At 66.3% G+C, this 115343-nt stretch carries 67 protein-coding genes, 1 pseudogene and 1 riboswitch (2 of these 69 running past the window's edge); of the genes and pseudogenes, 32 read left to right on the top strand and 36 right to left on the bottom strand.

The window, feature by feature from the left end:
- The 5 genes from ACTYOL_RS10795 to ACTYOL_RS10775 form a co-directional block, all read left to right on the top strand.
- On the top strand, positions 1-757 hold the 3' portion of the coding sequence (locus ACTYOL_RS10795) for a heme utilization protein (RefSeq protein ID WP_065863468.1). The gene continues 209 nt to the left of window position 1, outside the view; only the last 757 of its 966 coding nucleotides appear in the window; its start codon lies off the left edge, out of view; the stop codon is at positions 755-757.
- Between the two features lie 60 nt (positions 758-817).
- Positions 818-1498, top strand: a complete 681-nt coding sequence (locus ACTYOL_RS10790) for a C39 family peptidase (protein WP_054893929.1) — start codon at positions 818-820, stop codon at positions 1496-1498.
- Between the two features lie 35 nt (positions 1499-1533).
- Positions 1534-2280 carry a hypothetical protein gene (locus tag ACTYOL_RS10785; protein WP_054893928.1) on the top strand — a complete coding sequence of 249 codons (747 nt, stop codon included), beginning with the start codon at positions 1534-1536 and terminating at the stop codon, positions 2278-2280.
- A gap of 46 nt (positions 2281-2326) precedes the next feature.
- Positions 2327-3607: a transporter gene (locus tag ACTYOL_RS10780; RefSeq protein ID WP_054893927.1), complete on the top strand. Its 1281-nt coding sequence runs from the start codon at positions 2327-2329 to the stop codon at positions 3605-3607.
- A 145-nt stretch (positions 3608-3752) separates the two neighbouring features.
- The gene (locus ACTYOL_RS10775) at positions 3753-5948 is read left to right on the top strand and encodes an LTA synthase family protein (protein ID WP_444758143.1); all 2196 of its coding nucleotides are present in this window, start codon (positions 3753-3755) and stop codon (positions 5946-5948) included.
- Positions 5949-6004: 56 nt separating this feature from the next.
- Here ACTYOL_RS10775 and ACTYOL_RS10770 read toward each other — a convergent pair whose 3' ends face one another.
- Positions 6005-7330, bottom strand: coding sequence for a sigma-54 dependent transcriptional regulator (locus ACTYOL_RS10770; protein ID WP_125930165.1), 1326 nt, complete (start codon positions 7328-7330; stop codon positions 6005-6007).
- A 332-nt stretch (positions 7331-7662) separates the two neighbouring features.
- Between ACTYOL_RS10770 and ACTYOL_RS10765 the strand changes: the two genes are divergently transcribed.
- The gene (locus tag ACTYOL_RS10765; protein ID WP_054893924.1) at positions 7663-7932 is read left to right on the top strand and encodes a hypothetical protein; all 270 of its coding nucleotides are present in this window, start codon (positions 7663-7665) and stop codon (positions 7930-7932) included.
- Positions 7933-8034: 102 nt separating this feature from the next.
- On the opposite strand, the gene ACTYOL_RS10760 is transcribed toward ACTYOL_RS10765, so the two are convergent.
- The 5 genes from ACTYOL_RS10760 to ACTYOL_RS10740 form a co-directional block, all read right to left on the bottom strand.
- Complete coding sequence (locus ACTYOL_RS10760; protein ID WP_444758142.1) at positions 8035-8649, bottom strand: vWA domain-containing protein; 615 nt, start codon at positions 8647-8649, stop codon at positions 8035-8037.
- Between the two features lie 53 nt (positions 8650-8702).
- Entirely contained in the window at positions 8703-9701 is a 999-nt protein-coding gene (locus ACTYOL_RS10755; RefSeq protein ID WP_444757905.1) for an ATP-binding protein, read from the bottom strand.
- A gap of 1 nt (position 9702) precedes the next feature.
- Positions 9703-13452 carry a cobaltochelatase subunit CobN gene (gene cobN, locus ACTYOL_RS10750; protein WP_444757904.1) on the bottom strand — a complete coding sequence of 1250 codons (3750 nt, stop codon included), beginning with the start codon at positions 13450-13452 and terminating at the stop codon, positions 9703-9705.
- Between the two features lie 3 nt (positions 13453-13455).
- Entirely contained in the window at positions 13456-14523 is a 1068-nt protein-coding gene (gene cobW, locus ACTYOL_RS10745) for a cobalamin biosynthesis protein CobW (RefSeq protein ID WP_054893920.1), read from the bottom strand.
- A 99-nt stretch (positions 14524-14622) separates the two neighbouring features.
- Positions 14623-14820: riboswitch (cobalamin riboswitch) on the bottom strand.
- Positions 14821-14865: 45 nt separating this feature from the next.
- Positions 14866-15747: a LysR substrate-binding domain-containing protein gene (locus ACTYOL_RS10740; protein WP_054893919.1), complete on the bottom strand. Its 882-nt coding sequence runs from the start codon at positions 15745-15747 to the stop codon at positions 14866-14868.
- Between the two features lie 163 nt (positions 15748-15910).
- On the opposite strand from ACTYOL_RS10740, the gene ACTYOL_RS10735 reads away from it, so the two are divergent.
- Positions 15911-16558 (top strand): ankyrin repeat domain-containing protein, encoded by a 648-nt coding sequence (locus ACTYOL_RS10735; RefSeq protein WP_200603491.1) that lies wholly within the window; start codon positions 15911-15913, stop codon positions 16556-16558.
- A gap of 114 nt (positions 16559-16672) precedes the next feature.
- Here the strand turns inward: ACTYOL_RS10735 and pobA are convergent, their stop codons facing one another.
- Positions 16673-17860: a 4-hydroxybenzoate 3-monooxygenase gene (gene pobA, locus ACTYOL_RS10730; RefSeq protein WP_197889517.1), complete on the bottom strand. Its 1188-nt coding sequence runs from the start codon at positions 17858-17860 to the stop codon at positions 16673-16675.
- A gap of 165 nt (positions 17861-18025) precedes the next feature.
- Here pobA and ACTYOL_RS10725 point away from each other — a divergent pair, with 165 nt between their 5' ends.
- The 5 genes from ACTYOL_RS10725 (at position 18026) to ACTYOL_RS10705 (ending at position 22235) form a co-directional block, all read left to right on the top strand.
- Positions 18026-18910, top strand: coding sequence for a helix-turn-helix domain-containing protein (locus ACTYOL_RS10725; protein WP_444757903.1), 885 nt, complete (start codon positions 18026-18028; stop codon positions 18908-18910).
- A gap of 53 nt (positions 18911-18963) precedes the next feature.
- Complete coding sequence (locus tag ACTYOL_RS10720; protein ID WP_054893249.1) at positions 18964-19356, top strand: MerR family transcriptional regulator; 393 nt, start codon at positions 18964-18966, stop codon at positions 19354-19356.
- Between the two features lie 20 nt (positions 19357-19376).
- Positions 19377-20276: a hydroxymethylglutaryl-CoA lyase gene (locus tag ACTYOL_RS10715; RefSeq protein ID WP_197889515.1), complete on the top strand. Its 900-nt coding sequence runs from the start codon at positions 19377-19379 to the stop codon at positions 20274-20276.
- Between the two features lie 120 nt (positions 20277-20396).
- Positions 20397-21296 (top strand): LysR family transcriptional regulator, encoded by a 900-nt coding sequence (locus ACTYOL_RS10710; protein WP_125930170.1) that lies wholly within the window; start codon positions 20397-20399, stop codon positions 21294-21296.
- Positions 21297-21440: 144 nt separating this feature from the next.
- Positions 21441-22235, top strand: coding sequence for a class II aldolase/adducin family protein (locus ACTYOL_RS10705; RefSeq protein WP_153774892.1), 795 nt, complete (start codon positions 21441-21443; stop codon positions 22233-22235).
- A gap of 39 nt (positions 22236-22274) precedes the next feature.
- Here ACTYOL_RS10705 and ACTYOL_RS10700 read toward each other — a convergent pair whose 3' ends face one another.
- Positions 22275-23735 carry an aspartate/glutamate racemase family protein gene (locus tag ACTYOL_RS10700; RefSeq protein WP_444757902.1) on the bottom strand — a complete coding sequence of 487 codons (1461 nt, stop codon included), beginning with the start codon at positions 23733-23735 and terminating at the stop codon, positions 22275-22277.
- A 13-nt stretch (positions 23736-23748) separates the two neighbouring features.
- On the bottom strand, positions 23749-25032 hold the full coding sequence (locus ACTYOL_RS10695; protein ID WP_444757901.1) for a dicarboxylate/amino acid:cation symporter: 1284 nt from the start codon (positions 25030-25032) through the stop codon (positions 23749-23751).
- A 350-nt stretch (positions 25033-25382) separates the two neighbouring features.
- Here ACTYOL_RS10695 and ACTYOL_RS10690 point away from each other — a divergent pair, with 350 nt between their 5' ends.
- The gene (locus tag ACTYOL_RS10690; RefSeq protein WP_153774889.1) at positions 25383-26285 is read left to right on the top strand and encodes a LysR substrate-binding domain-containing protein; all 903 of its coding nucleotides are present in this window, start codon (positions 25383-25385) and stop codon (positions 26283-26285) included.
- Between the two features lie 50 nt (positions 26286-26335).
- On the opposite strand, the gene ACTYOL_RS10685 is transcribed toward ACTYOL_RS10690, so the two are convergent.
- Genes ACTYOL_RS10685 through ACTYOL_RS10660 form a run of 6 tightly spaced genes read right to left on the bottom strand, consistent with a single transcriptional unit; the run spans position 26336 to position 77896 of the window.
- Positions 26336-29314, bottom strand: coding sequence for an autotransporter outer membrane beta-barrel domain-containing protein (locus ACTYOL_RS10685; protein ID WP_444757900.1), 2979 nt, complete (start codon positions 29312-29314; stop codon positions 26336-26338).
- Between the two features lie 45 nt (positions 29315-29359).
- Positions 29360-30346 carry an alpha/beta hydrolase gene (locus tag ACTYOL_RS10680; RefSeq protein ID WP_444757899.1) on the bottom strand — a complete coding sequence of 329 codons (987 nt, stop codon included), beginning with the start codon at positions 30344-30346 and terminating at the stop codon, positions 29360-29362.
- A 60-nt stretch (positions 30347-30406) separates the two neighbouring features.
- Positions 30407-39004: an amino acid adenylation domain-containing protein gene (locus tag ACTYOL_RS10675; RefSeq protein ID WP_444757898.1), complete on the bottom strand. Its 8598-nt coding sequence runs from the start codon at positions 39002-39004 to the stop codon at positions 30407-30409.
- Between the two features lie 12 nt (positions 39005-39016).
- Positions 39017-51409 (bottom strand): non-ribosomal peptide synthase/polyketide synthase, encoded by a 12393-nt coding sequence (locus ACTYOL_RS10670; RefSeq protein WP_444757897.1) that lies wholly within the window; start codon positions 51407-51409, stop codon positions 39017-39019.
- A complete protein-coding gene (locus tag ACTYOL_RS10665; protein WP_444757896.1) occupies positions 51409-62412 on the bottom strand; it encodes an amino acid adenylation domain-containing protein in 11004 nt (3667 codons plus the stop codon). The genes ACTYOL_RS10670 and ACTYOL_RS10665 overlap by 1 nt, the downstream gene beginning before the upstream one ends.
- Before the next feature lies 1 nt (position 62413).
- On the bottom strand, positions 62414-77896 hold the full coding sequence (locus tag ACTYOL_RS10660; protein WP_444757895.1) for a non-ribosomal peptide synthetase: 15483 nt from the start codon (positions 77894-77896) through the stop codon (positions 62414-62416).
- A 607-nt stretch (positions 77897-78503) separates the two neighbouring features.
- Here ACTYOL_RS10660 and ACTYOL_RS10655 point away from each other — a divergent pair.
- Genes ACTYOL_RS10655 through ACTYOL_RS10620 form a run of 8 tightly spaced genes read left to right on the top strand, consistent with a single transcriptional unit; the run spans position 78504 to position 84585 of the window.
- Positions 78504-79700 (top strand): PepSY-associated TM helix domain-containing protein, encoded by a 1197-nt coding sequence (locus ACTYOL_RS10655; RefSeq protein ID WP_444757894.1) that lies wholly within the window; start codon positions 78504-78506, stop codon positions 79698-79700.
- Entirely contained in the window at positions 79697-80239 is a 543-nt protein-coding gene (locus ACTYOL_RS10650; protein WP_153775003.1) for a thiamine pyrophosphate-binding protein, read from the top strand. The genes ACTYOL_RS10655 and ACTYOL_RS10650 overlap by 4 nt, the downstream gene beginning before the upstream one ends.
- Complete coding sequence (locus tag ACTYOL_RS10645; RefSeq protein WP_065864261.1) at positions 80239-80559, top strand: hypothetical protein; 321 nt, start codon at positions 80239-80241, stop codon at positions 80557-80559. Before ACTYOL_RS10650 ends, ACTYOL_RS10645 begins: the two co-directional genes overlap by 1 nt.
- Positions 80556-81125 (top strand): DUF6162 family protein, encoded by a 570-nt coding sequence (locus tag ACTYOL_RS10640; RefSeq protein ID WP_063544435.1) that lies wholly within the window; start codon positions 80556-80558, stop codon positions 81123-81125. The genes ACTYOL_RS10645 and ACTYOL_RS10640 overlap by 4 nt, the downstream gene beginning before the upstream one ends.
- 16 nt (positions 81126-81141) lie before the next feature.
- A complete protein-coding gene (locus ACTYOL_RS10635; RefSeq protein ID WP_444757893.1) occupies positions 81142-82044 on the top strand; it encodes a metal ABC transporter substrate-binding protein in 903 nt (300 codons plus the stop codon).
- Entirely contained in the window at positions 82041-82787 is a 747-nt protein-coding gene (locus tag ACTYOL_RS10630) for a metal ABC transporter ATP-binding protein (protein WP_054893231.1), read from the top strand. The genes ACTYOL_RS10635 and ACTYOL_RS10630 overlap by 4 nt, the downstream gene beginning before the upstream one ends.
- Positions 82787-83686 carry a metal ABC transporter permease gene (locus ACTYOL_RS10625; protein WP_054893230.1) on the top strand — a complete coding sequence of 300 codons (900 nt, stop codon included), beginning with the start codon at positions 82787-82789 and terminating at the stop codon, positions 83684-83686. Before ACTYOL_RS10630 ends, ACTYOL_RS10625 begins: the two co-directional genes overlap by 1 nt.
- Complete coding sequence (locus ACTYOL_RS10620) at positions 83683-84585, top strand: metal ABC transporter substrate-binding protein (RefSeq protein WP_153775000.1); 903 nt, start codon at positions 83683-83685, stop codon at positions 84583-84585. Before ACTYOL_RS10625 ends, ACTYOL_RS10620 begins: the two co-directional genes overlap by 4 nt.
- Positions 84586-85309: 724 nt before the next feature.
- Here ACTYOL_RS10620 and ACTYOL_RS10615 read toward each other — a convergent pair.
- The 3 genes and pseudogenes from ACTYOL_RS10615 to ACTYOL_RS10605 form a co-directional block, all read right to left on the bottom strand.
- Positions 85310-85528, bottom strand: a pseudogene (locus ACTYOL_RS10615) (helix-turn-helix domain-containing protein); the annotation flags it as partial.
- A gap of 153 nt (positions 85529-85681) precedes the next feature.
- A complete protein-coding gene (locus ACTYOL_RS10610; protein ID WP_444757892.1) occupies positions 85682-86005 on the bottom strand; it encodes a hypothetical protein in 324 nt (107 codons plus the stop codon).
- Between the two features lie 248 nt (positions 86006-86253).
- Positions 86254-87168, bottom strand: coding sequence for an AraC family transcriptional regulator (locus ACTYOL_RS10605; protein ID WP_200603502.1), 915 nt, complete (start codon positions 87166-87168; stop codon positions 86254-86256).
- 333 nt (positions 87169-87501) lie between these two features.
- Between ACTYOL_RS10605 and ACTYOL_RS10600 the strand changes: the two genes are divergently transcribed.
- On the top strand, positions 87502-88236 hold the full coding sequence (locus ACTYOL_RS10600; RefSeq protein WP_065864266.1) for an SDR family oxidoreductase: 735 nt from the start codon (positions 87502-87504) through the stop codon (positions 88234-88236).
- 99 nt (positions 88237-88335) lie between these two features.
- Here the strand turns inward: ACTYOL_RS10600 and ACTYOL_RS10595 are convergent, their stop codons facing one another.
- The 3 genes from ACTYOL_RS10595 to nikR form a co-directional block, all read right to left on the bottom strand.
- Complete coding sequence (locus ACTYOL_RS10595; protein WP_444757891.1) at positions 88336-88887, bottom strand: AAA family ATPase; 552 nt, start codon at positions 88885-88887, stop codon at positions 88336-88338.
- A gap of 64 nt (positions 88888-88951) precedes the next feature.
- Positions 88952-89503, bottom strand: a complete 552-nt coding sequence (locus ACTYOL_RS10590) for a GNAT family N-acetyltransferase (protein WP_416766636.1) — start codon at positions 89501-89503, stop codon at positions 88952-88954.
- Positions 89504-89599: 96 nt separating this feature from the next.
- Entirely contained in the window at positions 89600-90019 is a 420-nt protein-coding gene (nikR, locus tag ACTYOL_RS10585; RefSeq protein ID WP_063544420.1) for a nickel-responsive transcriptional regulator NikR, read from the bottom strand.
- 142 nt (positions 90020-90161) lie between these two features.
- Here nikR and nikA point away from each other — a divergent pair, with 142 nt between their 5' ends.
- The 6 genes from nikA (at position 90162) to ACTYOL_RS10555 (ending at position 96397) form a co-directional block, all read left to right on the top strand.
- Positions 90162-91679 carry a nickel ABC transporter substrate-binding protein gene (nikA, locus tag ACTYOL_RS10580; RefSeq protein WP_444757890.1) on the top strand — a complete coding sequence of 506 codons (1518 nt, stop codon included), beginning with the start codon at positions 90162-90164 and terminating at the stop codon, positions 91677-91679.
- Position 91680: 1 nt separating this feature from the next.
- Positions 91681-92622 carry a nickel ABC transporter permease subunit NikB gene (nikB, locus tag ACTYOL_RS10575; protein ID WP_151923952.1) on the top strand — a complete coding sequence of 314 codons (942 nt, stop codon included), beginning with the start codon at positions 91681-91683 and terminating at the stop codon, positions 92620-92622.
- Entirely contained in the window at positions 92619-93464 is an 846-nt protein-coding gene (gene nikC / locus ACTYOL_RS10570) for a nickel ABC transporter permease subunit NikC (protein WP_197891511.1), read from the top strand. Before nikB ends, nikC begins: the two co-directional genes overlap by 4 nt.
- Positions 93465-94235 carry a nickel import ATP-binding protein NikD gene (gene nikD / locus ACTYOL_RS10565; RefSeq protein ID WP_444757889.1) on the top strand — a complete coding sequence of 257 codons (771 nt, stop codon included), beginning with the start codon at positions 93465-93467 and terminating at the stop codon, positions 94233-94235.
- Positions 94232-95056 carry a nickel import ATP-binding protein NikE gene (gene nikE, locus ACTYOL_RS10560; protein ID WP_444757888.1) on the top strand — a complete coding sequence of 275 codons (825 nt, stop codon included), beginning with the start codon at positions 94232-94234 and terminating at the stop codon, positions 95054-95056. The genes nikD and nikE overlap by 4 nt, the downstream gene beginning before the upstream one ends.
- Positions 95057-95170: 114 nt before the next feature.
- On the top strand, positions 95171-96397 hold the full coding sequence (locus ACTYOL_RS10555) for an MFS transporter (protein ID WP_063544401.1): 1227 nt from the start codon (positions 95171-95173) through the stop codon (positions 96395-96397).
- 42 nt (positions 96398-96439) lie between these two features.
- Here the strand turns inward: ACTYOL_RS10555 and ACTYOL_RS10550 are convergent, their stop codons facing one another.
- The 7 genes from ACTYOL_RS10550 to ACTYOL_RS10520 form a co-directional block, all read right to left on the bottom strand.
- Positions 96440-97492, bottom strand: coding sequence for a DUF1615 domain-containing protein (locus ACTYOL_RS10550; protein ID WP_151923958.1), 1053 nt, complete (start codon positions 97490-97492; stop codon positions 96440-96442).
- Between the two features lie 26 nt (positions 97493-97518).
- Positions 97519-98070 (bottom strand): hydrolase, encoded by a 552-nt coding sequence (locus ACTYOL_RS10545; protein ID WP_054893213.1) that lies wholly within the window; start codon positions 98068-98070, stop codon positions 97519-97521.
- A 61-nt stretch (positions 98071-98131) separates the two neighbouring features.
- On the bottom strand, positions 98132-98851 hold the full coding sequence (locus ACTYOL_RS10540) for a thioesterase II family protein (RefSeq protein WP_153775006.1): 720 nt from the start codon (positions 98849-98851) through the stop codon (positions 98132-98134).
- 3 nt (positions 98852-98854) lie between these two features.
- Positions 98855-99076 (bottom strand): MbtH family protein, encoded by a 222-nt coding sequence (locus tag ACTYOL_RS10535; protein WP_054893211.1) that lies wholly within the window; start codon positions 99074-99076, stop codon positions 98855-98857.
- A gap of 181 nt (positions 99077-99257) precedes the next feature.
- The gene (locus ACTYOL_RS10530) at positions 99258-100676 is read right to left on the bottom strand and encodes a short-chain fatty acid transporter (protein ID WP_054893210.1); all 1419 of its coding nucleotides are present in this window, start codon (positions 100674-100676) and stop codon (positions 99258-99260) included.
- 144 nt (positions 100677-100820) lie between these two features.
- Positions 100821-101477 (bottom strand): CoA transferase subunit B, encoded by a 657-nt coding sequence (locus ACTYOL_RS10525; RefSeq protein ID WP_054893209.1) that lies wholly within the window; start codon positions 101475-101477, stop codon positions 100821-100823.
- 34 nt (positions 101478-101511) lie between these two features.
- The gene (locus ACTYOL_RS10520) at positions 101512-102210 is read right to left on the bottom strand and encodes a CoA transferase subunit A (protein WP_054893208.1); all 699 of its coding nucleotides are present in this window, start codon (positions 102208-102210) and stop codon (positions 101512-101514) included.
- Between the two features lie 121 nt (positions 102211-102331).
- Between ACTYOL_RS10520 and ACTYOL_RS10515 the strand changes: the two genes are divergently transcribed.
- A complete protein-coding gene (locus ACTYOL_RS10515; RefSeq protein WP_054893207.1) occupies positions 102332-103243 on the top strand; it encodes a LysR family transcriptional regulator in 912 nt (303 codons plus the stop codon).
- A gap of 294 nt (positions 103244-103537) precedes the next feature.
- Here the strand turns inward: ACTYOL_RS10515 and argE are convergent, their stop codons facing one another.
- Both argE and ACTYOL_RS10505 read right to left on the bottom strand, forming a co-directional pair.
- Positions 103538-104698 (bottom strand): acetylornithine deacetylase, encoded by a 1161-nt coding sequence (argE, locus tag ACTYOL_RS10510; protein ID WP_444757887.1) that lies wholly within the window; start codon positions 104696-104698, stop codon positions 103538-103540.
- Positions 104691-105368, bottom strand: a complete 678-nt coding sequence (locus ACTYOL_RS10505) for a DUF1028 domain-containing protein (protein ID WP_054892748.1) — start codon at positions 105366-105368, stop codon at positions 104691-104693. The genes argE and ACTYOL_RS10505 overlap by 8 nt, the downstream gene beginning before the upstream one ends.
- Positions 105369-105649: 281 nt before the next feature.
- On the opposite strand from ACTYOL_RS10505, the gene ACTYOL_RS10500 reads away from it, so the two are divergent.
- Both ACTYOL_RS10500 and ACTYOL_RS10495 read left to right on the top strand, forming a co-directional pair.
- A complete protein-coding gene (locus tag ACTYOL_RS10500; RefSeq protein WP_444757886.1) occupies positions 105650-106969 on the top strand; it encodes a flavin-containing monooxygenase in 1320 nt (439 codons plus the stop codon).
- Complete coding sequence (locus ACTYOL_RS10495; RefSeq protein ID WP_197891495.1) at positions 106969-107385, top strand: RidA family protein; 417 nt, start codon at positions 106969-106971, stop codon at positions 107383-107385. Before ACTYOL_RS10500 ends, ACTYOL_RS10495 begins: the two co-directional genes overlap by 1 nt.
- A 64-nt stretch (positions 107386-107449) precedes the next feature.
- Here ACTYOL_RS10495 and ACTYOL_RS10490 read toward each other — a convergent pair whose 3' ends face one another.
- The 4 genes from ACTYOL_RS10490 to ACTYOL_RS10475 form a co-directional block, all read right to left on the bottom strand.
- Positions 107450-108355 carry a LysR family transcriptional regulator gene (locus ACTYOL_RS10490; protein WP_197891494.1) on the bottom strand — a complete coding sequence of 302 codons (906 nt, stop codon included), beginning with the start codon at positions 108353-108355 and terminating at the stop codon, positions 107450-107452.
- Between the two features lie 152 nt (positions 108356-108507).
- Positions 108508-110901, bottom strand: coding sequence for a TonB-dependent siderophore receptor (locus ACTYOL_RS10485; protein WP_444757885.1), 2394 nt, complete (start codon positions 110899-110901; stop codon positions 108508-108510).
- Positions 110902-110968: 67 nt separating this feature from the next.
- Positions 110969-111916, bottom strand: a complete 948-nt coding sequence (locus ACTYOL_RS10480) for a FecR domain-containing protein (RefSeq protein ID WP_444757884.1) — start codon at positions 111914-111916, stop codon at positions 110969-110971.
- Complete coding sequence (locus ACTYOL_RS10475) at positions 111913-112428, bottom strand: sigma-70 family RNA polymerase sigma factor (RefSeq protein WP_112897975.1); 516 nt, start codon at positions 112426-112428, stop codon at positions 111913-111915. Before ACTYOL_RS10475 ends, ACTYOL_RS10480 begins: the two co-directional genes overlap by 4 nt.
- 212 nt (positions 112429-112640) lie before the next feature.
- On the opposite strand from ACTYOL_RS10475, the gene ACTYOL_RS10470 reads away from it, so the two are divergent.
- Positions 112641-113762 (top strand): mechanosensitive ion channel family protein, encoded by a 1122-nt coding sequence (locus tag ACTYOL_RS10470; protein ID WP_153773080.1) that lies wholly within the window; start codon positions 112641-112643, stop codon positions 113760-113762.
- A 15-nt stretch (positions 113763-113777) separates the two neighbouring features.
- Here ACTYOL_RS10470 and ACTYOL_RS10465 read toward each other — a convergent pair whose 3' ends face one another.
- Both ACTYOL_RS10465 and ACTYOL_RS10460 read right to left on the bottom strand, forming a co-directional pair.
- Entirely contained in the window at positions 113778-114791 is a 1014-nt protein-coding gene (locus ACTYOL_RS10465) for a hypothetical protein (protein WP_444757883.1), read from the bottom strand.
- Positions 114788-115343, bottom strand: partial view of an FMN-dependent NADH-azoreductase gene (locus tag ACTYOL_RS10460; protein ID WP_444757882.1) — the 3' portion only. It continues 62 nt past the right edge of the window; 556 of the gene's 618 nt are visible here — the last part of the coding sequence; its start codon lies beyond the right edge, outside the window; its stop codon occupies positions 114788-114790. Before ACTYOL_RS10460 ends, ACTYOL_RS10465 begins: the two co-directional genes overlap by 4 nt.

Here is a 115343-nt window from a genome sequence, read left to right as displayed (position 1 = left end):
GCTGAACCAGGGCACCCGTAACGATGCCCGCATGGACAACTCGGCCAACGGCTCCCAAGGCAACCTGGGTGCCAACGTTGCCGCAGGCAGCGGCAACCAGCAGGACAACGTTGCCGCGATCGCCACCGCCGATGAGAACTTCATCTTCGGCAGTGCCGTGGCCATGGCCCAGGCCACCCAGACCAACGCCGGCAACACCGTCAAGAACTACTCCACCTCCAACAACGCCAACCTCACCGGTTCGGCCAATGGCAGCTCCGGCAACATCGGTATCAACGTGACCGCCGGGGACTTCAACCAACAGAAAAACAACATGGCCATCGCCGTGTCCGGCGGCCGTGTCGCTGCCGCCACCGGTGCAGCCAACCAGAACGTCGGCGGCCTGAACGTCACCAACAAGGCCGACCGTACCTACAGCAAGGAAACCCTCACCTCCACCTTCGCTGCCTACGGCCACTACCAAGGCAATGGTTACGGCTACGTCGAAGACGAAAGCAGCCGCGATCGCCATGGCAACACCCATGTCGACAAGGACCCGCTGAAGTTCCACGAAGAAGGCACCTTCGGCCTGGCCGGCGTTGCCTCCTATCAGGTCCTGACCCCCACCGGCTGGCGCAACCCTGTGACCAACAACGCCAACCTGAGCAACTCGCTCAATGGCGTGTCGGGCAACGTTGGCGCCAACGTCTCGGCCGGCAGCGGCAACCAGCAGACCAACTCGCTGTCCATCGCCGCAGGTTGCAAAGCCTGCATGTAACAGCAGCCGATCGGGGCCCTTCGGGGCCCCTTTCCCTGTCTCTACCCGGTGGAGAAGGTCATGCGCATTGTCCTGCTTGCCACACTCATGTTCCTGGCCGGTCTCGTAGAAGCGGCACAGATGCCGATTGCCGCCTTGCCAGGCGGCACCCTCGTCTACAAGCCGGTGCAGAGCCTGCGTGAGCGGCGCTTCGCCGACCTTGTGCAACAGAAGACCGATTTCAGCTGCGGCGCCGCCGCCCTGGCCACCGTCCTCAAGCAGGCCTACTGGCTCGACGTGGACGAACACCAGGTCATCGAAGGCATGCTCGCCCATTCCGACCAGGACACCGTCAAGGTGCAGGGTTTCTCCATGCTCGACATGAAGCGCTACGTCGAAAGCATCGGCATGCGCGCCCGGGGCTATCGGGTCGAACCCGACACCCTGGAAAAGGTGAGCATTCCGGTGATCGTGCTGATGGACATCCGTGGCTACAAGCACTTCGTGGTGCTGCAGCGCATCGACAAGGGCTGGGCCTATATCGGCGACCCTGTCCTGGGCCACAAACGCTACAAATTCGATGATTTCCTCAAAGGCTGGAACGGCATCATCTTCGCCGTCATCGGCCCCGGCTACGACAAGGCCAACGCCCTGCTCGACCCGCCGGCACCTCTGACCGCGAAGAACCGCGTCAACGGTTTCTATCCGGTAGAAGACGCGCAACTGATGGAGTTCGGTTTCATCCAGAGCGATTTCTTCTGACGATTACAAGGGGCACGAAGTCCCGGGGAGCAGCGATGAAGACTACCACCTGGCTGGTCGCAGCATGCCTGGCTGCCAGCCTCCCCGCCCACGCCCAGGTGTTCAAGCCCATCGAGGTCAAGGACCAGGAGCTTGCCCAACTGCGTGGGAAGTACGTGATGCCGGGACGGATCATCAGTTTCGGTGTCGTCATGAGCAGCACCTGGCAGAACGCCGCCGGTGATCGCATCGGCGCCACGACGACCCTGCAGGTCCAGCAGAACGTGATCAAACCGCAGTTCTACGTGTCGATGACCGGCGAGAACGGCTCGGGCAACGCCCCTGGCCGCGGCAATGGCCTGGTCAACGGCGGCGCAGGCCTGGTCAACACCACCCAGGGCGTGACCCAGTCGGTGCGCGCGGCCGGCGACAACAACAGCGCCTATAACGATGTCGCCATCAATGTCCGCGAGGCCAGCCAGGTCGCTGATGCCGGCGTACCGCAAGGCCAGGTCCTGGCCGCAGGCACCACCCTGAGCACCAGCAACAACGCCGGTACGCTCAGCGTCTCGAACAGTGGCAGCGGGATCCAGATGGCCATCCAGGCCAACAACAATCAAGGGCAAAGCCTGCAACGCCTGGCCGATGGTGGGCTGCTCCAGGCCACCACCTTGCTGGGCGGCAGCAACGCCGTCAGCAACCTGACACAGCTCAATGTGGTGCTGCGCGACAACCTGCCTTCGGCAGGTGCGCTGAACTGCAATCTTGATCAACTCAAGGGCCTTCGTGTTTCAGGATATTGATCTACGCTTCGTCTCAATCATCGCAGTTGGAAGGGACGGCTAACTTATGCATCGATCGTTGTCATTGGGGGCAGTTGTCTGCCTGGGGACCTTGGTACCATCGTCACTGCTTTATGCAGCCAGTGACCCTCAGGTAGACGCGCTGAAAGCCGAACTGGCTGCGCTCAAGCAGCGCTACGAAGCGCAGCAACAGGCGCTGATGGTGCTCGAACAGCGCGTTCGCCAGGTCGAAGAGCAACCCGCCGCCCCACCCCCCAAGCGCCTGACCCGCTCGCCGGCCTCCGAGCCGCGCAACAACCAGGCGATCGCCGCATCCGGCGGCAGCGGTTCATCCTATGGCGAGTCGCTCAAGGATGATTCGGAGCCGGCGCAGAGTGTGTCCAACCTCTACGACGAAGCCAGTGGCTTCTTCGGTGGCGGCAAGTTCAGCGTCGAGACCGGCATTACCTATGCCCGCTACGACACCCGCCAACTGATCCTCAACGGCTTCCTGGCGCTGGACTCGATCTTCCTGGGCAACATCAACCTGGACCGGATCAAGGCCGACAACTGGACGCTCGACCTCACCGCGCGCTACAACCTCGACAACCGCTGGCAGTTCGACGTAAACGTGCCGATCGTCTACCGCGAGTCGACCTACCAGTCCGGGGGTGTCGGCGGTAACGCCCAGGGCATTTCCGAACGCACCATCACCCGCGACCCAACCCTTGGCGACGTCAACTTCGGCGTCGCCTACAAGTTCCTCGACGAGTCGGAGAACACCCCGGATGCGGTGTTCAGCGTGCGGGTCAAGGCACCGACCGGCAAGGATCCGTTCGGTATCAAGCTGCTGCGCGACACCGAGAACGACAGCCTCAGCTACCCAGAAGACCTGCCCACCGGCAACGGTGTCTGGTCGATCACCCCAGGCATCTCGCTGGTCAAGACCTTCGACCCGGCAGTGCTGTTCGGCAGCCTGTCGTACACCCACACCTTCGAGGATTCGTTCAGCGACGTCAGCTCGACGATCAACCAGAAAGTACCGGGCAAGGTGAAGATCGGCGACAGCTTCCAGATCGGTGCAGGCGTGGCCTTCGCCCTCAACGAGAAGATGTCGATGTCGTTCTCGGTCTCGGACCTGATCGCCCGGCGCTCGCGGATCAAGTCCGCGGAAACCGGCGACAGCTGGGCCGACGTCAAGAGCAGCGATGCCAACGCCGCCTACTTCAACGTCGGCATGACCCTCGCGGCCACCGACAACCTGACCATAGTGCCGAACCTGTCGATCGGCTTGACCGACGATGCACCGGACTTCACCTTCAGCCTGAAATTCCCCTACTACTTCTGATCCATCCAGCCCGGGGGCGCCTCGCGCCCCTGCACTTCAATTGGTAACCAACCTTGTCGCGTCCGGCCTTCCCGTGAGGGGGCTGTTATGATGCAACACATTTTTGTGACTGTTTCATGGCAAGGAAGGACGTTTCGTGAAGAACATGCTTGGCCATCCCCGCGCTCGGCTCGCCACCCTGGCAGTGCTGGTCGTGGTGATCCCCCTGGCCGCCCGCGCACTGCTGGGTTGGTCCGATCCGCTGGGGTACCTGTCGGACCTGGCGATCGGCATCCTGCTGGTACTGCTGTTGCAGCGCAGCCCCTGGTGGCTGGCACTGCCGGTGCTGCTGGCATGGGGTGGGCTGCTGGTGGCTTCGGCCGAGCTGGTCAGTGCCGTCGGGCGCCTGCCGAACAGCAGCGATCTGGGCTATCTGTTCGACCCACAGTTCATGGAAAACTCCACCGGCGGAGCCCTTGCTCATCCCTGGCTGCCCTGGACCCTCGGTGCCGCCCTTTCAGCCTGGCTGCTGACCCGCTGGCTGCAGCGCGGCCAACCCGCTCCGGCGTTGCCACGCGCGGCCTGGGCCGCCCCTGCAGTACTGCTTGCCGCGCACTGGGGTAGCGAGCACCTGATACCGTCCGATGCCGACCAGTGGCGTCAGTACAACCTGTCCCATCAACTGCTCTCGGCAGGCACCAGCGACCTGCAACTCAAGGCACAGGCCTGGCTGGGCCACGACCTGACGGTCACACCGCTGCCCAGCGCCGGCCTGACCCAGGCCGACCTCGACGGCCGCAGGCTGTTCGAAGCCCCCGGCAGTGCACGCAACCTGCTGGTCATCACCCTCGAAGGGATTCCCGGCGCCTATCTGCGCGCCAACCGGCAAGCCCTGCACAGCCGTTTCGATGACGACCTGATGCCAAACCTCAGCCGCTGGGCCGACCGCGGCATGAACACCCCCGACTATGTCCTGCACACCCACCAGACCATTCGTGGCCTGTACGCCATGCTCTGCGGCGATTACGACAAGCTCGCCAACGGCACGCCCAAGGGTGTCGAGCTGCTGACCCAGGACTTGCGCAACCAGGCCTGCCTGCCCGCACAACTGCGCCAGGCCGGCTTCAGCACCCACTACCTGCAGGGCGCCGGCCTGCGCTTCATGGCCAAGGACCGAATCATGCCGCACATCGGCTTCGACTCGGTGCACGGCCTTGAGTGGTTCCGCAACGACAACTACCTCGAGTTCCCCTGGGGCAAGGACGACAAGGCCTTCTTCGAGGGCGCGCTGGGCTATGTCGGTGAGCTGCGCAAACAGCGCCAGCCATGGATGCTGACCCTGCTCACGGTCGGCACCCACCAGCCCTACTCCGCACCAGACGATTACCTGCAACGCTACGACAGCGCCAAACAGGCGGCGGTCGCCTACCTGGACGACGCCCTGGGCGCGTTCCTCGACACCCTGGAGCGCCAGGGCGTGCTCAAGGACACCCTGGTGGTCATCACTTCGGACGAGTCCCACGGCATCGACGGGGTGCGCCTGGCCTCGTCCTGGGGCTTCAACCTCACCCTCGCCCCCGAGCAGGCGCAGTTGCCGAAGATCAAGCACGGCACCTACGGCCATGTCGACCTTGCCACTTCGCTGCTCGACTACTTCGCGCTGCCGATTCCCGCCGCCCTGGCCGGTCGCTCGCTGTACCGCGACTACGACAGCGGCCGGGAAATGATCTCTTTCACCAACGGCATGCTGCGTTACCACGATGGCCGCGGCACCTTCAGCGAATGCGACTTCCAGCAACGCTGCCGACGCTACGCAAGCGAGGGATTCCTCGCCGACCAGGCGCAGTTCCTCGGCCGCGGCGAAGCCTCGCTGGGGCGCCAGATCACAGCGCTGGCCGGCGTGCTGGACCAATCGTTGCTGCAAACCCCGTTGAACCTGCGCTACCAATTTGGCGGGCCGTCGGCCATTCCTCTGCACAAGCGCATTCGTGATGACTGGGCCGACAATCTGATCGGCGCGCAGTACCTGGAAATGCCCCAAGGTTCGCACACCCGGGTGCGGGTCAAGGTGCGCTCGCTCGACCCTGCCCACCGGGCGCACATCCAGCTCAAGGCCAAGCAGCAGGAACAGGACGTACCGCTGGGGTTGCCCGAGGAGATCCTGGTCACGGCCGACCAGCCGATGGAGCTGGAGTTCGGCTTCGACAACCCCATCGAGCGCAAGGCGTTCTCCTTCCACCTGCTCGGCTATGGCGGGGGTGAAGTGGAAGTCAGCGATTTCAGCGTGATCACCGCCCTGCCGGGAGAAGAGGACGTGATCGAGGAAATACAGGACGACGGCCACATCGCGCAGTCGAGTTGAATCAAAAGCGGCGTGATCCGTGCCAGGCATCGCGGTGTCCTTTTCGCGGGCAGGATTCAGCGGATCTGATGCTTGTGCAGCAAGCGGTAGAAGGTCGGTCGGGAAACCCCCAGCACCTTCGCCGCGATGCTCATGTTGTCACTGTGGCGGTTGAGCACATCGCACAGTGCCTGGCGCTCAGCCCGGTGCTTGTAGTCTTCCAGCGTCCCTAGCGGAGCGTCGGCTTCCTCCAGCACCTGCAACCCCAGGTCCTGCGCCTCGATCTGCCGCCCCTCGGCCAGCACCAGTCCGCGACGTACACGGTTGGCCAGTTCGCGTACGTTGCCGGGCCACTCGTGGCGCCCCATGGCCGCCAGGGCATTGTCGCTGAACGAACGCGGCCGTCGCCCGGTTTCCAGGCTGTAGAAATGCGAGAAATGGCTGGCCAGCATCGACAGGTCACCGTGGCGGTCGCGCAGAGGCGCAGTCACCACTTGCAGAACATTGAGCCGGTAGTACAGGTCTTCACGAAACCTGCCACGCTCGATCGCCTGCTCCAGGTCCACGTGGGTCGCCGCCAGCACCCGCGCATCCACCGGAATCGGCTGGCTACCGCCGACGCGCTCGATGTGCTTTTCCTGCAGAAAACGCAGCAGATTGGCCTGCAACTCCAGAGGCAGGTCGCCAATCTCGTCGAGGAACAGCGTACCGCCGTGCGCCGCCTCGATACGCCCGACCTTGCGTTGATGCGCGCCGGTAAAGGCACCTTTCTCGTGGCCAAACAGCTCGGACTGGATCAGATGCTCGGGGATAGCCCCGCAATTGATGGCAATGAATGGCTTGTCATGCCGCTGCGACTGACGATGCAGCGTACGCGCCACCAACTCCTTGCCGGTGCCGCTCTCGCCACGGATCAGTACGGGCGACTCGGTCGGCGCCAGCTTGCCGAGCAGCTTGCGCAACTCGCGGATGGGTCGGCTCTCGCCGAGCAGTTCGTGCTCGGGCTCATCGACCCGCACTGCCCCCTTGCCCCGCAGGCGCGCCATGCCGAACGCCCGCCCGAGGGTGACCTGCACCCGGGAAACATCGAATGGCAGGGTATGGAAGTCGAAGAACCACTCACAGACGAAATCGCCGACGTTCTGCATGCGCAACTCTTCGGCGCTGAGCACGGCGATCCATTCGGTATTGCTACGCTTGATCAGATCCTTGACGGCATCCTGGTGACGCAGGTGCGAGGCCTGCAATCGCAACAGGCCGACGTCACAAGGATGTTCGAGCGCAGCACCCAGGGTGCAACTGCGCACATCCCAACCGGCGCCCCGCAGGCCCGGCAGTAGACGGTGGCAATCGTCGCAGGGGTCGACAATCAGCAGACGGCGTTGGGATGCAGGTTCAAGCATGACCTATCCTTGGCGCCAATTTTCAGTTTTTTAATTAGAAACAGTAAGTTGCGGCGCCCGAATTAACAGTAGCAACGAACCTGACGGTGCCCACTACCGTTTGTCTGCCAAATGCCGTCACACAAAGCGAACCTGGAATTTTTGCCAATAACCGGCGTCACAGGCGGCACATACAACGGATAACTTTTACCGTTATAAAAAAATTTTCGACTGCCATGTGACTTCACCCACGACCCGGAGCATCAGTACCAATAACCCCGCGCTGCAATCGTTCATTTCTTTACCCGCGCGGACACACATTTGCTGTTTGGGACTACAAGAGAGACCGAACCATGAATGCCCCGCTCCGTGTCAACGAAGCACTGCTGATCGCCGACCACGCCTTCGAACCCTTCCAGTGCGTTGCCTGGGATGCACCCAACGGTACTGGTGAACTGAGCCTGGCAGTGATCGACCGGACCAGCACCCGCATCGGCAGCAAGCAGGTATCCTCGCGCATCTATTCGGACCCTGCGCAATGGGCCAGCCTGATCGAGGAAGTCCGCGCCGAGCTGTTCGAAAAAGGCTACGACCTGCAACCCTGGTCCATGCCCAAGGCATAACTTGCCGACGCACAGGTGCGCGTCTTGTCGCGCACTTGTGCAACTTTCCCCCTGCCGCTTCGGCAACTTTCAGTTTGTGCGACTTATTGTCGCGCGCCCACTTTATTCAACAACGCTGAACTGCTCGACATGCTGGTAATCCGCCTGCAGTTGCGCAGCGAGTTGCCGTGCCCGCCCCAGGCGCACCGGCGCCGTTTCGATATCGACCAGCACGCAGGCACAGGGCATGGGCTGCACAGGCTTCCAGCGTTGCAGGCGACCGTCGGTCAGCACCAGGCAGCGCTGGACCTCCCCGGGGTGCGCTTTGCCACGGCGCAGCAACCACTGGCGCGCCTCTTCCAGGGCCGCGAGCAACGGCGTGCCGCCCCCCGCCCCGAGCGCACGCAGCCAGGGCTGAAGCGCAGCCGAGGCCTTCAGGCCATGACGCTGCCACTGAGGCGTGCTGCCGCTGGCGGTCAGCAACGCCAGGCGCGCACGCTGGCGGTAGGCCTGGTCGAAGAAGGTCTCGAGCAGCCCCTTGGCTTGCGCAAGGGATTGGTGGCGACGGGTTGACGCCGACGCATCGACGATCACCAACCACAGTTCCGGCGCTTGCCCACGGCGTTGCTGCCAGCGCAGGTCCTCGACGCGACGCGGCCGCCCCTTGAGCAGTGTCGACACCCAGGCGACCCGACCGTCAGCGGCTGCACGGGCGCGTCCACGGCTGGCACCTGTCAGTTTTCCGGCACGGGGCCTGGCATCCGCCGCTGAACCACTTCGTGCGCGGATGCTCAGGGCTTTTTTGCCCAGTTCGGCACCTCACGCCGGGCACCTGCGCTCACCGGTTGTGCCTCCATTGCCCCCCAGTCACCTTGTCCACTCGGGTCTTGCGACTGCTGGCCGCCCTGAGGTGGCGTGTTCGAGCCAGCGGGCGGCTCTGCGCTACGGCGGCGATGGCGCAAGGCAAATTCGGCCACAGCCTCTACATCTTCCTCGCCGATGGTCGCAGAACCGCGCCACGCGGCATGGGCGCGTGCCGCCCGCAACCAGACCAGGTCGGCACGCAGGCCATCGACACCCGCAGCGAAACAACGCTCGGTGATCCAGGCCAGCGCCTGGTCGTCCAGGGCAATGGCCGGCAGGCGCTCACGCGCGTGCTGGCAGCGGTCGCGCAACTGCGCCTGGGCCGCTGCCCACTGCGCGCAGAAGGCCTCGGGGTCGCTGTCGAATGCCAGGCGGCGGCGGATGATCTGCTGACGGTCGTTCGGCTCAGGCGCGCCTTCAAGGGCGATGTTCAAGCCGAAACGGTCGAGCAACTGCGGACGCAGCTCGCCCTCTTCCGGATTCATGGTGCCGATCAGCACGAAACGCGCGGCGTGACGGTGCGAGATGCCGTCGCGCTCGACACGGTTGGTGCCGCTGGCCGCCACATCCAGCAGCAGGTCCACCAGTGGGTCGGGCAGCAGGTTGACCTCATCCACATAGAGCACCCCACCATCCGCCTGGGCCAGCACGCCCGCCGAGAAGCGTGCCTTGCCCTGCCCCAGCGCAGCATCAAGATCCAGAGTACCGACCAGCCGCTCTTCGGTCGCGCCCAGCGGCAGGGTCACGAAAGGGCCTGCGCCGAGCAGGTCGGCCAGGCCCCGGGCCAAGGTGCTCTTGGCCATGCCACGCGGACCTTCGATCAGCACACCGCCGATCTTCGGGTCGATGGCGGTCAGGCACAGGGCCAGCTTGAGGTCTTCGGCACCGACCACGGCGGCCAGGGGGAACTGCAGGGGTTCGGTCATTTCAGGCTTCTTCCTCGCCGTCGAGCAACTGCTGCTCGAGGGCCTCGCGGTAATCGCCCGGCGCCTGCCACAGACCACGCTGCTGGGCTTCCAGCAACCGTTCGGTCAGATCGTGCAAGGCGTGCGGGTTATGCTCGCGCATGAATGCTCGGGTCGCCGGATCGAGCACGTAGGCATCGGCCAGCGACTGGTAATGGTGATCGTCAATCAGGTGAGTAGTGGCATCGAAGGCGAACAGGTTGTCGACCGTCGCCGCCAGTTCGAAGGCACCTTTATAGCCGTGACGCTTGACCCCGTCGATCCATTTCGGGTTCAGCGCACGCGCGCGGATCACCCGGTTCAGCTCCTCCTTGAGGGTGCGGATACGCGGGCGATCGACCTGGCTGTGGTCGCCGTGGTAGCTGGCGACCGTGGCGCCGGCCAGGGTTTCGGCAGCTGCGAGCATGCCGCCCTGGAACTGGTAGTAGTCGTTGGAGTCGAGCAGGTCGTGCTCGTGGTTGTCCTGGTTCTGCAACACCGCCTGGACCTGCCCCAGGCGCTGGGCGAACTGGGCCCGTGCCGGCGTGCCTTCATCGGCAGCACCATAGGCATAGCCGCCATGGTTGAGGTAGACCTCGGCCAAGTCGGCGCGCCCCTGCCAGAGGCGTCCGTCGATGGCGTTCTGCACACCCGCGCCATAGGCACCCGGCTTGGCGCCGAACACCCGCCAACCCGCCTGACGCGAGGCCTGCTCGGCATCGACACCCTGCGCCAGCAGCGCCGCGCGCTCGGCACGCACGCGGGCAGCCAACGGATTGAGGTCGTCCGGCTCATCCAGCGCCGCCACGGCCTGTACCGCCGCGTCGAACAGGCGGATCAGGTTGCCGAAGGCGTCGCGGAAGAACCCCGACACGCGCAAGGTTACATCGACCCGCGGACGATCGAGCAGGCTCAGGGGCAGGATTTCGAAGTCATCGACCCGCTGGCTGCCGGTGGCCCATACCGGCCTCACCCCCATCAGTGCCATGGCCTGGGCGATGTCGTCACCGCCGGTGCGCATGGTCGCCGTGCCCCAGACCGACAGCCCGAGCTGGCGCAAGTGATCACCATGTTCCTGCAGGTGGCGCTCGAGGATCAGGCTGGCGGAGGCAAAGCCCAGGCGCCAGGCCGTGGTGGTGGGCAGGTTGCGCACATCCACGGTGTAGAAGTTGCGTCCGGTGGGCAGCACGTCCAGACGCCCGCGACTCGGTGCGCCGCTGGGGCCTGCCGGCACAAAACGCCCGGCCAGGGCCGCGAGCAGGCCGTCGATCTCGGCGGCGCCACAGGCATCCAGGTTCGGCGCGACTTCGTCGGCGAGCGCCTGCAGCACGGTATGCACCGCCTGCCATTGCGCAGTATCGGGTACTGCCAGGCGCCCTTCGATCAGGGCCAGGGCGAGTATCTCCAGACGTTCACGGGTATCGCCCTGGGTGCGCCACAACGCAGCATCCAGCGCCTGCAGCAGCTCGGGACGCGGCCCTTGCCAAGCCTGGCCAAGATCGCAGTCCAGCGGGTCGAAGGCCAGTTCCAGAGCACGTGCCAGCGCGCGCAGCAGGCTGGCATTGCCGCCGCGGCCGTCACCACGATCGACCCGCAGCAGCGCCAGCAGCGTATCGCTGCGCAGGCGCCCTTGCGGCGACTGGCCGAAGACATGCAAGCCATCGCGAATCTGCGACTCTTTCAAGTCGCATAAATAAGTGTCCAGGCGCGGCAGCCAGACAGCCGCATCGTCCAGTTGCCCTTCGAGCTGCAGGTCACGGTCGATATGGTTGGCCTTGACCAGCTCGAGAATGTCGCGCTGCAGCTCGCGGGCGCGGCGCGGGTCGAGCAGTTGCGCCTCGTAGTATTCGTCGGCCAGCTGCTCCAGATGCCGCAGCGGCCCGTAGGTTTCGGCGCGGGTCAGCGGCGGCATCAGGTGATCGATGATCACCGCCTGGGTGCGGCGCTTGGCCTGGGCACCTTCACCGGGATCGTTGACGATGAACGGGTAGATGTTCGGCAGTGGGCCGAGCAGCGCATCCGGCCAGCACTCGGCGGACAGTCCGACGCCCTTGCCGGGCAGCCACTCCAGGTTGCCGTGCTTGCCGACATGGATCAGCGCATCGGCGGCAAAGCCGTTGCGCAACCAGAAATGGAACGCCAGGTAGCCGTGCGGCGGCACCAGGTCCGGGTCGTGATACACCGCGCTCGGGTCTACCTGGTAGCCCCGGGCCGGCTGGATGCCGACGAAGGTCAGGCCGTAGCGCAGACCGGCGATCATCATCCGGCCGTTGCGGAACATCGGGTCTTGCTCGGGCGAGCCCCAGCGTTGGCGCACTGCCTGCTGGTTGGCCTCGGGCAGGCAGGCGAAGGCCGCGAGGTAGTCGTCCAGGGACAGGCTCTGGGCACAGGGACGCTGGTCGAGGTGGTCCAGGTCGTTGGTCACGCCGCCGAGCAGTTCGTGGATCAGCGCCGTGCCCGTCTGCGGCAGGCCCGCAACCGGGTAGCCCTCGGCCTGCAGGGCATGCAGGATGTTGAGCGCGGCGCCCGGCGTGTCGAGCCCTACGCCATTGCCGATACGCCCGTCGCGGGTCGGATAGTTGGCCAGCACCAGCGCCACACGCTTCTGGGCATTGGGCAGTCGCGCCAGCTCGACCCAGCGCCGCGCCAGTTCGGCGACGAAATCCATGCGTTCGGGATGGGCCTTGTAGCAGACCACATCGGACTGGCTGCGCTCGCTGCGCCAGGCCAGGTCCTTGAAGCTGACCGGCCGGGTGATGATGCGCCCGTCCAGCTCCGGCAAGGCGATGTGCATCGCCAGGTCGCGCGCGCCCAAGCCCTGCTCGCTGGCTTCCCAGCCGGGCTGGTTGTCCTGGGCGCAGATCGCCTGCAACACCGGCACGTCGCGGCGCAGCGGGCGCAGGTTGGGCCGCTCCGGGCTGGACAAGGCAAAGCCTGTGGTGTTGATCACCACCTCGGCGTCGACCTCGTCGAGCCACGCCTCGACCTGTTCCAGACAGGCCGACTCCTTGAGGCTGGCGACTGCGATCGGCAATGGGTTCAGCCCTGCCGCCTGCAAGCGCTGGCAGAACACATCGATGAACGCGGTGTTGGCGGCCTGCAGGTGCGACCGGTAGAACAGGATCGGCGCCACCGGATGCTCCGGGTGCCACTCGGGGAACCAGTCTTCAAGCCCCGCACTGGGCTTGCCGGGGTGGTAGACCGTGGTGCGCGGCAGCGGCTGGGGTTCGTCCCAGGCATAGTCGCGCCCCAGCCACTGGCTGGCCAGGCAATTGAACAGGTTGACCGCATTGGCCTTGCCGCCCTGGCGCAGGTAGTGCCAGAGCCGCTCGGCCTGCTCGGTCGGCACCGTGCCCAACTGCGTCAGCTCAGGGTCGGGGCGGTCATCGCCGGGCACCAGGATCAACTGCACGCCACGCGCCGCGAGTTCGACCAACTGTTCTACGCCATAGCGCCAGTAGCCGACACCGCCGTGCAGCGACACCAGGATCACCTTGGCGTGACGCAACACCTCGTCGATGTACAAGTCGACGGAGGCGTGGTTCTGCACCTGCATGGGGTTGGCCAGGCGCAGGCTGGGGAAATCGTCCGGCAACTGCTCGGCGGTTTCGGCGAGCAGTGCCAGGTGAGAGTCGCCGCTGCAGAGAATCACCAGCTCGGCGGGCGTCTGGCCAAGGTCGGCAATGCTGTCGTCCGGCACGAAGCCGCCGGGCTGGGTCCGCAGCAGGTGCATGGATCAGGCGCCCAGGGCCTGGCGCAGGCGCGCTTCCAACTGTGCCGCGTCGAGGTCCTGACCGATCAGCACCAGACGGGTGATGCGCGGCTCGTCGCTGCGCCAGGCGCGGTCGAAGTGCTTGTCGAAGCGCGTGCCCACACCTTGGATCAACAGGCGCATCGGCTTGCCGGGGATCGCGGCAAAACCTTTGGCACGCAGGATGCCGAACTCGGTGACCAGTTGCGTCAGGGCATCGAGCAGCAGGCTTTCGTCCGCTTCAGGCAGGTCGATGGAGATGGAGTCGAAGGCGTCATGATCATGATCGTCATGATCGTCGCCGTCGTGGTGCGAATCGTGGTGGGTGCGACGGCCATCGATATGCACTTCGGACTCGGCCCCTACGCCCAGCAACACATCCAGCGGCAGGCGACCGCTGCTGGCCTCGATCACCTTGACGGCCGGCGGCAGTTCTTCGGCGACTTCGGCGCGGACCTTGGCCAGGCCCTCGGCGTCGATCAGGTCAGCCTTGTTCAGCACCACCAGATCGGCACTGGCCAGCTGGTCGGCGAACAGCTCGTGCAGCGGGGATTCGTGGTCCAGGTTGGGGTCCAGCTTGCGCTGGGCGTCGACCTGGTCCGGGTAGGCGGCGAAGGTGCCGGCGGCCACGGCCGGGCTGTCGACCACGGTGATCACCGCATCGACGGTGCAGGCATTGCGGATTTCCGGCCACTGGAAGGCTTGCACCAGCGGTTTGGGCAAGGCCAGGCCACTGGTCTCGATGAGAATGTGGTCCAGGTCACCGCGACGGGCGACCAGCTCACGCATCACCGGGAAGAACTCTTCCTGCACGGTGCAGCACAGGCAGCCGTTGGCCAGCTCATAGACGCGGCCGTTGGCCTCTTCCTCGGTGCAGCCGATGCTGCACTGCTTGAGGATTTCGCCGTCGATACCCAACTCGCCAAACTCGTTGACGATGACCGCGATGCGTCGCCCCTGGGCGTTGTCGAGCATGTGGCGAAGCAAGGTGGTCTTGCCCGAGCCGAGGAAGCCGGTGACGATGGTGACGGGAAGTTTGGCCAGTGTTTTCATGTGGCGATGCCCTTGGCAGCAATGGTGCGGGCATGCGGGACGAAAGCCGCGGCCGACCGGCCGGACTCGCTCGCCACCGGATCACCCCGCCCGGTTGAAAGTCGAAAACGTTGCGAGGCAGGTCTCCTGGCTTGCACTGCACGACGTCCAGCCGTCAGGGCGACGCCTTCCCGCGCGTGGGCGCAGTGGCTGTGTCGAACCTGTTCAGTGCTTACAGTTGCGGGGGCAGCCGCGGCTTGTACCGCGTTCCCGTCTTAGCTCCGGCAGCGCCGGAGAACCTCGAAGCGGCAAGGCTACGCAGTGGTGCGCAGGTGGTCAACCGTCTGACGCTGATCGGAGCCTTCAGATGCCATCCCCGGCCAGCAGCTCGGTCAGCACCTGCGCCAGGGCCTTGACCATCACGTCGGCCGTTGGCCGGTGGACGATGACGATCTCGTAGCTGTCCACCTCCGGCAAACCTTGCGCCGCCCCCAGCACCCGGTGCTCGGCGGTGGCCGCGCGCGGCGGCAGCAGGCTCACGCCCATGCCGTCGGCCACCGCGGCCTGGATCCCGGACAGGCTGGAGCTGGTGAAGCTGATTCGCCAACGGCGGCCCATGCCTTCGATGGCATGGATCATGTCTTCGCGGTACAGCCCGCGCGGCGGAAAGGTGACCAAGGGTACCGGGTCAAGCTCGAAGGCCGGCATGCGTACGCTGTCGATCCATTGCAGACGCTCGGGCCAGCAGGACACGCCCTCGCGGCTGTTGCGTCGCTGCTTGAGCAGCACCAGGTCGAGTTCGCCATTGTCGTAGGCCTGGCTCAGGTCGCGGCACAGACCGCTGGTGACTTCCAGCTTGACCTGCGGGTGCAGGCGGCTGAACGCCGACAGCGCATTGGTGGTTCGCCCGCCGACGAAGTCTTCGGGCACGCCAAGGCGCACGGTGACGCCAACCATGGCCCCGGCCAGGGCCTCGAGCATCTGGTCGTTCAGCGCCAGCATGTGCCTGGCATAGCCAAGCAGCGTCTGCCCGGCGTCGGTGGGCAGCACGTCGCGATTGCCACGCACCAGCAGGCGATGGCCGACCATCTCCTCGAGGCGTCGCACCTTCTGGCTGATGGTCGACTGGGTCGAATGCAGGCGCGCTGCAGCCGTGGTGAAGCTGCCGCAATCGGCGACCACGACGATGGCGCGCAACAGGTCGAGGTCGAACAGAGCCCTATTCGGTTTTACGCTGATGGACATGAGGGTATTCGGTTTTCAAATGACGAGCCTGACTTCTAGCATGGCCCTTCACGCCGGGCAACGTTGATGCATTCGGAAATCCACTACCGGTCATCCAGATAATTCGTTTCAGTCGCCGGCAACTTTTTCCCTAGGATGAGGTTTTGCCTCAGGAGCCCCACGCATGCGCCACACCCTCGCCGCCTGCCTGCTGGCCTTCACCTGCCTTGCCGCCCACGCCGAGACCACCTCCATGGATACCCGCCTGCTTTATGCCGCCCAGCGCAACGATGCACCTGCCATCCGTCGCTTGCTCAAGGAACCACTGGCGCTCGACAGCCGCGATGGCCAAGGGCGCACGCCCCTGCTGGCGGCGACCCAAGGCAACCATATCGACGCGGCCAAAGTGCTGATCGAAGCCGGCGCCGATGTCAACGCCAAGGACAACATCCACGACAGCCCCTACCTGTATGCCGGTGCCCGCGGCCTGAACGAGATCCTGCGCCTGACCCTGGCCCACGGCGCCGACCTCGCCAGCACCAACCGCTACGGCGGCACCGCGCTGATCCCGGCGGCCGAGCGTGGTCATGTGGAAACGGTGCAGATATTGATCGACGCGGGCGTGGACGTGAACCACCTCAACCGGTTGCACTGGACCGCCTTGCTGGAGGCAGTGATCCTTGGCGACGGCGGCCCGCGCCATGTGGACATCGTGCGTCGGCTGCTGGCGGCAGGCGCGGACCCTGCGATTGCCGACAAGGATGGCGTGACGGCGCTGGAGCATGCGCGCGCACGCGGGTATACAGAGATGGTGGCGATGCTGGAGCGTTGATGAAGCGCTGGCCCGTGCCAAGTGCACCGCGCTGCCTGGCACGGGCTACGCCCGTGTTCGCGGGACAAGCCCGCTCCCACAGGGATTGGGCTGAATAAGGTGTTCGCAAGCCCGCTACTCCACCGCCTCGTACGGCAAGCCCACATAATTCTCGGCAATGTTCACCAGGCCGGCCTCGGACGACAGGAAGTACTCCCGGTCGGCCTCCTGCATCTTCTGGTCCCAGGCATCCTTGTGCTCGCCAAAATCATGCAGCAGCTGGGTCATGAACCAACTGAAACGCTCGCCCTTCCAGACCCGCCGCAGCGCCAGCGGTGAGTAGCGCTCCAGCAGGTCGGTGCGGCCTTCGCGGTAGACCTTGACCAGGATGCGATACAGGTAGTTGACATCCGAGGCTGCCAAGTTCAGGCCCTTGGCCCCGGTCGGTGGCACGATATGCGCCGCATCCCCCACCAGGAACAGGTGCCCGTACTGCATCGGCTCGACCACCAGGCTGCGCAGCGGCGCGATGCTCTTTTCCAGCGCGGGGCCGGTGACCAGGCGCGCGGCGACGTCCTCGGGCAGACGCGCCCTGAGTTCGTCCCAGAAACGTGCATCGGGCCAGTTCTCCACCCGCTCGTCCAGCGGCACCTGCAGGTAGTATCGGCTGCGGGTGGTGGAGCGCTGGCTGCACAACACGAAACCACGATCATGATACGCATAGATCAGCTCGTGGTTGACCGGCGGGGTATCGGCCAGCAACCCCAGCCAACCAAACGGATAGACCCGCTCGTACTGCTTGAGCACGCCCTGTGGAATGCTCTGGCGCGAAACGCCATGAAAACCGTCGCAACCCGCGATGTAATCGCACTCGACGCGGTGCAACTGGCCGTCCTTCTCGTAGGTCACGTAGGGCCGCTCGTCCTTGAGCCCGTGCGGCTGCACGTTGCTCGCGCCATACACGATCGGCGCCCCGCTCTGCTCGCGGGCCTGCATGAGGTCGCGGGTGACTTCGGTCTGGCCGTACACCATCACCGTCTTGCCGCCGGTCAGGGCCTTGAGGTCCAGGCGCTGGCGGCGCCCTGCCACCAACAGTTCGACACCCTCGTGCACCAGCCCCTCACGGTCCATGCGCGCCGATACCCCGGCCTCGCGCAGCAGGTCAACGGTGCCCTGCTCCAGCACACCGGCGCGGATACGGCCAAGCACGTACTCAGGGGTCTGGCGTTCGAGAATGAGCGTGTCGATGCCCGCCTTGTGCAGCAGTTGACCAAGCAGCAGGCCAGAAGGGCCGGCGCCAATGATTGCAACCTGGGTTTTCATTGTTGTTGTCTCGCCTTGTCGATGCCGTACTGGCGGCAGCCGGCATACGTTATTCGGGTTAGCCCCTGCATTTTTACTGGCGCAAAAAGCTGAAAAGGTGTCATATCCGATGGAAAATCTGCACTTTTCAAAATTCCGTGCGATCAGCGCACAGGTGTCCCGACCATGAAATTCTCCCTTCCCGGCGTACCGCTGTTTCAGCTCTATGGCGAGAACCACGCCTGGCCCGGCACCGATCTGCTGCACTGCGAATCGATCCCCGCACGCAGCCGCCTGCACCACTGGGAAATCAAGCCGCACCAGCATGCCGAACTGTTCCAGTTGCTCTACGTGCAGCGCGGGCACGCGCTGGTGGAAATCGAAGGTCGACGCAGCGAGATCCACGAGGCGGCGATCCAGGTGGTACCACCGCTGACGGTGCATGGCTTTCGCTTCAGCGCCGACATCCAGGGCCATGTACTGACCTTCGGTACGGCGCTGGTGGCCGACCTCGAGCAGCGCCTGGGTGCGCCACTGGCGGTGCTGGCATCGGCGGCCTGCTACCCGCTGGGCCGCGACCGCACGCGCCTGCGCGGGCTGATCGACACCTTGCAGCAGGAGTACCAGGGCAGCGCACCCGCTCGCGCCGCCATGCTGCAGGCGCTGGTGACCGCCCTGATGGTGTGGATCAGCCGCCGCCAGCAACTGGGCCAGGCACCGCGCAACCGCGACGAGCGCGACCGCCACCTGCTCGGGCACTACCTGCGCCTGGTCGAAGCGCATTACCGCCAGCACCTGTCGGTCGATGAGTTCGCTGCACGGCTGGGCATCACCAGCCTGCAGCTCAACCAGCTGTGCCGCGCGCTGAGCGGGCAGACCGCGCTGCAGGTGATCCACCAGCGCCTGCTGCTCGAAGCGCGGCGCAACCTGACCTACACACGCATGAGCATCGGCCAGTTGTCCGACAGCCTGGGTTTCAGCGATCCCACCTACTTCGCACGCTTCTTCAAACGTCTCAGCGGCCAAACCCCCAATGCCTACCGACGCAGCGGCACTGCGCAATCACCTTGACGTATACGTCAACCTGCCTTTAGCTTACTCACATTCCACCCCCGAGCCCGAGCATGAGCAGCCAGACCTACAGCATTTCCGACCTGTCCCGCGAGCTGGACATCACCACCCGCGCCATCCGCTTCTACGAGGAGCAGGGTCTGCTGAGCCCCGAGCGTCGCGGCCTGGAGCGCATCTATTCGGCACGTGACAAGGTGACCCTCAAGCTGATCCTGCGCGGCAAGCGCATCGGCTTCTCGCTGGCCGAGTGCCGCGAGCTGATCGAGCTGTACGACCCCAGCGGCGGCAACCTCAAGCAGCTCACCAGCATGCTGGCCAAGATCGCCGAGCGCCGCGCGCAACTGGAGCAGCAGATGCTCGATATCCAGCAGATGCACCTGGAGCTGGACACTGCCCAGGAGCGCTGCGAGCAGGCCCTGGCCGCCACCCTGAACAATAACCGTTGATTCGCCACAGGAACCCCGCCATGTCATTGCCCGCACACGTGCGCCTGGTCGAAGTCGGCCCGCGCGACGGCTTGCAGAACGAAGCCCAACCCATCAGCGTCGCCGACAAGGTGCGGCTGGTGGACGACCTCACCGACGCCGGGCTCTCCTACATCGAGGTGGGCAGTTTCGTCTCGCCCAAGTGGGTGCCGCAAATGGCTGGATCGGCCGAGGTGTTTGCCGGTATCCGCCAGCGTGCCGGGGTGACCTACGCGGCCCTGGCGCCGAACTTGCGCGGTTTCGAGGATGCACTGGCAGCCGGGGTCAAGGAGGTGGCGGTGTTCGCCGCGGCGTCCGAGGCGTTCTCCCAGCGCAACATCAACTGCTCGATCAGCGAGAGCCTGCAGCGCTTCGAACCGATCATGGGCGCCGCGCGCGAGCACGGTATCCGGGTCCGCGGCTATGTATCCTGCGTGCTCGGCTGCCCTTATGAAGGCAAGGTCAGCGCCGAGCAGGTCGCCCCGGTCGCCCGGGCCCTGCACGACATGGGCTGCTACGAAGTGTCGCTGGGCGACACCATCGGCACCGGCACCGCCGGCGATACCCGGCGCCTGTTCGAGGTGGTCTCGGCGCAGGTGCCGCGCGAGCAGCTTGCCGGCCACTTCCACGACACCTACGGCCAGGCCCTGGCCAATGTCTATGCCAGCCTGCTCGAAGGGATCAGCGTGTTCGACAGCTCGGTGGCCGGGCTCGGCGGCTGCCCCTACGCCAAGGGCGCCACAGGCAACATCGCCACCGAAGACGTGCTGTACCTGCTGCAAGGCCTGGGCATCGAGACCGGTATCGACCTGGACAAACTGGTCGCCGCCGGCCAGCGCATCAGCGACGTGCTGGGGCGTGCCAACGGCTCGCGGGTGGCACGGGCGCGCAACGCCCGCTGACGCTCGCCCGGGGCGGCGAGCGCCGCCCTGCTTGCCTCACTCATCGAACTGTGACAATCCCGACCATCAGGATTATGCTCTGCGGGTATGTCCTCCAGTCTCAATATGTGAGCGCCGAATATGAAAATCGATGACATGGACGCCTTCGTGGCCGTCATCCGTTGCCAGTCGACCAACCTTGCCGCCGAAGCGCTGCAACTGACCCAGCCGGCCATCACCCGGCGCGTGCAGAACTTCGAGGAAGACCTCGGCGCCACCTTGCTCGACCGCAACACCAAGCCACTCAAGCCCACGCCCATGGGCCTGCGTGTGTACGAGCAGTGCAAGGCCATCCTGCGTGAAATCGACGCCCTGCGCGAACTGGTGGCCAACGATGGCGCGCCGTCCGGCACCCTGCGGCTGGGCGTGCCGCAGACACTGGGCGATGTGGTGCTGCTCGAGGCCCTGGCGCAGATCCGCCAGGCCTACCCTGAGCTGCGCACCCAGGTCACCAGCGGCTGGGGCAGCAGCCTGATCGCGCGCATGGAAAACGGCGAGCTGGATGCCGCTGCCGCCCTCTTCCCACCGGGCAAGATCTTCCCCGAGGGCATCGCCAGCCATTCCATCACGCGTATGCCGTTGCGGGTGGTCGCGGCCAAGGGCAGCGCCGGCAAGCGCAGCTACAAGTTGCGCGACTGCTATACCCGCGGCTGGGTGCTCAACCCCGATGGTTGCGGCTTTCGCGCCGGGCTGCAGCGCGCATTGAGCGAACAGGGGTTGTCACTGTCGATCAACCTCGAAACCTTCGGCACCGAGTTGCAACTGGGGCTGGTCGCCAACGGCCAGGGCCTGGGCCTGGTGCCCGAACCGCTGTTGCTTGCCAGTCGCCATCGAGACCTGCTGGACATCGTCAACGTCAGCGATTTCAAGCCGCAAGTCGACCTGTGGCTGTTCCATCCACGCTACCTGGGCAACCTCCAGGAGCCGGTGGAGCTGTTCGGCGCCGTGGCAGGCACCCGCCTGAACAGCGCAGCGAGCTGACCCGGCTAAATGATCACCTTGCATAAAAACAAAAAAGATAATTCTTAAAACGAATAATTAGCATAGAACCAAAAAGACTTTTACAGCGTTGCGCCAGACGCCTACGGTCCTGTTCACACCGTACTGCTTGCACTGGAGCACCGCATGAGTTCACTGTCCGTCGTACCTCCCAGCCAGGAGGCCGTGCGCCTACGGGTCAGCGCCGAGGAATGGGAGGTGCGGGTCAAGCTCGCCGCCGCCTATCGCCTGGCGGCCCTGTTCCGCTGGACCGATCACATCTACACGCATTTCTCGGCACGGGTTCCCGGCCCGGACGAGCACTTCCTGATCAACGCCTTCGGCCTGCTGTTCGACGAAATCACCGCGTCGAACCTGGTCAAGGTGGATGTCGACGGCACGATCATCGACGACCCGCTGGGCCTGGGCATCAACCAGGCCGGCTACGTCATCCACAGCGCGATCCACCGCGCCCGCCCCGACCTCAAGGCCGTATTGCACACCCACACCCGCGATGGCGCGGCGGTGTCTGCCCAGCGTGACGGCCTGCTGCCGGTCTCCCAGCATGCGTTGGCCTATTACAGCCGCGTGGTGTATCACGACTACGAGGGCGTCGCGCTGGACCTGGATGAACAGCAGCGCCTGGTGGCCAACCTGGGGCAAAGCAATATCCTGATCCTGCGCAATCACGGCTTGCTCACCGGCGGCATCAGCGTCGAGCATGCCTTCCGTGAGCTGCACGGCCTGGAGCGCGCCTGCAACATCCAGATCGCCGCCCAGGCCGGTGGCAACGACCAGCTGCAGTACACCTCCCCGGCGGCGATTGCCAAGGTGCATGAGCAGTCGAAGCGCTTTTCCGACGGGCTTGGCGAAGGGATCCAGCGGCACTGGGATGCGTTGATCCGGCAACTGGATCGCGAGGGGCGCGATTACCAAAACTGACCACAGCACCTCCTGCGGCAGCGGGCATGCCCGCTGCGCTTACCTCAGCCCTCGCGCCAACGCCACGCAGCGGCGCGCCAGCACATCGGTCGGGTCCACCAGTGCCACCTGCACCCCGTCGATGGGGAAGCCATCGGCCTGGGCCAGAATCAACGGCAATTCGGTACAGCCCAGGATCAACACCCGCGCGCCCTGCCCGACCAGTTGCCCGGCGCCGGCCAGCAGGTCATCCCGACACTGCCCTTCGCTAAATCCCGCCTTGACGCCTTCCTCACCATAGATCGCACGCATCACCCGCGCCTGCGCCGCATCGTCCGGCACCAGCAACGACAGGCCGACGCGTTCGGCCGCCGCGTGATAGACCCCACTCTGCAACGTGCCCGAGGTCGCCAGCAGCCCCACCCGCACCTCACGACCATAGCGGTGCAGAATGAAATCGATGGTCTCGCTCAGCATGTTGACGATCGGCACCGCCAGATGCTCCTGGATCCGCTCGACATAGGCATGCGCGGTGTTGCACGGGATCGCGATGGCATCGGCGCCCTCCTCTTCCAGGCGGCGGCAGGTCGAGTACATCGCCACGGTCGGGTCGGCCTCCTGGCGCAGTAGGTTGGCGGTGCGATCGGGAATCTGCGGGTTCTGCTCGACCACCATCCTGATATGGTCCTGGTCACGCCCGGCCGGAGTGTTCTTCACTACCTTGCCCATGAAATCCACGGTCGCCGCCGGCCCCACGCCACCGACGATCCCCAGCTTGAACGGCGCGAGGCTGGGCACCGAATCGGTGGCGCTGGCGAAGTCGGCATACACCTGGTTGGCATCGATGCAGTGAATGCCACGGCGCATCAGCTCTGGCGCCAGCAACGACAGCTCGGTCATGCCCGGCAGCAACAGCGTCGCGCCCTGGCCCTCGAGCTCCAGGCAAACCTGATGCAGCAGCTCCAGCGCCACCCCATCCAGATGTCCGGCCTTGATGCCTGCAGGCCCGTACACCGCCTCCATCAACGCCGCCTGCTGCACCGGCGAGGGATGGATCAGTTCGTAGTCGTCGGCAAGATGCCGCTCGAACAACCCCGAAGCGCGCACATAGTCCGAAGCCAGCACGCCCAGGCGCGCACCGGGCGGGGCGATGTGCGCCACATGGGCCTTGAGCGCCGCCATCAGGTCGACGATGGCGATCTGCAGCTCGGCGCGCAGTTCGTCGATGAAGGTATGGCTGGCGAAGCACGGCACCAGCACGGCGTCGGCACCGCTGTCGGCATAGCCCTGGCAGACCTGGAACACGTAGAGCTTGCGCGAGGTCATGCTCGCGCCCGCGCTGAGCGGCAACGCCAGGTCCTTGAAGGGGTGCTGCTCGAACAGCAGGTGGTAGCGGCCCTGTTCGGCCAGCAGGGGCTGGCTCTTGAGCAGCTTGAGGAACAGATCGCCACCGGCCAGCGAGCCGAGGCCGCCGATGATGCCGAGGGTGCGCGCGTTGGAGGTCTTGCGTGGGCTTATCATGGGACGGTCCGGATCAGGCGTGGGTGGCAGGTTTCAGCGCAGGTTCGACAGGCGTCGGGGCATCCTCATGGCGCCGTTCGAGGTCGGCGATCACCGCCGTGGCGATGCTGTTGCCCACCACGTTGGTCGCGGTACGGCCCATGTCGAGGAACTGGTCGATGGCCAGGATCAGCAACAGCCCGGCCTCGGGCAGGTGGAACATCGGCAGCGTCGCCGCGACCACCACCACCGAGGCCCGCGCCACCCCGGCCATGCCCTTGCTGGTGACCATCAGGGTCAACAGGATCAGCACTTGCTGGGTAAAGCTCAGCTCGATGTTGTAGGCCTGGGCGATGAACATGATGGCGAAGGCCTGGTACATCATCGAGCCGTCGAGGTTGAACGAGTAGCCCAGCGGCAGGACGAAGCTCGACACACGCTTGGGTGCACCGAATTTCTCCAGCGCATCGATGGTCTTGGGGTAGGCCGACTCGCTGCTCGCAGTGGAGAACGCCAGCAGCACCGGCTCGCGGATCAACTTGCCCAGGGTGAAAACCGGGCGCCCGAGGAAGCCGTAGCCCACCGCGAACAGCACCATCCACAGCAGCAGGATGCCCAGGTAGAACTGGCCGATCAGCTTGCCGTAGTCGAACAGCAGGCCAATGCCCTGGGTGGTGACGGCGGCGGCCAGCGCGGCGAAGACGCCGACCGGGGCGAACATCATCACGTATTCGGTGATGCGGAACATCACCTTGGCAAGCTCGTCCACCAGCTCGCCGATACGGGTGTTGCCACGTTGCTTGACGAACGCCAGCGCCAGCCCGAAGAACAGCGAGAACACCACGATCTGCAGGATCTCGTTGTTGGCCATGGCTTCGGCGATGCTGCGCGGGAACACATGGCTGATGAAGGTCTTGAGGCTGAAGTCCCCGGCGTTGACCGCCACAGCGCTCACTGCCTGGCCCGATTCCACGCTCAGGTTCAGGTGGGCGCCAGGCTGGAAAAGATTGACCAGCAGCATGCCCAGGGCCAGGGAGAACACCGAGGCGCTGACGAACCAGATCATCGAGCGCAGGCCGATGCGTCCCACCGAGCCGGAATTACCCAGGCTGCTGATCCCTGCGACCAGGGTGGCGAACACCAGCGGGGCGATGATCATCTTGATCATGCGCAGGAAGATGTCGGTGACCAGGCTGAAGTAACCGGCAATCTGCTTGGCGGCGTCCGCGGAGCCTGCGTAGGTGTTGCACAGCCAGCCGACGACGATGCCGAGCAGGATCGCCACGGCGATGTAACGGGGTAGTTTCTTGTTATTCATCTCGACCTCTGTCTGTCGAATGCGGGAGGGACAGCAACAGGCTACGACGCACGGCCGGGGCAGTTGATGAGGATGCGCGATGGGTTCATGCGTAATTCGCATAGTTGTCGAATTTCGGTGAATCTGGATAGGAGCGGTTATAAAATGCAGGCATTGAACCGCGCCACATATCCTGTGGGAGCGGGCTTGTCCCGCGATTGGGCGCGCAGCGGCCATAACACCGGACACCGAGATGCATCAGAAAGATCTTGGTTGCCTGGCTTGCGGCCGCTACGCGCCCGATCGCGGGACAAGCCCGCTCCCACAGGGTGCGGCTGCAGAATCTACGCACCAACCACAGGCCCACCACCATGCAGACCAAATGGATCGATGACCTGCTGGCCATCGCCGAGACCAAGAGCTTTTCCCGCGCGGCCGAGATCCGCTGCATCACCCAGTCCGCGCTGTCGCGACGCATTCGCTCGCTGGAGGAATGGGTCGGCGTCGAGCTGGTCGACCGCAGCACCTATCCGGTGCAACTGACCGCCGCCGGCAAGACCTTCTGCGACGAAGGCCGAGACGCGCTGTCGATCTTCCATGACCTGCGCTCGGCGCTGCGCCGTGGCGAGCGCATGCCCGGGCGCTCGATCCAGGTGGTGGCCGGGCACACCCTGTCGATGACCTTCCTGCCCACCTGGTTCGCCGGTTTCCAGCGCCGCTACGGCTACTTCAATGCGCGGGTGCTGGCCGCCAACGTGCAGGAGGCGGTCATCGCCCTGGCCGAAGGCAGCTGCGACCTGATGATCGGCTACAGCCACGCGCGTGCACCGATCATCCTCGACCGTGACAAGTTCGTCGGCCTGCGCCTGGGCAGCGATGCCTTCTTCCCGGTGTCGGCGCCCGACGCAGATGGGCGCCCGCTGTTCGCCCTGCCGGGGGCAGCGGGCAAGCCCATCCCCTACCTCGCCTACACCTCTACCTCGTTTCTCGGGCGGGTGGTGGATGTGCTGCTGCAGGGCAACGCGCAACCTCACCTCAAGCGCTTCTACGAAGCCGACATGGCCATGCACCTGATGCGCATGGCCCGCGAAGGCTATGGCATCGCCTGGCTGCCGGAGTCGGCGGTCGAGGAGGAACTGGCCAGCGGTCGGCTGGTGCGCGCAGGCGGGGACGAGTGGAGCGCGGAACTGGAAATCTGGTCATTCCGCTCGATCGGCAACAGCAACCCGACCATGCTCGAGCTGTGGAAGTCGCTGGAGCACGACCTGCGCTGAAACGCTGCCGGGGCCCTTGCGGCCCCGGCTTCAAGTGCATCGACGGGCGATCAGAACTTCAACTGCCATTGCCCCATCACGGCGTGATTACGCGCATTGCTGCCCAACTCGCCGTTGTAGCCCAGGCCCACACTCTGCCGTGCACTGAGTCCCAGCTCCAGCCCGGCCTCGACGACCAGGCTGTCACGGTCCAGCGCACTGCCCTGGACGCTGAACGCATCGCCGCCGGCCAGGAACGCCTGGCGCGTGCGGGTGTCGAGGTTGCCATAGGTGTGGCGCCAGCCCAGGCTGGCGCGGGGCGTCAGGCTCATGCCGTTGTCCAGTTGCCCCAGGTGTGCGATGCGCACGCCGAAGGTACTGGTGACGTTGTCCTGCGTGTCGGCATCCACCGCCAACGCAGCATCGCCGCCCTTCTCGCGGTAGCTGTCGCGGTGATAGCGCTGGTAGCCCAGGTTGGCGAAAGGCTCGGCACTCAGGCGCCCGCTGCCCAGGGCATAGCCCAGCTCGGCGAAGGCCTGCTGGCTGTCGGCATCGTAGTTGCCCTTCAGGCGCTCATCGAAGCCATCGAAGGCCACGCTGCGCTTGCTGTCGCCGTCATGGCTGCTGTACGCCGCGCCCAGGCGCAGGGCCAGCGGGCCACTCTGGCGTTGGGCGTAGACGCCGGCATGCCAGCTGCGCACCTTGCCATCCAGGCCGCTGGCGTCCAGGCGGGTGCGCGAGTAGCCGCCCAGCACGCCCAGGCGCCAGTCGCTGCCCACCGCCCAGTCCAGGCCCATCACCGCGCCGCCGGTGCGCTGTTCCAGGCTGCTGGCGCCGTGGCTGCCATCGACCTTGCCGTAGCTGCCCAGCGCCTGGCCCCACACTCGCCCCTGGGCGTTCGGGTCGTTGAGGTTGCGCACGCCCTGGGGCAGGCCGGTGGCAGCGAGCACCGGGGTGTCCTGCTGATCCAGGCCCACCAGCAACCCGGAATTGCTGCCCATCGACTGCAAGGCGCCGAGCATGGTGCTGCCCACCTGGGCGCTACCGGCCAGGGTGGCCGCAGCGAGGTTGGCGGTGTTGCTGCCCGACAGCTGCTCGATGGCATTGCCTGCGCTGGCGTTCGAGGTATTGAGCAGCGCACTGTACAGCGCACTGCCGCTGCCCAGGCTGGCCAGGCTGCGCGCCGCAGCGCCAGCGTTGGCGCTGCGGGCGAACTGATCGAAGGCGACGTCGTTGCGGGTGTAGGTCAGGCCCACCGAGTGGCTGCTGTAGCTCAGTTTCGGGGTGAGGAAGGCGTAGTCACTGGTGACCTGGCCAAAGGTGCCGTTGATCGCACCGGCGTTGAGCACGGTGTACTGGCTCTGCCAGGGGTAGTGGCCAGGCGTCGGCTGGATGCGCAGGGTGGCACCGCCCAGATTGGCGGTACCGGTGACGGTGATCGGCGCGCTGCTGCCGTCGGCGTTGACGCCATAGACCAGGCTGGCGCCCGAATCGAACTTCAGGTCGCCCTTGACCGTGGCCACGCCCAGCCCGGTGTTGGTCAGCATCGTGCCCCTGACGTCGAGGCCACCGACCACACCACCGCCCGCGTAGGTCGCCCCCCGGTCTACCCGCAAACTGCCGAGCACGCTGCCCTGGTTGACCAGCGCTGCGCCCTGGGTGATCTCGCCACCCTGGCTGAAATCGTTGACGCTGCTCAGCGTCCAGGTGCCCCCGGAGACCAGCAGCTTCTCGAAGTTGGCGCTGTTGCCGAACTGGCCGCTGCCCTCGAGCTGCAGCGTATCGACGCCATCGCCCGCATCCACCAGGCCATTGAACACCCCACCGGTACGCACGATCAGGCGGTCGTCGCCGCCGCCCATGCTCAATGCCAGGCCGTTGCCGCCGCTGATGGTGCCGCTGTTGATCACAGTGTCATCGAAGTTGCCGATCAGCTTGATGCCGAAGCCACGCTCACCACGAATGGTGCCGGCGTTGTCGATGGTGGTGGCGCCGACACCCGAACCTTCGGCACCGTCGTCCACCAAAATACCGTTGTCGACGCTGCGGATCAGGCCGGTGCTGGTGTTGGTGACCGTACCGCCGCCCATGGCGATGCCTTCGCTGCCGTTGGGCCTCCCGCCGCTGTCCACGCCCTTGGCGCCCAGGCCCTGGATGGTGCCGGCGTTGTAAATGTGGCCGATCAAGTCGATATCGACGCCATCGCCATCGCCATTGATCTTGCCGTCGGCGATGGCACCGGTGATGGTGCCCCAGTTGTACACAGTGCCGGTACCGTCGGAGCCGAAGCCCGAGCCGTTGCGCCCGGTGACGCTGGCACCGGCATAGTTGTAGAGGGTGGCGTCGGTCTTGAGGTCGATGCCGTGACGGTCGGCACTGATGCTGCCGTAGTTGTACACGGTGACGCCGGTCGAAGTGCCGATCTTGATGCCGTCGTATTTCTGGTCCAGGCCCTTGGCATCCTGGGGCGCGGTGTCGGTATAGATACGCCCGTAGTTGGTGATGGTGGCGTTGGAGCCGGTCTTGATCGCGTCGTTGCCCACGGCGTGGATCACGCCGCTCGCCTCGTTCACCAGGGTGGTGCTGAAGCCTGGGTTGTTGAGGGCCTCCAGATCGATGGCCTGGCCATCGGTGATGGACTCGATGGTCCCGGCGTTGCTGATCTTGAGGCTGCCGCCCGCGCTGGGGTTGGTCTGGAAACGGATACCGTCGTTGGTACCCTGGATCAGCGCCCCGGCACGGTTGGTGATGACGAAGAAGCTCTGGTCGGTGCCGCCATCCTTGGTATCGATACCACGGGCCACGGTGGAGCGAATGATCCCGGCATTGTCGACGCTGACCGTGGTGCCACTGGTCTGCTTGGGCAGGATCACCCCGTCGTCGGCACCCGAGACGATGCTGCCGGTCGGCGTCACCTTGAGCGTGTCGCCCTTCTTGAGTTCCAGCGTGCTGGTACTGGCATTGCCAACCTGGTAATCGGTGGCGTTGGCGGCCAGGGCAGCACTGGCCAGGGCGACACACAGGGCCAGACGGTGCGGCGTGAAATGCATGTTGGGGCGACCATTGTGATTGTTGATGGCCGGCCAATATGGCTATCAGATATTACCGTTTGATTGACAACCTGCGCCGACCGCCTTCAACCAGCGCCCCACTTCGGCATAAATCCCCTCCACGGCCTCGACCATCCCCTGCATCCGCAGGAAATCATGGGTCAGTGCCTCTTCCACCCGCCACTGCAGCGGCACGCCGGCCTTTTCCAGGGCATGCGCCCAGGCAACACCTTCATCGAGCAAAGGATCATGCCCGGCCAGGGCCATCCAGGTGGGCGCCAGCCCTTCGAGCGCCGTCAGGTGCAACGGCGACACCCGCCAATCGAGGCGCTGCGATGCGTCACGCACGTAGTGCCGGTAGAACCATTCCAGGGTTTCGCTCTCGAGCAGGTAACCCTCGGCATATTTCCCATGGGACGGCCGCTGGCAGCTGATATCGGTGACCGGATAAAACAGCAACTGCGCCAACGGACGCAACACCGCCTTCTCCGGCTGCTGCGCGGCCACGGCGGCGACGACGATGGCCAGGCTGGCTCCCGCGCTGTCGCCACTGACCACCACCCGGCGGGCATCCAGGCGCTGCGCCTCGCCGTGCTCCACCAGCCAGCGGGCACTGGCCAGGGCATCGTCCGCAGCCGCCGGGAAGGGTGCTTCCGGCGCCAGGCGGTAGGCTGGCGCGAGGACCGCAAAATCGCTGCACATCGCCAGGCGGCGACATACCGCATCGTGGGAGTCCAGGCTGCCGACCACATAGCCGCCACCGTGAAAATACAACAGCACCGGCTGCAGACCGTCCACCGGCGACTGCCGACGGTACAACCGTGCCGACAGCGGTTGGCCATCACCATCCACCATCTGCAGGTGCTCGACCTGCAGGTCCTCAGGCGGGCTCGGGTCGAGCACCTGGGAGCTGCGCTCGAATTCGGCACGGGCCTGCTCGACGCTCATCTGGTGCATGGGTTGGCTGGCACCGGTCAGTCGGCCCAGTTCGACCAGTTCGAGAAAACCGGCCAGGTCAGGATGCAGAGACATTGGGAAAATCCTCGGAAGACGCGATACGGGCGCCCGCCTGTGCGGCGGGCGCCCGAGGTTTCAATGACTGAACGTCGGGGCCAGGCTGTCGCGGATATCCGCCAGTACGCTGGGGTGCTGCAGCAATTCGAAGTGCCCTGCCGCCACCACCGCACTGGCCTGGCACTGCCCGAGCGCCGCTTCGAAACTGGCACGCTCGCGACTGCCGACGCCTTCGCCCCACCAGCAGCGCGCCTCGGCCGCCACCGCCGGCAGGCTGTGCAAGGCCTCACCCAGGGCTTTCAGGCGCATGGCCACGACGAAGGTGTGGGCCAGGTCCTGTGCCTCGATTCGGGCATACACCTCGGAGGTGCTGCCCTGCTCGCGCAGTTGCCCGATCTGCACCGCCAACGCATCGGCGTCCAGTTGCGTCAGCGTTGCGGGGTCGAGCGCCGCTGCGGGCGCATCGCCCAGGGTGACCGCCACGAAACCGTGGAAGTCGTCACGCCAGTCGCCGCCCGCTGCGGCCAGCCCCGGCAGGTAACTGTCCACCAACCCCAGCAGGCTGACTTCGCGGCCAAGGCGGATCAGCTCGGCGGCCACCAGCACCGCCAACGGCCCACCCAGCGACCAGCCCAACAGCCGCAGCGGCCCTTCAGGCTGCTTGCGCAGCACGACCTGGGCGTAGTCGCCAGCCATTGCCGCCAACGAGCTGTCCTGCCACTCGCGGTCCAGGAGCATACGGCATTGCAGGCCATAGACCGTGCACTGCCCATCCAGGTGGCGGGCCAGCGGCTCGTAGTCGAACACCGTGCCGAAGCCGGCATGCAGGCAGAACAGCGGCGAGCTGCCGTCGACGATACGGTTGAGCGCCAACAGCGGATCCGGCGCCCGCGGCTTGCGTTCGCTGCCGCACAGTTGGGCGATGGTCGGTTTGCTCATGATGTCGCGCAGCTTCAGGCTCAGGCCCAGCTCAGGTGCCGCGCGGACCTTGCCCAGCACCTTGAGCACGCGCAGCGAGTCGCCGCCCAGTTCGAAGAAGTTGTCGGTGATCCCGACCTGGTCGAGCTCCAGCACCTCCTGCCAGATGCGCACCAGCGCCTGTTCCTGCGGGGTGCTGGCCGGCACGTGCTCACGCGCCTTGAACTGCGGGTCAGGCAGGGCCTTGCGGTCGAGCTTGCCGTTGGCGCTCAGCGGCAGCGCTGCGAGCAGGATGATCTGCGCCGGGACCATGTAGTCCGGCAGTTCATCGGCCAGGTGCGCACGCAGGCTTTCGGCCAGGTTGTCACCCGCCTCGGCCACCACGTAGGCGACCAGTTGCTTGCTGCCATTGACCTCCCGCGCGACCACCACGGCATCGCGTACCTCGGCCCGCCCACGCAGGCGCGCCTCGATCTCGCCCAGCTCGATACGGAAACCGCGGACCTTGACCTGGTTGTCGAGGCGGCCGAGATAGTCGAACACGCCATCGGCGCGACGGCGCACCAGGTCGCCAGTGCGGTACAGACGCCCGCCCGCCTGCGCGAACGGGTCACAGACGAAACGCTCGGCCGTCACATCCGGACGTTGATGGTAGCCGCGCGCCAGGCCCTCACCGCCGATGTAGAGCTCACCGGCAACCCCGTCCGGCACCGGATTGAGTGCAGCGTCCAGCACATACAAGGTGCGCTCGCCGACGCGGGTGCCGATCGGTGCGTACACCGCCTCGCACGGTTGGTTGGCGGCAACGCGCCAGAGCAGCGGCGTGACCACGGTTTCGGTCGGGCCGTAGCCATTGGTCAGCGCCTGCGGGCGCAGGTTGCGGCGCACCAGGTCGTAGTTGGCCTGGGCCACCGCATCGCCACCGAAGCAGTAGATGCGCACTGCCGGCGGCTCGTGGCCTTCGGCGTACTCGGCCAGTTGTTGCAGGTAGGCTGGCGGGAAGCAGGCGATGTCGATGCGCTCGGCATGCAAAGCTTGCCAGGTCTGTTCGGGCGTCCACAGTTCGCCCGGACGGATCACCAGGCAACCGCCATTGCTCAGGGTCGACAGCCAGCGCTCCTGGGCGCCGTCGAAGGCGAACGACATGAACAGCAGCTCGCGGGTGCGCGCGTCCATCTCGTAGCGCTCGGCGATCGCCGCGCAGTGCATGGCCAGTGGGCCATGGGTGACCGCCACGCCCTTGGGCTTGCCGGTCGAACCCGAGGTGTAGATCAGGTAGGCCAGGTTGTCGGGCGACACCGTCGCGGCGCCACGGGTGATGCCCGCAGCATCGAGGTCAAGGCTGTCGAGGGGCAGCCAGTTCACCCCCTCGCGCTGCGGCAGGCGTGCCTGCACGCTGTGCTCGGTGAGGATCAGGGCAGCGTTGCTGTCTTGCAGGATCCAGTCCAGGCGCTCGCGGGGGTAGTCGATGTCCAGCGGCACGTAGGCGCCACCGGCCTTCATCACCGCGTAGAACGCCACCACCATGTCCACCGAGCGCTGCAGGGCCACGCCCACCCGCACTTCCGGGCCGACACCTTGCGCCACCAGCAACTCGGCCAGGCGGCTGGCCCGCTGTTCGAGTTGGGCGTAGGTCAACTGGCGACCGGCACACACCAGCGCGACCTGCGTCGGACGCTCACGGCTGTGGCGGGCGATCTGCTCGCCCAGCAGCGCCGTCGGCGCCTGTCCGCCCAGGCGGTTGGCCTCGAGCAACTGGCGCTGTCCGGCCTGATCGAGCAAACCGAGATTGCCAAGCCGGGCCTGCGGCTGGTCGAGCATCGCCTGCAGCAAGGTCTCGAAGCTGGCGAGGATATGCTCGACGCTGGCCGGCGTGAAACGCCCGACCAGATAGAGGAACTCGATCTTCAGGGTCGCGCCCAGATGCACCGCCAGGTCCATGGCGTAGTTGGTCACGTCACGCGTGCTCACCTGGCCGAACTGCAACTGCTGGTCCTGGGCCTGGGCCAGGCGCTCGTCCACCGGATAGTTCTCGAACACGATGATGCTGTCGAACAGGCCACCGGCGCCCTGCCCGGCCCAGCGCTGGATATCGGCCAACGCCGTGTGCTCGTGGTCGCGCACCTCCAGGTTCCAGGCCTGCAGGGCCTGCAGCCATTGGTCCAGCGGCTGCTGGTCGGACAGGGTCTGGACGATCGGCAAGGTGTTGATGAACAGGCCGAGCATCTCACCCGAGCCTGCCAACTCCGCCGGGCGCCCGGCCACCGTGGCGCCGAAGCACACGGTCTGCTGCCCGGTATGGCGCTGCAACAGCAGCAGCCAGGCCGCCTGCACCAGCGTGTTGGGGGTCACCCGCAATTGCTGGGCGACCTCGCGCAGGCGTTGGGTGCGTGCGGCATCCCAGTCCAGGTACAGCGCCGCATGGCCTTCAGCCTGCGCATCGGCCGGCAACGGCAGGCTGCTGCTGAGGCTGGTCGGCCCCTCCAGGCCTGCCAGGCGCTCGCGCCAGAAGGCTTCCTGGCGCGCCGCCGGCTGCTCGCGCAACCAGCCGATATAGTCGCGGAAATGCCCGCGCTTGGTGGGCAGCGGATGCCCGGCATAGCACTCGAAGACCTCGCCCATCAGGCGCGAATTGGACCAGCCGTCCATGAGGATATGGTGGCTGGTCCAGATCAGCTGGGTGGTGTCGTCATCCAGGCGCACCACGCTCAGGCGCGCCAGCGGCGCCTCGAGCAGCTCGAAGCCGCGCGCACAATCCTCATCGGCCAGCGCCTGCAAGGCGCCTGGCTCGACGCTGCGCTCGCGCCAGTCCAGGCAGCGCGCCGGCAGGCTGCCCTGGCGGTAGACCACCTGCAGCGGCTCGGCCAGGTGGCTGGCGGTCCAGAAACCGGTGCGCAGGATCTCGTGGCGCGCCACCACCTGCGCCCAGGCGGCGATGAACGCCTCGGCGTCGAGGCCCTTGACCTCGATGCTGGTCTGGTTGATGTACAGGTTGGCCGCCGATTCCTGGGTGTGGAACAGCATGCCCAGCTGGGTCGGCGATAGCGGGTAGATGTCCTCGACCTGCTCCAGCAGGCCGGGGAAGCGCTCGAGCTGGGCCTGATCGAGCCCGCACAGCGGGAAATCCGAAGGCGTCGCGCCGCGCAGCGGCAGTTCCACGCAGTGGCGCACCAACGCGCCGAGCTGCTCGATGTAGCGCTCGGCCAGGGCCTGAATCTCGTCGGGGGCGAACTGCGCACGGCTGAAGATCCAGTTCAGGCTCAGCTCGCCGCCATACAGCTGGCCATTGACCGTCAGCCAGTTGCCCAGCGGTGCATCCTCGCCCTGCTCCGCCCCGGCAGACTCGTTTGCCGGGGTGAACAGCGCACCATCGTCCACGGCGAAACTGCCGTCGAACTGGCCCAGGTAGTTGAAGGTCACCCGCGGCTGCGGCAATGCCGCGAGCAGCGCACGCACCTGCGGCTCGCCGTAGTAACGCAGCGCCCCGAAACCGACGCCGCGATGCGGAATGGCGCGCAGTTGCTCCTTGACCTGCTTGATCGAGGCCCCCAGCTCGGCAGCCGGCGTCAGGCACACGCTGAACATCGAACTGAACCAGCCGACGGTACGGGTCAGGTCGATGTCGTCGAACAAGGCTTCGCGCCCGTGCCCTTCCAGTTGCACCAGGGCGTGCTCGTCACCGGTCCAGGCCACCAGGGTGCGCGCCAGGGCCGTCATCAACAGGTCATTGATCTGGGTGCGATAGGCCGCAGGCGCCTGCTGCAGCAATTGTCGGGTCAGGGCCGCATCCAGGCGCACCTGCACCGTGGCGGCGTCGCGATTGAGCAGAGGTTGCGTCGGCGCGGCTACAGGCCAGTGCACCTGCACCTCGCGCAGACGCTCCCAGTACGCAAGCTCCGCCTGACCCTGCTCGCTGTGCGCATAGCTTTCCAGGCGCTCGGCCCAGGCCTTGACCGAGCTGGTGCGTGGCCCGAGGTCCGGTGCCTGGCCAGCCAGGCTCTGCTGGTAGGCGCTTTGCAGGTCGTCGAACAACACCCGCCACGACACGCCATCGACCACCAGGTGGTGAATCACCAGCAACAGGCGCTGGCTGTCGTCGGCAAGGGTGACCAGCACGGCGCGGACCAGCGGGCCGTCGGCCAGGTCGAGGCTGCGCTGCACCCGCTCACCCAGGGCTTGCAGGGCGTCGGGCTCTACCCCCTCGACCCGCTCCAGCAACGTACCGACCGTGGTCACCTCACGGAACTGTGCCTGCCACTGCCCGTCCACCTCGGTGAAGCCCAGACGCAGCGCGTCATGCTGCACCAGCAGCGCCTGCAAGGCGCGCTCCAGGGCATCGGCGTCCAGCGCCCGGGTCGGCTGCAGCAACACCGATTGGTTCCAGTGCGCGCGCTGCGCCAGCGGCAGCTCGAAGAACGCCTGCTGGATCGGCAGCAGTCCCGCCCTACCCGTCACCGGCCCCTGCTCGGCTTCCTGGCCCCCGGCCTCGATGCGCACCGCACCGGCCAGGCCCTGGATGGTCTGGTGGCGGAACAGGTCCTTGGGCGTGAAGCGGATACCGGCCTGCCGCGCACGGCTGACCACCTGGATGGAGATGATCGAGTCGCCACCCAGTTCGAAGAAGTTGTCGTTGACCCCGACCTGCTCCAGCTTGAGCACGTCCTGCCAGATCCCGGCGAGGGTCTTTTCCACGGCGCTCTGCGCCGCGACATAGGCCTGTTTCGACTGGCCGACCGCAGGGTGCGGCAGCGCACGACGTTCCAGCTTGCCGTTGGGGCTCAGCGGCAATTGCTCGAGCAGCAGCAGGTGCACCGGCACCATGTAGTCCGGCAGCACCGCGCCCAGGCGCTCTCGCAGCGTGGCGCGCAAGGCCTCGGACGCCGCGTCGTCCGCCACTGGCGTGCTTGGCACCAGATAACCCGCCAGTTGCAGGCCACCGGCACCCGGCACCGCCAGCACCACCGCTTCGCGTACTTCGTCCTGCTCCATCAGCCGTGCTTCGATCTCGCCCAGCTCGATGCGCAGCCCGCGAATCTTCACCTGATGGTCGATACGCCCCATGTACTCGATCACCCCGTCGGCGCGGTAGCGCGCCAGGTCGCCGGTGCGGTACAGCCGCTCGCCGTCACCGAAGGGGCTGGCGACGAAGCGTTCGGCGGTCAGCCCCGGACGACGGTGATAACCCCGCGCCAGGCCGGTGCCGCCCAGGTACAGCTCGCCTACCACGCCCACCGCCACCGGGCCTAGGCCAGCGTCCAGCACATAGGTCTGCAGGTTGGCGATGGGCTCGCCGATCGGCACGCTGTCGCGGCCTTCTTCGCGGCAGGTCCAGTGGGTCACGTCGATGGCCGCTTCGGTCGGGCCATACAGGTTGTACAGCCCGGCATTCGGCAGCTTGTCGAACACCTGGCGCTGGGCATCCACCGGCAGCGCCTCGCCGCTGCAAACGATACGGGTCAGGCTGTCGCAGCCCGCCACCGCCGGGTCGGCGACGAAGGCCTGCAGCATCGACGGCACAAAGTGCAGCGTGGTGATGCGCTCGCGGCGAATCAGCTCGATCAGTTGCGCCGGGTCGCGGTGCAGCCCCGGCGCGGCGACCACCAGGCAAGCGCCGGTCATCAGCGGCCAGAAGAACTCCCACACCGACACGTCGAAGCTGAACGGGGTTTTCTGCAACACCCGGTCCCCGGCAGTCAGGCCATAGGCCTCTTGCATCCAGCACAAGCGGTTGGTCAGCGCCCGATGGCGGTTGCCCGCGCCCTTGGGCTTGCCGGTGGAGCCGGAGGTGTAGATCACGTAGGCCAGGTTCTCGCCCGTGACCTCGATCACCGGCGCGTGCTCGGCATAACCGCTCAGTGGCTGGTCGAGCAACAGGCACTCCAGGCCCTGCGGCAGCGGCAACTGCTCGCGCAGGTGCGACTGGGTCAGCAGCAGTCCGATGCCGCTGTCCTCGATCATGTAGGCCAGGCGCTCGCGAGGGTATTCCGGGTCCAGCGGCACGTAGGCGCCACCAGCCTTGATCACGGCCAGCAGCGCCACGACCATTTCCACGCTGCGCTCGGCCGCCACACCCACCAGCACATCCGGGCCCACGCCCGCCGCGTGCAGGCGGTGCGCCCACTGGTTGGCCAGGGCATCGAGCTGGCGGTAGCTGAGCTGACGCTCGCCGAACACCAGCGCCGTGGCGTCCGGCGTGGCCTCGACCTGACGCTGGATCAGCGCCTGGACACTGTGCTCCAGCGGGTACTCGACCGCCGTGGCGTTCCAGCGCGCCAGGGTGTCGCGCACTTCGTCGGCAGCGATCAGCGGCAGGTCGTCCAGCGTGCAGTCGAGGTTGGCGACCATCGCCTGCAGCAGGTTCTGCCAGTGCCTGGCCAGGCGCTGCGCGGTCGCCGGTTCGAACAGGTCCAGGGCGTAGGTGAACTGCGCATCCAGCGCATCGCCCTGCTCCAGAATGTTCAGGGTCAGGTCGAACTGGGCGGTATGGCCCTCGCTCTTGAGGTTTTCGATACGCAGGCCGGACGCCTGGGCGCCGTCACCGCCAGCGCCCAACGCCGCACCACCCTGGTGATTGAACATCACCTGGAACAGCGGGCTGTGGCTGAGGGTACGTTGCGGGCGCAGTGCTTCGACCAGCTGCTCGAACGGCAAGTCCTGGTGCGCCTGCGCGCCCAGGGCATCGGCCTTGACCTGCTGGAGAAACGCCCGCACGGTCGTCTGCCCCGAGATCTCGACGCGCTGCACCAGGGTGTTGACGAAGAAGCCGACCAGTCGCTCGGTCTCCATGCGATTACGGTTGGCCACCGGCACGCCGATGCGCAGGTCACGCTGGCCACTGTAGCGGTATAGCAAGACCTGATAGGACGCCAGCAACAGCATGAACAGGGTGACGCCTTGCGCCTGCGCCACGCGACGCAGCTCGCGGCACAGCTGCGCCTCGAGCTTCACCTCAAGGCTCGCACCGCGCAGGCTCTGCTCCGCCGGGCGCGGGTGGTCGAACGGCAGCTCGAGCACCGGATGCTCGCTACCCAGGCGTTCGGTCCAGTAGGCCAACTGACGCTCCTGCTCACCGGCCTCCATCCACTGGCGCTGCCACAAGGCGTAGTCGGCGTACTGCACCGGCAGCGCCGGCAGTTGCACGGTCCGCCCTTCGCACGCGGCGGCGTACAGCTGGACCAGCTCGTCGATCATCACCTGCATCGACCAGCCATCGGTGACGATGTGGTGTTGGGTGAGCACCAGCACATGCTCCTGCTCGCCGAGCCGCAACAGCTTGACCCGCAACAGCGGGCCGGCCTGCAGGTCGAAGCGGCGCTGGATCTCCTCCTCGACACACGCCTGCAACTGCGCCTGGCGTCGTTGCGGCGCGTCGTCAAGGGCCAGGGTCTGCTGCTCGATCCCGGCCCAGTTCGGCGCATCGATCACCTGCAGCACCTGCTCGTCATCCTGGACGAAGCGGGTGCGCAAGGTTTCATGACGGGCCACCAGCGCAGCAAAGCTGGCATCGAGCGCAGCGATGTCGAGCGCGCCCTGCAACTTCAGGGCGGCACTGATGTGATAAGCACTGCTCTCGGGGCTCATCTGCCAGAGGAACCACTGCCGCTCCTGGGCATAGGACAACAGTTGCGGTTCCTCGGGCTGACGCTTGAACACCGGCGCGACGCTGAACAGATTGATGTTCTTGTGCTTGAGCATCACCGCCAAGGCCTTGCGTTCCTTCGGCGACAGCTCGCCCACCCTTTCAATCAACGCTTTCACACCGGTTCCCCTTCACTCAGAAATTAGCTTCTCAAGCTCATCTCCTGTTAAACGTTCCAGGGCCTCCAAGGATTTAGCCAGTTCATCCATCAAAGGATCGTTGCCCACATCCAGTGCCTGCACCGAAGCGCTGAACTCGCCCAGGTGCCGCGCGTTGAACAGAGTCTTGAGCGGCACCTCGATGCCCAGGTGCTCGCGAATCCGCACGATCACCTGAGTCGCCAGCAGCGAATGTCCACCGAGGGCGAAGAAGTCATCTTCCAGACCCACCTGCGGTACTTGCAGCACGTCCTTCCAGATCTGCGCCAGTTGTTGTTCGCGCTCGCTGCGCGGTGCCACGTAGCGAGCCTGGGCCAGCTCCGGAGACGGCAACGCACGACGTTCCAGCTTGCCGTTGGGGCTCAGCGGCAGTTGCTCGAGCAACAACAGGTGTACCGGCACCATGTAGTCCGGCAGCACCGCACCGAGGCGCTCGCGCAAGGTGGCGCGCAAGGCTTCGGCCGCCGCGTCGTCCGCCACTGGCGTGCTTGGCACCAGGTAACCGGCCAATTGCAGGCCACCGGCACCCGGCACCGCCAGCACCACGGCCTCGCGCACTTCGTCCTGCTCCATCAGCCGTGCTTCGATCTCGCCCAGCTCGATGCGCAGCCCGCGAATCTTCACCTGATGGTCGATACGCCCCATGTACTCGATCACCCCGTCGGCGCGGTAGCGCGCCAGGTCGCCGGTGCGGTACAGCCGCTCGCCGTCACCGAAGGGGCTGGCGACGAAGCGTTCGGCGGTCAGCCCCGGACGACGGTGATAACCCCGCGCCAGGCCGGTGCCGCCCAGGTACAGCTCGCCTACCACGCCCACCGCCACCGGGCCTAGGCCAGCGTCCAGCACATAGGTCTGCAGGTTGGCGATGGGCTCGCCGATCGGCACGCTGTCGCGGCCTTCTTCGCGGCAGGTCCAGTGGGTCACGTCGATGGCCGCTTCGGTCGGGCCATACAGGTTGTACAGCCCGGCATTCGGCAGCTTGTCGAACACCTGGCGCTGGGCATCCACCGGCAGCGCCTCGCCGCTGCAAACGATACGGGTCAGGCTGTCGCAGCCCGCCACCGCCGGGTCGGCGACGAAGGCCTGCAGCATCGACGGCACAAAGTGCAGCGTGGTGATGCGCTCGCGGCGAATCAGCTCGATCAGTTGCGCCGGGTCGCGGTGCAGCCCCGGCGCGGCGACCACCAGGCAAGCGCCGGTCATCAGCGGCCAGAAGAACTCCCACACCGACACGTCGAAGCTGAACGGGGTCTTCTGCAACACCCGGTCCCCAGCAGTCAGGCCATAGGCCTGTTGCATCCAGCACAAGCGGTTGGTCAGCGCCCGGTGGCGGTTGCCCGCGCCCTTGGGCTTGCCGGTGGAGCCGGAGGTGTAGATCACGTAGGCCAGGTTCTCGCCCGTGACCTCGATCACCGGCGCGTGCTCGGCATAACCGCTCAGTGGCTGGTCGAGCAACAGGCACTCCAGGCCCTGCGGCAGCGGCAACTGCTCGCGCAGGTGCGACTGGGTCAGCAGCAGTTCGATGCCGCTGTCCTCGATCATGTAGGCCAGGCGCTCGCGCGGGTATTCCGGGTCCAGCGGCACATAAGCACCACCGGCCTTGAGCACCGCCAGCAGCGCCACGACCATTTCCACGCTGCGCTCGGCCGCCACACCCACCAGCACATCCGGGCCCACGCCCGCCGCGTGCAGGCGGTGCGCCCACTGGTTGGCCAGGGCATCGAGCTGGCGGTAGCTGAGCTGACGCTCGCCGAACACCAGCGCCGTGGCGTCCGGCGTGGCCTCGACCTGACGCTGGATCAGCGCCTGGACGCTGTGCTCCAGCGGGTACTCGACAGCGGTGGCGTTCCACACCTCCAACGGCAAGGCACGCTCATGGGCGTCGAGCATCGACACCTCGCCCAAGGCCCGTGTGGCCGACACGGCCAGGCCTTCCAGCAGCAGGCCCAGGTGCACGGCCAGGCGCTCGATGGTCGCCGCCTCGAAGCTGTCGCCGTCGTAGCTGTAGTGCAGCAGCAGGCTTGCCCCCTGGTTGACCGCCAGGGTCAGCGGGTAGCTGGTCTGCTCGTGGTTGCTCACCGCGTCAAAGCGCAGCGCCTCGGGCGCAGCCTGCTCCAGCACTTCAGAGACCGGGAAGTTCTCGAACACCAGCAGCGTGTCGAACAGGGCGCCACCGCCCTGCCCGGCCAGGCGCTGGATCTCGTACAACGGCGCATGCTCGAACTCGCGCAGCGCCAGGTTGCGCGCCTGCACGGCCTGCAGCCAGTCGGCCACGGTCTGTTGCGGGGTCGGCGTGGCGACCACTGGCAAGGTGTTGATGAACAGCCCCATCTGCTGCTCCATGCCCGGCAACTCCGCCGGGCGCCCGGCCACCGTCGCGCCGAAGCACACGCTCGCCTGGCCGGTGTAGCGCTGCAGCAGCAACAGCCAGGCCGCCTGTACCAGGGTGTTGAGGGTGACTTTCTGCTCACGGGCAAAGTTCGCCAGGCGCGCAGTGACGGCCTCGTCCACGGCGATGCGGTAGTCGCCATGGGCGGCGCCGGCCGCGCGGGGCTCCTGGCGGATGGCACGGGCCAGGTGGGTCGGCTCGTCGAGCTCGGCCAGTTGCTGGCGCCAGAACGCCTCGCACGCCTCGGCGTCCTGCACCTGCAACCAGGCGATGTAGTCGCGGTAGCGCCCGACAGGCGCGGCGACCGCCTCACCGGCGTAGCGCGCCAGGACTTCGCCGAGCAGCTGCGAATGGCTCCAGCCATCCATCAGGATGTGATGGTGGGTCAACAACAGGTGATGACGGCCCGGCGCCGTGGCGATCAGTTGCACCCGCAGCAGCGGCGCCTGCTCCAGGTCGAAGCCCTGGGCACGCTCGGCCAATGCCAGCGCGTCCAGTGCGTCAGCCTGGTCGGCGCGGCCCTGCCAGTCGTGCAGCGCGAACGGCACTTCGACCTGGCGTGCCACCACCTGCAGCGGCTGGCTCAACCCACCTTGCCAGAGGAAACCGGTGCGCAGAATGTCATGGTTGAGCAGCGTAGCCTGCCAGGCATCGCGGAAACGCGTGGGCTCCAGCCCGTCGATGTCCACGCGCATCTGGTTGACGTAGTCGCCACTGGCCTGCTCGTAGAGGCTGTGGAACAACATGCCCTGTTGCATCGGCGACAGCGGGTAGAGGTCCTGGACACTGAAAGCCGCCAGCGGTAAGGCGTCCAACTGGGCCTGGGACAAGCGGGCCAGTGGCACGTCCGAAGGGGTCAGGCCGCCAGCCTGCGGTTGGCAGCAGTGCTCGATCAAGGCCAGCAACGCCTGGGTATAGGCATCGGCCAGGGCCTGGATGGTGTGGTTGTCGAAACGTGCGTCGCTGAAGGTCCAGCCCAGGCTCAACTCGCCATCGAACACCTGGCCATTGACGCTCAGCGCGTTGGCCAAGGGCGCGTCGGGGTGTTGCTCGGCGCCACGGGCCTCGTCGCAGGGCAGCCAGAACGCCGCCTCGCCGCTGGCGAAACTGGCATCGAACTGGCCCAGGTAGTTGAAGGTGATCGACGGGGTCGGCAGGCCGGCCAGTCGCTCGCGCACCTGCGGCGCGGCAAGCTGCGACAGCACGCCAAAGCCCAGGCCTTTGTCAGGGACCGCGCGCAATTGCTCCTTGATCTGCTTGAGCGAGTCGCCCAGGCCTGCCGCCGGGGTCAGGCGCAGTGGGAACACACTGGTGAACCAGCCGACGCTGCGGGTCAGGTCGAGGTGCTCGAACAGGTCTTCGCGGCCATGGCCTTCCAGCTGCACCAGCGCATGGGCCTGGCCGGTCCAGGCGCAGACGACCTGGGCCAGGGCGGTCAGCAGCAGGTCATTGACCTGGGTGCGATAGGCGGCCGGTGCATCCTGCAGCAAGCGGCGGGTCTGCGGCTTGTCCAGTCGCGAGTAGAGCGTGCTGCCGTCGCGATTGCGCTGGCCGCCATCGGCACGGTCCCAGGGCAATTCGGCGCTCAGTTCGCGGCCCTGGGCCTGCCAGTACTCCAGTTGTTCCAGCGCATTCGTGCTGGCGTGCTGGCGCAGTTGCTCGACCCAGTCGCGCTGCGAGCTGGTCTTGCCCGGCAGGGCCAGGGGCTTGCCGCTGCTCAGTTGCTCGAAGGCCAGTTGCAGGTCTTCGAACAGGATGCGCCACGACACGCCATCCACCGCCAGGTGATGGATCACCAGCAACAGGCGCTGGCTGCCGTCCGGCAGATCGGCCAGCACAGCGCGCAGCAGCGGGCCATCGCCCAGCGACAGACTGCGCTGGGCCGATTCGGCCAGGGCTTCCAGTTCGTCGGCAGCGTTGAGTGTGCGCTGCCACAGCAGATCAGTCGGCTGCTCGCCAAGCGGACGGTAATGCGCCTGCCAGCCTGCCTCGCTTTCGGTGAAGCTCAGGCGCAGCGCATCGTGGTGTGCAACCAGTGCCTGCAACGCTTGCTCCAGGTAACCCGCGTGCAGCGGCTGGGCCGGCTTGAGCAACACCGACTGGTTCCAGTGATGACGCTCGGGGATATCGGTGTCGAAGAACGCTTGCTGGATCGGCAGCAGCGGCATCTCGCCAGTCAAAGGGCCCTGCTCGATCAGTTGCGCACCCTCGCCTTCCTGGGCCACGGTCGCCAGCCCTTGGACGGTCTGGTGCTGGAACAGCGCCTTGGGCGTGAAGCGAATACCCACTTGCCGCGCCCGGCTGACCACCTGGATCGAGATGATCGAATCACCGCCCAGCTCGAAGAAGTTGTCGGTCACACCAATCGGCGAAACCTTCAGCACCTCTTCCCAGATCGCCACCAGGCGTTTTTCCAGCACGCTGCGCGGCGCTACCTGGCGCGTCGGGGCAGTTGCCTGCGGCGCGGGCAGCGCCTTGCGGTCAAGCTTGCCGTTGGGGGTCAGCGGCAGACGTTCGAGGAACAACCAGTGGGTCGGCACCATGTAGTCCGGCAGGGTCTGTTGCAGGTTGGCTTTCAACACACTGCGCAATTCGCTTTCGTCGGCGCCAAGGTCATGCGCCACCACGTAGGCGACCAGTTGCTGAACGCCATTGAGCTCGACGGCCAACACCGCCGATTCACGCAACAGGCCCTGGGCCTGCAAGCGCGCTTCGATTTCACCCAGCTCGATACGCAGGCCGCGTACCTTCACCTGATGGTCCACACGCCCGGCGTACTCCAGCACACCGTCTTCGCGGTAGCGCGCCAGGTCGCCGGTGCGGTACAGCCGCGAGCCATCCGCCGCGAACGGGTCCGGCAGGTATTTCTCGGCGGTCAGCCCCGGACGCAGCAGGTAGCCCCGCGTGATGCCCTCGCCTGCCAGGTACAGCTCCGCCGTCGCCCCAACCGGCACCGATTGCAGCTCGCCGTCCAGCAGGTAGCTGGCGGTGTTGTGCAACGGGCGGCCGATGTTGGCCTGCCCGCCCGCTTCGCGGCGGGTCCAGGTCGAATAGGTGGTGTCTTCCGAAGGGCCGTAGAGATCGTAGACATGCTGGATGTGCTCCAGCGCGTAGAGCGCCTCCACCACCGACTGTTTCAGCGGCTCACCCGCCAGGTTGACGATGCGCACGCCCGCCGGTATCTGCCCGGCACGCAGCAGCGCGCTGGCCGCCGACGGCACGCTGTTGATCAGGCTCACCCGATCCCGTGCAACCAGCTCCGGCAGCTCCAGGGCATTGCGCGCCCCCACGATGAAACCGCCACCGGCCAGGGTCACGAACAGCTCCCACACCGACAGGTCGAAACAGATCGAGGTGCTGGCCAGCACGCCTTGGATGTCCGCCTGGCTGTAGACCTGCTGCGACCAGGCCACCAGTGCGGCGACGTTGCGGTGGGCAATGGCCACGCCTTTCGGGCGGCCAGTGGAACCGGAGGTGTAGATCACGTAGGCCAGGTTATCGGCCACGGCGCGGGCTGGCAGGTCACTGTCGTCGCCGTCCAGCGTCAGCTCATCGAGCAGCACGCTCGCGAACGCGCCGTCCACCGCCAGTGCATCGAGCACGGAGCGTTCACTGATCAGTACGCGGGCGGCGCTGTCGTCGAGCATGTAGCTGACACGCTCGGCCGGATAGTCCGGGTCCAGCGGCACATAAGCACCACCGGCCTTGAGCACCGCCAGCAGCGCTACCAACATCGACATGCTGCGCGGCAAGGCCACGCCGACCCGCACTTCGGGGCCGACACCCAGGCTCACCAAGTGGCGGGCCAGGCGGTTGGCGCGGGCGTTGAGGGTGGCGTAGTCCAGCTGTTCGTCGCCCCAGATCGCCGCCAACGCCTGCGGTGTGCGGCGTACCTGGGCTTCGATCAGGCGATGGATGCACTGGCTGCGGTCGAAGTCCAGGCCAGTGGCGTTCCACTGCCGTTCGATACGGGTCCGTTCACGGCCCTCCAGCAAGGTCAACTGGTGCAACGGTGCCTGAGCGTCGGCACAGAACTGCTCCAGCAGGTGCAGCAGGTGACGCGCCACGCCCTCGACGGCGCTGTCGCGCAACTGTGTGCGGTCGTAGTTGAAATGCAGCGTCAGCTCCCGCCCGGCGGCCACCGCCAGGGTCAGCGGGTAGTTGCTTTGCTCGTGGGCACGTACCGCGCTGAAGCGCAGGCTCTGGTCGCCGCCCTGCTCCAGGGCCTCGGCGATGGGGTAGTTCTCGAACACCAGCAAGGTGTCGAACAGGCCCTGGCTACCCTGCTCGGCCCACCGCTGGATTTCGAACAGCGGTGTGTGCTCGTGCTCGCGCAGGGCCAGGTTGACGCCCTGGACCGTCTGCAACCACTGCGCCAGCGTTTCCTGTGGATCGGGCGCGGCGATCACCGGCAGGGTATTGATGAACAGACCGATCTGCTGCTCGATGCCCTTGAGCTCGGCCGGGCGACCCGCCACGGTGGCGCCGAAGCACACGCTGCGCTGCCCGGTATAGCGCTGCAACAGCAACAGCCAGGCGGCCTGCACCAGCGTGTTGACGGTCACCTTGTGCTGGCGCGCCAGCACGCCGAGGCGCGTCATGGCCTGGGCATCGAGGCCGGCATGATGATCGGCATAACCGCCCTGCCCGCCAGGCTGCGGCGCAGGCAAGGCACGCGACAGCCAGGTCGGGGCCTGCAGACCGTCCAGTTGCTGGCGCCAGAACGCCTCGCGGGCCTGCGCCGGCTGCCGCTGCAGCCAGCCGATGTAGTCGCGGTAGTGCCCGGACGGCGCCGCGATGGCCTGGCCGGCATAGCGCTGCAGCACTTCGCCCAGCAATTGCGCGGTGCTCCAGCCGTCCATCAGGATGTGATGGCTGGTGAAGATCAGGTGATGGCTGTTGGCACCGTTGCCCACCAGCAACAGACGCAGCAACGGCGCCTGCTCCAGGTCGAAACCTTGCTCACGGGCTTCGCGTGCCAAGGCATCGAGCCGTGCACTGTCCGGCACCTGACCATCCCAGCGCACCTCGGTGAACGGCACCTGCACCTGGCGCTGCACCACCTGCAGCGGCCGGGTCAGCTCGCCCTGCCAGCGCAAGCCGGTGCGCAGGATCGCGTGGGCCTCGATGGTGGCCTGCCAGGCGGCCCGGAAGCGCGCCACATCCAAGCCCTGTACATCGGCGCGCATCTGGTTGATGTAGTCACCGCCCGCCTGGTCGTAGAGCGAGTGGAACAACATGCCGTGCTGCATCGGCGACAGCGGGTAGATGTCCTCGACGGTGCTGGCGTCCAGCTGCAGCGCATCCAGGCCGGCCTGGTCCAGCTCGGCCAATGGCACATCGGACGGGGTCAGCCCGGCGTGGCCAGCCTCGGTGCAGTGCTCGACCAGGGCGCCGAGTGCCTCGCGGTAGGCATCGGCCAGGCCTTGCACAGTGGCGACTTCGAGCATCTGCGGACTGAAGGTCCAGCTCAGGCTCAACTGGCCGTCGTACACCTGGCCATTGAGGGTCAGCCAGTTGCCCAGTTGCGCAGCATCGCCCTGCTCGCGGCCACGGGCCTCGCCACTGGGGCGCAGCAATGCCTGTTGCGGGTCGAAGCTGGCGTCGAACTGGCCAAGGTAGTTGAAGGTGATACGCGGCTGCGGCAGCGCCTGCAATGCCGCACGATCATCGGCGCTGCCAAGGTAACGCAGCACGCCGAAGCCCAAGCCCTTGTCGGGCACTGCGCGCAGTTGCTCCTTGACGCGCTTGATCGCGCTGCCCAGGTCGGCGCAGTGGTCCAGGCGCACCGGGAACAGGCTGGTGAACCAGCCAACGGTACGGGTCAGGTCGATGTCGTCGAACAGCTCCTCGCGGCCATGGCCTTCAAGCTGTACCAAGGCACTGTCGCTCCCGCACCAGGGCGCCACGACCCGTGCCAGGGCGGTCAGCAGCAGGTCGTTGACCTGGGTGCGATAGGCCGCCGGTGCTTCTTGCAGCAGGCGCCGGGTGGTCTCGGCATCCAGCCGGGTGTGCACGGTGTGGGCCGGGGCGTTGGCCAGCGAGCCCTGCGGGTCGTTTACCGGCAAGTCGCGCGGTGCGCCGGCCAGTGCCGTCTGCCAATAGGCCATCTGCCCGCGCATATCGCCCTCGGCCGCAGCCGCCAGGCGCTCGGCCCAGGCCTTGAGCGAGCTGGTCTTGGCCGGCAGCACGCACGGCTGGCCAGCGTCCAGTTGCGTCAGCGCCTGTTGCAGGTCATCGAACAGGATGCGCCAGGAAATACCATCGACCACCAGGTGGTGAATGACCAGCAGCAGGCGTTGGCTGCCGTCGGCGAGCTGCGCCAGCACCGCGCGCAGCAGCGAACCGTCTTCCAGCGCCAGGCTGCCCTGTGCGCGGTCGGCCAGGGCCTCCAGCGCAGCGTCGTCCTCGGCTTCGGCCTGCCACAGCAAGGCCGACTGGTGGTAGAGCGCCTGCATGGCCTCTGGGGTTCGGAACTGTGCCCCCTGCTCGCCGAACGACAGGCGCAGGGCATCGTGGTGGTTCACCAGTTGGCCCAGGGCCTCGGCCAGCGTCTCGACTGACAATACGCGCGCGGGCTTGAGCCAGACCGACTGGTTCCAGCGCGCAGGTTCTTCGGGCAACGCGGCGAAGAACGCCTGTTGGGCCGGCAGCAGCGGCAGGCTGCCGTGCACCGGGCCCTGGTCGATGACCAGCCCCTGCCCGCCCAGCTCGGCGACCTGGGCCAGGGCGCGGATGGTCTGGTGCTGGAACAATTGTTTGGGGGTGAAGCGAATACCCGCCTGGCGCGCGCGGCTGACCAGCTGGATGGAGACGATCGAGTCGCCGCCCAGTTCGAAGAAGTTGTCGGTCACACCCAGCGCCTGGCACTTGAGCACGTCCTGCCACAGCGCGTGCAGGCGCAGTTCCAGGTCGTTGGCCGGTGCGACCTGCTCGCTGCCCGCGTTGGCTTCAGGCAGCGGCAACGCCTTGCGGTCGAGCTTGCCATTGCTGGTCAACGGGAACGCGTCCAGCAGCAACAGGTGGTTGGGCACCATGTAGGCAGGCAGCTGCCCTTGCAGCGCCTCGCGCAGGGCCACCGCCAATGGCTCGTCCTGGCCCGGCTCGGGCACCACGTAGGCCAGCAACTGCTGCTCACGCGCCAGCACCAGCGCCTGGCGGACACCCGGCAGCGCGCCCAGGCGCGCCTCGATCTCGCCCAGCTCGATGCGCAGGCCGCGGATCTTCACCTGATGGTCGATACGCCCGAGGTAGTCGATCACCCCGTCGTCGGCCTGGCGCACCAGGTCGCCACTGCGGTACAGGCGCGCGCCGGGTCGGCTGGAGAACGGATCGGGCACGAAACGCTCGGCGGTCAGCGCCGGGCGCTGATGATAACCACGAGCCAGGCCTTCGCCACCGATGCACAGCTCACCGGCAGCGCCCGCCGGACACACCTGCAACGCCTCGCCCAGCACGTAGGCGCTGGCATTGTCGATCGGCATGCCCAGCGGCACTACCGCCCCTGACAGCACGGCCGGGACTTCGCACGCGGTGCTGTCGATGGTCGCCTCGGTCGGGCCATAGAGGTTGACCAGGCGCCCTTGCCAGCGCTCGCGCAGCTGTGCACACAACTGCGCACTCAGGGCCTCGCCGCCGCACAGCACGGTGCGCAGGCTGGCCAATTGCTCAGGGCGTGCCTGGGGCAGCATCGCCTGCAACAGCGACGGCGCCGATTGCAGCACGGTGATGCCGTGCGCCTGAACCTGCTCCCACAGTTGCGCCAGCGACTCGTCCTGCCCCGGCGCCGCCAGTACCAGGCGCGCGCCGCAGATCAGCGGCAACCAGAACTCCCACACCGAAGCATCGAAGCTGATCGCGGTCTTCTGCAGCACGCGGTCCTCGGCCGTCAGCGGCAAGCAATCGCGCATCCACGCCATGTGGTTGCCAAGGCCGGCATGCCGCACCGCCACGCCCTTGGGCTGGCCGGTGGAACCGGAGGTGTAGATCAGGTAGGCCAGGTGCTCGCCATCCACCGCAACCTGCGGCGCGATGAAATCCCCATCCTGCACCGCGCTCGCAGGCGCGAGCGCCAGCACGTCCAGGCCCTGCGGCAGCGGCAGTTGCGCCAGCAGGGCCGGCTGGGCGAGCAGCAGGCCGATGCCGCTGTCGTCGAACATGTAGGCCAGGCGCTCGGCAGGATAGGCCGGGTCGAACGGCACATAGGCCCCACCGGCCTTGAGCACGGCCAACAGCGCCACCACCAGCTCCAGGCTGCGTTCGGCAGCGATGCCCACTCGCACCTCGGGGCCGACGCCACGGGCGATCAGCTCACGTGCCAGGCGGTTGGACCGCGCGTCGAGCTCGGCATAACTGCACTGCTGCCCGGCGCAGACCACGGCGACGGCCTGCGGCGTGCGCTCGGCCTGGGCCTGCACTTGCAGGTGCACCGGGCGAGCATCGGCATGCGCCACCTGCGGCCCCTGGGCACGCAGGCGCACCTGCTCGGTTTCGGCGGCGCTCATCAGCACCAGCTCGGCGCAACGCTGGTCAGGCTCGGCGACGATGGCCGCGAGCAGCGTTTGCCAGTGAGCGACCAGGCGCTGCACGGTGTCGCGCTCGAACAGGTCGGTGGCATAGGTGAAGGCGGCGATCAGCGCGTCGTCGGACTCATGGGTTTCCAGGGTCAGGTCGAACTGCGCGGTGGGGTTGTCCCAGGCCACCCCTTCGACGCGCAGGTCACTGCCCGGTGCAGCCTGGGCCTGGCCGCGCGCCGGGGCACTGCGCTGGTGGTTGAACATGACCTGGAACAGCGGCGCATGGCTGAGGCTGCGTTGCGGTTGCAGGGCTTCGACCAGTTGCTCGAACGGCAGGTCCTGATGCTCCTGGGCGCGCAACGCGGTGTGCTTGACCTGCTCGAGGAAGGCGCGGAACGGCTGCTGCCCATCGATCTCGGCGCGCAGCACCTGGGTGTTGACGAAGAAGCCGAGCAACCCCTCGGTTTCCGGGCGGTTGCGGTTGGCCACCGGCACCCCGACACGGATGTCGTGCTGACCGCTGTAGCGGTGCAGGAACAGTTGGAAGCTGGCCAGCAACAGCATGAACAGGGTCGCGCCCTGCCCCTGGGCCAGGCTGCGCAGTTGACGGCTGAGGTCGGCATCGAGGCTCACCTCCAGGCGCTCGCCACGCAGGCTCTGCACCGCCGGGCGCGGACGGTCGCCCGGCAGCGCCAGCAGCGGCTGCTCGCCGCCCAGTTGCTCACGCCAGTAGTTCAACTGGCGCTCGCGCTCGCCGGCTTCCATCCAGTGCCGCTGCCAGATCGCATAGTCGGCGTACTGGATCGGCAGCGCCGCTGCCACGGGGGCCTGCCCCTGGCTGAATGCACCATAGGCCCGCACCAGTTCGCCGATCATGATCTGGATCGAGGCGCCGTCGGCGATGATGTGGTGCTGGACGATGGCCAGCACATGGTCGTGCTCACCCACCTTCAGCAGGCTGGCACGCACCAGCGCGCCGTCGAACAGGTCGAACACCTGCTGGGTCAGGGCTTCGACCCGGGCCTTGATGCAGGCATCCAGCGCCGCATCGCCCGGGGTGCCGGCAACCAGTTGCTCGTGCGCCAGGGGTAGCCCTGCGGGCGGCAGGATACGCTGGCTCAGGCGCCCGTCCTGCTCGGCAAAGCGGGTGCGCAGGCTTTCATGGCGCTGCTCCAGCCAGTCGAGGCTGCGCTGCAGGGCGTCGATGTCCAGGTGGCCGCGCAGACGCAGCACGGTCGCCAGGTTATAGGCGGTGCTGCCAGGGTCCATCTGCCAGAGGAACCATTGACGCTCCTGGGCGTAGGACACCGGCAGCGTTTCGAAGGCTGACTGCACCTGCGGGATCGGCAGGTTGGCCGGGGACACCCCCTCCGCCAGCATCTTCTCCAGGTACAGGCGGCGCTTTTCCAGCGGCAGGGTAATGAAGCGCTGCGCGATTCTCAGGGCTGCTTGGGTTTCCATCAAACTTCCTCCATTTCGTCAAGCAGCCATTCGAGCTTGCTCAATTTCGATTCATCTACCACCTGCCCGCCTGCCTGGCCCAGCGCCTCGGCGAACTGCTCCAGCACCGGCGCCTGGAACACCAACTGCGGCGACAGCTTCAGACCCAGCGCCAGTTGCAGGCGCGAGACCACGCTGACAGCCAGCAACGAATGCCCGCCCAACTCGAAGAAGTGGTCGTGCACCCCGACCTGCTCCAGTTGCAGCACCTGCTGCCAGACCTCGGCGACCTGGCGTTCCAGGTCGGTACGTGGAGCCTGGTAGACCTGGCGTGAAGCGCTGGCGTCGACGGCCGGCAAGGCCTTGCGGTCGAGCTTGCCGTTGGGGGTCAACGGCATGCGTTCAAGCACCTGGATATGCGCCGGCACCATGTAGGCCGGCAGCCGCTCGGTCAGGCACTGGCGCAGCGCCTCGCGCAGACTGTCGCTGCCCGCCTCGGCGGCCTCCAGCGGCACCACGTAGCCCACCAGCTGTGCGCCGCCCGCGCCGTCGCGGGCAATCACCACGGCCTCGCGGACCTGCGGATGGTCCTGCATCAGGGCCTGGATCTCGCCCAGCTCGATGCGGAAGCCACGGATCTTCACCTGATGATCCAGGCGCGCGAGGTACTCCAGCGTGCCATCGGCCAGGTGGCGCACCAGATCGCCCGTGCGGTACAGCCGCGCGCCATCGTCGGCGAACGGATGCGGCACGAAGCGCTCGGCGCTCAGTGCCGCGCGGCCGTGGTAGCCGCGGGCCAGGCCTTCGCCACCGATCAGCAGCTCACCGGCCACGCCCGGCGCCACCGGTTGCAGATCGGGGCCGACGACGAACAAGGTGGTATTGCCGATGGCCTCGCCCAGCAGCGGTGCCGGCTGTGTGGCATCCAGGCGTCGCCGTGCCGACCAGATGGTGGTCTCGGTGGGGCCATACAGGTTCCACACTTCGCCCCCCAGGGCGAGCATGCGCAGGCTCAGTTCCGGTGCCAGCGCCTCGCCGCCGCAGAGCATGCGGCAACCTCGCAGCAGCTCGGCCTGCGGGTTGTCGAGCAGCATGCGCCAGGTCGACGGCGTGGCCTGCACCACGTTCACGGCCTGCTCGCGCACCACCTCCAGCAGTTGCTCGGGATCGCGTGCAGCCTGGCGATCCACCAGCACCACACGTGCGCCGCGCACCAGTGGCAGGAAGATTTCCAGGCCGAAGATATCGAACGAGAAGGTGGTCAGCGACAGCACTCGGTCTTGCGCCTGCAACCCTGGCGCTGCCGCCATGCTGTCGAGGAAGTTGCCAAGCCCCCGGTGCGGGACCATCACCCCCTTGGGCCGTCCGGTGGAGCCGGAGGTGTAGATCACGTAGGCCAGGTGGTCGTCAGCCACCGCTACCTGCGGGTCATGTGCCGCCAGCGCGTCCAGCGCATCCGACTCCGCTGCCAGCAGCATCTGCTGTACGCCCTGAGGCAGGGTACGCCGTTCGGCCAGGTGGGGCTGGGTCAGCAGCAGGCCGATGCCGCTGTCCTGGATCATGTAGTCCAGGCGCTCTTCGGGGAAGTCCGGGTCCAGTGGCACGTAGGCGCCACCGGCCTTGAGCACGGCCAGCAGTGCGACCAGCATTTCCAGGCCGCGGTCCAGGCACAGCCCCACCAGGCGGTCTGGCCCCACGCCCCGGGCGATCAGCCCATGGGCCAGGCGATTGGCGCGCAGGTTGAGCTCGGCATAGCTGATCGATTCCGTGCCATAGACGGCGGCGATAGCCTGGGGCTGGGCCTGAGCCATGGCCTCGAACTGACGGTGCACTGGCAGCCAGCTCACATCGTGGCCGACCTGGCCGCTCCAGTCGTGCAGCACCTGGCGGCGCAGGTCCGCCGGCAGGCTGTCGACCTCGCCCAGCGGGCGTTCGGCATCTTCGACCAGGGCGTCGAGGATCTGCGCCAGTTGCGCCGCCAGCCCAGCGATCTGCGCCGGGGTGAAGCACTGCGGGTCGAAGCTGTATTGCAGGCTCAGTTGCTCGCCGGCGTTGACCAGCAGGGTCAAGGGGTAGTTGGTCTGTTCGAGGTTGTCGATGGCACCGAAGCGCAGGCCATCCGGTGCACGCGCCTGCAGCACGTCCGACACCGGATAGTTCTCGAACACCAGCAGGCTGTCGAACAGGGCTTCACCACCCTGCCCGGCCCAGCGCTGGATGTCGAACAGCGGCGTGTATTCATGCTCGCGCAGACTCAGGTTCTGCGCCTGCAGGCCCTGCAGCAGGCTGGCGACACTGTGCTGGGCGTGCAGGGTCAGCGCGACCGGCAAGGTATTGATGAACAGGCCGACCTGCTGCTCGACCCCCGCCAGCTCCGACGGGCGCCCCGCCACCGTGGCACCGAAGCACACGGTCTGCTGCCCTTGGTGGCGCTGCAACAGCAGCGCCCAGGCCGCTTGCAGCACGGTGTTGAGGGTGACTTTCTGCTCGCGGGCAAAGGCCGCCAGGCGCGCGCTGCGCGGGGCATCGAACACCTGGTCGTGCTGGGCGTGGGCCTGCTCATCGCTGGCAGGCGTGGCGCCACGGAACACTTGGGCCAACAGGGTCGGCTCGTCCAGCTCGGCCAGTTGCGCGCGCCAGAAGTCCTGGTTGCCCTGCTGATCCTGGCGAGCCAGCCAGTCGATGTAGTCGCGGTAGCGTCCGCGTGGCGCGTCCTGTGCCTGGCCGTTGTAGTGCTGCAGCACTTCGGACAGCACCTGGGCGTGGCTCCAGCCATCCATCAGGATGTGGTGATAGGTGTAGATGAAGTGGTGACGGCCTTGGCCAAGGTCCACCAGCAGCAGACGCAACAGCGGCGCACTGGCCAGTTCGAAGCCCTGCTGGCGCTGGGCATCGGCCAGGGCCTGGAGGGCCGGGGCTGGCGCGTCCAGGTCACGCAGGTCATGGACGCTGAATGGCACCTCGACCTGCTGGCGAACCACCTGCAGCGGCTGGGCCAGATCGCCTTCCCAGACGAAGGCAGTGCGCAGGATGTCGTGGGCCTGCACCGTGGCCTGCCAGGCGGCATGGAAGCGCTGCGGGTCGAGGCCATCGATGTCGACACGCATCTGGTTGATGTAGTCGCCGCTGGCCTGCTCGTAGAGGCTGTGGAACAGCATGCCTTGCTGCATCGGCGACAGTGGGTAGAGGTCCTGGATCGTCTGCGCCGCCACTGGCAGGGCATCGAGCTGGGCCTGATCGAGCCCGGCCAGGGGGAAATCCGACGGCGTCACGCCGGCGACACCGACCGTGCAGCAATGGCCGACCACCGCCACCAGCTCACACTGGTAGTCCTCGGCCAGACGCTGCAGCGTGGCGATATCGAAGCGCTCGCGGCTGAAGGTCCAGCTGATCTGCAAGCGCCCGTCGAACACCTGGCCGTTGAGGTTGAGCCAGTTGTCCAGCGGCGCCTCGGGTGAATGCTCGGCGCCACGGTTCTCCCCGGCAGGCAGCCAGGCGGGCGACTCGTCGGCGAAGCTGACATCGAGCTGGCCGAGGTAGTTGAAGGTGATGCGCGGGGTCGGCAGCGCACGCAGGGCGTCGCGCACCGAGGCGTCGCCCAGGTGACGCAGCACACCGAAGCCCAGGCCGTTATCGGGGATCGCGCGCAGTTGCTCCTTGATCTGCTTGAGCGAGTCGCCCAGGCCTGGCGCCGGGGTCAGGCGCACCGGGAACACGCTGGTGAACCAGCCGACGCTGCGGGTCAGGTCGAGGTGCTCGAACAGGTCTTCGCGGCCATGGCCTTCCAGTTGCACCAGGGCGTGGTCGTGGCCAGTCCAGCGGCAGATCACACGGGCCAGGGCCGTCAGCAACAGGTCGTTGATACGGGTGCGGTAGGCGGCGGGCGCCTGCTGCAACAGTTGCCGGGTCTGCTCGGCATCCAGTGTGCTGTGCACCGTCACGCCGTCGCAGTTGCGATTGGCGGTGTCCGGGCGTTGGCACGGCAGGCTGTCGTGGGCGCCTTCTAGCGTTGCACGCCAGAAGTCCAGCGACTGTTGCAGGCGCGGGCTTTGCGCGGCGCGTTGCAGTTCGCCAGCCCAGTCACGCTGCGAGCTGGTCTTGCCCGGCAGGGCCAGGGGTTTGCCGCTGCTCAGTTGCTCAAAGGCCAGTTGCAGGTCTTCGAACAGGATGCGCCACGACACCCCGTCCACCGCCAGGTGGTGGATCACCAGCAACAGGCGCTGGCTGCCGTCCGGCAGATCGGCCAGCACGGCGCGCAGCAGCGGGCCATCGCCCAGCGACAAGCTGCGCTGGGCCGATTCGGCCAGGGCTTCCAGTTCATCGGCAGCATTCAGGGTGCGCTGCCACAGCAGCTCAGTTGGCTGTTCGCCAAGCGGGCGGTAATGCGCCTGCCAGCCAGCCTCGCTTTCGGTGAAGCTCAGGCGCAGACCATCGTGGTGCGCGACCAGCGCCTGCAACGCCTGCTCCAGGTAACCCGCGTGCAGCGGCTGGGCCGGCTTGAGCAGCACCGACTGGTTCCAGTGGTGACGCTCGGGGATGTCGGTGTCGAAGAACGCCTGCTGGATCGGCAGCAGCGGCATCTCGCCACTTAGCGGACCCTGCTCGATCAGTTGCGCGCCCTCGCCTTCCTGGGCCACGGTCGCCAGCCCTTGGACGGTCTGGTGCTGGAACAGCGCCTTGGGCGTGAAGCGGATGCCCACCTGACGCGCCCGGCTGACCACCTGGATCGAAATGATCGAATCGCCGCCCAGCTCGAAGAAGTTGTCGGTCACGCCAATCGGCGAAACCTTCAAGACTTCCTCCCAGATCGCCACCAGGCGTTTTTCCAGCACGCTGCGCGGTGCCACCTGACGCGCCGGGGCAGTGGCCTGCGGCGCGGGCAGCGCCTTGCGGTCGAGCTTGCCGTTGGGGGTCAGTGGCAGACGTTCGAGGAACAGCCAGTGGGTGGGCACCATGTAGTCGGGCAAGGTCTGCTTGACCCAGGCCTTGAGCGGCTCGGCATTGTCGTGCAGCGCGGGAGCGACGACATAACCCACCAGCTGGGTGCTCAGCTCGCCCTGATGCGCGATCACTGCCACTTCACGGACGTCGGCATGAGCCTGCAAACGCGCTTCGATCTCACCCAACTCGATACGCAGGCCGCGCACCTTCACCTGATGGTCCACACGTCCGGCGTACTCCAGCACGCCGTCTTCGCGGTAGCGCGCCAGGTCACCGGTGCGGTACAGCCGCGAGCCGTCCGACGCGAACGGGTCCGGCAGGTATTTCTCGGCGGTCAGCCCCGGACGCAGCAGGTAGCCGCGGGTGATGCCCTCGCCTGCCAGGTACAGCTCCGCCGTCGCCCCGACCGGCACCGATTGCAGCTCGCCGTCCAGCAGGTAGCTGGCGGTGTTGTGCAACGGGCGGCCAATGTTGGCCTGGCCACCCGCTTCGCGGCGGGTCCAGGTCGAATAGGTGGTGTCTTCCGAAGGGCCGTAGAGGTCGTAGACGTGCTGGATGTGCTCCAGCGCGTAAAGCGCCTCCACCACCGACTGCTTCAGCGGCTCGCCCGCCAGGTTGACGATGCGCACGCTCGCCGGTATCTGCCCGGCGCGCAGCAGCGCGCTGGCCGCCGACGGCACGCTGTTGATCAGGCGCACCCGATCCCGCGCTGCCAGCTCCGGCAGCTCCAGGGCATTGCGCGCCCCCACGATGAAACCGCCACCGGCCAGGGTCACGAACAGCTCCCACACCGACAGGTCGAAGCAGATCGAGGTGCTGGCCAGCACGCCTTGGATGTCCGCCTGGCTGTAGACCTGCTGCGACCAGGCCACCAGTGCGGCGACGTTGCGGTGGGCAATGGCCACGCCTTTCGGGCGGCCAGTGGAACCGGAGGTGTAGATCACGTAGGCCAGGTTATCGGCCACGGCGCGGGCTGGCAGGTCACTGTCATCAGTGTCCAGCGTCAGCTCATCGAGCAGCACGCTCGCGAACGCGCCGTCGACCGCCAGTGCATCGAGCACCGCGCGTTCGCTGATCAGCACGCGGGCTGCGCTGTCGTCAAGCATGTAGCTGACGCGTTCGGCCGGGTAGTCCGGGTCCAGCGGCACGTAGGCGCCACCGGCCTTGAGCACTGCCAGCAGCGCCACCAGCATCGACATGCTGCGCGGCAAAGCCACGCCGACCCGCACTTCGGGGCCGACACCCAGGCTCACCAAGTGGCGGGCCAGGCGGTTGGCGTGGGCGTTGAGGGTGGCATAGTCCAGCTGCTCATCACCCCAGATCGCCGCCAACGCCTGTGGCGTGCGGCATACCTGGGCTTCGATCAGGCGATGGATGCACTGGCTGCGGTCGAAGTCCAGGCCGTTGGCGTTCCACTGGCGTTCGATGCGCTCGCGCTCGCTGCCCTCGAGCATCGCCAGCTCGCCGACGCGCTGCTCCGGCGCTGCAACGACCGCCTGCAACAGGTTCAGCCAGTGCTGCGACAAGCGCTCGATGGTCTCTGGCAGGAACAGGTCGGTGGCGTAGGTCCAGATCGCCGACCAGGCCGTACCCGATTCGAAGGTATTGAGGGTCAGGTCGAACTGCGCGGTGTGGCTGTCCCACGCCAGCGCCTCGACCTGCAGGCCCGGCACTTGGGCCATGGAGGCCTCGGCGGCGCGCTCGCCCTGGTGGTTGAACATCACCTGGAACAGCGGGCTGTGGCTCAGGCTGCGCTCAGGGTGCAGGGCCTCGACCAGTTGCTCGAACGGCAGGTCCTGATGGGCCTGGGCTTCCAGGGCGCTATCACGTACCTGCTCGAGCAGGCGAGTGAAGGCCATGCCCGGCTCGACTTCGGCGCGCAGGACCTGGGTGTTGACGAAGAAGCCGATCAGGCGCTCTGTCTCCAGGCGGTTGCGGTTGGCCACCGGCACGCCGACGCGGATATCACCCTGGCCGCTGTAGCGGTGCAGCAGCACCTGGAACGTGGCCAGCAGCAGCATGAACGGCGTCACCCGCAGCTCACGCGCCCGCTGTTGCAGGCCCTGGGCCAGGTTGTCCGGCAGCGCCAGCGCAAGCTGCGCGCCACGGAACGACTGTTCGGCCGGGCGTGGATGATCGGTAGGCAGTTGCAGGAACTGCTCGCCGGCAAGGCGTTCGGTCCAGTAGCCGAGCTGACGCTCGCGCTCGCCGGCCTCCATCCACTGCCGCTGCCAGATCGCATAGTCGGCGTACTGCAGCGGCAATACCGGCAGCGTGGGCGCTTCGCCCTGGCTGAAGGCGGCGTAGCATTGCACCAGTTCCTCGACCAGCACCTGCATCGACCAACCATCGGAGACGCTGTGATGCTGGGTGACGACCAACACATGGTCGTCCTGCGCCACACGCAGCAGGCGCACACGCAACAGCGGCCCCTGCTCCAGATCGAACACCTGCGCCACCTCGGCCTGCACCCGTGCGGCCAATTCGGCCTCGGCGACCGTTTCGATCGGTAGCGCCAGCGGTGCGGCGGCGTGGATGCGCTGCTGAGCACCCTCGGGCGTCTGGACGAACGTGGTACGCAGCGACTCGTGACGCGCCAGCAGGCTGTCGAAGCTGCGCTGCAACGCCGGCACATTCAGCGCGCCGCGCAGGCGCAAGGCGCTGGGGATGTTGTAGGCGCTGCTGCTCGGGTCGAGTTGCCAGAGGAACCACTGGCGTTCCTGGGCGTAGGACAGCGGCGCCAGCTCGCCACGCGGTACTGGCAGCAGCGCAGGCTGTGCGGCGTCTGCAGTTGGCGTGAGGCTTGCGACGAACGCCTGCAGGGTGGTCTGTTCGAACAGAGTGCGCAGCGCCACTTGCAGGCCTAGGCCGTGACGCAGGCGCGACACCACCTGGGTGGCCAGCAGCGAATGCCCGCCCAATACAAAGAAATCGTCCTGCAGACCGACTCGCTCGACCTCCAGCACCTGCTGCCAGATTTGCGCCACCTGCTGCTCCAGCGCCGTGCGCGGCGCCTGGTAATCCTCCTGGCGCAGGGTCGGGGCCGGCAGCGCCGCACGGTCGAGCTTGCCGTTGAGGGTCAGCGGCAGGCTGTCCAGGCACAGGATATGCGCTGGCAGCATGTACTCCGGCAAGTCGGCCTTGAGGCCGCTGCGCAGGCGCTCGACAAGCGCAGACACCTCGCCGCTGCCCTGCTGCGCCACCACATAGGCCACCAACTGCGTACCGGCACTGCCGTCGCGAGCGAGCACCACCGCCTCGCGCACGCCTGGCAGTTGCAGCAAGCGGGCCTCGATCTCGCCCAGCTCGATACGGAAACCACGGATTTTCACCTGCTGGTCGATACGCCCGACGTACTCGATCACCCCGTCGTTGCGATAGCGCGCCAGGTCACCGGTACGGTACAAGCGCCCGCCATTGCCGAACAGGTCGGGCACGAAGCGCTGGGCGCTGAGGTCGCTGCGGCGATGATAGCCGCGCGCAAGCCCGGCTCCGCCGACATACAGTTCGCCGATGCATCCCGGCGCGACCGGCTCCAGCTGGCCGTCGAGCAGGTACCAGGACAGGTCGTCGATCGGCTCGCCGATCGGGCTGCTGGCTGCCCCTTCGAGATCACGCGGGCTCAGCGGACGGTAGGTGACATGCACGGTGGTTTCGGTGATGCCATACATGTTCACCAGGCGCGGCCCCTGCGCAGCGAAATGCCCGTACCACGGGCGCAGCGCCTGCACCTCCAGGGCCTCGCCACCAAAGATCACCTGGCGCAGGGCACCGAGCTCAGCGGCGTCGCGCGTGCAGGCCACCTGCATCAGCTGCTTGAACGCCGAAGGGGTCTGGTTCAGTACCGTGACGCCTTCGCGGTGCAGCAGCGCATGGAAATCCTCGGTGCTGCGGCAGGTCTCGTGCGGCACGATCACCAGGCGCCCGCCATGCATCAGGGCGCCGAAGATCTCCCACACCGAGAAGTCGAAGGCGTAGGAGTGGAACAGCGTCCAGACATCGTCGGCACCGAAGTGGAACCAGCGCTCGGTGGCGGCGAACAGGCGCATGACGTTGTCGTGGGGCAGCAGCACGCCCTTGGGCTGGCCGGTGGAACCGGAGGTGTAGATGACATAGGCGAGCTGGCGCGGGTCGCAGGCCAGCTGCGGCGCGCCGGGGTCGGCAAGCGGCTGTGGCGACAGCGGCTCCAGCATCAGTTGGCGCACGTCCTGCGCACCCTGCACACGTGCCGCCAGGTGCGGCTGCACCAGCAGCAGGGCAATGCCGCTGTCGGCCATCATGTAGGCCAGGCGCTGGGCCGGGGCGCTGGGGTCCATGGGCACATAGGCTGCACCGGCCTTGAGCGTGGCGAGAATGGCCACGATCATTTCCAGGCTGCGCTCGGCCACCAGGCCGACCCGCACCTCAGGGCCGACACCCTGCGCCAGCAGGCGGTGCGCCAGGTGGTTGGCCTGGGCTTCGAGCTGGCCGTAGCTGAGCTGGCGATCATCCAGCGTGACCGCGATGGCCTCGGGGCGCAGGCGCGCCTGCTCCTCGATGCGCTGGTGAATGCACTGCTGCACCGGATACTCAGCTGGCCGTGGATTCCACTCGGCGATGATGTCCGCGCGCTCCTGCGCAGTGAGCAACGGCACCTGCACCAGGGGTGTATCCGGCGCTGCGACCATCTGCCCGAGCAGTTGCAGCCAGTGCCGCGCCATGCGCTCGACCGTGGCCCGCTCGAACAGGTCGGTGGCGTAGGTGAAGGCTGCCGACAACTGCTCGCCCGCCTCGGCGGTGTCCAGGGTCAGGTCGAACTGCGCGGTGACCGTGCGCACGTCCAGCCCCTCGATATGCAGGCCCGGCAGGCGCAGCGCCGAAGCGCCATCGCCGCCAAGGTGGTTGTGCATGACCTGGAACAGCGGGTTGACCCCGGCACTGCGCTCCGGCGCCAGGGCTTCGACCAGTTGCTCGAACGGCAGCGCCTGGTGGGCCTGGGCGCCGAGCACCGCCGTACGCACCTGCTGCAGCAGTTCACGGAAGGTATTCTGCGGGTCGATGCTGACATCCAGCACCTGGGTGTTGATGAAGAAGCCGATCAGCGCCTTGGTATCGGGGTGCTGACGGTTGGCCACCGGCACGCCGACGCGGATCTCGCGCTGGCCGCTGTAGCGGTGCAACAGCAACTGGAAGCTGGCCAGCAGGAGCATGAACGGCGTCATCCCCTGCGACTGGGCCAGACTGCGCAGGCCACGCTGCAACTCGCCCGGCAGCGTTACCGCCAGGCGTTCGCCGCGATGGCTGGGCTGCTGCGGGCGCGAGTGATCGAACGGCAACTCCAGCACCGGTTGCTCGCCGCCCAGACGCGCAGCCCAATAGCCCAGCTGGCGCTCGCTCTCCCCCGCCTCCATCCACGCCTGCTGCCAGATCGCGTAGTCGGCGTACTGGATCGATGCCGCCGCCAGCGTAGGTTCACCACCGCCGCTGAGGGCCGCATAGGCGTGTACCAGTTCCTCGACCAGCACCTGCATCGACCAGCCGTCGGAGACGATATGGTGCTGGGTCATCACCAGCACATGGTCGTCATCGGCCAGGCGCAGCAGGTCGACCCGCAGCAGCGGGCCCTGCTGCAGGTCGAACAGCGCCTGGGTACGGGCCTCGACGAAGTCGCGCACGGCCTGCTCGGTATCGGCGCCGGCATCAGCGGGCAGGTGCTGCAGCGGCAGCTCGAAGGCCGATGCCGGCGCCTCGATCACCTGACGCACGCCCTCGGCCGTCTCGACGAAGCGCGTACGCAGCGATTCGTGCCGCCCCAGCAACCACTGGAAGCTGCGGGCCAGGGCCGGCACATCCAGCGTGCCCTTCAGGCGCAGGGCACTGGGGATGTGGTAGGCACTGCTGTGCGGCTCCAGTTGCCAGAGGAACCACTGGCGCTGCTGGGCGTAGGACAGCGGGATAACATCGAGGCCTTCACGGGCCGCCGGGATCGGCAACTGCCCCAGGGTCAGGCCCTTGCCGGCCAGCTTTTCCAGGAAGGCCCTGCGCTGTGACAGCGGCAACCTGATGAATCGCTGAACCAGCGCGATGTTATCCATTACAGCCATCTCAGTTCGTCTCCAACTCGGTGAGGAAGTCATGCATATCGCTCAGATCCTGCTCGAGATCGGTGGTCCGCAACCCTTCCAGCGCTTGCGCATAGCCCTGCAGGTCGTCGGCCTGGAAGATCAGTTCCAGCGGCACCTGTACCTGCAGTTGCGCCTGTGCGGCTGCCGTGGCTTGTGTCGCCAGCAGCGAATGCCCGCCCAGCTCGAAGAAGTTGTCGTCACGCCCCAAGCGGTCGACCTTCAGCACCGCAGCCCAGATATCGGCGATGGCGCTTTCCAGCTCGCCTTGCGGCGCGCGGTAGTCGCGTTGCATCAGGCTGGCATCCGGGGCTGGCAGGGCCTTGCGGTCCAGCTTGCCGTTGGGTGTCAGGGGCAGTGCGTCGAGGAAGACCAGATAGGTGGGGACCATGTAACCCGGCAGTGTCTCTTTAAGACGAACGTTGAGCTGCTCGCGCAATTTAGCCTCGCCGAGCGCCAGGCCTTGCGCGCTGGCCAGCACGTAGCCCACCAGTTGCGGGCCACCGACGCCAGGGCGGGCCAGCACCACCGCTTCACGCACGCCGTCCTGGGCCTGCAGGCGCGCCTCGATCTCACCCAGTTCGATGCGGAAGCCGCGGATCTTGACCTGGTGATCGACCCGTCCCAGGTAGTCGACCACACCATCGGCGCGCTGGCGCACCAGGTCGCCACTGCGGTACAGGCGTGCGCCCGGCACACCGTAAGGGTCCGGCACGAAGCGCTCGGCGGTGAGCGAGGGGCGGTGCAGGTAGCCGCGCGCCACCCCTGTGCCGCCGAGGTACAGCTCGCCCGCGACGCCCTGGGGCAGCAGCGCCGCCGAGTCGTCGAGCACGTAGGCACTGCGGTTGCCGATGCGGCTGCCGATCGGCGCATAGGCTGCCTGGCAACGTTCGGCGCGATCGGCTTTCCAGATCAGCGGGGTGACCACGGTTTCGGTCGGGCCATAGCCATTGATGATGTGCTCGGGCGCAAGCACGGCCTTGACCAGCTCGAACGCGGCTTCCGGCACCGCGTCGCCACCGAAGCAGTAGATGCGCACCGGCGGCGGGTTGCCGTGCTCACGCACGTGTTCGGCCAGCTGCTGCAGGTATACCGGCGGGAATGCAGCGACCGTGACGCCATGCCGGTGCATGGCCGCACAGGCCTGCTCGGCGGTCCACAGTTGCGGATCGCGAATCAGCAGGCGGCCGCCGTGCAACAGGCAGGTCAGCCAGCGTTCATGGGCACCGTCGAAGGCGAACGACATGAAGTGCAGCTCGCAGTCGCGTGCGCTCATGGCGTAGCGCTCACCGATCGCCAGGCAGTGCATGGCCAACGGGCCATGGGCCACGGCAACGCCCTTGGGCTGGCCGGTGGAGCCGGAGGTGTAGATCACGTACGCCAGGCCCTCGGCGTGCACCGGGCGCTGCGGCGCGCTGCTCGGCAGCGAGGCGCTGGCCAGCTGGTCGATGCACAAGGTCGCCACGGTTTGCGCGGCAGGCAGGCGCGCCAGCAACTGCGAATGGGTGAGCAACAACGCCATGCGCGAGTCCTGCATGAGGTAGGCCAGGCGCTCTTCGGGGTACTCCGGGTCGAGCGGCACATAGGCCGCGCCGGCCTTGAGCACCGCCAGCAACGCAACCAGCATCTGCGGGCCACGCTCCAGCGCCACCCCCACCAGCGCCTCGGCGCCCAGCCCTGCCTCGATCAAGCCATGGGCCAGGCGGTTGGCCTGCTGGTCGAGTTCGGCATAACTCATTTGCTGCTCGCCGAACAACACCGCCACCGCCTCCGGCGTGCGCTGCGCCTGGGCCTCGAACAGCTGGTGCACTGCACGAGGCGAATCGAAGCGTGTATCTACGTGATTCCACTGCTCCACCAGTTGCGCACGCTCCTGCCCGGTGATCAGCTCCAGCGCGCCGATGGCCTGGCCCGGCGCCGCCTCGAGCAGTTGCTCAAGGACCTGGCGCAGGTGCCCGGCGACCTGCACGATGCGCGCATCGTCGAACGCTTCGCGCAGGTAGCTGTAGTGCACCTGCAGGGTCTGCTCCAGGGCGATGGCCAGGGTCAGCGGGTAGTTGGTGCGCTCGTGGCTGTCGATGGCGCCGAAGCCCAGGGCGGGCACCTCGGCCTGGCGCAGGGCCTCGGCCACCGGGTAGTTCTCGAACACCACCAGGGTGTCGAACAGCGCCTCGCCGCCCTGCCCGGCCCAGCGCTGGATATCGTACAGCGCGGTGTGCTCGTGCTCGCGCAGGGCCAGGTTGTGCTGCTGCAACTCGGCAAGCCATTCGCCCAGCGCCTGCTCGGCACGCACCTGCGCCACCACCGGCAGGGTGTTGATGAACAGCCCGACCTGGCGTTCGATACCGACGATCTCCGCCGGACGCCCCGAAACCGTGGCGCCGAAGCACAGCGCCTGCTGGCCGGTGTAGCGCTGCAGGAGGATCAGCCAGGCGCCCTGCAACAAGGTGTTGACGGTCACCTTGTGACGGCGCGCCAACTCGCCCAGGCGCTGGGTGAATGCGGCATCGAACTGCTGGTAGTGGTCGCCAAACGGCGCTTGCGCCACGGCTTCGCGGCGCACGAAGGCCTGGGCCAGTCGGGTCGGGGCCTCGAGCACACTCAGTTGCTCGGTCCAGAAACGCTCGCTCAGCCCGGCATCCTGGGCCTGCAGCCAGGCCAGGTAGTCGCGGTAACGCCCGACATGGCCGATCTCGCGGCGCGCGGCGTAGCGCTGCAGCACCTCACCCAGCAGCTGCGAATTGCTCCAGCCGTCGAGTAGGATGTGGTGATGGGTGTAGATCAGGTGGTGACGCTCATCAGCCGTACGTACCAGCACCAGGCGCAGCAGCGGCGCGCGGGCAAGGTCGAAGCCCTGGGCCTGTTCCTCGGCCGCCAGGCGATCGAGGGCGGCGGCCAGGTCCTGGTTGCCGCGCAGGTCGAGCACGCGGAACGGCACCTCGACCTGCTTGTGCACCAGTTGCAGCGGCCGCTCGACATCGCCCTGCCAGAGGAACACGCTGCGCAGGCTGTCGTGGGCGTCCAGCGCCTGCTGCCAGGCCTCGCGGAAACGCGCCGGGTCCAGGCCGTCGATGTCCACCCGCATCTGGTTCACGTAGTCGCTGGCGTCCTGCTGGTACAGGCTGTGGAACAGCATGCCCTGCTGCATCGGCGACAACGGCACGATGTCTTCGATCTGCCGCGCAGCGACCGGCAGCGCATCCAGTTGCGCCTGGGCCAGCGGGTAGAGCGGGAAGTCCGAAGGTGTCACGCCTGCTTGGCCGGGCTGGCAGCAATGCTCGACCAGGGCCTGCAACTGCTCGGCGAAATCGCGGGCCAAGGCTTGCAGGGTGGCGTGGTCGAACATCTGTGTGCTGTAGGTCCAGCTCAGGTCCAGTTCGCCGTCGTACACCTGGCCGTTGATGCCCAGCCAGTTGGCCAGCGGCGCCTGGGCGCTCTGCTCGGCGCCACTGGCCTCGCCGCTCGGGCTGAACAGCGCGCCATCGTCGGCCTGGAAGCTGCCATCGAACTGGCCCAGGTAGTTGAAGGTCACCCGTGCCGCCGGCAAGGCCTGCAGCGCTTCACGGGTCGAGGCATCGGCGAAGCGGCGCAGGGCACCGAAGCCCAGCCCTTTGTTGGGCACGCCGCGCAACTGCTCCTTGATCTGCTTGAGCGAGTCGCCCAGTGCCTCGGCCGGGGTGAGGCACACCGGGAAGACGCTGGTGAACCAGCCCACGGTGCGGGTCAGGTCGAGGTGCTCGGCCAGTTCTTCACGGCCATGGCCTTCGAGCTCCACCAGCACGCTGCCCTGCCCGCTCCAGCGGCACAGGGTGCGGGCCAGGGCGGTCAGCAGCAGATCGTTGACCTGGGTGCGATAGGCGGCGGGCGCTTCCTGCAACAGGCGCTGGGTCGTGGTTTTGTCCAGGCGCGTATGGACCATCGCCGCATGGGCGTTGTCCAGCACCGCCGTTGGTGCGGCGCACGGCAACTCGGCGGCGCCCTGCAGGCATTGCTGCCAGTAGCCCAGCTCAGCGCTGTGCTCGGTGGCGTAACGACGCAATTGCTCGGCCCAGTCGCGCTGCGAGCTGGTCTTGCCCGGCAAGGCCAGGGGCTTGCCGCTGCTCAGTTGCTCGAAGGCCAGTTGCAGGTCTTCGAACAGGATGCGCCACGACACGCCATCCACTGCCAGGTGGTGGATCACCAGCAACAGGCGCTGGCTGCCGTCCGGCAGGTCCGCCAGCACGGCGCGCAGCAGCGGGCCATCGCCCAGCGACAAGCTGCGCTGGGCCGATTCGGCCAAGGCTTCCAGTTCATCGGCAGTGTTCAGGGTGCGTTGCCAGAGCAGCTCAGTCGGCTGCTCGCCGAGTGGGCGGTAATGCGCCTGCCAGCCAGTCTCGCGTTGGGTGAAGCTCAGGCGCAGCGCATCGTGGTGTGCAACCAGTGCCTGCAACGCTTGCTCCAGGTAACCCGCGTGCAGCGGCTGGGCCGGCTTGAGCAGTACCGACTGGTTCCAGTGGTGACGCTCGGGGATATCGGTGTCGAAAAACGCTTGCTGGATAGGCAGCAGCGGCATCTCGCCAGTTAGCGGGCCCTGTTCGATCAGGTACACGCCCTCGCCTTCCTGGGCCACGGTCGCCAGCCCTTGAACGGTCTGGTGCTGGAACAGCGCCTTGGGCGTGAAGCGAATACCCGCCTGCCGCGCCCGGCTAACCACCTGGATCGAGATGATCGAATCGCCGCCCAGTTCGAAGAAGTTGTCGGTCACGCCAATCGGCGAAACCTTGAGCACTTCCTCCCAGATCGCCACCAGGCGTTTTTCCAGCACGCTGCGCGGTGCCACCTGACGCGCCAGGGCAGTGGCCTGCGGCGCGGGCAGCGCCTTGCGGTCGAGCTTGCCATTCGGCGTCAGCGGCAGACGTTCGAGGAACAGCCAGTGGGTCGGCACCATGTAGTCCGGCAGGGTCTGCTTGAGCCAGGCCTTGAGCGGCTCGGCATCATCGAGCAATGCCGCAGCAGCGACATAGCCGACCAATTGCGTACCCAGTTCGCCCTGACGGGCGACCACCGCCACCTCACGCACCTCGGGGTGCGCCAGCAGGCGTGCCTCGATCTCACCCAGCTCGATACGGAAACCGCGCACCTTGACCTGATGGTCGATACGCCCCAGGTATTCGATCGACGCGTCTTCGCGGTAACGCACCAGGTCGCCGGTGCGGTACATGCGCCCGCCTTCACCGGTGAACGGGTCGGCGACGAAGCGCTCGGCACTCAGCCCTGGCCGGCGCAGGTAACCGCGCGCCAGGCCCTCGCCGGCCAGGTACAGCTCGCCCGCCACACCCACCGGCTGCGGCTGCAGGTGGCCATCCAGCACGTAGGCGGCGGTGCCCGGTAGCGGCCGGCCAATGCTGGCCCGGCCGTTGGCCTGGCGCAGCACGCAGGTCGAATAGGTGGTGTCTTCGGACGGCCCGTAGAGGTCGTACACGCGCTCGATACCCGGCAGCGCATACAGCGCATCCACCAGCGACTGTTTCAGCGGTTCGCCCGCCAGGTTGATGGTGCGCACACTGGGCGGAATCGCCCCGGCCTGCAGCAGCGCGGCAATCGCCGAAGGCACGGTGTTGATAAGGGTCACGCGCTCGCGCGCGGGCAGCTCCGGCAGCGCCAGGGCGTTGTCGGCGAGGATGAAATGACCGCCGCCGGCCAGGGTCACGAACAGCTCCCAGACCGACAGGTCAAAGCAGATCGAGGTGCTCGCCAGCACGCCTTGCAGGTCGTCCTGGCTGTACAGCCCCTGGGCCCAGCGCACCAGCGCCACGGCATTGCCATGGGTGATCGCCACGCCCTTGGGCAGCCCGGTGGAGCCGGAGGTGTAGATCACGTACGCCAGGTGCTCGGCATCGTCATGCTGGACCGGCGCATGGGTCGGTTGCAGCGCCAACTGCGGGTCGTCATCGAGCAACAGCAGCGACTGGCCTTCGCTGATCACCGACGCCAATTGCGCGGCCTGATCGGCCTGGGTCAGCAGCAGGTGTGCCTGGCTGTCGCCGAGCATGTGCGCCAGGCGCTCGCGCGGGTAGGCCAGGTCCAGCGGCACATAGGCGCCACCGGCCTTGAGCACCGCCAGCAGGGCCACCACCAGTTCGGCGCTGCGCGGCAGTGCCACGCCCACCCGCACTTCCGGACCGACACCCAGGGCGCGCAGGCGATGGGCCAGGCGGTTGGCCTGCGTGTCGAGCTCGCGGTAGCTCAGCTCACGCGCGCCGCAGATCAGCGCCAGGGCCTCGGGGGCCTGCGCGGCGCGGGCCTGGATCAGACCGTGCAGGCTGGCGTGGGTCGCAGGCGGCAGCGCTGCCGAATTCCACGCCTCAAGCATGCGCTGCTGTTCGTCGGCAGCCAGCAGCGGCAGCCGCGCCACCGGGCACTGCGGGTCGTGCACCACGGCCTGCAGCAGGTGCTGCCAATGGTCGGCCAGGCGCTCGATGGTGGCGTGGTCGAACAGGTCGGTGGCGTAGGTCAGCGACACTTCGATGCGTGCCTCGACCTCGGTGGTGTCCAGGCTCAGGTCGAACTGCGCGGTGCCGCTGTCCCAGCTGAGCGGTTCGAGCGTCAGGCCTTGCAGGGAGGTCGCGGTGGCAGGCGTCACCTGATGGTTGTGCATGACCTGGAACAGCGGGCTGTAGCTCAGGCTGCGCTGGGGCTGCAGGGCGTCGACCAGTTGCTCGAACGGCAGGTCCTGGTGGGCCTGGGCGCCGAGCACGGCCTGGCGTACCTGTTGCAGCAGTTGATCGAAACCGGCCGCGCCGTCGACCTGGGCGCGCAGCACCTGGGTGTTGACGAAGAAGCCGACCATCGACTCGGTCTCGGCCCGGGTGCGGTTGGCCACCGGTACGCCGACGCGGATATCGGACTGGCCGCTGTAGCGGTGCAGCAAGGCCTGGAAGGAGGCCAACAGGTAGACGAACAGGGTCACGCCCTGGGCGCTGGCCTGCTCGCGCAGCGCTGCCACCAGCGGCTCGGCCAGGCTCAGGTCGAGCCGTGCGCCGCGCTGGCTCTGCTCGGCAGGCCGCGGGCGGTCGAACGGCAGCTCCAGCACAGGCTGTTCGTCGCCCAGTTGCTCGCGCCAGTAGGCCAGTTGCCGAGCGCCCTCGCCCGCCTCCAGCCATTGGCGCTGCCACTGGGCGAAGTCGGCGTACTGCAAGGCCAGGGGCTCGACTGCCGCGACCTCGCCACGGCAATGGGCGAGGTAGCGCGCCTGCCACTGTTCGATCAGCAGTTGCATCGACCAGCCGTCGGAGACGATGTGGTGCTGGGTCATCACCAACACATGGTCCCGCTCGCCCAGCACCAGCACGCGAACCCGCAGCAACGGCGCCTGGAACAGGTCGAACGGACGGCGAATCTCGCGTTGCACTTCGCGGCGGATGGCCGCCTCGTCGGCCTGCGCCTCCATGGCCTGGTAGTCGATCGCGAAGGTCAGCGCCGGGGCGATGACCTGACGGACCTCGCCGTCCTCTTCGACGAACGCGGTGCGCAGCGAGGCATGGCGATCCACCAGGTCCTGCACGCTGTGCGCCAGGGCGTCGCGATCGAGCACGCCGCGCAGGCGCAGCGCCGCCGGAATGTGATAGGACGCACTGTGCGGCTCTAGTTGCCACAGGAACCACTGGCGCTCCTGGGCGTACGACAACGCCAGCGGCCGGTCATGGCCCACACTGACCAACGCAGGCCCCGCCTCAGCGGCCTGGGCCTGGCAGGCCTCGGCGAACGCCTCAAGCACCGGCGCCTGGAACAGCACCCGCACCGGCACCTCGCGCTGCAACTGCTGACGGATGCGCACGACCACCTGCATGGCCAGCAGCGAATGCCCGCCACGCTCGAAGAAATGGTCGGCCAGGCCGATCTGCGGCACGTCCAGCACCTGGGCCCAGATGTCCGCCAGCGCCGCCTGCAAAGCATTGCGCGGAGCGATGTAGGCAGCGCTGCTCGCGTCTGGCTCGGGCAGTGGCAAAGCTGCGCGGTCGAGCTTGCCGTTGTTGTTCAGCGGCAATTGCTCCAACACCACGAGGTGCGCCGGCACCATGAACTCCGGCAGCGACTGGCGCAACGCGTCGCGCAGCGCGGCGACGAAGGCCGTGCGCGCATCGCCCTGCACTGCCTCGCTGGCAACCGGCACGACGAAGGCCACCAACTGCGCACCCTGGCCGGTCGCCTGGGCGATCAGCGCAGCAGCGCGCACCCCCGGCTGGGCCTGCAGGCAGGCTTCGATCTCGCCCATTTCGATGCGCATGCCGCGAATCTTCACCTGGTGATCGATTCGCCCGACATACTCCAGTGCCCCTTCGGCGTTGTAGCAGGCCAGGTCGCCACTGCGATAAAGCCGTGCGCCCGGCTCGCGGGCGAACGGGTCGGGCAGGAAACGTTCGGCGGTCAGGCCCGGACGCTGGTAATACTGCTGGGCCAGACAGGCCGGTGCGGCGATGCACAGCTCACCGACCGCGCCGGCGGGCAGCAGCTCGCCAGCGCCGTCGAGCACATAGAGCGCACGGCCGGCAATGGCCCGGCCAATCGGCACGCCGTGGCTGTCGCTGGCATCGCTCAGGCGGCAGGCATGCACGCTCGAGACCACGGTCGCCTCGGTCGGGCCATAGGTGTTGATCAGCGCGACCTCGCCAAGGCCCGCAGCGTGCCAGAGGCGCAGCCCTTCCACCGACATCGCCTCGCCGCCGACGTGCACCTGGCGCAATGCGCCCAGGCCGCGGCCCGGCTGCGCGGCGCACTCTTTGGCCAGCAGGTACCAGTAGGCCGCTGGCAGGTCGGCCAAGGTGACCTCGTGCTGCACGATGTGCTCGGCCAACTGCTGCACATCCCACAACGCCTCGCCCCGCATCACCAGCGCCGCCCCCAGGGCCAGCGGTGGATAGCACTGCTCGACGAAGCCGTCGAAGCTGAAGGTGGCGAACTGCAGCACACGGTCGTTGGCGCCCAGGTGCGAATACTGCGCGCCGCTCTGGCAGAACTCGCGCAGGGCGGCATGGCTGATGGCGACGCCCTTGGGCCGGCCGGTGGAACCGGAGGTGTAGATCACGTACGCCAGGTCCTGGGCGTGAGGCTGCACGAGCGGGTCATGCTCGGGCTGCACGTCCAGCGCCAGCTCGCCGGTCACCAGGCGCGGGACTTCGGGTGGCAGGCTCAGGCCCTGCAACAGGCCGTCGTCGCACAGCAGCAAGTCGAGCTGGCTGTCTTCGATCATGTAGCGCAGGCGCTCATCCGGGTAGGCCGGGTCGAGCGGCACGTAGGCAGCGCCACTCTTGAGCACGGCCAGCAGGCTGACGATCAGTTGCGGGCTGCGGCGCAGGGCCAGGCCGATACGTTTGCCCGGGCCCATGCCCTGGGCGATGAGCAAGTGCGCCAGGCGGTTGGCCTGGCGATTGAGTTGGCCATGGCTGAGCGAATGGCCCTCGCACGACACGGCCAGGGCGTCGGGGCTGCGCGCGGCCTGGGCGGCGATGCGCTGGTGCACCAGCGGTGTGGCAGACAGGTCGATCGCTTCGCCCTGGCTGTACGCCAACACCGCCTGCTGCGCGTTGTCATCCAGCAGGCGCAGGCTGCCCAGCGCGGCCGAGGGCTGCTCGATCATCTGCTGGAGCGCCTGGCAGAAAGCGGCGCACAACTGCTCGACCTGCGCAGCATCGAAGTGTGACAGGTCGTAGGCAAACTCCACGCTCAATCGCGCGCCCAGCTCGATGCCAAGGGTCAACGGGTAATGGGTGCGCTCGTGATTGCGCAGCGCGCCCACTTGCAACCCGGCCGGCGCGCCGTCACGCAGGGCCTCGGCCACAGGGAAGTTCTCGAACACCATCAAGGTGTCGAACAGCACGCCGCCCTGTTGGCCGGCCCAGCCCTGGACCTTGTACAGCGGCACATGCTCGAACTCGCGCAGGTCGAGGTTGAACGCCTGCAGCGTTTCCAGCGCCTCGCCGACCGACTGGCCAGGTGCTGCGCTGCACAGGACCGGCAGGGTATTGATGAACAACCCCAACTGCTCCTCGATCCCCGGCAATGGCGCCGAACGCCCACTGACGGTTGCGCCGAACGCCACGCAGGCCTGGCCGGTGTGACGTTGCAATACCAGGCCCCAGGCCGCCTGGAACAGGGTGTTGAGGGTGACTTTGCGCTGGCGGGCGAACTGGCCCAGGCGCTCGGCGAAGGCGTCGTCGAACAGGTGCAAGTGCTCGCCACTGCCCTGCCCTTGCGCACGACGCAACGCCGAGGCCAGCAAGGTCGGCCCCTGCAACGGCGCCAGTGCGGCCTTCCAGAAGCGCTCGCTGGCGTCCAAGGGCTGGCGCTGCAACCAGCCCAGGTAGTCGCTTAAACGCCCGCTGGCGGCGGCCACCGGCTGCCCGGCGTAGGTCTGGATCACCTGGGCCAGCAGGCTGGCATTGCTCCAGCCATCCATGAGGATGTGATGGCTGGTGTAGATCAGGTGCCAGCCACCGCCCTGCTGCGCCACCAGTTGCAGGCGGAACAGCGGTGCCTGGCGCAGATCGAAGCCGCGACGGCGTTCGGCGGCGGCTAGGGCATCGAGGTCGTGCACCCCCTCCAGCACCTGCAGCGGCAGGTCGAGATGGCGCTGCACCAACAGCTGCGCCTCGCTCAAGCCTTCCCAATGCACGCTGGCGCGCAGGATCTCGTGGCGCGCCATCGCCTCGCTCCAGGCCTCACGCAAGCGCGCGGGCTCCAGCCCCTGGATATCCAGGCGCAGTTGGTTGATGTAGGCACCGGCCTCGGGCTCGTACTGGGCGTGGAAGAACATGCCCTGCTGCATCGGCGACAGCGGATAGAGCGCTTCGATAGCGCTGGCAGCGACCGGCAGCGCATCGAGCTGGGCCTGGTCGATACGTGCGAGCGGGAAGTCGGACGGCGTCGCCTGGCCGGCCGGGGTTTGCAGGCAGTGGGCGATCAGTTGCGCCAGCTCGTCGCTGTAGGCCTGGGCCAGGCCTTCGACGGTGGCGTCATGGTACATCTGGCCGCTGTAGCCCCAGCGCAGCGACAGCTCGCCGGCATAGACCTGGCTTTCCAGGGTCAGCCAGTTGGCCAAGGGGGCCTCGGGATCCTGGGCCTGGCCGCTGCGCTCGGTGGCGGGCGCCCAGAGGGCACGGGCATCGAACTGCTGGTCGAACTGCCCCAGATAGTTGAAGGTGATACGCGCAGGCGTGGCCTGGCCGAGCGCCTGGCGCTGGGCCTCATCGCCCAGGTAGCGCAGCAGGCCGTAGCCCAGCCCCTTGCCCGGCACCGCGCGCAACTGCTCCTTGACCGCCTTGATCGAGGCGCCCACATCGTCACTGACGCTCAAGCGCACGGGGAACAGCGTGGTGAACCAGCCCACGGTGCGCGACAGGTCGATATCCTCGAACACCTCTTCGCGACCATGCCCTTCCAGCTGCACCAGCACCGCTTGCTGCGCGCTCCAGCGCGCAACCACCCGGGCCAGCGCGGTCAGCAGCAGGTCGTTGATCTGCGTGCGGTAGGCGGCCGGGGCGACGTGCAGCAACTGACGGGTCAGCTCGGCGTCCAGGCGTGTTTCCAGGGTGCGGCCGTGGCGGTTGAGCGCGGCGCCCTGGGGCATGTCGCACGGCAGGTCATGCTCGACACGCTGGGCGCGCCAGTAGTCCAGCTCGCCAGCCTGTTGCGCGGCCAGGGCAGGCAGCCGCGCAGCCCAGGCCTGCCAGGCGCTGGTCTTGGCGGGCAGCGCCTGTTGTGTGTAGGCGTGCTGCAAGTCTTCGAGCAGTACGCGCCAAGATACGCCGTCGACCACCAGGTGGTGGATCACCAGCAGCACGCGCTGGCTGCCATCGGCCATTTGCACCAGTACCGCGCGCAGCAGCGGCCCGTCGGCCAGGTCGAGGCTGCGCTGGGTGGCGTCGCAGAGCGCCGCCAGCGCCTCGGCATCGGCGGCCGTCTCCTCGCGCAGCAGCCCGGCAGGCAGCGCACCGTGCTCGGCCTGCCAGTGGCCGTCGCGCAATTGGAAGCGCAGGCGCAGGGCATCATGTTGCTCGACCAGACGCACCAGCGCCTGCTGCAGGCGAGTACCGTCCAGGGCCTGGCGCGGCGTCAGCAGCAGCGACTGGTTCCAGTGCGCCCGTGCAGGCACCGCCTGCTCGAAGAAGGCGCGCTGGATGGGGGTCAGAAGCGCCGGGCCCTGCACCGCGCCCTGCTCGGCCTGCACCTGCGTCGCACGCCCGGCAGCGCCAGCCAGGCCGCGCAGGGTCTGGAACTGGAACAGGTCACGCGGGCTGAACTGCAAGCCTTGGCGCCGGGCGCGACTGACCACCTGGATAGCGATGATCGAGTCGCCGCCCAGTTCGAAGAAGTTGTCGTCCAGGCCGATCTGTTCGACCCCGAGCACCTCGCTCCAGACCTGCGCGAGGATCTGCTGCACCGGCGTTTGCGCGGCCACGTAGGCACCGCGTGGCGCCGCATCGGGCTGCGGCAGCGCCTTGCGGTCGAGCTTGCCGTTGGGCGTCAGCGGCAGGCGCTCGAGCGGCATCAGGTGGGTGGGCACCATGAACTCGGGCAGCGCCTGCAACAGCCAGTCCTTGAGCCCCTGCTGCCAGCCATCGGGCTGTTCGTTGAGCACCAGGTAGGCCACCAACTGCTTGCCGTCCAACGCCAGCACCACGGCCTCACGCACCCACTCATGCTGGGCCAGGCGCGCCTCGATCTCGCCCAGCTCGATGCGCAGGCCGCGAATCTTCACCTGATGGTCGAAGCGGCCGAGGTATTCGATCACGCCATCGTTGCGCTGGCGCACACGGTCGCCGGTGCGGTACAGACGCTGGCCAGACACGAAGGGGTCGGCGACGAAGCGCTCAGCCGTCAGGCTCGGGCGGCGATGGTAGCCTCGGGCCAGGCCGACACCCCCCAGATAAAGCTCGCCGGAAACACCGGGGGCAACCGGCTCGAGGCCGGCGTCGAGCACGTAGGTGCGCAGGTTGGCGATCGGCAGGCCGATCGGTACGCTGTCGCGGCCTTCGTCGCGGCAGGTCCAATGGGTGACGTCGATGGCTGCCTCGGTCGGGCCATAGAGGTTGTACAGGGCTGCGCCCGGCAGGCGGGCGAACACCTGCACTTGGGCATCCACCGGCAGGGCCTCACCACTGCATACGATACGGCGCAGGCTGCTGCAGGCTTCGACACCCGGCTCGTGGATGAACGCCTGGAGCATCGAAGGCACGAAATGCAGGGTGCTGACCTGGAAGCGGCGAATGGTCTCGATCAAGCGCGCCGGGTCACGATGTTCACCCGGCGCGGCCACTGCCAGGCGCGCGCCGGTCATCAGCGGCCAGAAGAACTCCCACACCGACACGTCGAAACTGAAGGGCGTCTTCTGCAGCACGGTGTCGTCGGCGCCGATGGCGTAGGCCTCCTGCATCCAGTGCAGGCGGTTGGCAAGGGCCCTATGGCTGTTGCCAGCGCCCTTCGGCCGCCCGGTCGAGCCGGAGGTGTAGATGACGTAGGCCAGTTGCTCGGGGTCGATATCCACCCTCGGGGCACTGGTGGGCTGCTCGTCCAACGGCAACCGGTCGAGCGCCACGCACTGCACGCCCTGGGGCAGCGGCAGGCTGTCGAGCAGTGCCTGCTGGGTCAGCAGCAGGTCGATGCCACTGTCCTCGATCATGTAGGCCAGGCGTTCTGCAGGGTACTCCGGATCCAGCGGCACATAGGCAGCACCGGCCTTGAGGATGCCCAGCAGCCCCACCACCATTTCGACGCTGCGCTGCACGCTGATGCCGACCAGGCTGTCGCCCCGGGCGCCTTGGGCGCGCAGGTAGTGGGCCAACTGGTTGGCGCGGGCGTCGAGCTGGGCGTAGCTGAGCGCGTGCTCGCCAAACACCAGGGCCGGGGCCTGTGGCGCGCGGCGTGCCTGGTCTTCGAACAGCTGGTGCACCGGGCGTTCGAGCGGGTAGTCACGGGCGGTGGCGTTCCAGTCCTGAAGCACGGTGGCAAGGCTGGCGTCATCGAGCATCGGCACCTGCCACAGCGCTTGCTGTGGCTGCTCGACCAGGCCCCGCAGCAGGGCCTGCCAGTGCCGGGCCATGCGCTCGATGGTGGCGGCATCGAACAGGTCGCTGGCATAGGTGAAGGCTGCGTGCAGCACCCCACCTTGCTCGTAGGTGTCGAGGCTGAGGTCGAACTGGGTGGTGCGGCTGCGCCATTGCAGCGGCGCCAGTTGCAGGCCGGACGCCAGGGTGACGGTGGTCAGGTCGGCGACCTGCGGCTGGTGGTTGTACATCACCTGGAACAGCGGTGCGTGGCTGAGGCTGCGCTCGACCTTGAGCGCCTCGACCAGGCGCTCGAACGGCAGGTCCTGGTGCGCCTGGGCGCCCAGCACGGTCTGACGTACCGCTTGCAGATAGGCCAGCACGTCCTGTTGCGCTTGTGGCTGCAGGCGCAGTACCTGGGTGTTGACGAACAGCCCGATCAGCCCTTCGACCTCGGCGCGGTTGCGGTTGGCCACCGGGCTGCCGATGCGCAGGTCGCATTGGCCGGTGTAGCGTTGCAGCAGCATGCCGAAGCTGGCGAGCAGGACCATGAACAGCGACAGGTTGTGCTGGCGGGCAAAACCGCGCACCTGCTCGGTCAGTGCCGCGTCGAGCGGGAATGACTGGCGGCTGCCGCTGAAGCTGGGGGTGGCCGGGCGGGCGTGGTCCAGCGGCAGCTCCAGCACCGGCTGCTCATCGCCCAGCTGGGCCTGCCAGTACTGCAACTGGCGCTCCATCTCGCCGGCTTCGAGCCAGCGACGCTGCCACAGGGCGTAGTCGACGTACTGGATGGGTAGCGGCGGCAACTGCGGTGCCTGCCCGGCGGCAAAGGCGTCATAGGCGCGGCTGAACTCATCGATCAGCACATTCATCGACCAGCCGTCGGAAACGATGTGGTGCAGGGTCAGCAGCAGTACGTGCTCCTGCGCATCGAGGTGCAGCAGGCGCACCCGCAGCAGTGGTCCGTGCGCAAGGTCGAACGGGCGTAGCGACTCGGTTTCGGCTTCGGCACGAACCTGTGCCTCACGCTGGTCGGCGGCGAGATTGCGCAGGTCGACGCGCTCGATGTTCACGCGGGTGAGCGGGCGATGGGCCTGCTCCAGGCGATCATCGGCCTGGGGTTCGAAGACGGTCGTCAGGCTTTGGTGACGGGCCAGTACGGTGGCGAAGGCCTGCTCCAGGGCGGCGGCGTCCAGTTGACCTAGCAGGCGTACGGCGCCTGGGAGGTTGTAGGCGCCGCTCTGGGGGTCCATCTGCCAGAGCACCCACATGCGTTGCTGGGCGTAGGACAGCGCCTGGCGGTCTGGGGCCTCGATGCCGGCGGGGATGGGGAACTGGGAAAAGTCGATGCCCTCCTTGGCCAGGGTCTCGAGGAACACGCGGCGCTTTTCCAGCGGCAGTTCAATGAAACGGCGGGCCAGTTGCAGGGACTTCTCGGGATTCATCAGATTGCTTCCGTACGAGTGGGGTATCGGGCGGGGCCCGGCTATCCCTACGAAACGGATACATCTTGCAAAAAGTTAGGTTTTTGGGGGTGTCTGGGGGCGCTGGGTGGTGCTCGAGGCGCGTGAATATCCGATTTGGGTGGCGACGCGGAGTCACCTTTTCGCCTTTACGGCGACCTACTTTTTTTCTTGGAAAAAAGTAGGCAAAAACCGCCTGCTCCCACATACGGCCCCTGCGCTGCGCTCCGGGGTTCCCTCGCGCCGGCGCCTTCCGGGCCTTCGCGGACTCCGACTTGCTGCGCAAGTCTACTTCTCGCGACTTCGGCGGGACGCCGAAGGGCGCTGCGCGCCAGGGCCCTACAGACGCCTCTGCTCGGCCTCCTGAGGTCGCGATGGGTGGTGGCTGGGATATCGCGCGCTTAGAAGCAAGGGCAAGGGCAAGGGCAAGGGCAAGGGCAAGAGCAAGAGCAAGAGCAAGAGCAAGAGCGGGTTTGAAACATTTGCTTGCATTTTAGGCTTCAGGTTTTTGATTCTCATTCGTCCTATTAATTGCAGCCTTCAAGGTTGAGACGAAACTCGACCGCAATTTTCCTCAGAAGAACGACTGATGGCCCGACAAATTAAAAAATCCAAGTCCAAACTGTGGTTTCTGGTGCACAGTTGGCTTGCCCTGCCGATCTGGTTCTTTGTACTGATCGTCTGCTTCACCGGGATGCTTGCGGTGGTCAGCCAGGAGATCGTCTGGCTGGCGAACCCCGACGTGCGTGCCAGCCAACCGGACGACAACGCCGAACGGCTGAGCTTCCAGCAGGTCTTGAGCGCGTTGAACAAGGCCGAACCGGACATGGCGGTGCGCTTCATCAGCCAGCCGGATGGCTCGCACTTCGCCCTCGAAGCGGCAGTCACCTACCCCAACGGCACGTCGCCGACGCTCTACGTCAACCCCTACACCGGCGCCATCCAGGGCAAGACCCCCGACTTCAACTTCCAGGCCTTCACCCGCGCGCTGCACGGCTGGTGGCTGGTGCCGTTCACCAACGGCTATAGCTGGGGCTGGTACCTGGTGTCGTTGCTTGGCCTGCCGATGCTCGCTTCGCTGGTCACAGGGCTCGTGGTGTACAAGAAATTCTGGCGCGGGTTCTTCAAGCCGGTACGCACACAGCACGGCTCGCGGATCTTCTGGGGTGACCTGCACCGCCTGGCCGGGGTGTGGTCGATCTGGTTCATCGCGGTGATTTCGATCACCGGCACCTGGTTCCTGATCCAGGCCATTCTGGGCGACAACCACGTCACCATTTCCACCGAGCCGATCGTGCCGGTCATCGCTCGCGAGCAGGTGCCACAGAGCCCCGACGGCAATCCGGTGCCGCGTATCGACCTGGACGAGGCCGCCCGCATCGCCCAGGAGGCCATCCCCGGCCTGGACATCAGCTTCATCACCCTGCCCGCCACCGCCTACAGCCATATCAGCATGGGCGGGCGTGGCTGGTACCCGTTGATGTTCCAGACCGCCGAGGTCAACCCGTACACCCGCAACGTCGACAGCCAGTTCCTGCTCGGCGACCGCTCGACCCTGGAGTTCGTCACCGAATCCATGCGCCCGCTGCACACCGGTGACTTCGGTGGCCTGCCGATCAAGCTGATCTGGTTCTTCTTCGGCCTGGTACTCACCCTGATGGTGCTCAGTGGCCTGCTGATCTGGACCAAGCGCACTGCCCAAGCGACCGCCGCAGCGCTCAAGCGCAGCGAGCGCCCGGCACGCGTGCGCAGGCATGAAGACACCCCCGTGGAGGCCCAGCCATGAGCCAGACCCAAACTCAAACCCTGCCGCCCAGCGGCTTGAAGCAGTGGTGGCTGAAATGGCGCTTCCACATCAACATCCTGCTGATCCTCATCCCGCTGGGCTTCATGCCCAAGTACTTCGCCGATGCCAGCCTGTTCCGCGGTGACAGCGGCCTGGGCGCCAACGTGGTCAAGGATATCCAGGTCGACCGCTGGCGCCTGGACCTGGCCGAGTTGCGTGACGAAGCGCCACGCGCCGACGGCCCGGCCGGGCACTTCAAGGTGTTCAACGCTGCGCTCTGCCAGACGTGCACCGAGGGCGCCAAGGCCATCTACCTGCGCATCGGCAAGCCGCGCAACCTGCGCGCCGCCGGCTCGATCTTCTTCGGCTCACCCTACCGCATGAGCACCTCGCTGCCGATCCCGCCCCGCACCCGCCCAGACGCCGAGATCTGGATCACCATCGAAGGCTGGGACGGCAGCATGCACCAGGCATCCGTACCGCTGGCCAAGGCATCGCCGGCCACCGTCGCCTGGCTCGAGAAACAAGGAGGCAAATGATGAAACACCTGTTGCGCAGGCTTGCCCTGCCCCTGCTGACCTTCACCGCCCTGCCGGCATTGGCGCACAACCCGATGTGCGACTGCGTATCGGTGGCGGGTGATCAGATCAAGTGCACCGGCGGCTTCTCCGACGGTAGCGGCGCGCCGGGCGTGACGCTGGATGTGATCGGCTACGACGAGCAAGTGCTGGTCGGCGGCAAGCTCGGCGACGACTCGACCCTCACCTTCAAGCGCCCCGACGGCGAGTTCTACGTGCTGTTCGACGCTGGCCCCGGCCACGTGGTGGAAGTCGACCATGCCGATATAGGCGCGCCATGAGCCGCGCCCAGGTCATCCGCCCGGCCGGCGCCGGGCATGAAACCCTCTATGTACTGCTGGCGGCTCTGTTGATCGCCGCCCTCGCCGCGACCGTGGTCGGGCTGCGTGGTGAACGGGTCGACGAACAGACCATCGCCAGCCACCAGATCGACGCTCGCCGTGACCTCAACGCCGCCGAACAGGGCGTCTACACCGACCTGCACGTGGCCACCGAGGAAATCCTCGCGCTGCGCCAGGAAAACGGCCAGGCGCCCGCTGTGCAGGCACTCGCCGATGATGCGCTGCCGCCCTTCGTCGACGACACCAGCAGTGCCAGCCGGGGCCGCCATCAGTGGCAGTGGCTGGCCAGTGGCGCCTACCTGGGCTCGAGCCAGGACGCCGACGTTGCCGGCAGCTTCCTGTTGATCCTGCCGCAGGCCGACACCGCACCGGCCCAGGTGTGGCTGCGCCGCGACCGCAGCACCCGGGCCCCCGACGATCTTGGCCAGGCCGCGCTGATCGCCGCCGGCTGGCAGGAAATCGTCAGCCACTACGACGCCGGGGTCACCCGCGAACACCGTCACTGAACCCAAGGACCGCGCCATGCTCCGCTCCGCCCTCGCCTTTCTCCTGGCCTGCCTGCTCCCGGCACTGGCCCTGGCCGACAGCGGCAAACCGCTGCGCATCGGCATCACCCTGCACCCCTACTACAGCTATGTGAGCAATATCGTCGGCGACAAGGCCGAAGTGGTGCCGCTGATTCCCGCAGGCTTCAACCCGCATGCCTACGAGCCGCGCGCCGAAGACATCAAGCGCATCGGCACCTTGGACGTGATCGTGCTCAACGGCATCGGCCACGACGACTTCGCCGATCGCATGATCGCCGCCAGCGAAAAACCCGACATCAAGACCATCGAGTCCAACCAGAACGTCCCGCTGCTGGCCGCCACCGGCATCGCCGCGCGCGGCGCTGGCAAGGTGGTCAACCCGCACACCTTCCTGTCGATCAGCGCCAGCATCGCCCAGGTCAACAACATTGCCCGCGAGCTGGGCAAGCTCGACCCGGACAACGCCAAGTTCTACACCCAGAACGCCCGCGCCTATGCCAAGCGCCTGCGCGTGCTGCGCGCCGAAGCCCTGGCCAAGGTCACCGAGGCACCGGGCGCGGAGTTTCGCGTGGCGACCATCCACGCCGCCTACGACTACCTGGTGCGCGACTTCGGCCTGGAGGTCACAGCAGTGGTCGAGCCGGCTCATGGCATCGAGCCGAGCCCGGCGCAGTTGAAGAAGACCATCGATCAGCTCAAGCAGCTCGATGTGAAGGTGATCTTCTCGGAAATGGACTTTCCCTCCGCCTACGTCGAAACCATCGAGCGCGAATCCGGGGTGAAGATCTACCCGCTGACCCACATCTCCTACGGCGAATACACCGCCGACAAGTACGAGGTGGAGATGAAGCGCAACCTCGAGACCGTGGTCAAGGCCATCCAGGAGAACCGCGCATGACCGCCGCGGCCAACCTGGTCAGCGCCCAAGGCCCGCGCATCGACTTCGCCGGCATCGACCTCACCCTTGGGCGCACGCGCATCCTCGAGCAGGTGAGCTTCAGCGTTGCCGCCGGCAGCGTGCATGCCATCGTCGGCCCCAATGGTGGCGGCAAGAGCTCGCTGATCAAGACCCTGCTCGGGCAGATGCCGCATCAGGGACAGTTGACCCTGCACTGGCCCAGCGAACGCGAGGTGATCGGCTATGTGCCCCAGGCACTGGAGTTCGACCGTGGCCTGCCGATGACCGTCGACGACTTCATGGCCGCCATGTGCCAGCAGCGCCCGGCGTTCCTCGGGCTATCGCGCCGCGTGCGACCCGACATCGACGCCGCCCTGGCCAAGGTCGGCATGCTCGACAAGCGCAAGCGGCGCATGGGCGCGCTGTCCGGCGGCGAGCGCCAGCGTGTGCTGCTGGCCCAGGGGCTGATCCCGGAGCCGCAGCTGCTGGTGCTGGACGAACCCATGTCGGCACTGGATGAAGCCGGTATCCAGGTGTTCGAGCAACTGCTGCACGGCTGGCGCCAGGCCGGCACCACGGTGCTGTGGATCGAGCACGACCTTGAAGCGGTACTGCGCCTGGCCGACCGCGTCACCGGGCTGAGCCGCAAGCTGCTGTTCGACGCCCCGCCCGCACAGGCCCTGACCCCGGAGCGCCTGCTCGGGCTGTTCTCCGTCCACCCGCGCAGCGAGAGCCTTGCCTGATGAGTTATGAAGCCTTCCGCCAACTGGTCCAGCAATGGGCCACCGCTGGCTACCTGCCCGAGGCCCTGGCCTATGGGTTCGTGATCAACGCCCTGATCGCCGGCCTGATGATCGGCCCGGTGCTGGGCGGACTCGGCACCCTGGTCGTGGTCAAGCGCTTTGCCTTCTTCTCCGAGGCCGTCGGCCACGCCGCCCTCACGGGCGTGGCCATCGGCATCCTGCTCGGCGAGCCCTATACCGGGCCCTACGGCAGCCTGTTCGGCTACTGCCTGCTGTTCGGCATCCTGCTGAACTTCCTGCGCAACCGCACCGGCCTTTCGCCAGACACCCTGATCGGCGTGTTCCTCTCCGTCTCGCTGGCCCTGGGCGCCAGCCTGCTGCTGATGCTGGCCGGCAAGATCAACGTGCACATCCTCGAGAACGTGCTGTTCGGCTCGGTGCTCACCGTCAGCCCTCACGACCTGCTGGTGCTCGGTATCGTTGCCGTGCTGGTGCTGGCCCTGGCCCTGCCGCTGTACAACCGCATCATCCTCGCCAGCTTCAACCCACAGCTGGCGGCGGTGCGCGGCGTGGCGGTGAAGACCCTCGACTACCTGTTCGTGGTGCTGGTGACCCTGGTGACCGTGGCCTCGGTGAAGGTGATCGGCGCCATCCTGGTCGGTGCGCTGCTGGTGATCCCCGCCGCCGCCGCGCGTCTGGTCAGCCAGTCGCTCAAGGGCTTCTTCTTCGCCTCGGTGCTGATCGCCACCCTCAGCACCTTGCTCGGCATCCTGCTGCCGATCGTCTTCGACCTGCCCGTGCCCTCCGGCGCTGCAATCATCCTGGTGGCCGGTGTGTGCTTCGCCCTCGCGGCCCTCGCCCGCGCCCTCGTCCCCCGCCTGCAAGGAAACCCGGCATGAACCTTACGCTCAAACGCCTCACCCTGGCCCTGGTCCTGGCCGGCGCGCCCACCCTGGCGCTGGCCGCACAGCCCGCCAGCAGCGCCGCAACCACGCAAGTGCTGACCACCCTGCCGGTGACCCACAGCCTCGCTGTCGCCTTGCTCGACGGTACCTCGGTGCAGCTCAAGCGCGCGGCACCGGCCAACCTTCCAGCCAGCCGCCAGCCGTCGTACTTCGAGGGACGTGGTGGCGCGAGCCTGCAGAAGGATGCACGGCAGGCCACGGCGGTGATCGGCGTGCGCTCGATCTGGCATGACGATCCGCTCTATCCCATGGCGCGGCGCAGCAACATCCGCATCGTCGAGATCGACGCCGCACGCCCGGTCGATGGCGCCCTGCCCGGTATCGCGGTGGATGGCGACAATGCCTTCGCCAGCTATCCCTGGTTGAACCCGATCAACCTCGGACGCATGGCGGATGTGGTGGCCAACGACCTGGAGCGCCTGTCCCCCGCCGACAAGGACAAGATCCAGGCCAACCTGGCCGGGCTCAAGCGACAGATGCTCGAGCTGACGTCCAGCAGCCAGACCCGCCTGGCCGAGGCGGATAACCTCAGCGTGGTGAGCCTGTCGGAGCGGTTGGGGTATCTGGCCAGCGGGTTGAACCTGGATGTGGTGTCGCAGGCACTGCCGGCAGATGGCAAGTGGGACGAAGCGGCGCTGAAGGCGCTGGGAGAGACGCTCAAGACGCAGGATGTGGCGTTGGTGTTGCACCATCGTCAGCCTGAACCAGAGGTGCTCAAGGTGATCGAGGCGGCAGGCGCCAGGTTGGTGGTGGTCGACAGCGATCCGGAGGATACCGTGGTGGGATTGAAGAATAGTGTCGATGAAGTTGTGAAGATATTGGTAAAAGGTTGAAGGAGGCGTGGCGGGATTGTTTTTTTGGCTTAGGCCAGACCATTGCAGTGCCGGATGCCCGCCCTTATTAAAAGCCCGAATTAATGCAAATTCGGGCAATGCAAGATCATCAGCTGCCTCGCTTCAAATGTTGTCGGAGCGGGGCTTTTAAGTGTTCACAGGCCCGATGATAATCGTGACCGGCTCTGAGAGATTACCGTCGTCTGAAACCGGATCAAACCACCCGCACTGCAGTTGATGAGCGCCATTAGGGCCCAAACTGGAATCTGGAACATGAAGAATAACCGGAGCAACCCAGTCCTCAGACACCGGAACCCGAAGCACTTCATTAACGTCAAGAAAAACCACAATATCATCACCAGGGAGTGCTCCCTTGATGGGTCTCACTTTTAACTGAAGACCGGAAGACCTGTCCGGCAAATAATACTGAACGTTCAAGGCCTCGGGCAGTGGAGGATCATAGGCTCTCATTGCAACCTCACCAAATAGGGAATTGAAAAGTTATAGCTCCCAGCCTCCAACCTGGCACTCAACGAACGCTGCACAGATAATCGAATCTTTGGAGAGTTAGCGTCCCCAAAGTAAAACCACCGAGTAGAGGTACAGACCAGAAACTGTACTTAGCTATATCACACGCTTTAACTCTTGCGCACCTGACAAAATTATCAGGTAACTTCCCACCAAGGCCTGCTCATCCAACATGCTTGTCTGAGCCAAGCACGCCCTATGTCTGGCGAACCAAGCCGATATCCCTGGACGGCGCACACCCAAACTGGCGGCTGTACTCGCGACTGAACTGCGACGGGCTTTCATAGCCGACCCGGTAACAGGCGCTCGACACATCCAGCCCCTCCCCCAACATCAGCCGCCGGGCCTCCTGCAGGCGCAATTGCTTCTGGTACTGCAACGGGCTCATGGCGGTGACGGCCTTGAAACGGTGGTGCTTGTGAAGGAGCAGTGGCGGGATTGTTTTGTGATTAGAGACCAGACCATTGCAGTGCCGAGTGCACTGCCTTATTAAAAGCCCGACTCAATATAAATTCGGGCAATTTTAAAACCATCACCTCCCCGCTTCAAATATTGTCGAGCGGGGTTCTCAAGTGCTCATAGGTCCGATGATGATCGTGACCGGGTCTGAGGGGTAACTATCTTCTGAAAACCGATCAGACACCGCATACTGCAGTTGATAAACACCATCAGGGGACAAACTAGAATCTGGAATATTAAAAATAAGCGGCACAACCCAGTCCGCAGGTACCGGCACCCGAAATATTAAACTCTGATCCAGATAAACCAAGATATCATCATGAACGCGTGCTTCACTGACGGGGTTCACTTTTAACTGAAGGCCGGAAGACCTGTCCGGCAAATAATACTGAACATTCCCTGCCTCGGGCGGTGGAAGGTTATTTTTTCTCATTGCAACCTCACAAAATAGGAAAAAAATTAAAACCCTTAGCTTCCAATCTGGCACTCAACGAACGCTGCACAGACAGTCGAAACTTTGGGAAGTTGGCGCCCCAAAGCATTCCTACGGAGTAGGTATATAGATCAGAAACTGCACCTAGCTATATCACACGCCTTAACGCTTGCGCACCTGACAAAATTATCAGGTAACTTCCCGCCGGGGCCTGCTCATCCAACATGCTTTTCTGGGCCAAGCACGCCCTACGTCCTGCGAACCAAGCCGATATCCCGAGACGGCGCACACCCAAACTGGCGGCTGTACTCGCGACTGAACTGCGACGGGCTTTCATAGCCGACCCGGTAACAGGCGCTCGACACATCCAGCCCCTCCCCCAACATCAGCCGCCGGGCCTCCTGCAGGCGCAATTGCTTCTGGTACTGCAACGGGCTCATGGCGGTGACGGCCTTGAAACGGTGGTGCAAGGTCGAGCTCCCCAGGTTCGCGATCCGCGCCAGCTCTTCGATGCGCAGCGGCTGGGTGTAGTGGTTGTTCAACCAATCGATGGCCTTGCTCACGCGCCGGGTCTGCGAGTCGCCCATGGCCAGCTCGTACAGCCGACGCCCATGCACGCCTCGCAGCAGGCGGTAGTGCAGTTCGCGCAGTGCCAATGGCGCGAGCATGCCGATATCCCGTGGCGACTCCAGCAACCGCACCAGGCGCAACATGGTTTCCAGCAGCGACACATCGATCTGCTCGAGAAAAAGCCCGCGCTCGGGCTCATCCGGTACGCCCGCAGGCGGCGCATCGGCGATCACCTGGGCAAGCTCGGTCGGCTCGAAGTCCAGGCGAATGCACAGGTAAGGCGCCTGCGCGCTGGCCGTCAGCACCCGACCAGACACCGGTAGCGTCACCGATACCACCAGGTAGTTGAGGGGGTCGTACAGATAACGGTCCTCGCCCAGGCCCACCTCTTTCTGCCCCTGCACGATCAGGCACAGCGCCGGTTTGTGCACGGTATGGATGATGTCTGACGGCGCATCCATTCGAATCACGTGCAGCGGCGCGATGGCGGTTTCGTAAACGCCCGGAGCGGTAAAGCGCTCGGTCAGCGAGCGGACGAGTTCACCACGGTACAAGGCAGTGGTTTGAAGGAGAAAAGCATCGTTATGCGCCATTCAAGGGCTCTCGCATGTTGGAATTCGGCGTTGTATCACGGTCTTGGTGTGACGGCAGACCATGGGGCTACCTGGCGGCGTCGTCAGGGCCAGGCACCCATTGTCACCCGCGAAAAACACCTGCGTTAGGTCGAAACTGCCGTCGAGTTGCCTGATCCTTCCGTTCCGGCGCGCAGCACGGGGCTGTGCGGATCACCGACACGAATAGGCAAAGGTCGCGCAGGTTTCGGCACGCACCGAACCGCCTCACAACCTTAGTCTTTTCTCCGTACCCAGCAGGAACGTCTGCTCTCCCTGCAGACGCCTGAACCTTCATGTACAGGAGATACGCACATGTCCAACATCAACGACAAAGTCGTGCTGATCACCGGCGCCAGCAGCGGCATCGGTGAAGCCGCCGCCAGGCTGATCGCTGCCAAGGGCGCTCACGTGGTACTCGGCGCCCGCCGTATGGATCGCCTGCAACAGCTGGTGAGTGAAATCCGTGCCGAAGGCGGCTCGGCAAGTGCCCGCGCACTGGACGTGACCGACCTCGACTCCATGCACGCCTTCGTCGAATTTGCCAAAGCGCAGCATGGCAAGGTCGATGTGATCATCAACAATGCCGGGGTAATGCCGCTGTCGCCACTGAGTTCGCTGAAAGTCGAGGAATGGAACCGGATGCTCGACGTCAACGTGCGCGGCGTGCTGCACGGCATCGCCGCGGTGCTCCCGGGCATGGAAGCGCAAGGGCATGGTCAGGTCATCAACATCTCGTCGATCGGCGGGCTTTCGGTCTCCCCCACCGCCGCTGTGTATTGCGCGACCAAGTACGCCGTCCGGGCGATCTCTGATGGCCTTCGCCAGGAAACCGACAAGATCAGGGTGACGGTGGTGTGCCCTGGGGTGGTGGAATCGGAGCTGGCCGACACCATCACCGACGACACTGCCCGCGAGGCCATGAGGACGTTCCGGCGCGTGGCGCTGGAGGCCGATGCGATTGCACGGGCGCTGGTCTATGCCATCGAGCAGCCGGATGATGTGGATGTCAGTGAGCTCGTGGTGCGGCCGACTGCCAGTCCTTATTGAGGACGCCTGAGCGAAGGGGTGTGGGTCGATGGGGTGGATGCAGAAAGCTGTTCATGAGGCGTCCGCCGCCGACTGTTACAGGCTATCGAGCTGATCTTCTCAGCGCTGCTGACTACACCGCTCAACCCGCCCCCTTCGCGGCTCCATGCTTGCGAGAAAAGCCCTGGTATCCCGGTTGGAGCGCAAGCACACCACCCGGCAACCCGCGGGTGCGCTTGCCGCAAGTTGCTCCATCTTCATTCGCGCCGAGCGTTTGGTCTGCCACATGAACGTGAAGAACGCCGGCAAGTTGGCCAGCCGCTCCGGGCAGTCGTGCGGCAGGTCCGGCCGGGACTGCCCGTGATAACGCAGCGCTCTGCTCAGCACCCGCCAGAATCGCAGCGACACCGAACGATCGATCCAGATCAGAAGATCCGCACGAGCCAGTCGATTGCTCCAGGTGGTTGAATGGCCACCTTCGAATATCCAGCAATCACGCGCCTCGACCTCATGGCACAACCGTGTCTTCTCGTCTCGGCTTCGCTCGACCCAGCCTGGCTGCCAGTGAATGGTGTCGATGTGCACGACCGGCAGCCCCGTGCATTCGCCTAGTTTGCGCGCCAAGGTACTCTTCCCGGAGCCGGGTTGGCCGACAATCATGATCCGTTGCATCGAAGCTCCTTTTCGCCATGCCTGTTGAATGGGGCGCGCGATTCTACGGAAATGTCCGGCAGCGTCAACCCAAGGAGCGGGCGAGCCAATCACGGCGTGTCATCTCCCATATCTCGACCTCAAGCGGCCCGGAGACGAAATGCCCGTCGCGCCTGTCCACTAGGCGCATGCCTTCATGCTCCGACACTTTTCGAGAGGCGTGATTGGCAACGGCCTTGGGTACCTGCATGACGGGGCGAGACAATGTCTCGAACCAATAGGCGTTGACCACCCGGCAGGCTTCGCGCATGTAGCCCTGCCCCCACCACTGCGGCGCAAGCCAGAAACCCCGGTTGTTCCCGGGTTCGTCGTACAGGCTGATGCTGCCGATGATGGGTTGCTCTGCGCCGCGCAGGCGGATCATCCAGTGCCATTCACGGCCCGCCGCCATGGCCGGTAACGCCATGTCACGCACGTAGACCAACGCGCCGTCCTGCGGATAGGGCCAGGGCACACGGCGATCGAGATAACGGACCACCTCCCACTGGGGAAACAACTGCTGGATCGCTGGCGCGTCTTCCAGTTGAAGGGGGGTGAGCACAAGGCGTTCTGTATACAGCGTCGCGAGGCAATCCATGGCGTTCGTTCCTGAGTACCGTTATGCCGGGGCCTTGATGGTCCGGGATTGAACCGCCGGTGTCGAGCGCAGAAGGGATGAGTCAGCTCGACGCATTCATCGCGTCGTTGCAGGGGGCAGTGGCGCCGGTATCACTTGCACCTGTCCATGCTCCACCCCGCGCTCGACCATCAATTGACGCGACAACTCGCCGATACGCCCACTGGGGCCCTGAAGCACCGAAACCTCCAGGCAATGCCCCGCATCCAGGTGTACGTGCAGCGTCGAGCGGGTCAGGTCGTGGTGCGCGTGCAATGTCTGGTTGAGGCGCTTGGGAAGCTCACGCGTGGTGTGGTCATACAAGTAGCTGACCACCGCCACGCAGGGGTCATCTTCCGGCAAGGCTTCGGCTTCGCGCAGGCCGTTGCGCAGCAGGTCGCGGATGGCCTCCGATCGCCCTTGATAGCCCTGCGTTTCAACCCGTCGATCGATCAGACCGAGCAGCTCTTCATCCAGAGTGATGGTGATCCGTTGCATTTTCACTTCCAGTAAGATGATTTTTTATAGACATCATACCCACCGCTCTTTAGCCTACGGCCTCCATCGAAGTGGGGGACGCAGTGTGAAGCAGCAGCTTGGCAAACGAAAGCCTGCCCTGTGGGGCATTGTTCTTCTCGCGATGAGCGCCTTCGCGCAGGCCGCCACCCCCACGGCGCCGGGTCAGACACTGGCGTACTCCTGGCCGGTCAACGCCGGCCCCATTGACCCGCGCGGATATGCGCCGAATCAGATGTACGCCCAGGCCATGGTCTACGAACCGCTGGTGCGCTACACCCATGCTGGCACCGTCGAGCCGTGGCTGGCGACGGGCTGGAAAGTGTCCGAGGACGGCAAGACCTACACCTTCACCTTGCGCGACGGCGTGCGTTTCAGCGACGGTACGCCGTTCGATGCCGCGGCCGCCAAGGCCAACCTGGATGCGGTCCTGGCCAACAGCCAACGCCACCGCTGGATGGAGCTGGTCAGCACCCTCGACCATGTCGAGGCCCCCGATCACCTGACCTTGCGCCTGGTGCTCAAGCACCCTTACTACCCGACGCTGATGGAACTGGCCCAGGTCCGTCCGATGCGCTTCGGCGCCCCTGCAGCCAAGCCCGGCCAGCCAGTCGGGACCGGGCCCTGGATGCGGGTCGAGTCGCGCCTGGGCGAGTTCGACCGCTTCGTGCGCAACCCTTTCTACTGGGGGCCGCAACCGGCCTACGGCGAAGTCATGGTGAAGGTCATTCCCGACCCCAACAGCCGCGCTTTGGCCTTGCAGGCCGGTGAAATCGAGCTGATCCAGGGTGCCGCCGGCGAGATCAGCGCCGCCACCTTCGTGCGCCTGCGCGACCAAGGCTACGCCACTGCCCTGTCGGCGCCGTTGGCTACCCGCACGCTGGCCATGAACACCGGCCGTGGCGCCACTCGCGACCTGGCGGTGCGCCAGGCGATCAACGAGGCGGTGGACAAGCAGGCGATCATCGACAAGATCCTCTACGGCTTGGAACCACGGGCTGACACCCTGTTCGCCAGCAACATGCCGTACTCGGACATCGGCCTGAAACCTTATCCATACGACCCAGCGCAGGCCAAGCAGGCGCTGGAGTCCGCAGGCTGGACACTGGCTCCCGGTGCCAGCGTGCGCAGCAAGGGCGGTGAGCCGCTGTCGATCGAACTGGTGTTCCTCGGCACCAGTGCCTTGCAGAAAAGCCTGGCTGAAGTCCTGCAGGGCGAGTTGGCCAAGATCGGTATCCATATCGAGTTGCGGGCCGTTGAAGAAGGCGCCCTGGTGCGGCGCCAGCGCGAGGGGGACTTTGACATGATCTTCGCCGACACCTGGGGCGCCCCGTATGATCCGCATTCGTTCGTCAGCTCCATGCGCTATGCCGGCCACGCCGACTACATGGCCCAGCGTGGGCTGGCGATGAAGGATGAACTGGACCGGCGCATCGGCCAGGTGCTGGCCAGCACCGACGAGCGACAGCGCGCCGAGCAGTACCGCTTCATCCTGACCACCCTGCACGAGCAGGCGGTGTACTTGCCCATCTCCCATCTCACCGCCATCAGCGTGCACCGCGATTCGGTCGATCACGTCGAATTCGGCAGCACCTTGTTCGATGTGCCCTTCGAGGCCATGACCCCCAAGCAGGCCCAATGACATGCTGCGCTACATTCTGCTGCGCCTGGTATTGCTGGCCCCGGTGATGCTCGGTGTGTCGCTGCTGGTGTTCGTGTTGCTGCACCTGGGCAGCACGGACCCGGCCCTGGATTACCTGCGTCTGTCGCACATCCCTCCCACAGATGCGGCCATCGCCGAGGTGCGCCATGCCCTGGGCCTGGATCGCCCCTTGTACGAGCAGTACCTGAGCTGGCTGTGGAAGGCGTTGCACCTGGATTTCGGTGTTTCCTACCTGACCGGCCGACCGGTACTGGACGACCTGTTGTACTACCTGCCTGCGACCCTTCAACTGGGCGGCCTGGCGCTGGCCTGCACGTTGTTGCTGTCGATCCCGCTGGGGCTCATGGCCGCGCGCTGGCAGGGGCGCTGGCCCGACCATGCAGTTCGGGCGGTGACCTTCCTGGGCGTGTCGATGCCCAATTTCTGGCTGGCATTCCTGTTGATCGCACTGTTCTCGCTGTCGCTGGGCTGGCTGCCGCCGCTCGGTCGAGGAGGCGCCGGGCATTTGGTGATGCCAGTACTGGCCATTGCCCTGATGTCGATGTCGATCAATGCTCGCCTGCTGCGCGCCAGCCTGCTCGAAGCCAGCGGCCAGCGCCATGTCACCTACGCCCGCGCCCGGGGCCTGCCCGAACGCCGGGTGTGGCGCGACCACGTGCTGCGCAACGCCTGGCTGCCGTTCGTCACCGCCACTGGCATGCACGTGGGCGAACTGATCGGCGGAGCACTGGTGATCGAGACCATCTTCGCTTGGCCCGGCGTGGGGCGCTTTGCCGTCTCGGCGGTGCTCAACCGCGATTTTCCGGTGATGCAGTGCTTCACCCTGCTGCTGACCGGCCTGTTGATGGTCTGCAACCTGGTCGTGGACGTGTGCTACGCCTGGCTCGACCCACGCAGCCGGCTGGAGGGCGCACGCGCATGAGTACGCTCTGGGCAATTCGTCGGCCGGCCGTGTCCGGCCATGCGGGACTGGTCCTGGGCCTGGTGCTGGTTGGCCTGCTGGCGGTACTGGCCGTGTTCGGCCAGTGGCTGACCCCGCACGATCCCGATCTGGTCGACCTCGGCCAGCGCCTCATGCCACCCGATGCCAGCCACTGGCTGGGCACCGATCACCTGGGCCGCGACCTGCTGTCGCGCTTGATCGTCGGTACCCGCCTGTCGCTGGGCAGCGTGATGTTGACCCTGGCCCTGGTACTGGCGCTCGGGCTCGCCGTGGGAGGCCTCGCGGGCTTTGTCGGCGGACGCACCGACCTGCTGCTGATGCGCCTGTGCGACATGTTCATGACCTTTCCGACCCTGGTGCTGGCGTTCTTCTTCGTCACGCTGCTCGGTACCGGCCTGACCAACGTGATCATCGCCATCGCGTTGTCCCATTGGGCGTGGTATGCGCGCATGGTGCGCGGCATGGTGATTGCCCAGCGTGGTCGTGAATACGTGCTGGCCTCGCGCCTGGCCGGCGCTTCGCGCAGCACCCGCCTGCGCCAGCACGTGCTGCCGAACATCGCAGGCCCCCTGCTGGTACTGGCGACCATGGATATCGGCCACATGATGCTGCACGTCTCGGGCCTGTCGTTCCTCGGCCTGGGTGTGGCACCGCCTACGGCCGAGTGGGGCGTGATGATCAACGATGCCAAGGAATTCATCTGGACCCACCCGCACCTGCTGCTGTTGCCGGGGCTGATGATCTTCTTCTCGGTGATGGCCTTCAACCTGTTGGGCGACGCGTTGCGCGACCGCCTCGACCCGACCCGGGAGCACCACTAGATGATGCCATCGACCCTCGAAATCCAGGACCTGCGCATAGCGTCCCACGCAGGTTTGCTGGTGCATGGCGTCGACCTGCAGTTGCGCCGCGGCGAGGTCTGCGCACTGGTCGGGGCCAGTGGTTCGGGCAAATCCCTGAGCTGCCTGGGCATGCTCGACCTGTTGCCTGCCGGCCTTGTGCGTACCCAGGGCCAGCTGCTGCTCGACGGCCAACCGGTGAGCGCCGCCCAGGTGCGTGGCCGCCTGGCCGGCCTGGTGCTGCAGAACCCGCGCAGTGCCTTCAACCCGGTAAGCAGCATGGCCAGCCACGGGCTCGAAACCCTTCGCCAGCACGGTATCACCGGCGCCGCCGCTCGCGAGCGCATGGCCGACTGCCTGGCGGCCGTGGGCCTGACGGATCACGCCCGCGTGCTGCAAGCGTTCGCCTTCCAGCTCAGCGGCGGCATGCTGCAGCGCATGATGATCGCCTTGGCGCTGATGGCCGAAACTCCGTTTCTGCTGGCCGACGAGCCCACCAGCGATCTCGACGCGGTAAGCCAGGCACGCTTTCTCGACGTGCTGATGGAGCTGGTTGGACGGCATGGCCTCGGGGTGCTGCTGGTGACCCATGACATGGGGGTGGTGGCGCGCTGCGCCGATCAGGTAGCGGTGATGGATGCCGGCCGCATCGTCGAGCGCCAAGCCGTGCATGCACTGTTCGACCGCCCTGTCAGCGACACTGCTCGCACCTTGCTCGAAGCCCATCGAATCCTCTGCGGGAGCCAAGCATGAGCCTGCTGCATGTCCAGCAACTGAGTCATCGCTACCGCACCGGTGGCTTGCTGCGCAAACGCGGCTGGCTGCAGGTGCTCGACGGTATCGACCTGCAACTTCAAGCGGGCGAATCCATTGGTTTGCTGGGCTGCAGCGGCAGTGGAAAGAGCACCCTCGCCCGCCTGCTGCTCGGGCTGGAAACTCCGAGCCAGGGGCAGGTTACCTTCGCCGGGCAGGCGGTCGGCCAACTGCGCGGCGAACAGGCTCGGGCCTTCCAGCGGACCGTGCAGTTGGTGTTCCAGGACGCGCCGGGGGCATTCAATCCACAGCGCAGCATCGGCTGGAGCATTGCCGAGCCCCTGCGTCACCTGAGCAATCTGAGTGAGACAGCCCAACGCCTACGGGCCATCGAGCTGCTGGAGCAGATGGGCCTGCACGCCGAGCATGCCGAACGCTTGCCACAGCAACTGAGCGGCGGCCAGCTACAGCGGGCCAACATCGCCCGGGCGCTGGCAATCTCGCCAAAGCTGGTGGTGCTCGACGAGGCGCTTTCAAATCTGGATCGCGTGCTGCAACTGCAACTGCTGCAACGGCTCGACACACTGCGTCGCGACAACGGCACGGCCTTTCTGCTGATCAGCCATGACCTGAGCCTGGTGCGGTACTTCTGCCAGCGGGTTGTGGTGCTTGACGCAGGGCGCATCGTCGAGAATCGGGCTGTGGAGGGTGAACTGTCGTTCGAACATCCCGCAGGTCGCCAGTTGCAGGCCGCCGTACTGCCCGAGCGCCCGGCAAGGCGTGGTGCTCAGGTCAGCCGAGCGATCCATCGATCACACTGATGATTACTATCGAACGGCCTGCCTATAGGCCTTTCGGAACCGACTTCTATAATCGCCCTCCTATTTTCCCGCCTCCTGCGCCTGCTCCAGGCGACAACACTTGGAATCCGTACCATGCCAAGCGTCAATCAGGCCCCCGATGGCCTTCTTGAACACAACCAACAGAGCGTCAAACAGCAGTGGCTGGCGATTCTCTCGGTTGCCGTGGGCGCCTTCGCCCTGGTGACCAGTGAATTCCTTCCGGTAGGCGTTCTCAACGATGTGGCCAGCGACCTGGGCATCAGTGCCGGGCAAGCCGGCCTGATGGTCACCCTGCCCGGTATCATGGCCGCCCTCGCCGCTCCGCTGCTGTCGGTGGGCATCGGTGCCATGGACCGCCGCTACCTGCTGATCGGCCTGACGCTGATCATGATCATCGCCAACTCGGTGGTGGCCTATGCCAGCGACTTCAGCCTGCTGCTGTTCGGCCGCGTGCTGCTGGGTATCAGCATCGGTGGTTTCTGGGCCACGGCCATTGCCCTGAGCGGGCGCCTGGCGCCCAAGGGGGTGGGCGTGGCGCAGGCGACTTCGATCATCATGGTCGGGGTCACCCTGGCCACGGTGCTGGGCGTGCCGGTCGGCACCTGGCTCAGCGGCCTGATGGGCTGGCGCATGACCTTCCTGGTGACCGCCCTGCTGGGTGTGCCGGTGCTGCTCGCGCAGGTCTTCCTGCTGCCACGGCTCAATCCTGACAAGGCCATCCGCATCAGTGACCTGCCGGCGCTGTTCATCAATCCGCTGGCACGGGTCGGCCTGATCGCGGTCTTGCTGATTGGCCTGGCGCACTTTGCCGCGTACACCTATGTCGCACCGTTCTTCAAGCAAAGCTCGGGCTTCGACGGCGCAACCATCGGCTCGCTGTTGCTGCTCTACGGCGTCGCGGGCGTCATCGGCAACCTGTTCGCCGGCTTCGCCGCCAACCGCAGCGTGCGCTACACCCTGCTGCTGGTGGCCTTGCTGATCGGCATCAGCACCGCACTGTTCCCTTACTTCGCCACCGGCATGACCGGCGCGGTGATGCTGATCGCGCTGTGGGGCTTTGCCTTCGGTGCCTTCCCGGCCTGTGCCAGCATCTGGATGTTCGTGGTCGCGCCCAAGGATGTCGAACGCGGCATGCCGCTGTTCGTGGCCATGTTCCAGGTGATCATCGCACTGGGCTCGTTCTTTGGTGGGCGGATCGTCGACCAACTGGGCAGCTCGGTGCTGCTGAGCCTGGCCACGGCGCTGGTCGGTTGCGGATTCGTCACCGTGCTGGTACTGGGGCGTAACGTCAGCAACAGCCTGGCAGCTCAGCCTGCCTGAGCCTTGCAGGGGCTGCGTTGCGGCCCCTGCAGCTTGCGTCGGTCAACGCGTCATGCAGCGCTGGTAGCGCTCGTCCACCCTCCCCGCAAACCACGCCGTGGTCAACTTGCGGGTGATCTTCGGGCTCTTGAGCACGATCCCCGGCAGCACCGCACGTGGCAGTGGCTTGCCCGCCTTGGCGTCAGCGAGGGCAAATACGCCGCGGTACAAGGCGCTGTCCTCGAGCGCCAGGCTGTTCTCCAATTCCAGCTGGCTGCGAATCTGCGGATTGCGCAGCCCCAGCTTCACCCCAAGGCTGCGCGCCGCGCGCTCGGTCGTGCCTGGCAGGATCGCACCCGGTGCGATCAGGTCGCCGTCCAGGGCCAACTCTGCACCCGTCACGCTGTTCAGCGCCGCCTGGAATGCGGCGTTGCGGCTGGCGTACCAGCCTGCGTTGAAATCGGCGAAGCGGTACAGCGGCCGCTCATAATGGGCGGGATAGCCCAACAAGTGGGCGATGCCGAAGTACAGGCCGCCGCGACGGCTGAATACCTCCTGGCGAATCGTGCCCTGGCGCTGGTAGGGATAGTCCTTGGCATGGCGTTCGGCAAAGTCGATGCTGACCTGCATCGGCCCGCCGGTACGCACCGGGTTGAGCCCGCCGAGCAACTTGTCGCCCAGCGGCAAGCCGGCGATGAAATCATCGAACAGGGCGCTGAGCTGCTTCTCGCTGCGTACCGCCAGCAGGCGCTGCTGGTAGCTCTGGCCGTTCGCCGAAGGCGTCGCCAGGGCGCCATCGACCAGCAGCCTGGGGATGTGCAGACGCGCGGCGCGGCGGTCGATTTCCTCGCGGGCGATGCGGCCCAGGTTGGGCACCTGGGGGTCGGCGGTGAAGGTGGATTCCTGCTCGGTCACCGCCAGCACCGCGCACAGGTTGCTGCGGCTGGGCGCGATGCCCTGGGCGGTGAACGCGACCTGGATGTCCTCGGCCCAGCCCTGGCGGTCCTTGACCGAGGCAGGCAGCAGGCGCATGAGCTGGGCACGAACCTGGGCAGGGTCGACTTCGGGCGCCTCCTCGCGGCGCCCGGCACAGCCTTGCAGCAGGGCCAGCAGCATCAGCCCAGCGCCCAGCAGCCGCGGGTTCAGGATGGGTCACCGACGATGTAGGTCTTGCTGATATGGCGGAACAACGGGTGGCTGGCACTGCCCAGCAGTTCGAACAGCACCATCTCGCGGGTGACGATCTGCGCCCCGGCATCGCGCATGCGCGCAAGGCCTGCCGCCTTGTTTGCCGGGGTGCGGCTGTCGCAGACGTCCTCGACCACGAACACCTGCTTGCCCAGGCCCAGCAGGCCAAGCACTGTCTGCAGCACGCAGACGTGGGTTTCCATGCCACAGACGATCACCTGCTCGCGCGCCAGCAAGCTGGCGGGCAGGCATTCGGCGGCCACGCAGGAAAAGTGCAGCTTCTCGACGATCTCGGCCCCTGTAGCGGCGGCCTTGAGTTCGGCCAGGGTCGGGCCCAGGCCCTTGGGGTACTGCTCGGAGATCACCGTGGGCAGTTCGAGTTCGGCGGTGGCGGCCAGCAGCCCGCGGGCCCGCGCGCGGGTGCCCTCGGGGTCGCTCATGGCACCGATGAGGCGTTCCTGGATATCGACGACCAGCAGCGTGGCCTGGCGGGGATCGATCAGCATGGGGACAACCCTTGTCCTGTGGGAAAGCCCCCAGCCTCCCCCAGGCAAAGGCCTACGTCAATCATGCCGAAAGTCGATGAGGTTCCAGAGAGGCGGTCAGCAGGCTCAGCACCCGGTCTTCGTGTTCATGGATGAAGAAGTGCCCGCCGGGGAAGACCTCCAGCGAGAAATCGCCCAGGCTTTCGCGACGCCAGGCCAGCAGTTGCTCTTCGCTGGCGCGGTCGGCCTCGCCGCCCAAAACATGCAACGGGCAGTGCAACGGCGCGCGTTGGCGATAGTCGTAGCGGCCGCACATGAGGAAATCGGCGCGCAGAATCGGCAAGGTCAGGCCCATGAGCTCTTCGTTGGCCAGCACCTCCTCGGGGGTGCCCTGCAACTGGCGCAGCTCGTCGATCAGCTCGGCATCGGTCTTGGCTTCTCGCCAGCCCTTGCCGTCGTAGTCCTCACGTCGGGTCGGTGCCGCCGTGCCGCAGGCAAACAGTGCGACCGGCGCCTTGCAACCCAAGGCTTGCAGCTCGTGGGCCAGCTCGAAGGCGAGCAGCGCGCCCAGGCTGTGCCCGAGCAGTGCATAGGGCGTGCTCGCCGCCAGGCGTTGCTCGCTGGCCAGTTGCCGGGCCAGTGCCTGCATGTCGGTTTGCAGCGGCTCGCCCAGGCGCGCGCCGCGCCCGGGCAACTCCACCGGGCGCACCTGCAACCAGGCCGGCAGCTTGCGCCGCCAGCGGCTGTAGACCATGGCACTGGCGCCCGAGTACGGCAGGCATAGCAGGTTGAGTGCAGTCACGCCTTACTGCACCGCAGCTTCGGCCATCTTCTGGCGCAGGCTCAGGGGGCGCATGTCGGTCCACACTTCATCGATGTAGGCCAGGCAGTCTTTCTTCAGGCCACTCTTGCCTGCGGCGCGCCAGCCGTTGGGGATCGCCTTGTAGTCGGGCCAGATCGAGTACTGTTCCTCGTGATTGATCACAACCTGGAACACGATGTCGTCGCGGTCGAAAACGGAAGTCATTGCCTGTCTCCTTGGGGTGATGATGGCCCGGTCCGCCTGGACGCAGGGCAGCTCTCAGGAAAACGAAGGGAGTCGGGGGAAAATTACGCTTTTTTCACGGATCGACATGCAAGGTCGTCGAGCGGCGGGCAGCGCTTGCGGGCCATTGCGGCCCGCAGCGCGGTAGTGCGCGGTGACGCGGCTACGGCATCACTGGTGGCACGTACTGCAAGGTGGTGCCCAGCGCCCAGAGCAGCACCAGCACCAGGGGCACGTGCACCAGCAGTTGCACGAAGGAGAAGCCGATCAGGTCACGCGCCTTCAGGCCCAGCACGCCCAGCAACGGCAGCATGTAGAAGGGGTTGATCAGGTTCGGCAGCGCCTCGGCGGCGTTGTAGATCTGCACCGCCCAGCCCAGGTGGTACTGCAGGTCGTTGGCCACCAGCATCACGTAGGGCGCTTCGATGATCCATTTGCCGCCGCCAGACGGAATGAAGAAGCCCAGCACCGCCGAATACACGCCCATCAGCAAGGCATAGGTGTCATGGGTGGCGATCTGGGTGAAGAACACCGAGATGTGGTGCGCCAGGGTCTGTGCGTCGGCGCCCTTGACCTGGGTGAGGATGGCGGCGATCGAGCCGTACAGCGGGAACTGGATCAGCACGCCGGTGGTGGTCGGCACCGCACGGGCCACGGCGTCGAGGAAGCTGCGCGGACGCCAGTGGAGCAAGGCACCCAGCATGATGAACAGCAGGTTGTAGGTGTTCAGCCCGGAGATGGCGGTGATCGCAGGCTTGGTGGCGAACTCCTGGTACAGCCAGCCGGCCGCCAGGGCCACCAGCAGCAGGATCAGGATCGGGCTGTGCTCCAGCCACTCACCGGGGCGGGTGCGCTGCGGCGCAGGTGGGGCGGTGAAGGTCGGATCGACACCACAGTCCTGGGCGCTGCGCGCACTGTTCGGTCCGGGCGCGGTGGCGTAGGCGACGACCAGCGAGACGATCACCAGCGCAGCCAGCATCACCCCGGACTGCCAGAGGAAGATGGTCTCGGTGAACGGAATGACGCCGGTGATCGACAGGATTGACGGCGGCAGGCTGGCCGGGTTGGCCTGCAACTGTGCTGCCGACGACGACAGGCCCAGTGCCCACACGGCGCCCAGGCCCAGGTAGGCAGCAGCGCCAGCGGCGCGGTAGTCCATCTTCAGGTCCGTGCGGCGGGCCAGGGCACGCACCAGCAGGCCGCCGAACACCAGCGACAGCCCCCAGTTGAGCAAGGAGGCGAGCATCGAGATCAGCGCCACCCAGCACACCGCCGAGCGGCCGTTCTTCGGCAGGCGCGCGAGGCGGTCGATCAGGCGCGCAGCGGGCGGGGAGCTTGCGACCACATAGCCGCCAATGACCACGAAGGCCATCTGCATGGTGAACGGGATCAGGCTCCAGAAGCCGTCACCAAAGGCCTTGGCGGTGTCGGTGGGCTTGGCGCCCATGGCCAGGGCCCCCAGGCACACCAGCATCACGGCCAGGGCGGCGAACACCCAGGAGTCAGGGAACCAGCGTTCGGCCCAGTTGGAGCAGCGCAGGGCGAAGCGGGCGGAGCGGCTGTCTTGGATTTCAGCGGCCACGAGTGTTTTCCTTTTTTGGTCTTATTGGTGGATGTTGCTTGTTTATCAACGCAAAACCCCTGTGGGAGCGGGCTTGCTGTAGGAACGGGCTTGCCCGCTCCCACAACTAGCCCACCCTCACAGGGGGGAGGTAAAGCAATAGCGTCAGAACGTCATCTCTTTCACATCGTCCGGCACGATCAGCTTGCCGGCGGTTTTCTCGACGATCTCCTGGACGCTCACCCCGGGCGCGGTCTCGCGCAGGATGAAGGCGCCGTTCTCGATCTCGAGGTAGGCAAGGTCGGTAAGCACCTTGCGGATGCAGCCAGCACCCGTCAGCGGCAGGCTGCAACGTGGCAGGAGCTTGGACTCGCCGTCCTTGGAGGCGTGGGTCATGGTGACGATGATGTTTTCGGCGCCGGCCACCAGGTCCATGGCGCCACCCATGCCCTTGACCAGCTTGCCGGGGATCATCCAGGAGGCGATGTTGCCCTCCACGTCCACCTCGAAGGCACCCAGCACGGTGAGGTCGACATGGCCGCCACGGATCATGGCGAAGGATTGCGCCGAATCGAAGATCGACGCGCCACGGCGGGCGGTCACGGTTTGCTTGCCGGCGTTGATCATGTCGGGGTCGAGGGTGCTCTCGGTAGGGAACTCGCCCATGCCGAGCAGGCCGTTCTCCGATTGCAGCATCACGTCCATGTCGGCGGGCACATAGTTGGCCACCAGGGTGGGGATGCCGATGCCGAGGTTGACGTAGTAGCCGTCCTTCAGTTCACGGGCGACGCGTTGAGCCATCTGTTCGCGGGTCAGTGCCATGGTCAGGATCTCTTTGTTTTTCTGTGGACGGCGCTCAGGCCTTGACGGTGCGCTTCTCGATGCGCTTCTCGAAGGTGCCGACGATGACCCGGTCGACGAAGATTCCCGGCGTGTGGATCTCGCTGGGCAGCAGCACGCCCGGCTCGACGATTTCCTCGACCTCGACCACGGTGATCTTGCCGGCGGTGGCGGCCAGCGGATTGAAGTTCTGGGCGGTGTTGCGGTACACCACGTTGCCGTAGTGGTCGGCCTTCCAGCCCTTGACAATGGCGAAGTCGCCGGTGATGGACTCTTCGAGGATGTACTTGCGGCCGTTGAACTCACGCACCTCTTTGCCTTCGGCGACCGGGGTGCCGTAGCCCGTGGCGGTGTAGAACGCCGGGATACCGGCACCGCCGGCGCGCATCTTCTCGGCCAGGGTGCCTTGGGGGGTGAGCTCCACTTCCAGCTCGCCGCTGAGCAACTGGCGCTCGAACTCGGCGTTCTCGCCGACATAGGAGGCCACCATCTTGCGGATCTGCCGGTCTTCGAGCAGCACGCCCAGGCCGAAGCCGTCGACGCCGCAGTTGTTGGACACCACCGTCAGGCCCTTGACCCCGCGGCGCTTGATCTCGGCGATGAGGTTCTCGGGGATGCCACACAGGCCGAAGCCGCCGGCCAGTACCGTCATGTCGTCGGTCAGGCCTTCGAGAGCCTGTTCATAGGTTGCTACGCGCTTGTCCAGTCCGGCCATGCTGATCCGCCTTTGTAGTTGTTTGAGCGTGTGGATGGCATCTTCACCGCTGGCGACTGATTTGTTAATTTTGTTTTCGTCATCGATTGATAACTTTTGCAAAACAACCTGCGGACCCGCCATGAACGTCAAGCAACTGCGCGCCTTCGTCACCGTGGCCAAGTACCAGAGCTTCGCCCAGGCTGGCGAACACCTGCACATTTCGCAACCGGCACTGAGCCTGACCATCAAGGCGCTCGAGGACAACCTCGGCGGCGCCCTGCTCACCCGTACCACACGCAGCGTCAGCCTCACCGCCGAGGGCGAAGTGCTGCTGCCGCTGGCCCGGCGCCTGCTGGCCGACTGGGACGATACCGAGGAAATGCTGCGCCAGCGCTTCACCCTGCAACTGGGGCGGGTGTCGGTGGCGGCGATGCCGGCCTTTGCCGGCAACCTGCTGCCGCAGTCACTGAAGGTGTTTCGCCAGCGCTACCCCAAGGTCAACGTCACCGTGCACGACGTGATCAACGAGCAGGTGCTGGAACTGGTCCGCCACCGCCGCGTCGAACTGGGCATAGGTTTCGAGCCCGAGCGCAGCGATGCCTTGCAGTTTCACCCGTTGTACCTGGACCGCTTCGTCGCCGTGGTGCCGGGCGATTCACCCTTGGCGCAGCAGCCCCAGGTGAGCTGGCGCGAACTGCTGACTCATGACTTCATCGCCCTGCAACGCCCTTCGGCGGTACGCCTGCTGCTCGAGCAACACCTGGCCGCCGAGCATGGCCGGCTGGCGGTGGCCTTCGAAAGCCACCAGTTGTCCACAGTCGGGCGCATGGTTGCCAATGGTTTGGGCGTCAGTGCCGTACCGGCGCTGTGCATCAACCAGATGCAGGAGCTGGGGGCGCGCTGCGTACCTTTGGTCGAGCCCACTGTCGAGCGGCGCATCGGGGTCATCGCCCTGAGCGACCACAAGTTGTCCACTGCGGCGCAGGCGTTGCTGGATGTGTTGCTGTCACATACCCGTGCGCCGGAGGTGTGTTCGCATGGGGTTGCGTGAGGGCTTGCAGGTGCTTGCCTGAGGTTTTTCAGCGGCCTTGAGATCGAGCGCCGCCCGCGCGGCGCTTCGCGGGTAAACCCGCTCCCACGTTTGTTTCGGGCCAGTTATGCCTGTGCCACAGGCGCGCGACCGCCTAGTGTGTACGACTCGGTAATGCGCCGTACGCCAAAGGGGTCGCGCGAAAATGCCACAGGACTCATTGGCCCGAAACAAATGTAGGAGCGGGTTTACCCGCGAAGCGCCGCGCGGGCGGCGCTCGATCTCATGGACGCTGAAAATCTTTCGGCAAGCACCTCAGTTACCAACAAGATAATCACGCAAGCGCAGCAACATCGCATCACAACCCTGCAGTTGCACAACGCTGACAAACTCGTCCGGCTTGTGCCCCTGATCCATGCTGCCCGGCCCGCAGACCACGGTCGGGATCCCCGCCTGATCGAACAGCCCACCTTCGGTGCCAAAGGCCACGGTGCCGAAATCTTCCGAGCCACTGAGCAGCGCCACCAGGCGCGCTGCTTCGCTGTCTTCGGACGTTGCCAGCCCGGGGTAGGCACTGAGCGGCTTGAGGCGGATATCGCTGGTTTCACTGACGGCACGCATGCGTGGCAGCAGGTCGGTTTCGGCGTAGGTCTGCAGGCGCTCGGCCACGACCTTGGCCTCGAAACCCGGCAAGGCACGCACCTCGAAATCGAACTCGCACTCCTCAGGCACGATGTTCAGCGCCCGCCCGCCCTTGATAACACCGGTCTGGACCGTGGAGAACGGCGGATCGAAGCGCGCGTCATGGTTCTCGGGACGGGCCAGTTCGCCGCCGATCTCGCCCAGCTTGCCGATCAATTGCGCTGCGTACTCGATGGCATTGACGCCATAGGGTGCATAGGCCGAATGACAAGCGGCGCCGTGCACCTGGCAGCGCATGGCCAGCTTGCCCTTGTGCCCGAGCACGGGTTTGAGCTCGGTGGGTTCGCCGATCAAGCACAGGCGTGGCTTGTTCGGGCGCTGTTCGAGCGCCTCCAGCATCGAGCGCACACCGAGGCAGCCGACCTCTTCGTCATAGGAGAATGCCAGGTGCACCGGCGTTGTCAGCGGCTGGGCGAGAAACGCCGGCACCGCCGCCAGCACCGAGGCGATGAAGCCCTTCATGTCGGCCGTGCCACGGCCATACAGGCGACCATCGCGCTCGCTCAGGCGAAACGGCTCGACGCTCCAGGCCTGGCCGTCCACCGGCACCACATCGGTATGCCCGGACAGCACCACGCCGCCACGATCGGTCGGGCCAATGGTGGCGAACAGGTTGGCCTTGGTGCCCTCCTCGTTGAGGAACAGTTCGCTCTCGACCCCCAGCCCCGCCAGGTAATCGCGGATGAAACCGATCAGTTCGAGGTTGGAATCGCGACTGACCGTGGCAAAGCCGATCAGGCGCTCCAGCACGGCGCGGCTGGTGAGATCACTCATCGCCCGGCACCCCGTAGCTGGGTGCGGTGGTCGGGTTCAGGGCGCGGGTGACGTAGTCCTGCATCTGTGGGCGATAGGCCTGCCACAGGCGGTCGAGTTCGCCGATCGGGTCGTGCTCGGCCCAGTCCACACGCAGATCCACCAGCGGCCAGGTCAGCTCACCGGCGATCTTCAGGGCGGCCGAGTGCACAGGGCCTGCCTCGCCACCGGCGGCCATGGCCGCGTGCATCGCCGCCAGCAAGCGATCGGCCAGGTGCCCACCGGCCTGCTCGAACGCGTGCACCATCGCCTCGATCACCTGCGGCGAGGCCAGCAGGTTGCCCGCGGCTGCACACTGCTCGCCGGCGACCGCGTTGTGTACGCCGAGTGCTTCTTTGCCGGTGAACAGCGCGACCTGGCCGTGGCTGTCGATCACCGTCACCTGGCGGTACTCGCTCCAGCCGTTGGCGCTGAGCACCCGGTCCAGCGCTGCGGCAGGCGGCAACTGGCCCTGCTCGAGGGCGTCGAGGATCTGCGGGCCGAGGGCCGGCAAGGTGATGTTCTGCGTCGCCACCGCCCCGACCCCGGCGCGCACCCACGGGCAGCGGGCACCGACAGCGATGCTGGACGAGCTGATGGCGATGCCGACCTGGCCGGTTTCCTGGCAGCGGCCGATGATGGAGAAGGTCATGGTGCAGCTCCTTTCTGGGTTTACCGGCATTCTCGGCAAGCCCTGGCGGCGGCGAAACGAGCATTTTGCTTGGCATTGGCGAGGAAAAAACTGGGCACTGCGGGTTTGCTGCGCAAATCTGCCGGGCTGCTCGCTGCAGCGCTGCCACCCTTCGCCAATTTATCGGCAAGCCCCAGCTAAATACTATTTTCGCGAAATTCCGTGCATCCCTAGTCTGGCCCCAGGTAACGGCGGTCCTCCAAAACCGACCTGACAAAAACCGCCTGAACAAGGGCTCGGACATGACACTGAACAATCTCGAAATCGACACCCTCGTGGTCGGCGCCGGCCAGGCCGGCGTGGCCATGAGCGAACACCTGAGCAAACTCGGCGTGCCGCACCTGGTGCTGGAACGCAACCGCATCGCCGAGGCCTGGCGCACCGGGCGCTGGGACTCGCTGGTGGCCAACGGGCCAGTCTGGCACGACCGCTTCCCTGGCCTTGAATTCGACCTCGACGCCGACGCCTTCGCCGGCAAGGACCAGGTCGCCGACTACTTCGAGCGCTACGTGCGCAAGTACAACCTGCCCGTGCGTACCGGCATCGAAGTCAAGCGCGTGGTGCGCAACAGCGACCGCCCGGGCTTCACCATCGAAACCAACGAAGGCGTGATCCGCGCCAACCGCGTGGTCGCCGCCACCGGGCCGTTCCAGAAACCGGTGATCCCGGCCATTGCGCCAAAGGATGAACGCCTGCACCAGATCCACTCCGCCGCCTACTACAACCCGCAGCAATTGCCTGACGGTGCGGTGCTGGTCGTCGGTGCGGGATCTTCCGGGGTGCAGATCGCCGAAGAGCTGATGCGCGCCGGGCGCCAGGTCTACCTCTCGGTCGGTGCCCACGACCGCCCACCACGCGCCTACCGCAACCGCGACTTCTGCTGGTGGCTGGGCGTGCTGGGTGAATGGGACGCGGAAATCGCCAAGCCAGGCCGCGAACACGTGACCATTGCCGTCAGCGGTGCCCGTGGCGGCCACACCGTGGACTTCCGCGCCCTCGCCCACCAGGGCATGACCCTGGTCGGCCTGACCCAGTCGTTCGAAGACGGCGTGGTGCGTTTCCAGGACAACCTGGCCGACAACATCAACCGCGGCGACGAGAACTACCTGGCCCTGCTCGATGCCGCCGATGCCTACATCGAGCGCAACGGCCTGGACCTGCCAGAAGAGCCCGAAGCGCGCCGACGCCTGGCCGACCCGGACTGCGTCAGCAACCCGCTGCTGGAACTGGACCTGGCCAAGGCTGGTGTCACCAGCATCATCTGGGCCACCGGCTACGGCGTGGACTTCAGTTGGCTGCAGGTCGACACCTTCGACGCCAACGGCAAACCCCAGCACCAGCGCGGCGTGGCCCGCGAGCCGGGGGTGTATTTCCTCGGCCTGCCCTGGCTGTCCCGCCGCGGCTCGTCGTTCATCTGGGGCGTATGGCACGACGCCAAGCATGTCGCCGGCCATATCGCCACCCAGCGCACCTACCTGGCCTACCGCGACCGCGACCAGCGCGCAGCGGATGAGCAGCCACACACCTCGATCAGCAACGTCAGCACCCTCGGAGCCCACTGATGCCTACCCATACCCGCATCCGCATGTTCAACACCAAGGCCACCTACCCCAACCAGACCCTGGACAATGACCTCTGCCAGGCCGTGCGTGCCGGCAACACCATCTATGTACGCGGCCAGGTCGGCACCGATTTCGAAGGCCGCCTGGTCGGTCTGGGCGACCCGCAGGCGCAGGCCGAGCAGGCGATGAAAAACGTCAAGCAACTGCTTGAAGAGGCCGGCTCCGACCTGTCGCATATCGTCAAGACCACCACCTACATTACCGACCCACGCTTCCGCGAGCCGGTGTACCGCGAAGTCGGCAAGTGGCTCAAGGGCGTATTCCCGATCTCCACCGGGCTGGTGGTCGCGGGTCTGGCGCAGGCTGAGTGGTTGATGGAAATCGATGTGATCGCTGTGGTGCCGGATGAGCGGTAAGCACTGATTGCCACCGCGGTGTTCTGTTCGCGGCGGTTCGGGTAGCCGAACCGCTGCGAATCGTTTACAGCTTCGCCAACTCTTCGCGACAGAACTCGACGAACAACTGCGCAGGCTTGGTCAACTGCACACGCTTGAGGTGCGCCGCCGCCAGCCCCGACAGCGCCACCGGCTCGGCGATATCCAGCGTCACCAGGCGCTTGCCGTCATAGGTGAATTCCGAATGCGGCCGGGTCACCAGCAGCGAAAAACCGAACCCCTGCCCTACCATCCCGCGCACCATCTCGATCGATGGCGAACTGAAGACGATGTTCGGCGTCAGCCCCATCTCGTTGAACAGGCTGACGAAGTAGGTACGGCTCGGTGCAACGTCCAGCAGAATCATCGGCTCCGGGCACAGGTCACGCAACGACACCTGGGCCTGGCTGGCGAAGCGGTGCTTCTCGGGCAGCAGCACATAGGGCTTCTGCGGCGGCATCAGCGGCTCGGCGTCGATGGTGCCGTCCAGGTCGTGGTCGTAGAGAAACGCCAGGTCGAAGGTGCCCGCAGTCAGCCCCTGGATCAGCTCCTGCTGCTCGCCATCGCGCAGGCGGATATCCACGCCGGGGTAACGCTCGCGAAAACCTGCGATCAGCCGTGGCAGATAAAGCGGCGCGACGGTCTCGAAGCAGCCGATGTCGATCTGCCCGGCCACCGTATCGTTGTCGGCCAGGGCGTTCTGCTCGAACTCATGGGACATCTGCAGCAGCGCCTTGGTCTTGGCATAGAAACGCTTGCCGCTGGGGGTCAGCGACACGCCCTGGGCGTGGTGACGGATGAACAACTGCACACCGAAGCTCTCTTCCAGGCTCTTGATCGCGGTGGAGATCGACGGCTGGGCGATGTACAGCTGGCGCGAAGCCTCGGCAACACTGCCAGCCTCCACGGTGGTGACGAAGTACTTGAGTTGTCGCAAGGTGTAGGAAGCCATGGGCACCTCTGGGGCGCCGTGGGCGGCGCGCGGAATTTTCCTCTCACCTTACCTTAGTGGCTGGCGTGCGTGCGGCCAGTGCAGCCTAGGATTTGCCTGGGGGCTGAGCATATTTTTGCTCGCTTGTTGCCCGCCCCCAGGGCAACGGCCCCTCAGAACCCGACCGTCGCCGACAGCAACCACGTGCGCGGGGTCGACAGGGTCAGGCCGGTGGCGGTGCCGTCGGGGACGTTGGCCGAGGCCCAGTAGGTCTTGTCCAGCACATTCTCGACGCTGGCCCGCAGAGTGACGTCCTTGTCACCGAGCTTGAGCGCGTAGCGCGCGCCCAGGTCATAACGCTGCCAGGCGTCGACCTTCTGCCGGTTGGCGGCATCCAGGTACTGGTTGCCGGTATGGATGACACGCGCGCTGAGGGTCAGCCCGTCGATGGCCGGCAGGTCCCACTCGACGCCAAGGTTGGCATTGACCACCGGCGCGCCGATGGCCCGGTTGCCATCGTTGCGGCCATTGGCCGTGCGGGTCTGCTCGGCATCGAGGAACATCGCCCCACCCAACACCCGCACCCCGTCCATTGGTTCGCCGAACAGGCTGATTTCCAGGCCCTGGTTGCGCTGCTCGCCGTCGGCGCTGAGGTTGTTCTGGGCATCGGTGAAGTACGACGGTTTCTCGATGCGGAACAAGCTGACCGTGGTGCTGAAACGCCCCATGTCGTACTTGGCGCCGACCTCCAGTTGCTTGCTGCGGTATGGCGCGAAGACCTTGCCGGCGTTGTTCGCCGTTTCCGGTGCCACCTGCCCCTGGGTCAGGCCCTCCATGTAGTTGAAGTACAGCGACAGCTGCTCGGTGGTGCGCCACACCAGGCCCATGGCCGGTGAGGTGGCGCGCTCGTCGTAGCGCTGGTCGGGCTCGCCGGGCTCGGAGCTGTGGACCTCGACACGCTGAAGGCGCGCGCCGAGGGTGAGCAGCACGGTGTCGTCAGCGAAACTCAGGGTGTCGGCCAGGGCCAGGCTCGACAGCACCGTGTTGGTGTGGGTCGGGTTGTCGTCGGCCAGCGGCGCGCCCGGTGCGGGCAAGGCCACCGGGTCGAACAGGTTGCTGACGCCGTTGGCATAGCGCGCACCGCTGTTGTCGAAGGTCAGGTCGAAGCGGTTGAGGCTGATGTTGAGGGTATGGCCGACCGCGCCAGTGTTGAACCAGCCGCGCACGCCGACGGTGCCGGTGACCACGTCCTCCTCGCGCTGGAAGGCACGCGGGCTGACGGTGAAGCGCCCGGCTTCGTTGACCACCTGCACGGCATGGCGCATGAAGTCGTAGTCGCCCTTGCGCGCTCCCAGGGCGCCCAGCAGCATCCAGTTGTCGCTCAGGTCGTACTCGCCGCGCACGGCGCCGAAGGTATCCTTGGCCCGCGAGTAGCTCCAGGGCTGGGCGAAATTGTGGTGAACATCCTTGGCATCCGGCACCTTGAGCCCTGCGGCAAGGCCCACACGCTCCATTGGCGCATCCACGTCACGCGCCTGATGGCCGATATCCAGCGACAGGCGGGTGCGCTCGCCTTTCATGTCCAAGCCCAGCACGGTCGCCTCGCGGTCCATATGCTGGTGATCCCATTCGGTGTCGCCGGCCTGGCGCACCGCGTTCAGGCGCACGCCAAAGCGTTGGTCGTCACCGAAGCGCCGACCGATGTCCAGATGACCGCCCCCTTGTCCCGCCGAGGCGTACAGCGCGGTGAACTCGGTCAGCGGCGTCTCGCCAGCGCGCTTGGGCTCGATGTTCACCCCGCCGCCAATGCTGCCATTGGGCGCCAGGCCACCAAGCAGCGCACCCGGCCCCTTGAGGATATCGACCCGCTCGACCATCTCCATGTCGATCGAATAGGTCGGCAGCACACCATACAACCCACCGTAGGCGACATCGCTGTTGTACAGGCTGAATCCGCGCACGGAGAACTGTTCGAAGCGCCCGCCTGCCGGGTTGGTGCTGCGCACCGAGGGATCGTTGGCGACGACATCGGCAAGGGTACGGGCCTGCTGGTTCTGCAATATCTCGCGGGTGTAGGAGGTCATGCTCAGGGGCGTCTCCATGTAGTCACGCTCGCCCAACATGCCGAGGCTGCCCCGTCGTGACACCTGGCCGCCGGCATAGGCATCTGCTGCCGGCGCGGCGCCCTGGCCATGGACATTGATGTCGGGCAGCACATGCGCGCCCTCGACCGGCGCGGCCTGGCGCACCAGGGTGAAGCTACCGGGCCCTGCCGAGACCAGTATCAGGCCCGAGCCCTGCAGCAAGGCGGCGAAGCCCTCCTCGACCCCATATTCGCCTGCAAGCCCCAGGCTGCTGCGCCCGGCGACCAGCGCCGGGTCCACCGACAAGCTGACCCCAGCCTGGCCAGCAAAGCGTGTCAGCACCGCACCCAGGCTGCCGCCCGGTACCTGGTAGCTGCGCCGCGCTTCATCGGCCCAGCCCGACGCGGGCAGCCCCAGCGCAAGCAGCAGGCCAGCGCGCATCAGGTGCAGGGATAACGGGCGAAGCAAAGGGGTGCGGGACATCCGGAACGCTCTCAGATCAGGGGTGGATACCCTTGATGACAAGCGGGCGCCAGAAAAGGGACAGCGGTCAGGCAATTTTCTTGCGCGGGGTCAGCGACACCCAGTAGCGGGTGCGATAGTGCACCTGAAGCGGCAGGCTCGCCGCCAGCAGGGCCAGAATGCGGTCGGTGTCGTCGAGCTGGAAAGTACCGGTCACCGCCAATTGCTCCAGCGCCGGATCCCAGCGCAACAGCCCGGGGCGGTAGCGATCCAGTTCACGCAGCAGATCGCCCAGGGGCTGGTCGTCGACGATCAACAAGCCCTGCTGCCAGCCTGGCAGTTGGGCGTCGAACGGCTGGCTTGCGGTCACCCCGGAGGCGCTCAGCGTCGCCCGCTGACCGGCCTCCAGGCGAACCGCTGGCCCGGCCAGCGGTTGCAGGCTGACCTGGCCACGTGTGACCGACACCACACAGCCCTGCGCACGCTCACGCATGCACACCCCTGCCCCCTGCACGCGCACCAGGCCGTCGCGGGTCTGCACCTGCAGCGGGCCAACGGTGTCGAGGGCAATCTCGCCCTGCACCAACTGCAACCAGTGGCGGCCTTCGGCGAAGTCCAGATTGACCGCAGTCGCGGTGTTTAGCTGCAACCGGCTGCCATCCGGCAAGGTCAAGCCGCGGCGCTCGCCCGTGGCGGTACGCAGATCGGCACGCCAGCCGTCCAGCGGTAACTGCCGATAGCCCAGCCAGGCCAGCGGCAGCAGCGCGCCAAAACCCAGCATCTGCTCCAGCACGCGGCGGCGATCTGGATCGGGGCGGTCCAGGCAAGCCACCGCCAATGGCGCCGGTACCTGGGCGAAGCGCTGGCGCAGCCCCTCGGCCTTCTGCCACAAGGCTTCATGGGCGGCACTGCGGGCTCGCCAGCGTTGCAGCGCAGCAGCCTGCTCCGTGTCGAGCTGGCCGGCATCCTGCAAGGCCAGCCACTGCGCTGCCTCACGGGCCAACTGGCGTGCGCCGACCTCCGCCGGGGCGCTCACAGGTCCACCAGCAGGCAGTGTTCGTATGCCTTGGCCATATAGCGTTTCACCGTACGCTCGGACACCTCCAGTCGCGCGGCGATGCTGGCGTAGTCCAGCCCTTCGAGCTGCGACCAGAGAAAGGCCCGGCGTACCACGGCAGGCAGGCCATCGAGCAGGTCATCCAGGGCCTGCAAGGTTTCCAGCAGCAACCAGCGCTGCTCCGGTGACGGTGCAAGCGCCTCGGGCAGGTTGGCGAGGGCGTCCAGGTAGGCCTGCTCGAGGCTGCGCCGCTTGTAGTGATTGACCAGCAACCGACGCCCGACCGTCAGCAGGTAGGCCCGTGGCTCGCGCAGGCTCGGCACGGCCTTGGCCTGCTGCGCAGCGAGCACCCGCAGGAAGGTGTCGTGGGTCAGGTCCGCCGCCGTCCAGGCATCGCCCAGGCGCCGGTGCAACCAGCCTTGCAGCCAGCTGCGATGGTCGCGATAGAGGGTGTTGAAGCTGGGTTCGGGTGCCGCGGCGGGGTCGGACATTCGGAGGCACACTGGGGAAGGATGAGATACGAATGCGAGTGATTCTAATTATTTCTCATTCGCTCGCCAAGGTGCTCTGCTCTGATCCGCCTGCGAAGCGGCGGCAAGAGCCACCGGCGAAATCCGATTAAACCCTCACCTACCTCTCCCTTCTAAACAGTTTGTGCCCCACGGCACACCCTGCAATCAACACCACCTCGGAGGGGGACCCGATGGACGAACGATTTCTGCAGTTGCTGACCACCACCACGGTATTCGGCATCTCCATCCTCAACCTGCTGCTGGCCCTGACGGTGACCGTGATCACCTTCCTCGTGACGCGCTGGGCGCTGAGTTTCCTCAAGCGCCGCGCCCGCCAGTGGTCCAGCCATGACGGGCAGCTCAGCAAGGTCATCACCCAGGTACTCGAAGGCACCAGCAACTTCCTGCTGATGCTCGCCTCGCTGCTGGTCGGCCTTGGCGTGCTGGACCTGCCGGAACGCTGGCTGGACCGGGTCGGCAGCCTGTGGTTCGTGGTCGCAGCCTTGCAGATCGGCCTGTGGGCCAACCGCGCCATCGCCATTGGCCTGACCCGCTACTTCGCCCGCCACGACACCGGCAATGCCTATCGTGGCAGCGCGCTGGCGACCCTGTCGGGCTGGGGCGCGCGGGTGCTGCTGTGGTCGGTGGTGCTGCTGGCGATGCTGTCGAACCTGGGCGTGAACATCACCGCCTTCGTCGCCAGTCTTGGCGTCGGCGGCATCGCCGTGGCCCTGGCGGTGCAGAACGTGCTGGGCGACCTGTTCGCCTCGCTGTCGATTGCCGTCGACAAACCGTTCGAGGTCGGCGACTTCATCGTCATCGGCTCGCTCGCCGGCACCGTGGAGAACATCGGCCTGAAGACCACGCGCATCCGCAGCCTCGGCGGCGAGCAGATCGTCATGGCCAACGCCGGCATGATCAGCAGCACCATCCAGAACTACAAGCGCCTGCAGGAGCGACGCATCGTCTTCGAGTTCGGCCTGTCGTACGACACGCCCACGGAGGCGGTGAAAAAGGCCCCGGCGATCGTCGAGGAGTCGATCAAGGCCCAGGGCCAGGTGCGCTTCGACCGCGCCCACCTGCGCGGCTTCGGCAAGGAAGCGCTGGAGTTCGAGGCCGTCTACATCGTCCTCGACCCCGGCTACAACCTGTACATGGATATCCAGCAGGCGATCAACTTCCAGTTGCTCGAGCGCTTCTCCAAGGTCGGCGCCAAGTTTGCCGTCGGCGCGCGGTCGATCAAGGTGACGGGCTTGCCGGAAGCCTCGAACCAGTTCACGCAGGTCAGGGGCCGGGACTCGCAGGGGAACTGAACGCCGCCCCCGGCGCTACAGCCTCACGCCGCACATCCCGGCAATGATCGCCAGCGCAATGGCTGCGCAGGCGAGCAAGCCACTGCGCCAGATCAGACGCACGGTCCGCTCCCGCACACCGTGCGCCTGCATCACCACGCGCAGCCCCAGCAGCAGGTGCACCAGGACCAGGAACACACCCAGGGTGTAGTGCGGCACCAGGCGGATGTTCCAGGGATCGAACAACAGGCCGGTGGGCGCGCCGGTGGCGAAATTCCAGTCGGTGGGAATGCCCAGGTAGGTGCGAGCGTAGATGAACACCGAGTTCATGTGCCCAAGCACAAACAACGACAGGAACACCCCGGACGCCACCTGCAAGGTGCGCAGCCGATCCTGTACCCGCGCGCTCCAGCGCCAGGCCAGGTGCAGGCCGCTGACCACCTGGAAGACGAAGGCCAGCACCAGCAGCGGTTCGATGAAGCCTGCCCGGTAGACGGTACGGCCGAGGTCCATGACCTGAGCGTGCAACTCAGGCCCGACCAGCCCGGTCAGGTGATTGGCCAGGTGGAACAGCACGTACAGGCACAGGATCGCCCCACTCACACCGTGGGCCACGCGCCAACGACCCAGGCCCCCGGTGACGGACGCCGCCGCCTGCTGCCGCCCGCTCAGCAGCGCAAGCGCAGCCAATCCCAGCCACAGCACGCACCACACCAGCGGATCGGGCAGCGTGCTGCCCAGCAGCGCCTGCACCACGCCGAGAAACACATACAGGGTCGACGCAGCCACGCAGGCATAGGCGAATCGGCGCACGCCCACCGACACATCGGCACGCCCGGCCACCAGCAACCCCGGAATCGGCACGGCAAAGGCCAGCGCAAGCGCAATCACCGCGCCGATGCCATCCAGGCCGCTCGGCTCGCTGACATAGGCGTGGAACAGCATCAACAGAAACGGATACACCAGCACCGCCACCAGCGGTACGGCCAGCGGACTGCGGCTGCCCAAGCGCTCGAGCGCCAGCGGTGCGGGTTGTTCGACAAGGGTCATGGACGCGCCCTCTCCTCAGCCAGGCTGCGCAGCAGCCGATCATGCTCAACGCGCAGTTGCGCAGGCTCGAGTACCGCGGTGCCCTGCAAAGCCAAGTAATGCACCGAGCGCAGGCCGATGCAGGCAAAGGCGGCGCTCAGGTAGGGGGTGAGAAAGTCCGGCTGGCCGGGACGCTCGCCACTGAAAAAACCACCGGCTGCGATCGCCACATGCACCGGACGATCGGCGAGCAGGCCGGTCTTGCGCCCCTCGGCTGTACGACCGATGGTGCGTCCGACGCGCATTACCTGGTCGAGCCAGGCCTTGAACACCGATGGCACGGTGAAATTGTGCATCGGCGTGCCGATCACCAGCACGTCGGCGTGCTCGATTTCCGCGATCAGTTGTTCGGACAGCGTCATGGCCGAGCCGGCCAGTGCCTCCTGCAGCGCCTTGGGTGACTGCAGGCCGTCGGCGTAGGCTGCCGACGCATGGGCGATGGGCGTCAGGCCCAGATCACGGCGAGTCACCCGCACCTGGGACATGTCTTCCGACAAATGGGCGACAAGCGCT

Source organism: Pseudomonas sp. A014, assembly GCF_052378495.1.
Taxonomy (GTDB): domain Bacteria; phylum Pseudomonadota; class Gammaproteobacteria; order Pseudomonadales; family Pseudomonadaceae; genus Aquipseudomonas; species Aquipseudomonas machongensis.
Note: the sequence above shows the minus strand (reverse complement) of the source record. Positions and strands in the feature narration are given on the sequence as shown.

Excerpts from the sequence above, each read along its gene's own strand:
- ACTYOL_RS10635 (WP_444757893.1), top strand. The coding sequence starts at position 81,142 with ATGCTCCGCTCCGCCCTCGCCTTTCTCCTGGCCTGCCTGCTCCCGGCA.
- ACTYOL_RS10655 (WP_444757894.1), top strand. The coding sequence starts at position 78,504 with ATGGCCCGACAAATTAAAAAATCCAAGTCCAAACTGTGGTTTCTGGTG.
- ACTYOL_RS10490 (WP_197891494.1), bottom strand. The coding sequence starts at position 108,355 with ATGGCTTCCTACACCTTGCGACAACTCAAGTACTTCGTCACCACCGTG.
- ACTYOL_RS10640 (WP_063544435.1), top strand. The coding sequence starts at position 80,556 with ATGAGCCGCGCCCAGGTCATCCGCCCGGCCGGCGCCGGGCATGAAACC.
- ACTYOL_RS10720 (WP_054893249.1), top strand. The coding sequence starts at position 18,964 with ATGAGCAGCCAGACCTACAGCATTTCCGACCTGTCCCGCGAGCTGGAC.
- ACTYOL_RS10590 (WP_416766636.1), bottom strand. The coding sequence starts at position 89,503 with ATGGATTGCCTCGCGACGCTGTATACAGAACGCCTTGTGCTCACCCCC.
- ACTYOL_RS10770 (WP_125930165.1), bottom strand. The coding sequence starts at position 7,330 with ATGCTTGAACCTGCATCCCAACGCCGTCTGCTGATTGTCGACCCCTGC.
- ACTYOL_RS10605 (WP_200603502.1), bottom strand. The coding sequence starts at position 87,168 with ATGGCGCATAACGATGCTTTTCTCCTTCAAACCACTGCCTTGTACCGT.
- ACTYOL_RS10705 (WP_153774892.1), top strand. The coding sequence starts at position 21,441 with ATGAGTTCACTGTCCGTCGTACCTCCCAGCCAGGAGGCCGTGCGCCTA.
- ACTYOL_RS10610 (WP_444757892.1), bottom strand. The coding sequence starts at position 86,005 with ATGAGAAAAAATAACCTTCCACCGCCCGAGGCAGGGAATGTTCAGTAT.
- ACTYOL_RS10660 (WP_444757895.1), bottom strand. The coding sequence starts at position 77,896 with ATGAATCCCGAGAAGTCCCTGCAACTGGCCCGCCGTTTCATTGAACTG.
- ACTYOL_RS10690 (WP_153774889.1), top strand. The coding sequence starts at position 25,383 with ATGCAGACCAAATGGATCGATGACCTGCTGGCCATCGCCGAGACCAAG.
- ACTYOL_RS10775 (WP_444758143.1), top strand. The coding sequence starts at position 3,753 with ATGCTTGGCCATCCCCGCGCTCGGCTCGCCACCCTGGCAGTGCTGGTC.
- cobW (WP_054893920.1), bottom strand. The coding sequence starts at position 14,523 with ATGAAAACACTGGCCAAACTTCCCGTCACCATCGTCACCGGCTTCCTC.
- ACTYOL_RS10715 (WP_197889515.1), top strand. The coding sequence starts at position 19,377 with ATGTCATTGCCCGCACACGTGCGCCTGGTCGAAGTCGGCCCGCGCGAC.
- ACTYOL_RS10625 (WP_054893230.1), top strand. The coding sequence starts at position 82,787 with ATGAGTTATGAAGCCTTCCGCCAACTGGTCCAGCAATGGGCCACCGCT.
- ACTYOL_RS10710 (WP_125930170.1), top strand. The coding sequence starts at position 20,397 with ATGAAAATCGATGACATGGACGCCTTCGTGGCCGTCATCCGTTGCCAG.
- ACTYOL_RS10740 (WP_054893919.1), bottom strand. The coding sequence starts at position 15,747 with ATGTCCATCAGCGTAAAACCGAATAGGGCTCTGTTCGACCTCGACCTG.
- nikB (WP_151923952.1), top strand. The coding sequence starts at position 91,681 with ATGCTGCGCTACATTCTGCTGCGCCTGGTATTGCTGGCCCCGGTGATG.
- ACTYOL_RS10485 (WP_444757885.1), bottom strand. The coding sequence starts at position 110,901 with ATGTCCCGCACCCCTTTGCTTCGCCCGTTATCCCTGCACCTGATGCGC.
- nikA (WP_444757890.1), top strand. The coding sequence starts at position 90,162 with ATGAGCGCCTTCGCGCAGGCCGCCACCCCCACGGCGCCGGGTCAGACA.
- ACTYOL_RS10735 (WP_200603491.1), top strand. The coding sequence starts at position 15,911 with ATGCGCCACACCCTCGCCGCCTGCCTGCTGGCCTTCACCTGCCTTGCC.
- ACTYOL_RS10765 (WP_054893924.1), top strand. The coding sequence starts at position 7,663 with ATGAATGCCCCGCTCCGTGTCAACGAAGCACTGCTGATCGCCGACCAC.
- ACTYOL_RS10465 (WP_444757883.1), bottom strand. The coding sequence starts at position 114,791 with ATGACCCTTGTCGAACAACCCGCACCGCTGGCGCTCGAGCGCTTGGGC.
- ACTYOL_RS10780 (WP_054893927.1), top strand. The coding sequence starts at position 2,327 with ATGCATCGATCGTTGTCATTGGGGGCAGTTGTCTGCCTGGGGACCTTG.
- ACTYOL_RS10700 (WP_444757902.1), bottom strand. The coding sequence starts at position 23,735 with ATGATAAGCCCACGCAAGACCTCCAACGCGCGCACCCTCGGCATCATC.
- argE (WP_444757887.1), bottom strand. The coding sequence starts at position 104,698 with ATGAGTGATCTCACCAGCCGCGCCGTGCTGGAGCGCCTGATCGGCTTT.
- nikD (WP_444757889.1), top strand. The coding sequence starts at position 93,465 with ATGATGCCATCGACCCTCGAAATCCAGGACCTGCGCATAGCGTCCCAC.
- ACTYOL_RS10670 (WP_444757897.1), bottom strand. The coding sequence starts at position 51,409 with ATGGAAACCCAAGCAGCCCTGAGAATCGCGCAGCGCTTCATTACCCTG.
- ACTYOL_RS10685 (WP_444757900.1), bottom strand. The coding sequence starts at position 29,314 with ATGCATTTCACGCCGCACCGTCTGGCCCTGTGTGTCGCCCTGGCCAGT.
- ACTYOL_RS10600 (WP_065864266.1), top strand. The coding sequence starts at position 87,502 with ATGTCCAACATCAACGACAAAGTCGTGCTGATCACCGGCGCCAGCAGC.
- ACTYOL_RS10755 (WP_444757905.1), bottom strand. The coding sequence starts at position 9,701 with ATGACCGAACCCCTGCAGTTCCCCCTGGCCGCCGTGGTCGGTGCCGAA.
- ACTYOL_RS10515 (WP_054893207.1), top strand. The coding sequence starts at position 102,332 with ATGAACGTCAAGCAACTGCGCGCCTTCGTCACCGTGGCCAAGTACCAG.
- cobN (WP_444757904.1), bottom strand. The coding sequence starts at position 13,452 with ATGCACCTGCTGCGGACCCAGCCCGGCGGCTTCGTGCCGGACGACAGC.
- ACTYOL_RS10790 (WP_054893929.1), top strand. The coding sequence starts at position 818 with ATGCGCATTGTCCTGCTTGCCACACTCATGTTCCTGGCCGGTCTCGTA.
- ACTYOL_RS10495 (WP_197891495.1), top strand. The coding sequence starts at position 106,969 with ATGCCTACCCATACCCGCATCCGCATGTTCAACACCAAGGCCACCTAC.
- nikE (WP_444757888.1), top strand. The coding sequence starts at position 94,232 with ATGAGCCTGCTGCATGTCCAGCAACTGAGTCATCGCTACCGCACCGGT.
- ACTYOL_RS10620 (WP_153775000.1), top strand. The coding sequence starts at position 83,683 with ATGAACCTTACGCTCAAACGCCTCACCCTGGCCCTGGTCCTGGCCGGC.
- ACTYOL_RS10535 (WP_054893211.1), bottom strand. The coding sequence starts at position 99,076 with ATGACTTCCGTTTTCGACCGCGACGACATCGTGTTCCAGGTTGTGATC.
- ACTYOL_RS10520 (WP_054893208.1), bottom strand. The coding sequence starts at position 102,210 with ATGGCCGGACTGGACAAGCGCGTAGCAACCTATGAACAGGCTCTCGAA.
- ACTYOL_RS10665 (WP_444757896.1), bottom strand. The coding sequence starts at position 62,412 with ATGGCTGTAATGGATAACATCGCGCTGGTTCAGCGATTCATCAGGTTG.
- ACTYOL_RS10545 (WP_054893213.1), bottom strand. The coding sequence starts at position 98,070 with ATGCTGATCGATCCCCGCCAGGCCACGCTGCTGGTCGTCGATATCCAG.
- ACTYOL_RS10470 (WP_153773080.1), top strand. The coding sequence starts at position 112,641 with ATGGACGAACGATTTCTGCAGTTGCTGACCACCACCACGGTATTCGGC.
- pobA (WP_197889517.1), bottom strand. The coding sequence starts at position 17,860 with ATGAAAACCCAGGTTGCAATCATTGGCGCCGGCCCTTCTGGCCTGCTG.
- ACTYOL_RS10645 (WP_065864261.1), top strand. The coding sequence starts at position 80,239 with ATGAAACACCTGTTGCGCAGGCTTGCCCTGCCCCTGCTGACCTTCACC.
- ACTYOL_RS10550 (WP_151923958.1), bottom strand. The coding sequence starts at position 97,492 with ATGCTGCTGGCCCTGCTGCAAGGCTGTGCCGGGCGCCGCGAGGAGGCG.
- ACTYOL_RS10650 (WP_153775003.1), top strand. The coding sequence starts at position 79,697 with ATGAGCCAGACCCAAACTCAAACCCTGCCGCCCAGCGGCTTGAAGCAG.
- ACTYOL_RS10505 (WP_054892748.1), bottom strand. The coding sequence starts at position 105,368 with ATGACCTTCTCCATCATCGGCCGCTGCCAGGAAACCGGCCAGGTCGGC.
- ACTYOL_RS10785 (WP_054893928.1), top strand. The coding sequence starts at position 1,534 with ATGAAGACTACCACCTGGCTGGTCGCAGCATGCCTGGCTGCCAGCCTC.
- ACTYOL_RS10525 (WP_054893209.1), bottom strand. The coding sequence starts at position 101,477 with ATGGCACTGACCCGCGAACAGATGGCTCAACGCGTCGCCCGTGAACTG.
- ACTYOL_RS10475 (WP_112897975.1), bottom strand. The coding sequence starts at position 112,428 with ATGTCCGACCCCGCCGCGGCACCCGAACCCAGCTTCAACACCCTCTAT.
- ACTYOL_RS10680 (WP_444757899.1), bottom strand. The coding sequence starts at position 30,346 with ATGTCTCTGCATCCTGACCTGGCCGGTTTTCTCGAACTGGTCGAACTG.
- nikC (WP_197891511.1), top strand. The coding sequence starts at position 92,619 with ATGAGTACGCTCTGGGCAATTCGTCGGCCGGCCGTGTCCGGCCATGCG.
- ACTYOL_RS10500 (WP_444757886.1), top strand. The coding sequence starts at position 105,650 with ATGACACTGAACAATCTCGAAATCGACACCCTCGTGGTCGGCGCCGGC.
- ACTYOL_RS10595 (WP_444757891.1), bottom strand. The coding sequence starts at position 88,887 with ATGCAACGGATCATGATTGTCGGCCAACCCGGCTCCGGGAAGAGTACC.
- ACTYOL_RS10630 (WP_054893231.1), top strand. The coding sequence starts at position 82,041 with ATGACCGCCGCGGCCAACCTGGTCAGCGCCCAAGGCCCGCGCATCGAC.
- ACTYOL_RS10725 (WP_444757903.1), top strand. The coding sequence starts at position 18,026 with ATGAAATTCTCCCTTCCCGGCGTACCGCTGTTTCAGCTCTATGGCGAG.
- nikR (WP_063544420.1), bottom strand. The coding sequence starts at position 90,019 with ATGCAACGGATCACCATCACTCTGGATGAAGAGCTGCTCGGTCTGATC.
- ACTYOL_RS10695 (WP_444757901.1), bottom strand. The coding sequence starts at position 25,032 with ATGAATAACAAGAAACTACCCCGTTACATCGCCGTGGCGATCCTGCTC.
- ACTYOL_RS10555 (WP_063544401.1), top strand. The coding sequence starts at position 95,171 with ATGCCAAGCGTCAATCAGGCCCCCGATGGCCTTCTTGAACACAACCAA.